The organism is Rhodococcus sp. UFZ-B548, assembly GCF_903819475.1.
In the GTDB taxonomy this organism is placed as follows: domain Bacteria; phylum Actinomycetota; class Actinomycetes; order Mycobacteriales; family Mycobacteriaceae; genus Rhodococcus_F; species Rhodococcus_F erythropolis.
On the sequence record NZ_CAIJDS010000005.1, the window covers coordinates 111,991 to 193,054 of the forward strand.

Consider the following 81,064-nt stretch of genomic DNA (forward strand, 5'->3'; position numbering starts at 1 on the left):
GATCGCGTCGTGGTATGCGAAGAATGCCCGGAACTCGGCTGGCCGCCGAGCGAACATCAGGAAGACGTTGGGCACGAACCCTGACTTCTCCTGGATCTCGAGAATCCTGGCGGCGATGTCCTCGGGCACCTCGGTCAATTCAGCCTGCGGAAAACGGGTGCTCACTGTGCCTCCTGGTCAACCATCGATGTTCGATTCAAGATAATGATGATTAACTGAGTTGTCCAGATGCATTTCCTGCCCTACTTTTTCGGGCACGGATAGTCGGGTACGGACCAAGTGATCTGCGTAGCGTGAAACCCGTGAACAGGAAGACACGATGATCGACGGACTGAACCGCGCGCTCGACTACATCGAAAGCAATCTGAGCGGCGAGATCGACACAGCCGAGATGGCAAGGCTGGCAACCACCTCGGAGTATCACTTTCGGCGGATGTTCTCGGCCCTGGCCGGCATTCCCGTATCCGAATACATCCGTCGACGTCGACTCACCCTGGCCGGTGCCGAGTTGTCCGTCAGCAGATCAGGAGTGTTGGAGACCGCCGTGAAGTACGGCTACTCGTCCGCGGAAGCCTTCACACGAGCGTTCACCGCATTTCACGGCGTGAGCCCCGGCGCGGTCAAACGCGCTCCCGCCGTTCTCAAATCACAACCGAAACTTGTCATTCACGTGACGTTGGAAGGAGCCACACCGATGGACTACATGCTTGTGGACAAACCTGCCCTGACGGTAGTCGGGTTCAAGACCCGGGTTCCACTGGTACACGAAGGTCCCAATTCTGCGATCGAAGATTTCACCCGCTCCGTGGACAAGGTTGCGCTGCGCGGTTTGCGCGAGCTGTCCGATCAGGAACCGGCGGGAATCGTCAGTGTCGTCGACAATTTGGCGCATCCCAGAACCGAAGGTACAGAACTGGATTACTACCTGGGAGTGGTCACCGGCAAACCTTCACCCACGGGTTTCGATGTGCTGACGGTCGACGCACACACGTGGGCCGTGTTCACCGCCGACGGGTCGGCAATCGAATCTGTGCAGTACTTGTGGCGAGATATCTACACGGAATGGTTCCCGGCCAACCCTTTTCGCTCCGTACCTGGTCCCGAGATCATGCGTACCGAATACAACGACGATTTCACCGTCGCGCGGTTCGAGCTCTGGATTCCGGTCGAGAGCGAGCTGAACGACGTCGGGGCGTAAAACAGCCGCCGGGTCGGATGGAAGTCACGACCCGGCGGCTGAGCCATCAGATGAAACAGACTGTCAAAGAATCAGTTTCGCTCCGGTAGCGGCAACCACGTCGTCGACGCTGATGCCCGGCGCCGTCTCCACCAGGCGGAGACCGTCGTCAGTCACGTCGATCACGGCCATGTCGGTGATGATTCGCTGGACGCAGCCCTTACCGGTCAGCGGAAGCGAGCACTCCTCGACGATCTTGTGCTCACCCTTCTTCGAGACGTGCTCCATCATCACGATGACGCGCTTTGCGCCGTGGACCAGATCCATCGCGCCGCCCATGCCTTTGACCATGTGGCCGGGGATCATCCAGTTCGCGAGGTCTCCGGTGGCACTGACCTGCATGGCACCGAGCACGGCAACGTCGACCTGGCCGCCGCGGATCATGCCGAACGACGCTGAGGAGTCGAAGAACGACGCACCGGGGAGAACGGTGATGGTCTCCTTGCCCGCATTGATCAGCTCGGGATCGAGTTCGTCCTCGGTCGGGTACGGCCCCACGCCCAGAACGCCGTTCTCCGAATGCAATACAACGGTGATGTCGGTCGGGAGGTAGTTCGGAACCAGCGTCGGCATACCGATGCCGAGGTTCACGTACTGCCCGTCCTCGAGTTCGCGCGCGACGCGGGCCGCCATCTCTTCGCGGGTGAGTTTGGTGGGTAGTACAGAAGTCATGCTCGTACCGTCCGATTCTCGATGCCGACCGTCACGGGGCCGACGTGGACAACACGCTGAACGTGAATGCCCGGCGTGTGGATCTCGGCAGGGTCGAGCTCACCCGGCTCGACGAGGTGCTCGACCTGCGCAATGGTGATGCGCCCCGACGTTGCTGCAGCCGGATTGAAGTTCTGGGTACTCGCGCGGTAGACGAGGTTGCCGTGCCGGTCACCTTTCCAGGCGTGGACCAGTGCATAGTCGGCGACGATGCCGCGCTCCATCACGTAGGTGACGCCGTCGAAGTCACGAGTTTCCTTGGGCGGACTGGCAACTGCGATGCCGCCGTTGCCGTCGTAACGCAGTGGCAGGCCACCGTCGGCGACCTGGGTGCCGACGCCGGCCGGGGTGAAGAACGCGGGGATGCCCGCTCCCCCGGCGCGCATGCGCTCGGCGAGCGTGCCCTGCGGCGTGAGTTCGACTTCCAGCTCACCGGAAAGGTACTGACGCGCGAACTCCTTGTTGGAGCCGACGTACGAGCTGACAGTACGACGGATACGCCCCTTCTCCAGAAGCACTCCGAGCCCGAACCCGTCGGTGCCGCAGTTGTTGCTCACCGTTTCGAGTGATGTCGCGCCCTGCTCGAGGAGCGCATCGATGAGGATTTCCGGCACTCCGACGAGCCCGAAACCTCCGACAGCGATCGTGACGCCGTCCGGCACGTCGGCGACGGCCTCGGCAGCAGTGGGAATGACTTTGTCCATCATGTCGATCACAGTAGCGCGGTGCGTACGTATTGTGAACCCCCGTGCGCATCACGAACATTTTTCGCCCCCGGCATTGCCTGGGTCACATCTACGAACTATTCTGTTCGCAGAGCGCAACATATGTACACATTGCGAACAACTTCACGTAACCGAACGACGAGGTTCCCTATGCTGCATCTACCGCCGAGGTACCAGCGGCCGACTGGCGTCAACGCCCCGGCCGATTTCGCGGACTACAAGACCACTTCTCTTCGCCACCCGAAGCAACCGCTGAAGCTGCTCCCCCAGCGCCTCACGGAGCTCACCGGGCCGGTATTCGGCGAAGATCGCGTCGGCGCCGGCGAAAACGACCTGACCATTGCCAACGGCGGCGAAGCACAGGGACAGCGCATCGTCGTTCACGGCCGTGTACTCGACGGCGACGGAAAGCCGGTCCCCCACACACTGCTCGAGGTGTGGCAGGCCAACGCCGGTGGACGCTACCGCCACACCGGCGACAACTGGCCCGCACCGCTGGACCCGTTCTTCAACGGGCTCGGTCGCTGCGTGACCGACGCGAACGGCCACTACAGCTTCACCACGATCAAGCCGGGCGCCTACCCGTGGATGAACCACGACAACGCCTGGCGACCGGCCCACATCCATTTCTCGCTGTTCGGCACGGCATTCACGCAGCGCCTCGTGACGCAGATGTACTTCCCCGACGATCCGATGTTCTTCCAGGACCCGATCTACAACGCGGTACCCGAAGCAGCACGTCACCGCATGGTCAGCGTCTTCGACTACGACGCCACAGTCCCCAACTGGGCTCTCGGGTTCCGCTTCGACATCGTCCTGCGCGGCCGTGATGCCTCCGTATTCGAGAACGAGGAAGACCACGATGACTGATCGCACCGCGAAGCCCGCACCCAGTTATCCGGTCGTCCCCGGCGACTTCACCACTGCCCCCTTCGGTGTCACGCCCTCCCAGACCGTCGGACCGTACTGGCACATCGGCCTCCCCTGGACGGACGGCCCCGACGCCGCTCCCGCCGATGCCCCCGGACGAATCACGCTGGCCATCACGGTGATCGACGGCGCCCGCACACCCGTCGCCGACGCGATGATCGAAACGTGGCAGGCCGATACGCTCGGGCGCTTCAACCATCCGGACGATCCCCGCGGCGCAGTGGACCTCACTCCGGCTGGTTTTCGCGGATTCGCGCGCAGCGCAGCAGATTCCACCGGTACCGCATTGGTCCACACCGTCAAGCCCGGAGCGCAGCCCACTGAAACGGATGCGGACGAGGCCCCACACGTGAACGTGTCGGTCTTCGCTCGAGGGATGCTCGACCGCCTGGTCACCCGCTTGTACTTCCCCGAGGACACCGACGCACACGTAACAGATCCGGTGCTGTCCTCACTGAGCGAAACCGAACGCGCGAAGTTGGTTGCAACCAAGGTCGACGGTGGGTACTCCTGGACGGTCTATGTTCAGGACGAGGACGCGAACGGCGTCGAGACGCCATTCTTCGAGCTGTAAGAGGAGTACACATGCCCACTCGCGGCGCACTGTTCGACCCGGTGTTCGGGGCCACCCGAGTATCGGAGCACCTGTCCGACCAGGCGTGGGTCACCGCGTTGCTCGACGTGGAGGCCGCACTGAGTTGTGCGATGGCCACCGTCGGGTTGGCCGACGGGGAACATTGCGCCGCGGTGGCGACCGCCGCAGCTGAACTCTCACAACCGGGCGGCCTTGACATCGTGGCGCTCGGCCGCGCGTCGGCCACCGGCGGAAATCCCGTCATTCCGCTGGTGAAGATGCTGCGCGAAAGGGTGGGACAGGAAGGTGTGCCTGCCTCCGTGGTGCACCCGGGCGCCACCAGTCAGGACATCATGGACTGTGCGCTGATGCTGTTGACGCGACGCGCGGGCACAGTGGTTCTGGCCGACCTGACCCGCGCCGCCGATTCCGCCGCCCACCTCGCCCGCATCCATCGCTCTACTCCGATGGTCGCGAGAACCCTGGGACAACAAGCACTTCCGACCACCTTCGGGCTACTGGCATCGAGTTGGTTCACCGCACTCGACGCCGCAGCGATTCGTCTCGAAATCGTGCTGTCCACGTTGCCGGTTCAATTCGGCGGAGCCGCAGGAACACTCGCTGCGTTGTATCCCGACGGGCTCAGGATCGCGGACGCGCTGGCCGACGAACTCGGTCTGGCCAGGCAGGTCACTCCCTGGCACACCGACCGCGTGACCATCGCAGAACTCGCGACCACACTCGGTATCGTCGCCGGCGCCGTTTCCAAGCCCGCCACCGACATCACCGTCATGGCGTCCACCGAGCTGTCCGAGGTCGCCGAGAGCGCTCCGGGCGGCTCATCGGCCATGCCGCACAAGCAGAATCCGGTTGCCGCGATCACCGCCCGCGCGGCAGCGCGACGTACTCCCGCCCTGGTGGCCACAGCCCTGTCGAACATGGATCACGAATTCGCTCGCGCCGCAGGCCCCTGGCACGCCGAGTGGGAAACCGTCACCGATCTCCTGCGTCTGGCAGGCGGAGCAGCGCACCAGCTTTCCGTGAGCCTCACCGGCCTGCAAGTACACACCGAGTCGATGGCTCGTAATCTAGACATCACCGGTGGCCTGATTCTCGCCGAGCGTGTCACCAAGGCCCTGTCCGCACACACTGATCGAGCACGCGACATCGTCACCGCGGCAGCCACTTCCGGAACCAGGTTGGATCGTGATCCCGCCATCGCAGAGCACCTGAGCGAAACCGAGATCGCCGAACTACTCGACCCCGCACACTATCTGGGCCACGCCACCGATCTGGTCGACCGCGCCCTCGCCGAACGCCCCACAGGAGGATCTCGATGAGCGTCGCGCTCAACTTTCAACAGACCGGCAATCCCGATGCCCCGGCAGTGGTTCTCCTGGGTTCACTCGGATCCGATCTGTCCATGTGGCAGCCGCAGATTCACGCGCTGTCGAATCGCTACCGCGTCATCGCCGTCGATCATCGCGGCCACGGCAAGTCACCGGTGCCTGCGGGCCCCTACTCCATTGCCGATCTTGCCGGCGATGTCATCGCTCTCCTCGATTCGCTCGAACTCGAGTCCGTACATCTCGTTGGGCTCTCCCTCGGCGGCGCTGTCAGCCAGTGGATCGCCGCGCACCACCCCACTCGCGTCGAGACGTTGACGTTGATGTGCACGTCCTCGCAGTTCGCCCCGACTCAGCCATGGATCGATCGTGCGCAGGCTGTCCGTGCGGACGGCATCGCGTCCATCGCGGCCGCCGTCGTCGGACGCTGGTTCACGCCGGGACTGGCCGAAAACGATCCGGAGCTTGTCGCCCGCCACGTCGCGATGGTCGAAGCCACACCCGACGAGGGTTATGCCGCCTGCTGCGAGGCGCTTTCGATGTGGGACGGCCGCGCCGACCTGGCCCGCATCGTCGCTCCGACGCTCCTCGTCGCGGGCGAGCAGGATCCGTCGACACCTCCGGCGACGTTGAGCGCGATCGCCGACGGTATCGCCGATGCGGTACTGCACGTGGTCGATCCCGGCGCACACCTCGCCAACGTCGAACAGGCCGGGCGCGTCACCAAACTGCTTGCAACGCATATTGCCTCGCACACATCTGCGCTCGCCCAACGTAGCGCCGCGGTATCGGCAGGTATGACCGTACGACGTCAGGTGCTCGGCGACGCCCACGTCGATCGTTCCATCGCCGGTGCCACCGAATTCACGGCCCCGTTCCAGGACTTCATCACTCGCACGGCGTGGGGCGACATCTGGTCACGCCCCGGCCTCGATCACCACACCCGCAGGCTCCTCACTCTCGCGATCCTCACTGCCGTCGGCAACGAACACGAACTCGACATGCACATTCGCGCTGCGCTGCGTGCCGGGATCGATCCCGACGAACTCGTGGAAGTATTTCTCCATACCGCGGTTTATGCGGGTGTGCCGAACAGCAACTTGGCTTTTGCGCTGGGAAAGCAAGCACTCGCAGACCTCTCGGCCGAACCTGAGGAGAACGAGACAACATGAGTGAGAACAGCAGCGAGCAAGCGCCGGGACCGTCACCGGACTACGTGCAGTCGCTGGCCCGTGGGCTGTCCGTCATCAAGGCTTTCGACGGTGAGCACCCGCGTCGCACCCTCAGCGAGGTTGCCAGGCACACCGATCTCACGCGTGCGACTGCTCGCCGCTTCCTGCTCACACTCGTCGAACTCGAATACGTACGTACTGACGGTTCGGTGTTCTGGTTGACGCCGCGAGTCCTCGAACTCGGCTACAGCTACCTCTCCAGTCTGTCCCTTCCCGAGATCGCCGGGCCGCATCTGGAAGCCTTGTCCGCCAAGGTCCGTGAATCCACGTCCGTGTCGATCCTCGACGGCGACGACGTCGTGTACGTGGCCCGTGTTCCGGTCAGCCGCATCATGACGGTTTCCATCACCATCGGCACGCGCTTTCCCGCGTACGCCACATCCATGGGTAGGGTTCTGCTCGCCGGCTTGCCGGACGACGCCCTGGACGCCTACCTCGCCCGAGTGTCCTTCGCCCGCCTGACCGGCAAGACCATCTCCACCGCCGACGGTCTGCGTGCCGAACTCGAGAAGATTCGCGCCGACGGATTCGCGATTGTCGATCAGGAACTCGAGGAGGGTCTGCGCTCGCTCGCCGCACCCATCCGGGACGCAACCGGTGATGTGGTCGCGGCTGTCAACATCTCCACCCAAGCCGCCCGCTACAGCGCCGAAGCTGTTCGCGGTGAACTGGTTCCGGCCGCAGTCGCCACCGCGGACGCCATCTCCGTCGATCTCGGACGTACTCAGTCGTCCAACAATCACTCGGCAGCCACTCGCTGACCGGGCATACCCAAGGAAGAACCAATGCCTGACGTTGTCATCTGTGAACCGCTCCGCACCCCTGTCGGCCGCTTCGGCGGTGTCTTCCGTGACGTAGCCCCGGAAGATCTCGCCTCGACGTTGATCGCCGAACTCGTCACGCGTACCGGCATTTCCGGCGCGGAGATCGACGACGTCATTCTCGGCCAGGCTTCGCCGAACGGTGAAGCTCCGGCGATCGGACGCATCGCGGCGCTCAACGCCGGTCTGGGCGTCGATGTTCCCGGCATGCAGGTGGATCGCCGGTGCGGGTCGGGATTGCAGGCAATCATCCAGGCCGTCATGCAGGTTCAGTCCGGTGGCAGTGATCTGGTCCTCGCGGGTGGTGCCGAGTCGATGAGCCAGGCTGAGTTCTACGCAACCGGAATGCGTTGGGGTGTCAAGGGTGAAGGTGTTGCGCTCAGCGATCGTCTCGCGCGCGCCCGCGTGACAGCCGGCGGACGCGACTTCCCGGTTCCCGGCGGAATGATCGAAACGGCAGAGAACCTGCGCGCCGAGTTCTCCATCAGTCGCGAAGATCAGGACGCACTCGCGGTGCAGTCGCATCAGCGTGCCGTTGCCGCACAGAAGAACGGCGTCTTCGCCGAGGAAATCGTTCCGGTATCCGTTCCGCAGCGCAAGGGTGAGGCCCTGCTCGTCGACACCGACGAGCATCCGCGGGCCGACACTTCGATGGAATCGCTTGCACGCCTTCGTCCCATGCGCGCAAAGATCGACCCGGACTCCACCGTGACGGCAGGTAATGCCAGCGGCCAGAACGACGGCGCAGCGCTGGCGATCGTCACCACCGCAGACAAAGCCCGCGCACTCGGACTGCGACCCCTCGCACGCATGGCAAGTTGGAGCGTTGCCGGAGTTCCCCCGCGCACCATGGGCATCGGTCCCGTCCCGGCGTCGGAGAAGGCACTCGGCCGCCTCGGATTGACCTTGGCGGACATGGATGTCATCGAACTCAACGAAGCCTTTGCGGCACAAGCACTTGCAGTCCTGCAGAGTTGGAAGCTCGAAGCCGACGACCCACGCGTCAACCCCAACGGCTCCGGCATCTCCCTCGGCCATCCGGTCGGTGCCACGGGTGGACGAATCCTGGCCACCCTGTTGCGCGAGATGGACCGTCGCGAAGCGCGTTACGGCCTCGAGACGATGTGCATCGGCGGCGGGCAGGGCCTGGCTGCAGTGTTCGAGCGCCTGTCCTGATCAAGCCCCGACGTGCGCGACGCCAGGGTCACCGAGTTCGCCGCGTAGACCGTCGAGAAAGACACGCAGCAGTTCGGTGAGTTCGGCCTGCTGCTGCTCGGTGAGAATCGACGTCAGTTCGGCTTCGCGGCCGAGGACTCGGTCCACCAATTGCTCCACCAGTTCGTGACCGGCGGCAGTGAGGGTCACGAGCACTATTCGCGACCCTTCCGCGGCAGAAGACCTCTCCACCAGACCCGCGTTCTCCGCGCGCGCGAGTCGCTGCGAGATCGCACCGGCCGTGACTCCGGTCTGCTCGGTGATCTGGCGAGTCGTCAACTGATACGGCTCGCCGGATCGCCGCAGGACACTGAGTAGGTCCAGCGTGGCTGTGTCCGCACCGGCCGAGGCGAGTACCCGTCGGCGATCCTCACCGAGCAGCTTGGCGCACATCCACAGCCTGGTCACAATGCCGATACCCTCTACGGGCGTGCCCGGCCTTTCGCGAAGCCAGGCCAACGCAACCGCGTCCACCGCGTCGTCCGGGTTGTAATCGCCCACCACTGCACACCTCATTTAGCTCTAAATGATACGTTCTTCGTATAGGTCTAAACGTAGCTCACGGAGGTAGGCATGACACGCACAGTTCTGGTCACCGGCGGCGGAACAGGGATCGGACGCGCAGTTGCAGCGGCGTTCGCCCGAGAGGGAGACACAGTTTTTGTCACCGGCCGACGCACGGAACCACTCGAAAAGACTGCAGAGGAGTTGGGTTCCGATGTTCACGCCTTGACGTGTGACAACTCCGACCCGAAAGACCTGAAGCGGCTGCAGGATTCGCTTCCGGGAACCATCGACGTCGTGGTGCACTGCGCCGGTGGCAACACGGACTTCGATCGCGAGGCACCGTCAGATCTGGAATCCCTGGCCGCCGGGTGGCGTGCGAATCTGGACTCCAATCTCATCTCGGCAGTGCTGACCACAGCCGCAGTTCGCGATCGAATCCCCAGCGGCGGTGCCGTCATCACCATCGGATCGATCGCCGCCGACAAGGGCGCGGGCGCGTACGGCGCTGCCAAAGCCGCAGTTGCGACGTGGAATATCGATCTGGCCGCCGAACTGGGCCCCGAAGGCATCACCGCGAACATCGTCTCCCCCGGCTACATCGCCGACACCGAGTTCTTCCGAGACTTTCTGACGGACGAGCGTCGCGCGATGCTGATCGAGTCCACCACCACCAAGCGCGCCGGAACACCGGACGACATCGCATCAGCCGTCCACTTCTTGGCCTCACCTGGCGCCCGGCAGATCACCGGTCAGGTATTGGCAGTCAACGGCGGTGAGAGAACCAGTCGCTGATCAGGCCAGGTGGCGCTCGAAGAACGAGTCGATTCGCTTCCAGGCGTCCTGCGCTGCAACAGGATCGGGACCGATTCCGAGGATGCGCTCCAACGGACGAAGCACCTTGGGTCCGGCCTCCGCGTCGTTGAGGAACGCGTGGCCGGCGGTGGGGTACTCCTTGACGTCGTTCTCGATACCGGCATTGCTGAGCGCCGTCTCCAGCTTCGCTGCCGCACCCCGGAGCGAGAAGTCCTTGCCTCCGAAACTCCCGACGATCGGGCACGCATCCACCACGGCCTCATCGAGTTTGCGTGGAAGCTGACCGTAGTTGACCGAGGCAGCATCGAAATCTCCGGCGCTGACCATCGCGAAGCCGCCGCCCATGCAGAATCCGATGACACCGATCTTTCCGGTGCAGTCCGGGGATTCCAAAAGCCAACTGCGAGCGACTTCGATGTCGGTGAACGCCTTGCCGTGTCCTCGAAGCATCGACGTCATGGTCGGCACGAGGCACCGCTTCGCCCCGCCCGCGCTGTAGAGGTCGACAGCGAGCGTCAGGAACCCCGCAGCGGCCAGTCGCTTGGCTTGCCGCTGCATCACCTCCTCGAGCCCGAAGGCCTCGTGAATCATCACTACCCCCGGCCACGGGCCGGGGGTAGTGGGTGTTTCGAGTATCGCTCGCAGCGGTTGTGATCCGCCGACTACTGCGGCGCGGCCCGTCAGATCTATGTCCACCATGTCTCGATGCTAGGCCGACGCTGCGTCCGTAGGCTCGGAAGCGAGGTCAGGGGAGCTGTTTTCCCTGGCCCGCCGCAAGCCCGGTCAAGACCTCGGCGAGCTGTGGCAAGGCGTACGGCGCGCTCAGTGGACCGAAATTGTCGACAAAGGCATTCGAGAGCAGAAGTTCGACCGGCGCATAGGCTCGCGCCTTCACCGCGGGGAGGTTCTGGAAAACTGCGAAGTTCTCCAACCTCGTCGTCGCTTCCTGATCAGAAGCGAGGCTGAGCAAGATGTCTGCGGGTGCGAGTACCTCCGCCTGCTCCATCGACAGCGCAGTCATCTGCTCGGCGTTGTATCCGCGATAGTTGAGTCCGAGTTCGCGCAGCAGAACCCCGGGCGCACTGGCATCCCCCTGCACATACAACTGATCGCCGTACATCGAGCCGATCATGATCGTCTTGCCACCCAAGCCATTCAGCGAAGCGGCGGTGTCGGAGATCAGGGCGTCGGTCCTGGCGATCGCTGCAGCAGCGGCCTCGTCGACAAAAGCGGCCTGCCCGACCGTGGCGACGCCGTCACGCCACGAGGTGGTCCAGTCCAGCGCGATGACCGGCGCGATCTGGCTGAGCCTCTCGGCTGCCGGTTCGAGATAGGTCTTCATTCCGATGATGAGATCCGGTGAGTAGCGCGCGATGATTTCCGGGCTGATTTCGCCTGTGGTGTCGAAGCTTTCGAGATCGGCTATTCCAGCGGTGCTCTGCCAAGGCAGTGCACCGCGGTCCCACGCACCCGTATTGCCGTAGGCGACTGGGTGAACGCCGAGAGAGAGCAGGAATTCGAGATCCGTGAAGTCGCTGGCAACAACGATCCTTTCCGGCTTCCCCGAGATCGTGGTGGTGCCGAGCGCATTGATCACCTCGCGTCGTTCGCCGGCATCAGCGGCATCTGACGTAGTCGAACAACCCGCAAGGATGGCGGCCGCTGCCACTGCGCCGACGCCGAAGAACCCACGGCGACTGAGCTGGTCCACCAGTTCAGACGTCGTGGACTCACAAATCGTTCCGTACATGTATGCACTCTCCTTCTCGGCGACTGCTGCGCGCGCCGAGGGCACAGCGAATGAGAGGTTAGCCCACCCTCATCTTCCATAGGGTTCCTACGTTTGCGATTCCGAGAGATCGGAGCGACAACTATGGACCGTTCTCGAGCGGACAAGTACATTCTCGCTGATCTATCACCGCAGGCAGTTGGGCGAGCCACCAGTCCCTGCCTTCGGTGATCGGGTCGGTCCAGCGGCGAAAATCAGTCGAAGATCAGTTGCCATTCCCTCCTCGAAAGCTTCCGAATTACCGTCTTTTGCACGTCGCCCACCGTTCGACTTGCGCGGCGTGGGAGGATAGACACATCGAGATCGGGACTTCGATGTGAGGGCCCGGATCGAGTTTGTAGGGAGTATCGGTATGGCACAGGGCATCGTGAAGTGGTTCAACGGCGAAAAGGGCTTTGGTTTCATCGCTCCCGACGACGGAACACCGGACGTGTTCGTTCATTACTCTGAAATCTCGGGCAACGGCTACAAGTCGCTCGACGAGAACCAGCGTGTGGAGTTCGAGGTTGGCCAGGGCCAGAAGGGTCCTCAGGCCACCAATGTGCGCGCTGTCTAATCAGTGACACAAGAAGAGGGCCGCACCCGCAAGGGTGCGGCCCTCTTCTGCATCAGATTCACCCCTGAATCACTGATCCTGAATGACGGCCAACGCTCCCACGATATTCGACTCCGCAACCGACTTCGAGATTCCGAGATCAGCCAGAACACCTGATCCGTCTTCGAGTTCGAGCAGCGCGAGCAGGATGTGCTCGGTTCCGATGTAGTTGTGGCCCAGGCGAAGAGCCTCACGGAACGTCAGTTCCAGCACCTTGCGCGCGCGAGCGTCGTACGGAATAAGTTCTGGCAGTTCGGAAGTCGGATCCGGGAGTACACCGGCCACTGCAGCTCGGACGGACCCGAGCTCCACCCCCTGCGCCACTATCGCCTTCGCAGCCAACCCAGCAGGCTCCTCGACAAGCCCCAGGAGCAGGTGCTCGGGCTGGATCTCTGCGTTACCGGCGGCGCGGGCTTCGTTCTGCGAGGCCATGACGACGTTCTTCGCCCGGGGAGTGAACCGGTTGAACCCTTCGTTCGGATCCATCGGCTTCTGATCACTCGGCACCTTGGGAACAAAACGCTTCTGCGCAGCCTGCTTCGACACACCCATGCTCGCACCGATCTCCGTCCACGACGCTCCCGACCTGCGCGCCTGGTCGACGAAGTGGCCGATCAGGTGATCTGCAACTTCACCGAGATGATCAGCTGCGATCACGGCGTCGGAAAGTTGGTCGAGCGCGTCGGTGTGCACCTTCTTGATCGCGTCGATGAGGTCGTCGAGTCGAACCTTGTTGGTCATTTCCACTGGCTTGCTCATGCGTCAACCATAGGTTGACGCAATCGAAAACGTCAACCCTAGGTTGACGATCGTTTTCGCCGCACTGCGATTAGCCGGAAAAGAACTCTCGCAGAGCCGGGACAATAGCGTCGTCGGCAACGCCGTGCCCCTGACCGGGGATCTCCAAAGTCTTTGTCCCCGAGACTTTTGCAGCGATTCTCGTCGCCGAGGCAGGTGCCCATTGACCACTGTCACCGCCGTACATGACCAATGTAGGGACGGTAATGGAGGCAAGCCAGTCGAGCGACTGACAGCCGTGATCACACACGGCGACGTCGTAAGGCAAGGTGTGCGCGATGGCGCACATGTCGGGCCAATCGGCGCTCCGCTTGATCTCGTCGACCATCCCGGGGGATGCACCGGTCAGATCCAGAAAACGCGTCACAGCACCTTCCCTGTCGCCGGCCGCGATCAACCGCTCCAGGTCACTTTGGGCAGTCTCGTCACGCTGGTCGTCATCCATGTACGGCGCCTCGTAGACGGCGAGCTTACGCATCGGCACGGCCTGCGCTGCGGCTTCCAAAGCCAGCGCAGCACCCGACGACAATCCGTAGACCAGCGGCGTTTCACCGGTGGCAGCGACGACCGCCCGCAAGTCCTCCACCTCGGCGTCGATCGAGAACGCACGACTGTCACCGCTGTCCCCGCGTGCCCGCCTGTCGTACGAGTACACCGTGAAGTCCGCCGCCAACGCAGCAGCGAGAGAATCGAACCATCCTCGATCGCAGAACGCTCCGGCAACCAGAACCACTGCTGGTCCGGCACCGGAGCGTTCGTATGCGATGGTCGTACCGTCGCGGGATTGCACTACCGCTGGGGATTGCTCTGTTTGCACGTCGATCTCCTCAGGTTTGGTCAATGCCTACCTGATTAGACCGCCCGCGTTACCGAAACTCATCGGTCCGATCGGCAGAGGCTTCAGTTGATCTTGTTGTACAGGGCATCCCAACCCTGTGCCACGTACGAAATCGTGTAGATCGAACCGTAGAACGTGGAGCCGCCCAGACTGGTGACGTTGCCAGCCTGCACTGCCGGGAGTCGCTGCCACAGCTTGCTCGCCACCAATGCCTGGTACGCGGCACTGTCCTCGTTTTCGGTGATCATGAAGCCGTCGACGCCGGCCAGCACATCGAGGCCTTCGAGGCTGACGCCGCCCTCGGGATCGAGGCCCTCCGAGGTGGCAGTTTTGCCACCGATGTCGCCGAGCGTCATGTCGCTGGGCTTGTCGCCCTTCTCGGACGTACGGATGCTCGTGACGTACAGCGTGTTCGTGTCTGGCATGAACGAGACACTGGCAACGGTTTTGGACGCAATCTTCTCGGCATGACGACTGCGGATGTCGGAAATCAGATTGTCGTAGTCGAGCGTCAATCGATCGAGTGTGGCCGTTCGACCGAGCCAGCCCGACAGCCGCGAGAGGTTTGTACGCCAGTCGTCGGTGAACTCGGTCGTCAGAACCGGTGCGATGGTGGACATCTCGGCGACCGGCCACCACTCGCTCTCGTAGTTGAGGCACACGATCAGGTCGGGCTCGAGCGCCAAGATCTGTTCGCGGTTGGGGATCTCCGACAGGAACGGCACCGACGAATCGATAGGCACCCACGGTGTCGCCTGGGCGTACGTGTAGCCGACGAGCGGAAGTTCCAGAGCTACAGCAGGTTCCAGGTCGAGCCGCGAGTCGATCGCGACAACCCTCTTCGGATTGACGGGAATGTCGTAGGTACCGAGAGGTGTCGTCACAGAACGCATTTCGGTTTCACCCGAACTGCTCCCGCTGTCACCGCAGGCCGCCAGGAACGCGCCCAGTCCGGCGATCCCGGCACCGAAGCCGAACTGCCGACGTGTGAGGTCCGAAACGAGGCGGTTGTCGGAGTAGCCCTCGGGAAGCAAGAGCGTGGATTGAGCGGGCATGCGTGTCGAACCTCCAGAAGAAATGAATCATCCACTGTTGCGAGCGGATAAGGATGCCCTAACAGCGTACGCAGGGAGGGTCGTCGCGATCGGCCCAGAAATAGTCGAATCAGGCCAATTCGCACCCCTTACTTGTCGAGTTTGCGCATCTCGACGAAGTAGACCGCACTGAACGCGAGGTAGGTGCCGACGATTCCGAGGACCGAGATGATCAGGACGAGAGCGAGAAACATAGCCATGATGGTCTCCACTGACACGGGTTGTTCACGATGTCGATCGAGAGAAAATGGCTTCGAACTGCGGCGCTGCGACTCGAAGCGGGGCCGAAACTTTCGGTTACACACATCACGCTAGCCCCAGGCGTCTCGAGTTTCGATGAACTCGAGGTGAACTCTCCTACGGCTACGTCACACTTTTCTGTCGGACAGTCAGTTCGGTCCGAGCACCTGTCCGGACCATTCGACCAAGGGCGTCAGTGCGCGCCACGCTGTGCGAACTTCCTTCAATGTCCTGGCGCTGTCCAGCCACGACGGGCTTGGGTAACTACGACCAGCAGTCAGCGACTTGTGACGCAGCAATTCGATCCGCGGGTGGTCGACCGTGTATCCGCGAGGCGCCGTCTTGAGCTTGTCGCCGCCGATCGTGAATCCGGCCTTCTCGACGGAGGCCAGGATCTTCTCGAGCTCCGGCCCTCGAACGTCGTCGTCGACAGCCGCACGATAACGCGCGATGGTCTCCGAACTGCTGGCGTAGAAACCACCGGCCACCATCAACCCTGCCGCGTCGATCTGCACGTAGTAGCCACAGCTCTCGGCGAGACCGACGAACGCTCCCTGGTGCGTCTTGTACGGGATCTTGTCCTTCGAGAATCGAACGTCACGATATGGCCGAAAGAGCTTGGCCGTGCCGAATTCGTCCTCCAACGCCGCGGTCAACGACGCCATCGGACGACGAACCACTTCGTCGTACGTCTCCTTGTGCGCTGCCCACCAGGTCTTGCTGTTGTCGGCCTCCAGGTCTTCGTAGAAGTCGAGTGCAGCAACGGGTATGCCAGTGAACGCAGCCATGGCGTAAGCCTAGCTGCCTGTACGGCTTTGGACCGCCTGCCCTGCGACGATGCCCGGATCGGCCGGAATCCGTAGAATGCATGGGGATGATTTCCGAAATACAAGCATGGGAACTGACCGACACCAACCGAGACTGGCTGATTCACCGACCCGTCGAGATCGCGATCTACGTGGCGCTCGCAGTCGTTCTGCGCTTCGCACTGCACCGCGGGATCGATCGAATGTCGAAGCCTCGCAAGTCTCCGAACGCCAAGGTGAACGAGCGCCGATCGCAGCGAGCCCGGACCATCGGTTCGGTACTCAAATCGACGGTGTCCATCGTCATCCTCGTCTGGTGTGTGCTGCAGATCCTCGGCATTCTCGGGATCAACGTCGCGCCGTTCATCGCATCCGCCGGAGTCATCGGTCTTGCCATCGGTTTCGGTGCACAAAACCTGGTGCGTGACTTCCTCTCCGGCATCTTCATGTTGCTCGAGGATCAGTACGGTGTCGGCGACGTCGTCGATCTCGGCGACGCGGTCGGCACCGTCGAAACAGTGGGCCTGCGTGTCACCACGATTCGAGATGCCAACGGCACCTTGTGGTACTGCCGCAATGGCGAAATCCTGCGAGTGGGCAACATGAGTCAGGGTTTCGCCACTGCAGTTCTCGATCTCCCGATCGCCCACAACGCGAACGTGCACAAAGCGTGCGAGGTGGCGACGCGAGCTGTCCTCGAGGCGGCGGAGTCCGAACCGATCAGGGCGGACATGATCGACAAACCGGAGATGCTGGGAGTCAATTCGGTTACTGCCGAGGCAATTACCATTCGAGTGACGGCGCAGGTCAAGCCTGGGCGCCAGTGGGCAGTCCAGCGCGCATTTGCACGCTCGGCGCTGACTGCGTTCGAAGAGCAGGGAATCGAGGCACCTTACCTGCCTGTTCTGCGCTGACGGTTGAGACGGAATCGTCTGCCCTTTCCATCAATTACGCGAGCCCCCGGCGCGGTCGATACCGCCGGGGGCTCGCTGATGCCTGACGCACGATTCAGACGGTGGAGGTCGAGACCTCCCGATTTGCCGAGCTGTTGCCAAACACCCTGTGCAGGAACATCGTCAGAGCAATTGCTGCCACGATGCCGATCAGCGGCGGGATTCCCACCTCGAACTCACCGGAAAGCCAAGCGAGGAACGCTGCGACGGCATAGACGGCGAGGTTTCGCCAGTGGACCGGCTGCGGGGTGTAACCCTCGGGAATGCCGCGCCGCCACCGGCACAGGAAGTCCGCGATGATCACACCGCCCAATGGCGGGATGAACGTTCCGAGCAGGCTCAGATAGTCGACAAGATGGTTGTGCACACCGGTCAGAGCGAGCGCCGTGCCGATCACACACCCACCGATGACGAACGGGGTCTTGCGGGGCTTTCTGAACAGTTCGGCGCCGGCCACCCCGAAGGCGTATGCGGTGTCGGCGTTGCTCTTCCAGAGATTCCCGAACAGCAAGACCAGGCCCCAGCCGACAAGCCCGAGGTTGTAGAGAATCAGCACGAAGTCACCTTCGTGGAACGTGATAGCTCCGATTGCACCGAACAGGATCATCAATCCGTTTCCGAGGAGGAACCCGATAACGCAGGCCCACACCGCTTGTGATCCGGAACGGGCAAACCTGGTCCAGTTGGGCGCTTGCGTTCCCGCCGATACAAATGTGCCGACCACAGTGGTGATTGCGAGCGCGATCGTCATGGTCGTCTGCGGTTGAACCGAGACCAGACCGGAGAACCCACCGACTTCCTCGAGGGACCGGAATACGACCCAGCAGGCCAACGCCAGGATCAATGGCGTCGAGACGAGCGAGACCCAATACATTCCGCGGTAGCCGTAGCAGGCGGTGATGCACATCAAGATGCTCGCCGCGATCATCACCGACGCCCGCGCGAGATAGGAATTCCAGCCCAATGCCTGCGCGGTGAGATCGCCGATCGTGCCGATGATGACTCCGTACCAGCCGATCTGGGTACCGCCCAGCAGGATCGAAGCGAGCTTGGACCCGCGAGTGCCGAAACTGTAGCGCGCCATCACAACTGTCGTCAGCCCGGTTCGAGCTCCGACGAACCCCATCATGGCGACGTAGACCCCCAAGATGGCGGATCCGGCGGCGATCACCACCATCAGTTTCCAGAACGAGAACGCGGTACCGAGCGCTGCTCCGGCCAACATCGTCGGCGTGAAGATGGTGAACCCCAGCAACACCACCGCGAGCGAGAAGAACGGCTTTCGTGCATGAAGCGGAACCGGACTAACGGGATAGTCCGGATCGACGGGGTGACCCGCACTCTCCGAATCGCTTGCGGCCGTGGCAGGTTCGACGGCGCTGCTCATGCAACTTCGCCGATGTCTTCGAGCCACAGGCTCGGGCGCTCGGCCAGCATGCGGTCCATCAGTGCCACACACTCCGCGTCATCGACGACGTCGACCTGAATTCCGCTGCTGCGCAACCATTCTTCCGATGCCTCGAAGGAACGATTTTCGCCGACTACGATTCGAGGGATCTCGTACAGGCGCGCCGTTCCGGCGCACATGAAGCACGGTGACAAAGTCGTATAGAGGACACACTCGCGATACACCGAGGCCGGCAGTCGTCCGGCGCGCTCGATGCAGTCGGTCTCTCCATGACGGATGGCGCTGTTCATCTGGACCCGGCGGTTGCGTCCGACTGCGAGAACCTCGCCGCGGTGAATCAGCGCCGCGCCGATCGGCACGCCGCCCTCCTCCCAACCGATCTTCGCCTGTTCGATCGCAAGTCCGAGAAAATACTCATCGGTGTCTGCCGGGTGGTTCATGTGCGCTCCTGGAGTCTGACCAAAATCGTCGATTGTGGCTCGTGTCACAATCCGACCACGGTGGTAACAGCCCGACAAGGGACAACCTGTCAGTTCGGCAGAACTAGCTCTATGACGAAGTGCCCCCTCGGCGGACGATATAGAAATGCTCCCTACTCTGCGACAAGTTCTTGCGATGCCCTCGTTCAAGGCCGCCGCAATCGAGGTTCTCGCGGGCGACGTCGATACCGCGGTGGTCCGCTGGGTCCATTCGTCCGAGGTGTACGAGATGGGTGGGCTGCTGTCCGGAGGTGAGGTCCTCCTGACCACGGGCCTCGGTCTGCACGGGCGATCTCCCGAGCAGCTCACCGCCTACATCGACCAGTTGGCGGACGCGGGATGCGTCGCGCTCGCGATGGAGGTCGGCCGCTCGTTCCTCACGGCCCCTCCCGAACTCGTCGAAGCATCGCGCCGACGCGGGCTCGCGTTCTTGGCCCTGCACGCAGTAGTGCCCTTCGAGCGGATGGTCGAAGACTTTCACGACCTCATGCTCCGCCGCACTCTCGGTTCGGCACAGGCGGGCGAGCCTGTCTGGCAAGAACTTCTGAGCCTCGTGGTGGCGGGCCAGGGCATGACCGCGCTGCTCGACAAGGTGTCACGACTCGCGGGGTGCGCCGTCGATCTCCTCGACGCGGATGGCAGAACCGTCGAGCGCAGCACAACCGGCGCAGAGCGATCCGAGACCGAACGCACGATCCACGACGTACGCGGACCGACGAACTCACTCGGTCGACTTGTTCTGTGCGGGCCCGCAACTACACGCCGAACCGCCGTCGCAAACTGCGCCGCCGTCGCGGTGGCTCTGGAACTCGGCCGTCACGGCGACCTCGGCCCAAGACAGTCACTCGCCCAATCGGTGATCACCGACGTGGTGGGCGGTGTGCTCACATCGCACGGCGACTTGTCCGAACGACTGACAGCGGCCGGGTGGACGCCGTTGTCGGAGGGGCACCACGTCCTCGTCGCCGCTGTCGACATCGATCGGCAAACGCCGGTTCGAGAGCTCGCTGACCAAGTACGCGACGCCGTGCGGGCCGTGCTCGGCTCCTGTGTCGTCGGGACTGCGGCCAATCACGTCATCGTGCTCGCGCATGGGTGGGCGTCCGCATCCCCCGCTCGAGTGCGGACTGCGTTCACCGAAGCCGACGAGCTGCTACGCCGCGGGCCGGGCGGTTCCGCGGTACGCACGCTCGGAGTGGCGACGCCGGTCGAGGATCTGTCCGGCGTCGGTGCGGCGGTCGCGCAAGCTCGCGAAGTCGTCCAGATCGCACGGCGTTTCGGCACCCGGACCGGAGTGATCCTCGCCAGGGACGTCGGCGTCCAACGACTGCTCGCCGCCGGCACGACGCCCGCTTCCTTGTCCTCGTTCGTCACGGAGCAACTCGGTTCGCTGATCGCTTACGACACAGCACATTCCGCCGACCTCGTCCGGACACTCGACGCGTACCTCGCACACCGGGGCGGCAAGGCGAGAACCGCGGATTTCCTCGGCATTCGGCGCCAGTCGCTCTATGCACGGCTCACTCGTATCGAGAAGCTGATGGGAGTTTCCCTCGACGATCCGGCGCAGGTGGTGTGTCTCGGGCTTGCACTGACCGCATGGCGCATGCGTACCGGCCTTGACCCACAAGCTGCGTTCGAGCGTCTCCCCGGGTGAGCGACAACCTCTGCGATGATGAACGAATGACCGGAGCAGCGGAATTGATGATCGAGATCCCTGCCGGCGAGGTGCATCTCAGAGACGATCGCAAAGGCACTGCGTGGACCTCGAAAGTCGAATCATTCCGCCTCGCTCGCCATCTCACCACCAGGGCACTGCTTCACGGAGATTCGGCGGACGATCCGAGCAAACCCGCGGTCGACCTCTCGTGGAAAGACGTCATCGCAACCTGCAACACACTGTCAGTCGCGGACGGCCTGTCGCCCGCGTATCACGACATCGACACCGAGTCTCCCCGGTGGGACCGGGCGGCAACCGGCTACCGACTCGCCACCGAGGCCGAGTGGCAGTACGCGTGCAAAGCCGGCACCTCCGGCTACCGCTACGGCGAAATCGACGAGATTGCCTGGTACAGCGACAATTCAGAAGGACGAGCACATGACGTCGGGATGAAGGCACCCAACAACTGGGGCCTGTACGACATGATCGGCAATGTCTGGGAATGGTGCTGGGATCTCTACGACCCCGAGGTTTACGGCACGTACCGGATCTTCCGCGGCGGCAGTTGGGCCGAAAGTGAGCGCGGTTGCGGCGCTACCGTAAGGAGGCGAAGCCACCCGACGTTTGCTATCGACGACCTGGGATTTCGCCTAGCTCAGACGATCTGAGGGCCAACGGCCGAGGACTTCGAGCACAGCCTCGATCTCTTCTCGACTGCGCAGCCGAACTATCGGCAACGACGGCACATCGACAAGGACCGTGGCCATACGCCCGACGTTGCGTCCGTCGCTTCGCCAGGCCCAGCGCACCACGTGATCCGGATCAAACAGAATGGTGTGCAGTGGCGGCTCCATGTTGCGGTTCCACAACACCTCTCGCTGCAATCGCCGACGCACGGTTCGTGTGACCACCTGGCGCATCACCGTCCGCCGAGGCAGATCCAACCACAGCATCAGGTCCGCACGCTCGGCCAGAAGCTCACGCACCGCACCGTACTGCCACTCGGTCACCCAGGCCGGCTCGCTGGAAAAGCGTCGTACTTCGGTTTCGAAACTCTCGAGCGGAACCCAGTCGGGCCCGTGGAACAGCGAGTCCAACTCGGTGTGTTCGATCCCGAGAAGCTGCCCGATTCGACCGGCGAGAGTCGTCTTTCCGGCGCCCGAGGTCCCCGCGACAAGGATCTTCTGCGGACGAGTCGTCAGCGAGGCGGGGTCTACGAAAGGCACCGATACACACTAAGTGCCCTACACTTCGCAGTCCACCCATTCGATGTAACCGGTGCCGTTGATCGACGCACCGTCGAAACTCCCCCGGTAGGTGTACGCGCCGACGTATCCCTTACCGTGACCATAGCGCCACTCCGAGTCGATCTCGGCCTCGAACTCGATGATCGTCCTGCCGTAATCGCGTACCTGCCAACGCAGTACGCGCGGCACACGCATCTCACGTCCCTGTGGGTCGACATGCAATGTGTCGGCGTACTCGAGTACGTCGAACACCACATCGTCGAAGACTCTTGCGCTGCCGTCCACAGTCCGAATGTAGGCGAGCTTGCACGCCTTAACCCCTGACGCTCGAACATCGGTGAGCAACAATTGATGCCGGTCGTCCAGTTGAACGATCTGGTAGGTGAAGAAGTCGGCCGGGAGCTTCCACGACTCGGGAAGGGCGCGGCGGGTCAACGATTGCGGTGTCATGCACCGCGCGTATTCGACGGTGCACGGAGCCGAAATACTCACCGGTCCATCCGGACTCGAAATCGTTCCGGAACACTGCGCCAGCAGACTGACGTGGTCGTAGACGGGATTGCGCACGAACCACGACGCTTGATCTGATGCCACGATCTCGAGATCGACGTCGAAAGAGTCGTATCGTCCGGTGACACGGAACTTCGGATAGCTGTTGTCGATGATCAGGTTGTCACCGAAGGCGATTCGCGAACCATCTTCTTCGAACGCACACTCATCGGCAGCGTCGTACGCCCGATAGAAGTGATGCCCCGGCGCTGCGGTAGAACTCAGCACGGTTGCGGTGTTTCGCGCGTCGGGTGCAGCGAGATAGTCGTTGTCGAACACCACCGTCCCCGTTGCACCGATCAACGTCATGGTGTTGAGGTAACGGAAAGGCCCTGGCAGTCGGGGAACGAAGATCCCGTAGTGCGTCCACGCGAACTTCCGCGAAGCCAGGTGCGGACGCATCATCTCGGGCCGATCGAACGGGCGTACCGATTCCGCCATTCGCTTGTCGATCAGCGGTAGCGCGCCGTCCAGCAAGGCCCGAACCGCGGGTCGCCACAATCGGCGCGAGCGGGTGGCTGGAACAGGGTCGGAACGATCAACGGTTTGTCCGGTCACGCCCCTAAGTTAATGTAACCAGCCGTAACAAACAAGTGTCGAAGTTTCCTCGACGACCTCACACCCTGAACACCCGCGCCCTGCCCACGGGGCGAATAGCATGTGAGAATCCGCGTACCGGAACCGGTCGCAGAGAGGGCGCAACAATGCAGCACGAAGAGTCGTCGTTCACCGGAGTAGCCGGCACCAAGATCGTCTACGACGTGTGGACACCGGACCGCGAACCCACCGGGGTTCTTGTCCTGTGCCACGGACTCGGCGAACACGCGAGGCGCTACGACCATGTTGCTGCGCGGCTCGGGGAACTCGGGCTCATCGTGTACGCACCCGACCATCGCGGACACGGGCGCTCTGGCGGCAAGCGCGTTCACCTGAAGGAATTCTCCGACTTCACCGACGACGTCCACACGTTGTTCTCGATCGTGACGGCGGCACATCCCGGTAAGGACAAGTTCCTGCTCGGCCACAGCATGGGAGGCGCAATCGCACTTTCTTATGCCCTCGACCATCAGGCCGATCTCAAAGCACTCGCCCTGTCCGGACCTGCTGTGATCATCGCAACCGGCACTCCGAAGATCGTGATGCAGCTGGGCAAGATCGTCGGCAAGTACCTCCCCGACGTGCCTGTCGAGAACCTGGAAGCGGCTGCCGTATCGCGTGATCAGAAGGTTGTCGACAAGTACAACGCCGACCCGCTGGTTCACCACGGCAAGGTTCCTGCCGGAATTGCGCGCGGCATGATCACCGCCGCGGAAGGCTTCCCGGCGCGCCTGCCATCGCTCACCATTCCCGTACTGCTTCAACACGGCTCGGACGACCGATTGACGGACCCCGCCGGCAGCAAGCTCGTAGCAGAGTTGGCCGGTTCTTCGGACGTCACCTTGAAGGTGTACGACGGCTTGTATCACGAGATCTTCAATGAGCCTGAGCAGGAAGAGGTTCTGAACGATCTGATCGAGTGGCTGCGCCCGCGGGTCACCGGAGCATAATCATGTCGACGTGCGGGATCCTGCTGGCTGCCGGGGCCGGATCTCGCATGGGCAAACCGAAAGCTCTCGTTACGGGCACGGACGGCCAGCCTTGGCTTCGCCACGGGGTGGCGACGCTGCAGTCCGCCGGACTCTCACCGGTCATCGTGGTTCTCGGCGCACAGGCCGAGGACGCCGTCGAACTGCTGCCCACCACCGATGTCATTGTGGTGAAATCGGATTGGGAACGGGGAATGAGCGCATCACTACGCTGCGGACTCGAGGCGGCGATGCAGATCGAGGGTGCCGAGGCGGCAGCGATCTCCTTGGTCGACGTCCCGGACCTGAACACCGACACCGTGACGCGAATCGCGGGTCAAGACATCCCATCACGAAACATACTGCGAAGAGCTGTCTTTCACGGAAGGCCCGGCCATCCTGTCCTGATCGGACGCGACCATTGGCCGACGCTTGCAGAGTCACTCACCGGGGACGGCGGCGCCAACACCTATCTACGCGAACACGGCGTGGAGTTGGTGGAGTGCAGCGACCTCAGCAGCGGCGTCGACGTCGACTATCCCGAAGCCTGATCGCACTGTCACAATCCTCCCAGGTGGTGGGTGTCCGAATTCGGTGTAAAGATGATCCGATGAAACGTACCGTCGCCGCCCTGCTCGACATCGAGATCGACGAGGCGACCAACCTGGAGTTCAAGATCGCGGTGACGCGCGCGCCGGGTGTCGAACTGCTGGAAACGATGTCGTTCGTCCATGACGGCAAGCCGATCGAACCCCGTGAGGTCATCGCCGAACACGGCACCCGGATTCACCTACTCGACTGTGCCCCAGGCAAACTGATCGTCAGCTACGACGCAACCGTCATCGGCCGCGCAGAACCGTCGTCGGCCGGCGACTACGACGTGTCGAAATATCTGCGCCCCAGTCGCTATGCCGAGGCCGACAAGTTCTTCGGTTTTGTCGCCGGGCAATTCGATCTCGCCACTCCCCCGGCCGAACTCCTCCTCGAAGTCACCCGCTGGGTGAGTACACATTTGAGTTATGTTCCCGGCACCAGCCGCGGCACCGACAGTGCGGTAGACACCTTGCTCGCAGGCGCCGGAGTGTGCCGCGACTACTCGCACCTGACCATCTCGCTGCTACGCGCGGTGGGGATTCCCGCGCGCTTGGTGGCCGTCTACGCGCCGGGCTGCGATCCGATGGATTTTCACGCCGTCGTCGAAGCCAGTATCGACAACGTGTGGCGCGTGGTCGATGCAACGCAATTGGCGCCGCGCAGCAATCTTGTGCGGATCTCGACCGGGCGAGACGCCGCGGATACCGCCTTCCTCGACAACCACGGCGGTTCGATCACGTTGCATGCCTCGGAAGTTCGCGCAGTCGTCGAGGGCGTTCTCGACAACGACGACTACGCAACACTCACGTCGATCGGCTGACAAACACCTCAGGCGCTGATCTGGTTCTGCGAGGCCATCGTTCGCTCGAGGAACTTGACTGTGAGATCGACGATCGCCTTACCCTCCCGAAGAGCTTTGCCGATCACCGGGAAAGCATGGATCTGCCCACTCCAAATGTGCGTTTCGACGGCTTGTCCTGCCTTGATCAGGTTTTCGGTCATGATCTCGACGTCCGGACGCATCAGTTCGTATTCGGCGGACACCAGGAACGACGGCGGAATCAGGCTGGCGTCGGCGTTGATCGGAGACTGCGCACCAGGAATCTCGTCCGGACCCTCCAGCCACCGGTCCTTGAGCTTTTCGACCTGTGACATCGGTAGGTAGGCATCGCGTTTCATGAAATCGGGATCGTGGTCCTCGAGGTTCACGTTGAGAAGAGGGGAATATCCCACCACGGCAGCAGGCCGCGTGATTCCGCGCAGTGCGGCAATTTCGGCGACCTTCATGGCCAGGTAACCGCCCGCCGAATCACCGGCAAGCACAATCTTGTTCGGGTCTTCCGCTGTCTCGAGCAACGCGGTGTACGCGGCCATCGCATCCTTGACGGAGGTGCCGATGGAACCTTCCGGCAGCTGACGGTAGCGCACGGAGATCACCGGCACTCCGGCCTTCGCCGAGAGCAATCCGCACAGCGCGCGGTGCGTTGCCAGACCGCAGAAGACGAACCCACCGCCGTGGAAGTAGAGGATCGTGGCTCCGGCCAACTCGCCCTGCGCTTTGCGTGGATGCTGCACCTTCTCGCTTGGCACACCACCAAGCGTGAAAGGCTCGATGTCGAGGTTCTTCGGCTTCGGCAGTTTGTCCGCCATCGCGTCGAGTCGCTCGAGTTGGCGGATGCCGCGTTCGGTGGTCGGCCAGAGGGTGAACATCGGCTTCACGAACGTCCTGGTCAGGCAGAAGATAACCCGCGCTCGGGGACTCACGTTCCAATGCCATACCGTCGAATCTCGCGTCCGCATAGCGTCCTCCCAGGTCAAGACGTTTTGTGCATGTGAGTTACACATACTTGTCGACTGCTGTTGTGAACGATAACTGACGCTGCGTCAAAACGACACGACGGGTAGGCATGAATTACTCGAGCGTGTGTAAGTTCGGCTCGCAATCACGGCTGGGAGAGATTAGCGGAGAGTCCGCGGTGCCCGCCACGCATCATCGCTTCATGATTCCACTCGAATACCGGCTTCGCGATCTTCGAGGCCAGACCGAGCGCTCCGAACACCGCTACTTGTTGCCGAAAGTCGGCGACGCAGCCAGATTCAGCGGGGCGTACCACCCAGCTACTCCACCCGGTCATTGCCCCGGAGAGACGCACTTGCAGATGGCGGGCAACGGGGTCTTCGACCTCGCGTCGTCCGAAGACCAGCAGGGTCAGAGGGACAGCGCTGCGGATGGCCATGGAGCCCGAGTGCTCGTCGGTCGCCCGGACTCGGCGTATCTGAGGCCACCACTGCGAATACCGCTCGGCATCCGCGAGAACGTCGTAGACGCGGTCGGCAGAGGCCGGGAGCGTCCAGACGCTGTGGAAGTCGAAGTCGGTCACGGCGTCCGAGCTAGCCGGTGCGCACGGTGAGATCGCCGAACAACGAATACGAGACGACACGAATAACCGGTGCACCTGGGCCAGGATCCTGTCGACCCCCGTCGAATTCCCGATCTCCGAAAAGGTCGAAGCCACCCAACTCGACTGAAACACCCTCCGGAACCCGCAGCCTCGTGTCCCCGAAGATCGACACGATGGTGATCGTCGAGGAGGACGCTGTGATGGTTGCCGATCGCAGATCGAACTTGACGTCCCCGAACAACAGCAGAGCGAGTGTCTTTTTTGCCAAAGACCAACGGCCGGAGCGCTTCGTGTCACCGAAGACACCGACGATCGTTGCTTGCGGCGGCGACACCACAGCAGGTGGTGCCGCACTGAACGGCACGATCTGCTCGAGCTGCCCTCGATCTGCGGTGGGCGACCACACCACTGCCGCCTTGTCCGAGTACTCCTCGAGGGTCAAACGCCCCTCACCCACCGCGACTTCCAGACGCGCTTGGGCATCGACACGCAATTGATCGACGTCGTGGCCTTCGTCAGCAGCAGTCACCCATGCACCGTAACCCGAACCTCGGGTGCTTACACGCCTGGCATGCTCAGTATTCGAACGTCTCCACCCGTCGCAGGATCTCCTCCGCGATCTTGGCGGGACTACCGCCCACGTCGACGACGATGGCCTGCTCGTCCGGGTCGACGGCCTCGAGCGTCGAGATCTGGGAGTCGAGGAGCGAGGCGGGCATGTAGTGATCGAGGCGGGCGGTCAATCGCTGGCCGATCTGATCCCGCGAACCGGCGAGGTGCACGAACACGACGTGCTCACCGCGAAGCACGTCGCGGTAGCTGCGCTTGAGTGCCGAACACGTGACGATGCCCGGCTGACCGGCGTCGGTATGGCTCTTGATCCAGACGGCGATCTTGTCGAGCCAGGGCCAGCGATCGTCGTCGTTCAACGGATGCCCGGTCGCCATCTTGTCGATGTTCGCCTGCGGGTGCAGATCGTCGCCTTCTTGAAGGTCCCAACCCATCGCTCCGGCGAGCATGCCGCCGACCGTCGACTTTCCCGAGCCCGAGACACCCATCAGGACGAGCACGGGATACTGCTTCTGCTGTGCCGCTTCGCTGTTCATGTGCTCGCCTACCTAGATGAATGCGCTCAACACGAGCACTCCGGCCAGGCCCGATACCGAGATGATGCATTCCATCACGGTCCAGGTCTTGAGGTTCTGTACCACGCTGACGCCCAGATACTCCTTCACCAACCAGAATCCGGCGTCGTTGACATGCGAGAGGAAGAGCGAGCCTGCGCCGATCGCCAAGACCATCAGCGAGACATGTGCGGACGAGAGGTCGGCCGCAACCGGAGCGAGGATGCCCGACGCCGTCACCGTTGCCACCGTTGCCGAACCCGTTGCGACGCGGATCAATACCGCTACCAGCCAGGCCAGGAACAGCACGGGAAGGCTGCTGCCCTTGATCGCGTCGGCGATCACTCCGGCGATACCGGTGTCGATCAGGACCTGCTTGAAACCGCCACCGGCGCCGACGATCAACAAGATGCCTGCGATGGGAGGTAGGGAACTCTCGAGCGACTTCGAGATGGCCTTGCGGTCCATTCCGCCGCCGCGACCCAACAGCACCATTCCGACCAGAACCGCGAGACCCAAAGCCACAACGGGTGTTCCGAGGAAGTCGAGGACGGATTTGGGGAGTGCCTCGGAATCGGGTGCGATCACGTCGGCGAATGCCTTGCCCAGCATGAGAACGACCGGGAGGAGGATCGCTGCGAGAGTCGCCGCGAACGAAGGGCGCTGCTGCTTCTCTTCTTCACCTCGATCTTCGCCTGTGACAAAGAGATCCGGAACCTTCACGTCGACCCACCGCGCTGCGTACTTGCTGAAGACCGGTCCGGCGAGAACAACAGTGGGGATCGCGACGAGGACACCGAGCGCGAGCGTGAGGCCGAGGTTTGCGTTCAATGCCGAGACTGCAACCAGCGGCCCTGGGTGCGGGGGAACCAACCCGTGCATGGCCGAGAGGCCGGCGAGGGTGGGGATCGCGATGCGCATCAGGGACAATCCGGATCGCCGCGCGACGAGGATGATGACCGGCATCAACAGAACGAGACCGATCTCGAAGAACATCGGCAGACCGATGACAGCGCCGACCAGAGCCATGGTCCACGGGAGTGCCTTGGTGCTGGAGCGGCCGACCAGTGTGTCGACGATTCGGTCGGCACCACCGGAATCGGCGAGGAGTTTGCCGAACATCGCGCCGAAACCGATCAGGATTCCGACGCTTCCCATGGTCGATCCGAAACCGGTGGCGAATGCTGCAACCGACTCTGCCGAACCGAGGCCGGCCGCCAGACCGACACCTACCGCGCCGATGGACAGCGCGAGGAAGGGATGCAGGTCGAGCCAGGTGATCAGCGCGATGATGACCGCGACGCCGGCGACTGCAGCGATGATCAATCGTGCGTCGCTACCAGCGGGGACGACCTCGGCCGCCAGCAATGCTGTGGTGTTCATAGGGACTCCCAGTCCGATGAGTGATTGAGGTCACTGTTCCTTAATTAACCTACAATTTCAAGAGCAGACACTAATTTGTAGTATTTATTCGCCTTGCACCGGGCTTACTCCATACGCATGGGACGATCTACGTATGCCTTCTGTCCCGTTTCAGCAGTTACACGACTCGATGCTGGAACAGCTCGGCCAAGACATAGTCGGTGGTGTGCTCCCCCCGGGAACCACGATCTCCGCCGACGAGGTGGCAACGCGCTACGACGTGTCGCGAACCGTCATCCGCGAAGTTGTCCGCGTTCTCGAATCTCTCGGATTGGCTTCGGTTCGTCGACGCGTCGGAATCACCATCCTGGGCTCCGAACACTGGAACTCGCTCGACCCCAATGTCATCCGCTGGCAACTGGCCGGTCCTGATCGGTTCGAGCAGCTTTCGATCCTGAGTGAACTCCGTTCCGGTATCGAACCCCTGGCGGCGCGACTGGCCGCAACTCGCGCAACACCCGAGCAGTGCGGCGCTCTGACCGCAGCCGTCATCGGCATGTCAGCTACCTCTCGCGCTGCCGATACCGGTGCCTATCTCGGCCATGACTCCGACTTCCACCGCACCCTGCTCGCCGCCTCCGGTAACCCGATGCTGCGGGCGATGTCGCAGATCGTCGTCGAGATACTCGAAGGCCGCACACGCCACTCCTTGATGCCCCACGAGGCCGACCCCGAAGCGATTCACCTGCACGGAGTGGTCGCATCAGCCATTCAGTCCGGCGACGCCGACGCTGCAGAAACCGCGATGCGCTCGATCGTCGCGGAATCCGCAGAAGCGGTCGAAACAATGCGCGAAAGCCCCGAACCGCCGCCTCATCTGTAAGTCGAGCCACAGACTCGCCGGAATTGGCCCGCAACTGCTCCGCAAGTGGAACGCTTGGCGCCATGACAGCACTCGCTACCCAGAACAGCGCACTCTGATGGCCCGCCCGGTACGCGTCGTCGTCCTCGGTGCCGGATCGTGGGGAACCACGGTGGCCGGCCTCGCTGCCCGCAACACTCCCACCCTGCTGTGGGCACGAAATTCCGAAGCGGCCGACGAGATCAATTCGCAACGGACCAACTCCAAATACCTTGGTGAGCGCAAACTTCCCAAGGGACTCAAGGCAACCTCGGATCTGGTCGAAGCCGCTCGCGAAGCGGACGTACTCGTATGCGGGGTGCCATCGCACGCCGTTCGCGCCACCCTCGCCGAGATCGCCAACGAGGTTCGAGCGTGGGTCCCGGTGTTGTCACTGTCCAAGGGCCTCGAGCCCGGCACCCGGCAGCGCCCCACCGAAGTGATCGCCGAGTGCCTGCCAGGCCATCCCGTCGGACTGCTCGCGGGCCCCAACATCGCCAAAGAGATCGTCGACGGCATGGCCGCGGCATCGGTCGTGGCCACCCAGGACGATCGCGTCGCCGCCGCGCTGCAACCCCTGTTCGCGTCGTCGGTCTTCCGCGTCTACCGCAACACCGACGTGCTCGGCTGTGAACTCGGCGGCATCCTCAAGAACATCGTTGCCATCGCCTCGGGCATGGCCGACGGCCTGGGAGTCGGGGACAACACTCGTGCGATGGTGCTCGCGCGCGGTCTCGCCGAAATGACCCGACTCGGTGAAGCGATGGGCGCCAACCCGCGCACCTTTGCCGGCTTGACGGGCGTCGGCGATTTGATCGCCACCTGCATGGCTCCGACTTCTCGCAACCGTCGCGTCGGCGAAGCTCTGGCGCAGGGATTGACCGTCGAGGAGGCGGTCGCCAAGCTCGGCCAGGTCGCCGAGGGAGTAAAAACTGCCCCTACCGTCATGGATCTGGCTCGCGAATACGGAGTCGACATGCCGATTGCCGCGGAGGTCGAGGCCGTCATCGGTGGTCGCCAAAGTGCCAGCGACGCATATCGCGGACTTCAGAAGGTTGCCCCGGGCGGCGAGCACGAGGTGGCGTGAGGAAGATCTACAGGTATCTAGCGATTTGGCTAGATACCTGTAGATCGCCCGAGATCACGGAATTGGAGCGTCGACGAAAATGTCGATAGCCAACGGTGACTGACCGCCGTACTGCGAGAAGTCCGAAATCCCCGCCTCGCGCAGGACATCGACGTCGAGCACCGTCCGACCGCTTTCCGTGCCGGCGGGACGTCCGAGAATCTCGACAGCCGCATCGGCCATGATCTCGGGTGAACGCGAGTGATCGATACTGTCGTCTCCCCCGAGCAGGTTTCCGACGGCCGCCGTGGCGATCATGGTCTCCGGCCACAGGCAATTACTCGAAATCGGTGCACCTGAATACTCCGCGGCGATACCCAAGGCCGCCAATGTCATTCCGTATTTGGCCAGCATGTAGCCCGGATGAGCACCCAACCAGTGCGGCGAAAAGTTGAGCGGTGGCGACAGCGTCAACACGTGCGCGTTGGCCGAAACCCGAAGGTGCGGAAGGCACGCTCGGGTGAGCGCGAAGGTGCCACGGACGTTGACCTGCTGCATCAGATCGAATCGCTTCATCGCGAGGTCTTCGGTTTTCGAAATGTCGAGGACGCTCGCGTTGTTGACCACGATGTCGATACCGCCGAAGTGCCCTACCGCTGCATCGACGGCGTGCGTGATGTCGTCGTAGTTCCTCACGTCACCGACGACGGGAACGGCATGACCCCCAAGCTCGTTCAACTCGTCCACAGCCGTGTGGATAGTTCCGGGCAACCGGGGGTCAGGCGTATCGGTCTTGGCGAGCAACACGATATTTCCGCCGCGGCGCGCTATCGCACGGGCGATGGCAAGTCCGATGCCACGGCTTCCCCCGGATATGATGGCGGTTCGTCCGCGGAAGTTCTTGTCGTCCAAAACGAATCCTTGTCATCGTCGACGGTCTTCGTCGCTGCGGATGTGGCCGCGGGAAGTCCCGGCACGACCACTCGTCGACTTCCACGATATGAGCGCCTTCACGCGATGACTACGGCCGCGGAGCATCAACAATCGTTGATCCATTGTCCCGTCAGGACAACTGATCAATGCGGTCAGCCACCCACCGGGCGCAGGATCCACCATCCGCCGAGCACGAGCACCGCGACGTTCACGAGCAGAAACAAACCGACCCAGACGATCGCGGGTATCGGTGAGAGCCTGGCCAATTGGTCGGCGTCCGAGTCCGGTGCCCCGCCTCGCCGCATTCGCTGCCGTTGAAGTTCCACGACCGGGCGAGGTCCGGCAAAGAGCAGGAAGAGCGTCAAGAAGTAGGCAGCAGCCACCTGCTGCTCCTGGGTCCCCCACCAGACGAGTCCGAACAACACGGCTCCCACCACGGCAAGTGAGAAGACTCCGTAGAGGTTTCGGATCAGAACCATCATCACCGCGATCACGAATACGCCGATCCACAACACCGAGACCGCACGCTGCGCCCCCAACAACCCGGCCGCGCCGAGTCCGAGAATCGACGGTCCGACGTACCCCGCGAACGTCATCAGAATGACGCCGAAGCCGGTCGGTTTGCCCGACGAAATAGCGACACCCGACGTATCCGAATGCAGGCGAAGACCTTTCAACCGTCGACCGACCAGGACGGCGACAATCAGATGAGCGCCCTCGTGTGCGATGGTGACGACGTTACGGGCGATCCGCCACAGGTGTGGTTCGAGAACAATGATCACGGCGATCAACGTGGCCAGTTGAACTACCCACGCCGGTGGGTTGGGACTGAGCGCCGCCACCCGATCCCACGCGGTTTCGAGCGCGTTCACTCCGCTTGTCCGCGCAGGTATCGGCCGAAGTGAGGGACCGTGAATCCGATGGACCCACGTTCTGCCGAATAGATCAGTCCCTTCTTGATCAGTCCATCGCGTGCCGGCGAAAGGGAAGCCGGCTTGCGCCCCAACTCGACGGCGATCTTCGCGGTTGCGACGGGTCCGTCGTCACCGGCGAGATCGGCCATGGCGCGCATGTACTCACGCTCCGCGGGCGTTGCTCGCTCGTACCGTGATCCGAAGAAGCCGACAGCGAGTTCTTCCTCAGCCGTCGGCGCGCCGACGCGCACGTCTTCCGACGTGATCGGACTCGACGCCGCCACATCCCACGTGGCCTTTCCGTGGGCCTGAACGAAGTACGGGTACCCGTCAGCCGCTTCGTACAGAGCGTCGAGCGCAGATTCAGTGAACTCGACGTCCTCACGCTCAGCAGGCGCAATCAGTGCCTGATCTGCAGCTTCCCGCTCGAGCCGATCGATCCGGTGGTAGCTGAACAGGCGCTCCGAGTAGCTTTTCGACGCCGACAGCACAGCAGGCAGATGCGGAAGCCCCGCCCCGACGACGATCAACGGTGCCGCGTCCTGACTCAACTCGTGGCAGGCCCCGCAGATCGCCGAGACATCCGCCGCACCGAGGTCCTGCATCTCGTCGATGAAGATTGCGATCCCGACGCCGACATCCCTGGCCAGCGACGACGCGTCGAGCAGCAACTCGACGAGGTCGATCTCGATGTCGCCGCTGTCTGCCCGACCTTTGATCGCGGGTGCATCGATGCCTGGTTGCCAGCGCTCGCGCATTCCCTTGTCCGCAGTGGCGCGTAGGGCAAACGATTTGAGGACTCCGAGGAACTGCTCGACCCGCTCGGGATCGCGATGGGAGACCGCGATCTCTCGGACTGCCATATGCAGCGCCGACGAGAGTGGGCGTCGTAAATCCTGATCGGGGCGCGCCTCGATCTTGCCGGTCCCCCAACTTCGGGAGATCGCGGCCGAACGCAACTGATTGAGCAGGACGGTCTTGCCGACGCCACGCAAGCCGGTGAGGACAACACTTCGTTCCGGGCGGCCACGCGCAATTCGCTCGAGAACGACGTCGAAGGCGTCGATCTGCTTGTCGCGCCCGGCGAGTTCCGGCGGGCGTTGACCGGCACCGGGGGCATACGGATTGCGCACGGGGTCCATGCCCATCGACGGTACAAGCCGAATAGACGAATATCCCGCTCTCTAGCGCGTGTCCTAGAGAGAACTAGGAACCGCAATATCGGCTCGACCTTGTCGAACCGGGCTCCGGCATCGTCGTCTAACCGTCCAGGCTTGACGCTCGGGCGAAGTCCCCGGCCACGTGGGCCCCAATTGCCCCGGCCAGAATGATTGCCGGATGCGCCGCGGCAAGATAGAGCCCCGACACGCCTTCGGCGAAGCCCAGCAGCGGGCGGCCACCACGCGGGATGGGACGGTCAGCGACTACCGCCTCGATCAGTTCCACTTGGTCACCGTCCACGAGCTGACTGCGGATCGCGTGCAGCGTCGGCCCCGCAAGCTCACGAGCATCTCCGGAGAACCCGACCGGAACATCTTCAGCCGCAATCAGTGTCGTGTCGTCCAAATGCCGGATCTCGAAATCCGGAGAGGAGAGTATTCCGTTCACCAATGGGTGGGGCGTCGAGAATCTGATGAGGCAACACGGGGAGGCGTCGACCTCGACGTCGACTCCCGCCGACGCCGCGAGTCCAGGGATCGCGGTACCCGCAGCGAGCACGGTGGTCGATCCGTAGACGGGACCGTCGGCAGTCATTACTCCGCACACTCTCATGCCCTTCGTGAGCACCTTGAGCGCACTGACATCGGAATACACTGTGGCACCGCACTCTTCGGCACCTCGCAGGAGCGATCGAGCGAACGCAACCGGGTCAACGGCACCGTCATCAGGCGCGTACGCTGCGACCGAGGGGGCCGTCCGCAATCCCGGCTCACGAGCAAGGATTTCCTCTTTACCGATGAGGTCGACGGGATGGCCGAGTGCTCGATGCGCATCTACGAACGCTCGGGTCTCCGCATCCGTCTCTTCCCAGGCGATCGCGCCTCTGCGGCGCAAACCGATTGGCTCGACGAGTTCGCGCTCCAGGCGGTCGAATTCGACTGCAGCGCCTTGCCGGAACGGATCTGAGTAAGTTTCTGCGGCACTCTTCGAGAGGCCGACCCAGGCAAAGGAGTTGCCGGTCACCCCTCCTGCCACCGAGCCGTGCTCCAGCACGGTGACTCGGAGACCAATGCGCGCCAGGTGATACGCGATCGACGCGCCGACGACACCGGCACCAATCACCAGGATCGGTCTGTCGTTTCGACCATTCGGATGCGTCACCAGTGGACCATATCTGCGAGCCGCGACCTGGATCCACTCAATTTGGATGCGAGGACTTCGGCGTTAGCGGAGGACTAGGCCTGTTCCCGCTCGGCGTACATCGGGAACGATACGGTGTGCTCATGCTCTGGCGTTGGTTCGCAGTCGTGATCGTCATCCTCGCTGTTGCCGGCATTTGGCACGTGACCATCCCCGATCGACCAGTTGCCGTAATAGTCGACGCCGAGACGCTGGGGTGCGCGACCCCGTATCCGATCGGCCCGCTCCAGACGACATCAACGGCGACGGTTCCAGACGATTTCGTACCCGTCGCCGCAGTCACGTGCGACCCGTTTGTCAGCGACAACGTGGCAGCCGACCGAACCGTCAGCTTCTCTGCTCATCGCTGGGAGGGCGATTTCAGTCGGGCGGTGGAAATGCTGAACCGCTCGTCCGCGCACAAGACTTGGTTCCCCGAAGGCTGCGGTGACAACTACAGCCTGGCTGTCCTGGACCAATTCTGGTTGGTCGACGATCGAGGCCGAGCAACTCGGCCGGGGTATCCCTCCGATTCGTGTGGACTACCAAAACCCGGTGGCCTGGCCGCCATCAAGGAACTGACACCGGTCGGCAGTACCGAACACCGAATAGCGTTGTCCGACGACCAGATCTACGAACTGTCGCATTGCCGGCCGGCCTACCGGCCAGCCACAACAGGTACCACGGCGCTGACGTCGCTGTCGGCGGGCAGCGTTTTCTGCCGATTCTCCGCCACCGAATTCGTAGGCACATCGTCTACGACGGAAACCTTCGACGGACTTTCACCCGCTCCCAACTGTGACGCGGTGGCCACCGAGGTGGCGTCGACGATCTACGTGGACCGTCCTACGAACGAGGAACGATTACTCACCGTCGAACTCGACGGCTGTCGGCGCGTCATCGCCGACGGATACGCACCGATGCAAGCGTCGGACGAGCTGTTGGTGTCTTTCCGGTAGTGCTGCGCCACAATGCAGTTGATCTCCCGCCCGGATGCGTAGGTCCCGATGTGACCAGTGACAGCCCGCAATCCTGTCAGGCGCCCGGGAACTGAAGGTGCGCCTGGGTCTTTCCCAGAACCGTCTGGCCCTTATGCATGACGGTGACATCGATACGCACAGTCCGCGTTGTGGAGTCGATCCGCGCGATCTTCGCAGCGATGGAGAGATCAGCACCATCGACGGCATCGACTACGACGGGCCGAGTAAAGCGAGTTTCATACGAGATCACACCGCTCGGGTCACCAACCCAGTCGACGATGGCCTGCAAAGCAATTCCGGCAGTGAGCATTCCGTGCGCCAGAACTCCCGGTAGCCCAGCCGCAGTAGCGATTGCGTCGTTGAAATGGATCGGGTTCATGTCGCCGGAGGCACCGGCGTAGCGAACTAGGTCATCACGAGTGAGGACCAGATCAACCTTCGCGACGATGTCACCAAGGACGAGGTTTTCGAAAACCGGCACGACGGGTACGGTCATGCGCCTTCTCCTCGCGCCAGCAGGGTCGAGGTGACCGTTGCGACCAAAGCGTCGGTCACGTCGTGGATCTCGGAAACTGTCGACAGGATCGCACTGCCTGCTCGCACTGTCACCCCTGTAATCGTCAGTGTCGTAGACAGGTCATCGCCGGCGACTATCGGACGCTGATGCTCGATCTTCTCGGAAGTATGGACCACACGAGTCGGATCGAGCCCAGTATCCGGCGTGCGCAGCAGTGCCATGATCGCTCGCTGCTGGACAACGGTTGTGAATGTTGTCGGCGCGATGACATCGACGAACCCGGCCTCCCTGGCGACACCGACATCATGGTGCAAGGGATTGCTCGAACGCACCGCCAGAGCGAACTCGCGAATCTTTTCGCGCCCGACAAGGTACGAAGACGAGGGAAACACCCGGCCGGCGAGCGCTGGGTTCACAGGAGACATCCCGGAATACTAACGGCGGCCGACTTCGGGTTCATTCGTGGCCTGAGGTCTCGTCGGCCCGAGAATGCGATCGAGGAGACGCTCAACCAACTGGGCCGCCAATTCTGCTGTGGCGTAGCCGGGAAGCATCCCCTGGGCGAGCCCGGCGACAGCCGCCAGAATGAGCTCGGCGTCGAGGTCGGGATCCATTGACGGCGCAACCGCGTCCCGATTGGTCACTCGTTGAAGCTGGCCGGAAATGAGCGCTGTCAACTCTCTTGGGGCAGTAAGGGTTTCCTCGGCGGCGATTCCTTGTCCGGTCAGTGCGGCAGCGTGGAAGGCACCGAGAACAATCGCTTCCTCCCGACGTTGTCGATCGAGTGGGAGCATGCCAACAAGGAACGCTGCGGCCGCGCGAGGTTTATTCCTGTTCGCGCTCGGCTGCGAGGGCGACCGCCTGTTCGAAGGTATGGACGAGCACTGCACGTCGAGCGACCTTGTGATCCTCGTCCGGTTCGAGTTCGTCAATGTAGCCATCCCACACGCGCAGATATCGATCGCGCCAGTCGATCAGCACTTGCGTCGATGGAAAGGTCACACCGACTCGTTTCGTCTGGGCAATATCGGTGAGGATCTCGAGCCACGCCGGCACCATCTCCCCGCCCCATTCATCCGGCTCCAGACTCGAATCGTCTTCGAACTCGGCAGTGATGTCGTCCACGATTCGACCGGTCAGGGCCCCCAACCCATCCGCGACGGTGTCACTGTCAAAGTTTCCCGGACCCCAGACTCCCACAAGCCCTCCCATATCGATTGCGGATAAATTCAGGTCGACAGTCGCGTTCCCGTCGCAGCAGGCCGTGAGCGTGCTCGCAGTCGCAGGTCGGCAATTGCAAATTGGAGAATCTGCCGCCCGCTCAGTCAGAGCTTGCGGTCATTGGCGCCCGCCCAAATCGGACTGTCGACTATCTTCCGAAACTTCGGCGACCCGCCGATTGCTGAGATTTTGAGCATCAACCAGTTCCAGATTCTCACAGCCACCTCCACGTCGTGTTTCACCGTCAACACTAACCGACCGGCAGGACTCTTTTGGCTACCGGTACACCACTATGCGTCGACCAGTTAGACCAAGCGTGAACTCGAACTGGCGCAACAGATCGCCGGGAACTGAAGGAGCGCTTGAGTCTTTCCCAGAACAGTCTGGCCCTTTGTGCGTGACGGCGATTGGTTCTGGGCGCATCGATCCTGCCGGAAGCACTGCGATGTTGTCGGCACATGGAATTGCGCTCGGTGGAGATCGAGGATCCGTATCCACGAGTGTCGCAAGCAATTCCTGAAGATTCGTAGGGGAAATAGCTGCGCATCGCCACCACCAACAGCGATTCCGTCGATTGTGTAACAACCACACGAAGAACAGCCATCGATCTCCGAAAGGAAGACTGATCCGGCGAAACCGCAAGGTAGTGTCACATCTGCCCAGCAAAACTCGCCACGATCTCGAGAAGACGGTCGGCTTTGCCAAGTGCCACCGCTGACGTTACGACGTTGCTGGGCAAGTGTTTACGGAAAAGGGCTTCGCACACGGGGTACCGATCGCTGATGGGACTGATCACCCCTTCTCCGAAAGGTATTGGTAACGAATCGAACCCGGAGCACAGAGGTGCAACGATTGGGCGAGTTGATTCAACGCCCCCGGTGTGCGATCTATCTATTTGCGCCAATCATCCTCGACAAAGGCTTAATTCGCCGAACGGGGCCGGGTACCGCAATAGCTGGTCGAGTATTCGATCACGCGTCTTACACTAAGGAAGGACCGAGAACATGACTGAAGTAATTTCGTGGATTGTCCAGAATCCGATTGGTGCGGTCGTCGCGTTTGTTGCCGACATCGTAATATTGACGATGTCGTCTGTCGCGGGATACTCGTAACCAATCCGCCCGTCCTTCACGGTATTCCTAAGTCGAGGAACTACATTCGAAACGCAGAAGGCCGTAACCGCAGCGTACCGTCGGCGCTCGTCACTGACCTTTCGTGGCCTCATATGCCCAACTGCGCTGGGTCCGTACTGATGTCCCTCGTGTCGAGTGTCATACCACCAGTTTCAATCAATCACGCCATCACTACTCAGGAGGAATCACAATGGGTTCGATCAACGCATTCAACGAATGGGTCAACCAAGCTACGTATGCGGGCGACCCGTTTGCCACCGCCATAGCGATCGTCCAGTTCTTCGCGGTGAGTCTCGTCAACCTGTTCACCGGCGGCCCCATTCTTTAAAGGAGTCCACTCGGTCCCACTTCTGCTCGGCGTCCATCGCAGCCTGTTCTTCGGCTGTACAGCTCCGCGCGAAGGGGGCCGGGACCTCGCTGACGAGCATGATGCGTAGTTCGGCCTCGCGGATGGTCAGTGAACGCAGTTTTGGACGGTCGATCAGGACGAGTCGCCATCGGAGCGAATGAACACCGAAGTGCCCAAACATGTTCGACGCTTGGGCACTGTCGGGCTTGTTACCCGTCAGTCGGGGTGGGCTCGGGGTTTTCCTGGATGTATCGCAGATTGCGAACCCGTACGCTATCGCAATGGACTTGATGGTCTGGATCGTCACGACGCCATTTCTTGCGGCAGCACTGGCAGGCGTGATGCGACGAACGCTGGGGACGAGAGTCGGATGGCCGCGAACCCTCGCGGTCGCGGTGATAGCGCTCTCGGTGGGTGTCCCCCTGTCTGGCTACGCCGCGACATTCGCAGGAATTGCCAGCCAGGACGATCAACTTCTGGTGAGCGTGGGAGTAGCGCTCACGTTCTTCGGAGTTGTCGCACTCTGGGTATTCGCGGCGTGCCTGGCAGTACTGGTCTTCCTCGAAGTTGTCCTTCCAACGGGGTCCATACCCGGCCCGCCAGAAGCATTGCGGCGCAGCCGAAAATCGTGGCGCCGAACGAAGCGGTACGTCCAGATCATGGGCATCGTCGTGCGAGCGGGAGGCGGGCCCGCTCTCCGTGCTGGGCCGTCAGCGCCTCAGTTCGGGGACGCACTGGTGGAAGTAATCAACCGGTGCGGTGTCACTTTCGTCAAGTTGGGACAGATCCTCGGCACGCGAGACGACCTCATACCACCCGAGTTGGCTCACACCCTCTCTTCTCTGCAAAGTTCGGCACGCCCGGCTGATCCCGACCGTATCGCGGAGCTACTGGCATCGGAACTCGGCGACGCGCCAGAGTCGGTGTTCGCGTCGTTCGATGTGGAGCCGTTCGCCGCCGCCTCTGTCGCACAGGTACATTCCGCGCGCACCGTTGAAGGCGTCGACGTTGTGGTGAAGGTTCAACGTCCCGAGGCGAGCGCACAAGTGAGCGTGGATTGCGATATCTTCCTTCGCGTTTCGGCGCTCGCGGAGACCCGTTTTCCCTGGGCACGCGATATCGGAGTTCATCGACTCGCCGGGGGCCTCGTCACGTCACTACTCGAGGAACTCGACTACCGCACCGAATCAGCGAATACCGGCGCGATTTCTTCCACCATGTCGAACCGCCCGGATATCGTCGTTCCGCACATCTACCCCAACCTCAGTAGTGGACGGGTGCTCGTGATGGAACGGCTTCACGGCACACCGCTCTCCGACGGTGAGGCCGCGCTCACCGGCCTCGACCGCGACACCCGCAGCAGCATCGCCAACGAACTTCTTGCGTCGTTGCTCGACGGGATCTTTGTCCACGGGGTGTTTCACGCGGACCTGCACCCCGGCAACATCATGATCCTCGATGACGGCCGGGTCGGGCTCCTCGACTTCGGCGCAGTAGGGGTTCTGGACGGCGAGACACGGATCTTGTTCGCAGTGCTCCTCAACGCTGCCCTCGCAGGTGATCCGGTGGCGACAGTCGACGCCATGCTGATGGCATTCGACGTACCGCCCGAAGTGGATCGCGGAGCACTACGTCACCAGGTGGGCCGAGAGATCACCCTGCTCAGTGTCCAACCCAATGTTTCCATGGCATCGTTCGCGAGAATGTTCACCGTGCTTCGAGAACACCGAATCGGAGTGCCGGGAGACGTCGCCGCCGCTTTCCGTTCGCTCGCGTCTTTGGAGCGCGCCCTCCGGCTCCTGGATCCGCAGATCGACCTCGTCGCTGCTGTTCGGGCCGAAGTACCCCGACTGTTGACCCAGGTCGCCAGCCCGACTGCAGCCGCGCAGGCAATCCTGTCGACGACGGCGGTCACAACCGCGGTGGTCAGGCGCCTGCCTGGTCAGCTCGACCAGATCGCGACCTCGATCGCATCGGGAAGCTTCACACTTCGCACACGCTCGGTCGCACACCCCGACGACAGGCGATGGCTACGACGGTCGGCGAACAACGCCCTGGGTATGGCGGCGGGAGTGACCGCGCTGATTGTCGCGGCGATCCTGCTGTTCGTGCCTGGCGGACCACAACTCACACCTCAGCTGTCGGGCTATGCACTCGTGAGTGCGGTACTGGGCTTCGTCGGCGTCGTTCTGTGCATGCGGACCGTGTTCCGTTTGTTCACACTCGACAACCGGTAACCAGTAACTGATGTTCATCGCTTGATCTCGATGTCGTCGAAGTCGAGCGCCAGGAGCGTCGGCCGCGAGAGAACGCGGCCGCCTGGGCCCCTCGGGAGCACCCGTCGTCGAGTGGGAAAGGTGAGACCGTCGAACTCGCGATGCTGGTCGCAGTAGAGAGCAGCTTTCGCCCAGCTGCCTACCGGTTCGGCGACGAAGTCGTGACGGCGGATGAGGCCACCGTTGTCGACATAGAAGGTCTGCTGCCGGCAATGGGTATCGATCGCCGGCGCGAATGTTGCCTGAAGTCGTCGCCATTGCTGCCCGGATTCCTGCCAAGGTTCGGCTTCGGTGACAGTGATGTCGTCGCGGGCGAGCAGCAGCGGTGCCGTCAGATAGTTCCAAAAGGCGTAGCCGGCGAAGTAAGCGGTGTCGAGTGCGTCCCAGTGGAGGTTGCGCCGGACTCCACTCAACCCGAAAAACGCTGAACGTGGGTTGGTTCGACTCCCGAGTTCTTCGCCGTCACGAGTTTCGATCCGCACGACGCCCTTGTCGAACACAGCGCACTCGCCGACACGCGGAAAGTCTTGGAGGACAGTGCGTTGCTCGGCGGCTTCAACCTCGACTGTGAACTTCGCCAACTTGTTGCCTGGGAAGCGCTGAGGCAGCAGACCGCCCAAACGTCCCCGTGCCGTGATCGCTGAAACGGACTGCCAATGTTCGACTCCGCCATGTGCGGTGAGGACTTCATCGAGTAGTTCGTTCATATGTCGACGCTCTCCGTCCCCTGACGGAACTGTGGAAATCAGCGATCAGACGGACGCGTAGTTGTAGTTGCGTTCCTGCCGCGGTACCACTGCCACCCCGCGGTGATGATGACAGCGCCGGCAAGGGACCCGAGGATGCCGCTCGGGCGCAACGATAATCCGTCGCCTGCAATCAAACTCACAAGCAATCCGCCGACCAGCGAACCACCAATTCCCGCGATGAACGCGAAGGTCCAGTCCACTCGTGCGGTCGTTTTCCCCAGAATCAGCTGGGCTCCCGCTCCGATGACGATCCCGAACAGGAGTATTCCGATGATGAGCATGAGACAAGGCCCTTTCGTGGAGTGACGACGCAAGGCGCGAACGACTTACTCTGCACCATCTTTCCGGTATGTCTCTTATGTCGTGGTGAAATCCGTGTGAAAGATCGTCGTCGCCCACTCCACGCCGCTAGGACGACGCCAGTGTCGTCGCCCAGCGGTAGTCCGCCTTACCGGCCGGGGTTCGCTTGACTTCATCGACAAGCACGATCGTGCGCGGCACCTTGTATCCGGCCAACGTCTTGCGGCAATGTTCCTGTACCGCTTCGAGAGTCAGCTCGTCGGATCCGGGGTAGGTCGCTATCACCGCTGCGACCTGCTGCCCCATGCGCGCATCGGGGGCTGGGACAACGAGCGCGTCGGAGATCGCCGGATGTGTGTGAAGGGCAGCCTCGACCTCTTCGGCGAAGACCTTCTCGCCACCGGTGTTGATGCACTGCGAGCCACGGCCGAGGAAGACAATGGTGCCGTCTGCTTCCACCTTGCCCATGTCGCCGAGCACCGAAAGGCGGGTGCCGTCGGCGCGGGTCGGGAATGTGCGGGCGGTCTTCTCTTCGTCCTTGTAGTACCCGAGCGGGACGTTTCCGATACGAGCGATGTAGCCCACGTCGTCAGAGCCCGCTGGAATCTCTTCGAGGCGCTCGTCGACCAGAATCATGTTCGGCGAGGGCGGCATTCGCAGATTGCCCGCCTCGTCGATGGAGAAGGCGCCGTCGTTACCGGACTCGGAGGCTCCGAAGTTGTCCCGCAGCAGCAGGTCCGGCTTCACCGCCAGCATGCGATCCCGAACACTGGTGGACCAGATCGCGCCACCCGAGGTGATCGAGAACAGGGTGCTGAAATCGACCTCGTCTTTGCGTCGTTCCATCTCGTCGACCAACGGCAGTCCCATGCCGTCGCCGACGATCAAGATCACCTGTACCGAATCCTTCTCGATCGCTTCGACGACCTTCTCCGCGTCGAACTCGCGTCGTAGAACAACTCGCGCACCGAGGGTGAGGAAGGTGAACAGCGAGTACAACGCGGCGCCATGCATCAGCGGGGCAGCAATGAGGAACGAGAGTTCCGGAAATTCCTTTGCAGCACTGGCAATCTCGGCGAGATCCTGTCGCGCTCCCTCACCGTACGGATTGCCGCCGGAGAGCGGCTTACGGAAGAAGTCGTCATGACGCCACATGACGCCCTTCGGGTATCCGGTGGTCCCGCCGGTGTAGAGGAGGTACACGTCGTCGCCAGAACGAGCGTCGAACTCCCCCACTGGCGACTGTTCACGAGCGTCGTCGAACGAAACCACGGAAACTTCATGCGCTTTTGCTGCTGCGACCAGTTCGGCGTCGATCTCGCCGATCACGATCACCGTCTTCACCTTCGGGCATGCACCGAAGAGGGAAGCAAGGACACGCTGATGCTCGGGGAGTTCCACGACCACTGCGACCGAGTCGGAGTTGGTGAAGATGTACTCGAGCTCGGCGGGTGTGTACCGGTAGTTCACGTTGATCGGGACCGCACGGATCTTGATCAACCCGAGGATCGACGTGACATGTTCGACGCTGTTCTTCAGGAACAGGGCTACATGATCGCCGCTCGAGATGCCAGCTTGCGCGAACAGGTTGGCCGTTCGGTTAGCCTCCGCATCCAACTGAGAGTAGGAGAAGTTCTCTCCCTCGTAAGTCAATGCAACGCGATCAGGGACTGAGCCGGCAACGGTCTCGAATATGTCAGCAAGATTGAACTGCATTGTCTTTCCTTTCAGAGTCCGCGCCGCGACATCGAGGCAGATAACCCTGAATCTAGAACACGTTCCATGTCGCCGGAGGTAAAACGGAACGATTAGCTGATCATTACCTGGACCTGACCTTTATCGGTGCGGCGACGGCCGAGGCTGCCCCACCCGACATCCACTCGGCGAGCAAGGTCTGCCACGACCCGCAATGGCAGCGCAGGTAGGTGACCGTCCCCTCGCTGGTTCGGTGCCGGGATTCGACCTCCCAGCGATGGATGCAACCGATCGGCGTGATCTCTGTTTTCTTCATGCAACGAGCATGATGTAATGGCGTTGTGCATCTCAACCCTTACGGCGAATATGCGGTGACGCTGGCCGCCGACCTGGCCAATCGAAACCCCGAGACCCTGGCCGAACTCGTCGAACGCTGCGTCGATGCAGGCATCATTCTCGATTTCCCCATCGCCGAGAAGGACCTCGACGAGACCCTCGACCTTCTGATCGAGTGGTCGAAAATCGTCGACGTCACGGAGGAGGCAGCCCGCGCCGAACTGGTGAACGTCATGCTCGAGCAAGCGTCGGCGTATCCGCGCATGACCAACCACGCGAACGACGGCTGGCATCTGCACTACCGCGATCCCCAACAGTCGCTCGCCGAGGTCCTCAAGGCACTCTTCTCGGTAGGCACGGCGCTACACCTCGTCGGCCGCGGCATGCACCGATTAGGTCGATGCACCCTGGACGAGTGCACCAACATCTACGCGGACACCTCCCGCAACGGCAATCAGCGGTACTGCTCCCCCACGTGCGCGAATCGCGACGCGGTGCGGCGTCATCGTGCACGCAAGTGAGCTGCACCTACTACGACGTGGGACCCACTACCTCGAAATCCGAGCCACCTTGGTACTCGAATTGAAAGCTACCGCCGCTACTTCCCGAGCTGATCCGATTCCACGCGTCGATCAAGTCCTGAACCGTGTTGTATCCCAGATCCTCCAAAGATCCTGAGAGACTTCCGGTTCCCGCGCCCTCGAACCAGCCGCCGACCACAACTGCCTGCGGAATCGCGATAGTCGGGTTGGTCGGATCGAGCAGTCGAACGCACGCTCCCGCAACGGCGTAAACCCCGGCCGGCAGATTACCGACGGTCCGCGTGATCGTCTGCCCAGGCGAAACGGCAAACAGATCGAGGATGTTACTGACGGTCGGGTACACCAACACGCCAGGCTGGAGCAGCTTTGCCGGATCACGAATCACGTCGGGGACATCCCTGGCATTGAGGATCGCCACCGTGCAGTTGATGAAGCTGAACCGCGGGTTCGGGTTGGTGATGGTGAAGGTGATCGCATTGTCCGCTGCGCTCACCGATACCGGAGGCGGAAGAATCGCTGGTGCTGCCGACGCCGTCGCCGGAGTCATGACAACCAGTCCCACGACGGCGGCGGACGCCGCGACAATGCTTCCGAGAGCGCGTTTGAATCCACGACTTCGCATTTCCGAACCTCCAGGCAAGTCGGTCAGATCACCAGATGCATGAAGAATAGACCGCTCAGTCGGAGAATTGGGGAGACAGGCAGCGAGCTACCCGAAAAGCCCTTCGAGGCTGCCGCTACCGAACAGGTCGCTCAGGCTTCCGGTATTGATGCCGCTGAACGGTCCACCGATGACAACGAGGCTCGGCACGCCAGGAACGGGCTTACCCAACGTCTCGAGATCGAGAAGATCGGAGCAGGCACCGAGCACGGCGTAGGTTCCGTCCGGAACATCGGTCACGGTATCGGTGACCGTCTGCCCCTTGCCCACGTCGAACAGCGAGGCCGGATCGGTGATCTTGGGGTACACCACAAGGTTCGGATCAAGCAGTTTCAGCGGATCATCAAGCACAGCAGCAGAATCCGCGGCGTTGACGACAAACGCCTGGCACAACGGGGCAATTCCCGTGTTGTTGTTCGTGATCGTCAGCGCCAGATCGTTTCCGGTCACCTTGTACGAGACGACCGGCGGGACCACCTCGGCCGACGCAGTCGCAGGATTGACCATCGCGACGCCTGCCGCGGTTGCAGCGGCGACTGCCACGGTTCCCACTAAGCGACGTACTCCACTCGTGCCCAGCTTCATCGAGGATCCTTTCGTACTGCGCCTTGAGTTCGGCAACAGTGCGCAGCCTAGATCGGATCTAGCGCCCGAAATGGCCCAATTGCCCCGCCGGGAGGGCATGCCCGAAAGATCGGGACAAACGTCCCCTTCTCGAAGAGCTAGCTTTTCGACTCAGTTCCCACTGGAGACGAAGGGCGTTCGCACCGGTCCGCCGACAGAACCGTGCGGTGCTACCAATCCACGCTTTTCGAGGATCGGACGCACACCCTCACCGAACTGATACGCCTCTTCGAGATGCGGATAGCCCGACAATACGAAGTGATCCAGTCCGATCGCCGCGTACTCGGCAATCCGATCAGCCACTTCTTGGTGCGAACCGACCAATGCGGTACCTGCTCCCCCTCGCACCAATCCGACGCCGGTCCACAGGTTCGGCGCAATCTCCAGCGACCTCGCTCCGACGCCCTCCTTGTAAGCCGAACCACCGCCGTGCAATTCGAGCATCCGACGCTGACCTTCGGAGCCGGATCGCGCAAGACTCGCCTGAGCCTGCTCGACGGTCGCCGGATCGAGCGCACTGAGCAGCCGATCCGCTTCTGCCCATGCCTGTTCCGAGGTGTCCCGGCTGATGACGTGCAAACGGATTCCGTAGTCGAGGTGACGACCTTGGACTTCCGCGAGGTCGCGGATCCAGGCGATCTTGGCGGCAACAGCGGACGGCGTCTCACCCCAGGTGAGGTAGGTATCCGCGTAGCGCGATGCGACGGTGCCGGCCGCCGGCGAGGATCCGCCGAAGAAGATGGGCGGTACCGGATCCGGAATACGCTGCAGCGTAGCTTTTTCCACGTTGACGTACTCGCCGGAGAAATCAACCGGACCGTTACCGGACCACAACTGGCGGATCACGTCGAGGAACTCGCCGCATCGTGCGTACCGTTGGTTCTTGTCGAGGAAGTCACCGAACGTGCGCTGCTCGTGGTCCTCCCCGCCGGTCACGACGTTGAGCAGCAGACGACCGCCCGACTGCCATTGGAAGGTTGCGGCCATCTGAGCGGCAAGCGTGGGGCTGAGCAATCCCGGGCGCAGAGCAACCAGAAACTTGAGTGTCTCGGTGGTCTCGAGCATCATCGCCGTCGTCAGCCATGCGTCTTCGCACCACGCGCCGGTGGGCGTGAGGACGGCTTCGAAGCCGTTCGTCTCGGCGGCCGCGCCGATCTGATTGAGGTATTTCAGCGTCGCCGGACGATCACCGGACATCGAGCTGCCGTGCCCACCCGCCATCAGATTCCGGGAATCACCGTAAGTAGGCAAGAACCAGTGGAAGCGCAGTGACACGGTGATTCCTTTCGTCGACGTACAGGCAGAACTCTTCTGTCATTACAACCACAGTCCACCTCGAAGAACAGGGTTGAAATCACCCTGATCGCTAGGGGTGCCCACTTTCGGCGCCGGCGATACCTTCGTGAATTTGCACCGCGACCCGGGGGCTCCGATGACCACGTTTGCCGAAGTCGAGCACAATTCACCGTTCTCGAACGAGACCGACGACGAGCGGCGATCCAGATTGAGAACCGTCGTCGCCGCGAGCCTGCTCGGCACGACGGTCGAGTGGTACGACTTCTTCCTCTACGCAACGGCAGCGAGTCTGGTCTTCAACCAACTGTTCTTCCCGAACCAGAGTTCGTTCGTCGGGACCATGCTCTCTTTTGCGACCTTCGCAGTCGGCTTTCTCGTTCGCCCCATCGGTGGAGTGGTGTTCGGTCACATCGGCGATCGCATCGGGCGCAAGAAGACGCTTGCTCTCACGATGTTCATCATGGGTATCGCGACGGCGCTGATGGGCGTTCTTCCGACCACCGCTCAGATCGGAGTCGTTGCACCGATTCTGCTTCTGCTGCTTCGTATCCTGCAGGGATTCGCTCTCGGTGGCGAGTGGGCCGGAGCTGTTCTCTTGGCAGTCGAACACAGTCCGGAGAAGAAGCGTGGACTGTTCGGCAGCATCCCGCAGATCGGATTGGCTCTCGGGTTGGCATTGGGCACAGGAATGTTCGCGCTGCTTCAAACAGTCTTCGACGACGACCAGTTTCTCCGTTTCGGCTGGCGCATCGCCTTCGTCCTGAGCCTGGTGCTCGTGATCGTGGGGTTGGTGGTCCGCTTGAAGGTGGACGAGACGCCCGCCTTTCAGGCCGTTCGCGACCTCGAACAGCGCTCGTCCGCCCCGCTCAGGGAAGTCTTTCAAGGAAAAGCCGCGCGAAACACCGTACTGGGCATGTTGTCTCGCTGGGGCGAGGGCGCCGCGTTCAACACCTGGGGCGTCTTTGCAATCACGTATGCAACCAAGACTCTGCATTTCGAAAAGGTTCCCGTACTTCTTGTGGTCACCGTGGCCGCAATAGTGATGGCGATCTTGCTGCCGTTTTCCGGTTTACTCACTGATCGGTTCGGCCCGCAACGGGTCTACATCGTGGGCATCGCCGCGTACGGCCTCGCGATCTTCCCCGCCTTCGCACTGTTCGGTACCGAGAATCTCCTGCTCTTCGGAGTCGCGATGGTCGTGGTCTTCGGAGTGATTCATGCCTTGTTCTACGGCGCCCAGGGAACGCTGTATGCGAGCCTCTACCCCACAGAAATCCGGTACACCGGGTTGTCGGTCGTCTACCAGTTCTCTGGTATCTACGCCTCCGGCGTCACACCTCTGATTCTGACGGCACTGATCGGCGCCAGTGGCGGTTCACCGTGGCTGGCATGTGGATATCTCGTGGCCACCTCGGCGATCAGCGTCGTCGCCACTGCGGCGATCAGGAAGCGTGATCTGCACTTGTAGCTGTCGTCATACAAATATCTTCCTATCTTGCATATTTGCTAGATATAGATAGAAACACCTGCCAAGAAGATCTAATCGAGATACGTCTTCGCATCGGATACATCGGTGTATCGTTTGGGTTCCACCCCGACGGAGGCGCCGATGACGACTGGAACGGACAACTCGCCGGCCAAGCGTGTCACCAAACGCCGTGGTCAAACCAGGCAGCGCCTGCTCGACGCGGCTGCGGACGCCTTCTCTGAATCGGGGTTCGGGCACGCCACGGTCGAGCAGATCTGCGAACGCGGCGGTTACTCCCGAGGCGCGTTCTACTCCAACTTCGATTCACTCGACGAACTGTTCTTCGCGATGTGGGAGCAACGATCTGCAGCTATGCTCGCCGATCTGCGGTTGGCGACGGAGTCGATCACCGCCGGCAACACCGTCGACATCCATGCCGCTGTCGCCCGGATCGTGGCGGTGGTTCCGGTCGACCCGCAGTGGTACCGGATCAACGCGGAATTCACAGCCCACGCGCTCCGCAACCCGGCACTTCGCAAAGCCCTTGCCGACCGTGAAGACGCGATCCTTCGCACCCTGTTGCCCATTGTGGAGTCCGCACTCAGCGACGTCGGGCGAACAATCGTCGGCGACCCGACTGCGTTGGGACGGGCATTGGTCGCAGTGCACGACGGCACCAGCGTGCAGTGTCTCGTCGACACCGACACCAACGCCGCCTTCGCACTGCGCCGCGATATCTTCACTCGAATCCTGCTGTCCTACAGCGAAATAATCCAGAACAACCAATCGAAAGAGGAGCTGTCGTGAGCGAACAAGCTGACGTCATCGTTGTCGGGGCAGGGCTGGCGGGACTGGTCGCCACCTACGAACTGACACGCGCCGGCCGCAAAGTCCTTGTCGTGGAACAGGAGAACGCAGCCAACCTCGGCGCGCAGGCATTCTGGTCGCTCGGCGGACTCTTCCTCGTGAACAGCCCCGAGCAACGCCGACTCGGCATCAAGGACTCTCTCGAGTTGGCAATGCAGGACTGGATGGGCACTGCCGGATTCGACCGTGAGCGCGAAGATCACTGGCCTCGCCAGTGGGCCAAGGCGTACGTCGAGTTCGCGGCCGGCGACAAGCGTCAGTACCTGCACGACCTGGGGCTTCGCCTGATGCCGAATGTCGGTTGGGCCGAACGCGGCCGCGGAATGGCTCTTGGACACGGCAATTCGGTACCGCGATTCCACCTCACCTGGGGAACCGGCCCCGGCGTGGTCGATGTCTTCCTGACCAAGGTGATCGCCGCCCAGAAGCGCGGACTGGTCACGTTCAAGCACCGCCACCAAGTCGATCAACTCGTCGTCACCGATGGTGCGGTCACCGGTGTACGCGGAACCGTCCTCGAACCTTCCAGTGATCTACGCGGCGTGAAGAGTTCGCGCACCCCCATCGGCGAATTCGAGTTCGCCGCACAGGCAGTCGTGGTCACCTCCGGTGGAATCGGCGGCAACTACGAACTGGTGAAGAAGAACTGGCCCGAGCGACTCGGCAAGGCACCGAAGCACATGCTGACGGGAGTACCTGCACACGTCGACGGACGGATGCTCGAAATCACCGAATCCGCGGGCGGAAACATCGTGAACCGCGACCGCATGTGGCACTACACCGAAGGCATCCAGAACTGGAATCCCATCTGGCCCAACCACGGAATCCGAATCATCCCCGGACCGTCCTCGATGTGGTTCGACGCCACCGGCAAGCGTCTGCCCGTCCCCAACTTCCCCGGCTTCGACACGATGGGAACTTTCAAGTACATCCTCGACAGCGGCCACGAGTACACGTGGTTCATCCTCGACCAGAAGATCATCGAGAAGGAGTTCGCACTCTCGGGATCGGAACAGAACCCGGACTTCACCAACCGCGACTTCAAGCTCCTCCTCGAACGAATCAAGAAGGGCGCGCCGGGACCGGTCGAGGCATTCAAGCAGAAGGGCGCAGACTTCGTGGTGCGCAACAACCTTCGTGATCTGGTCGACGGCATGAACGCCCTCACCGACGAACCGCTCCTCGACTACGAGGACATCGAGCGCGAGATGATCGCCCGCGACCGCGAAGTCGACAACAAGTACAGCAAGGACTTCCAGGTCACCGCTATCCACGGTGCTCGTAATCTGTTGGCAGACAAGATCGTGCGCGTCGTTGCACCGCACAAGATCCTGGACCCCAAGAACGGCCCACTGATCGCGGTCCGGTTGCACCTGCTCACCCGCAAGACCCTCGGCGGCTTGGAAACCAACCTGGATTCACAGGTCATCAAGGCCGACGGCAGTGTCTTCGACGGCCTGTACGCAGCCGGTGAGGTCGCGGGCTTCGGCGGCGGCGGAGTCCACGGTTACAGCGCGCTCGAAGGGACCTTCCTCGGTGGCTGCATCTTCTCCGGCCGCGCAGCCGGACGAGCACTGGCGCGCGACCTGTAGCCCCGAAATCAGGCGAGCGAATGCGTGACCAGTATGTGGTGGGCGCGCATTCGCCGTGCCTCATGCACGGATTGATGGTGGTGATGGTGCGTCGGCCCGCGCGCGTGGCGGACCAGATCGTGAACAGTACGGATGACGGTCGGCATTGCGACCCTCCCTCAGGAGATTGTGACTGCTGCTCTTGTCAGTGGAATCACTGTCTGGACAACGCCACTCGCGCCACCTCCTCCGGGTCGATCAGGTGGGTATGGTCATCGTCGCCGACGTCGATCTGCACTACCTCGATACGGCCGTTGAATGTGGTTGCGCCACTGTAGTCGACACTGACAGGCATGCCGTAATCGTCACCGATGTCGGTGGTCTCGTCCGCGGAGAAGACCATCGGTTGGGTCTGCTCGACGCGACCCGAGCCCACTTCGCGACCGTCATGATAGATCGTGACAGCGCCGCCCCTCGCGAGACCACCGCCGTCGTAGGCGAACTCAACTCTGATCTGATGTGATCCTGCCGGAATGTCAACGTCGGACCCGACGACGAACTCGGTCATGCCGAGCAGGTTGTAGACGAATTTGGCGCGACCTTCCCGCGCGTAAAGTGCCCAGCCGCCGAACCTGCCTCCCTGCGCGATCATCACACCGTTGGCGGTAATGCCATCCGCGATGTCGACTGCTGCTGTGACACTGAACGATCGGTTCTTGATACTCAGCACGCTGTGCTCGCTCAGCCGTTTCATTCCGGGAAACAGAACCTGTCGGTTCCCGGACACCAACTGCGGACGCCCCGCGATGTGAGGGTTGAACCGCTCGAATCTTCGGTCGTCGATCGGAAGCACGTTGTACTTGACTGCTTCGATCAACCACAAGCGTTGCAGTGCAGCAAGTTTCTCCGGCAACTCGGCCGCCAAATCCTTGGACTGCGTCCAATCCTGCGACCCGTCGTAGAGCTCCCACACGTCGTCGTCGAGAGCGGGGAGTGCCTCCGCGAACAGCCACGGAGTGCTGTGTCTGGTGACCGCACTCCAACCCTTGTAATAGATACCGCGATTGCCGGCCATCTCGAAGTACTGCAGATCGTGACGTTCGGCGGCTTCGGCGTCGTCGAAGGTGTAGACCATGCTGGTCCCCTCGATCGGTGATTGTTGGACGCCGTTGACGAAGGTCGGTTCCGGCAGTTTCGCGACCTCGAGGATCGTCGGTGCGACGTCGATGACGTGGGTGAATTGCGACCGCGTCTCACCCTTGGTCCGAATCCCCGCCGGCCAGTGCACGATCGTTCCGTTGCGAGTGCCACCCCAATGCGAGGCAACCTGTTTCGTCCACTGGTACGGCGTGCACATTGCCCATGCCCACCCCACGGAGTAGTGGTTGTACGCGTCCTTGGTACCGAACTTGTCTTTCACTTCCGCCATGAACTCGGGTGTTTCGATGGCGGCGAGTCCGTTGAAGTTGGCCATCTCGTTGAAGGCTCCGTTGATCGTCCCCTCTGCGGACGCTCCGTTGTCGCCGATGATGTAATACACGAGGGTGTTGTCGAGAGCTCCGAGTTCCTCGATCGCATCGACAAGCCGGCCGACATGGAAATCGGTGTGTTCGAGAAACCCTGCATAGACTTCCATTTGGCGTTCGAGGACAGGCTTCATCTCCTCACTCATGTCCTCCCACGCCGGAATGGCCTCGGGGCGCGGGGTGAGGACCGCATCCGCGGGGACGACTCCCCGCTGCTTCTGCTGCTCGAGAATCGATTCGCGTTGCGCGTCCCAACCTCCTGCGAACCGGCCCTCGTACTTGTCTGCCCACTCCTTCGGAACATGGTGCGGTGCATGTGTGGCGCCGGGTGCAAAGTAGACGAAGAACGGCTTGTCCGGAGCCAATGACTTCTGCATCCGAACCCAGTCGATGGCGTGATCGGCCAGGTCCTCGGTGAGGTGATAACCCTCCTCCGGTGTCTTGTCCGCCTCCACGGGCGCGACACCCTCGTACAGCGCCGGGTAGTACTGGTTGTTCTCCCCGCCGATGAATCCGTAGAAGTGCTCGAATCCGCCTTCTCCCGTCGGCCACGATGTGAACGGCCCCACCGGGGATGTCTGCCACGGCGGTACCTCGTGGCACTTGCCGAACTGCGCCGTCGAGTATCCGTTCAGTTTCAACGTCATCGGCAGTGCGGCTTTGGTATTCGGACGCAGACCGGAAAGTCCAGGAGCCGAGGTCGCGGTTTCGGTGACCGAGCCCATACCGACCGAATGGTGGTTGCGCCCACTCAGCAGTGCGGCGCGGGTCGGTGCGCACAGCGCAGTCGTGTGAAACCGCGTGTACGTGAGCCCATTACTTTGCAATCGCTCAGCAGTCGGTGTGTCCGCTGGTCCGCCGAAGGCACTGCTCGCGCCATATCCCACGTCGTCCAACAGGACCACCAGAACATTGGGTGCCCCGGCCGGCGGCAGTAGCGGAGTGATCGGCGGAAACTCCGTGTCCGGATCCTTCGCGTCGTACGTCACCAGACCAAGATGTTGTCGATCCGGAATCGGTAGTACAGCGCGGCTCTGGCCTGTCGGATCCGTCATGACGTCTCGCCTTCTGTCTCTCACATGGCTCTTTCAAGCGTTTCAGGATCACGACGGCGTCGACATCATCCGTTTCGGGTGAAGGCGCACCATTGCCGCAGCGTGGAGGCTTGAAGGGTGGATCAGCCCGGACGTTTCGCTCCCACCCCGATCGGGCATGCCTTCCTCGTCCCCCGGCGCCGTGTGCGTGCCGGCCTGACCCAGATCCTGTGCGTCGTCGTAGGACTGGCTGCCGGACTGGCGATGCCATATTTACGTAGCGGCCCAATGATTCCCGCCCGTCAGGTCAGCGAGATGCTCGTTGCACTCGGGCTGGGGTTACTGGGTGTAGTCGCAGTGATCTTCTCGCTACTGTTCCTTGTCGTCCAGTGGGCCGCGACCACCTTCACTCCTCGCTTGTTGTTGTTCCGCGACGACCCCATCGTGTGGCGGACGTTTGCCTTCGCGATAGGCCAGTCGGTTTTCGACATCACGGCAGCGCTCGCCATCAGCAACGAAACGGATGTGTCCGTGGTTGTGCCAAGTCTCGCAGTGCTGGCACTCTTGGCGACGCTGACGCTGATCAGGCTGCTCCAGCTGCGCGCATTCTCGGCCATCCAGTTGGCTCCTGTACTGACCTCGATCTCGAGTCGTGGCCGAGCAGTCTTCGCCGCCGTGTACCCCACCACCGATCGGGAGTTGCCTCCTCTACCAACACTTCCGGTGATCACGACTATCGAGTGGCATCGACCGCCGGCCGTTCTGCAACAGATCCTCGTCGAAGATCTCCTGCAGAGCACTCGGAACTGCCGATCCATGGTGGTCCTCCGAGTGTCGCCGGGTAGCACGCTGCGAGACGGATTGCCGCTCGCCGACGTCTACGGCGGACCCATGCCCGCCAACACGATCCTTGACGCCTTGGTCAGTGGGAGTGAGCGGACCTTCACCCAGGACCCCCTACTCGCGATTCGGTTGTTGGCTGACATCGCGCTCAGAGCGCTCTCACCCGCTATCAACGATCCTGCGACGGCCGTGCAGGCTCTGGACGAGATCGAAGACCTCCTCTCTCTGGTGGCCTCCGTGCGCGCAGATTCGATCCGGGTCGTCGACGAGCGTGGTGATCTGCGTGTGGTGATTCCGCTACCCGACTTCACGACCTTCGTCAGAACCGGACTGGACGACGTCATAGCCTCGGCATCGAACTCACCACTCGTTCTGGGCCGACTTCGCGACCTACTTTCGCACGTCGCCGCCCAATCGGAGTCTCGGAACCGCGATATTCTCGCCATGCGCGCCCGCTGGATTGATCAGCTGTCACAAGGCTTCCCGCGACTCGAACCGCCGTTGTGAACCCGTACAGATTTGTTGGTGATCGCGTCAAGGCATCGTCAAGATCGGTCTCAGCTCAACGGGAAGTATCGATACTGACTCGGTGAGACATGCAGTGATACTCGGACACCGTGGAGTCATATCGTCGACCACCCGCGCCGGCGGCGAACCTGAGAAGCAAAAGCTCTCCGTCGCAACCGGACTGGCTGGTCTGTCGCTCGACGCGATGGCCTCGGTGTCGTACGGTCCAGAGGCCATCGTGTTGGTGTTGGCCCTCGCCGGCGGCGCGGGGATCGGCTTCACCGTGCCGGTGACGATCGCCATCGCCGTGCTGCTTGTGGTTCTGGTGGCGTCGTATCGCCAGGTGATCGCCGCATTTCCCGAAGGCGGTGGCGCATACGCCGTCGCAAAGAAGCATCTGAGTCCTCGCGCAAGCCTGACTGCCGCCGCATCGTTGATCGTCGACTACACCCTCAACGTCGCGGTGTCGATCGCAGCCGGTGTCGCGGCTCTGACCTCCGCCTTCCCTGCGCTTCTTCCCTATACGGTCTGGATCGCACTGGCGATACTCGGCGGCATCACGGCACTGAATCTGCGGGGCATCGCAGATTCCGCGCGGGTATTCATGTTGCCCACCGTGGTTTTTGTCGTCAGCATCTTCACGGTGATCGGTGCCGGACTGCTTCGGGAAAACCCTGCCGCCGCAACGGCTCCCTTTGTCGTCGACAACGCACACACGATCGGCATTCTCCTTCTGCTCAAAGCCTTTTCGAGTGGTTGCGCCGCATTGACCGGAGTCGAAGCCATCGCCAACGCGGTACCCAGCTTCAAGAAGCCTCGCGTGCGTAGCGCTCAGCGTGCCGAAGTAGCTCTGGGAATCCTGTTGGGCACCATGCTGATCGGCCTTGCCGTGTTGATCGAGAAGTTCTCACTGGCCCCGGTCCCTGGAACAACGGTCCTGTCGCAACTCACTTCCGCTGCCCTCGGAAATGGTGTGGGCTACTACGTCGTCCAATTCTCCACCGTGATTCTGTTGGCGTTGGCCGCGAACACCTCGTACGGCGGACTTCCCAACCTGATGCGGATCCTCGCCGACGACAACGTGCTCCCGCACCGCTTCAGCCGGAAGTCGACGCGCGACGTCTTCACGTACGGCGTTTTGTCGCTCGGTGGCGTCGGTGCTCTCCTGCTCATCGGATCGGGCGGAAACATGAACACCTTGGTGCCGCTGTTCGCCATCGGTGTGTTCATCGGATTTACGCTCGCGCAGTTCGGCATGGTGCGCCACTGGCTCGCCGAACGGACACCGGGCTGGAAGTGGCGATTGGCGCTCAACGGTTTCGGGGCTGCGTTGACTTCGATCGCAGCAGTGGTGACTACCGCCATGAAGTTCACCGAGGGCGCCTGGTTGATCGCTCTCGCGCTCCCTGCGCTCGTCCTCGGCATGGAACGCATCCGCGGTGCGTACACACATATCGGTACGCGGTTAACCGTTCAGGGTGAGAACGATTCTCTGTCTATCGGATACAAACCAGCGGTCCTAGTACCCGTGTCCGAAATTACGTCGCTCTCCACCCGCGCGATGGCCGCGGCAACGGCAATGTCTTCGCAGCCCATCGCAATTCGAGTCTGCCTGGCCCACGAATCGACGACGGACTTCACCCGCCGATGGCAAGCCCGACACCCGAATTCGCGTTTGATCGTCATCGAGGACACCGAGAATTCCGTGGGGAACAGCCTCGCTCGATACATCCGCACACACTTCCCCCACCGGGAAACCTTTGTTGTCGTCGCCACCATCGACCCGGCGACCAGATGGCACCGATTCCTCCCGAGCCAACGGACCGACGAGATCGCTCATGCACTGCGCAAACACACCGAGGCCGTGGTGTGCCAAATTCCGGTCCGGATCGATCCGGCTCACCGCGATCCCGCCCTACGCGCGTGACCCGTCACTCAGAGCGAAGTACCGAACAACATGCCGAGCGGATACGTCGCGCCGGCAGCGCCGTAGCCGATCGCAAGTTGGCGTAGGGCCCGCTTGAACGTAGGATCCTGACCCTCAAAGCTTCGCCACCAAATTTGGAGTCGATTGAATTGCAACACATTCAGTTGGCCGATAACTCATATTATGTCATTCTGTTGATGTTATCCGTTGTGCTGCAACAAAATACGTTCACAGTGAAACGCATCTTCGTCTGGAGTTCGCTACCAGAGTGAAAGCGGACGTCCTGCGGCCTCGGCCGCAGCGATGCGCTCTTCGATTCGACTTCCAAGTTCTGTTCGATCCCGGTACGGATAGCGGCGGCGATGGCGCGAGTACGTCCTGCGGACTGCATTGCACCACGTGGTCGGTGCGTTGCGCTTCGCTGCGAGGGTCCGAGGCAAGTTGATCGGGACCGACTGGCTCTGATCAGTTGGGAAGGTTTTCCCACGATGCGCGAACCGCCCCAACGTCGGCATCAGTGCTGAATGTATTGACCTGAAAGTCCTTGCATCGGACCTTGCCGATCGTCTGTTTGCCGAAGAAGTTGTATACAGACATCGAAAACACGGTGTCGGCGAATGGTGTCGGTTTCAATTGACGGGCAAGTTCGGTGGCAAAGTCCTTGAGGGCTTTGTCCTTCATTCCGGGTGCGCAGAGATAGAAGATGGCCGCGACCATTCCTGGCTTGTCGGAGTCTGTGACGGTTTGGGTCGAAATGAGCTTGATGAGTGGATCCGAGGGCAAAGTTGCGAACGCTGCGGTCATTGCAGGGTCACCTTCGCCCGTGTGGTTGCTGCATTGGGTCATGTCTGGTGCAGCTGGCGTAGTCGGCGCCATCGTCGTACTGGTCGTTTTCGAGGTCGTTACTGCCGCCGACGCGGTGACCGTCTCGACGACGTCCGGTGTGGAACTGCTGCAGGCGACCAGCCCGAGTACAGTGACGGCTAATGCCGCGCCGGTGATGGTGCGTTTCATGTGTGGCCCTTTCAGGGTGATTCGTGGCGAGCGCGCCGTAGTTCGTCGTCTATGTATGTACACGGTCGATAGAAACTCAGTACGTCGCCGCTGATCAATGACACTTCACGAGTGAAGGCATCGCACCCTCAACTCCAGGGGCTGACGCACCCGGTTTGTATGAATGATGATCGTTCTCATAGTGTTTCGAAGTCAAGGCTGAGAAAGGAAGAGCTGGAGCATGTTCGACAAATACCAGGCACGATCAAACACGTTTGAACTGCTTCATTCACCGAGGAATGCATGAACGCGACGGTCGTAACTCTGGTACTGGGCCTTGCAGTGCCAGTGCTGACAGCGGCTGGTGGATACGTCTCGACAAGGCTCGGTAATCGAGACGAGCGGGCTTCGATTCTTGCAGACATCGAATTGCTTATGGCTATGCCGGAGGATTTCCGTAACAGAGAAGCGCTGCGGCGCAGCATTGAGGCCCGGGTACTCGCTCACGCACTTCCATATCCGGGGATGCGAGGAATCACCCGACTATTGATCGGGGTTTCCATCGGGGTTTTCGGTGCATTAGCGGTGCTTTCATTCTCCTTCGGAGACGATCACAGGCTGGCTGGGGCTAACATGTTTCTCCTCGCTGCGACCATCTGCTGGTTTCTAGTGTGCTGGATAGCATTGGACGGGATCCATCGACGGACTACAGCCATTCATCCAGATTGGGGGACTGTGGCGTGGTGGAGAGCACCTCCCCAGCGAAGTTCTCCCCAATGAAGTTCAAGAGATAGTGGCAAATCTTTTTGCTTCGCAAACCGGTCCATCCGAGCCTGCATGAACAGACGATTTTCGACCTGTGGTGGCGAAGCACTCCAAGTAACGGCGTCGGCCACTGGGAGCAGAACGGTCCGGTGGCCGTTATTTCAAGCCGTCATTTGGAGGCCGCCTATGCTGCCTCGGCCAGGATCGTCTTCTGAGCCACGAGGTGGCGGCGTAATGGCACAATTCCACCGCCCTCAGAGTCGTCCTCGTCTAGCTCACCGAGATCAATGCCAGAGGCTGCCGCAAGCCGCGGCGTATGTGCGATCACTAGATCGAACAGCGGCAGGAGGCTGTCGAGTGAGATAAGCACTTCGTTGCCCTCTTCCATGAACGCCTTGACTGCGTCCAGGTCAACAATGAGCGCGTCGAGAACGGCTACATCGAGCGCGGCTACGCGGGCCGCATCTACATACGCACGCAGCGACGCCTCGAAATTGGTCACGCACCCCGGCATATCCTCGGCGGCAATCGCCCTAACCGCTGCTCGCTTCTTTTTGACGTAGGTGCCCGCGAACACGCCACCCACGAGAACGACACCAGTTCCGGCGAGGACGAGTGCAGACTTCCCCTTAGACGCGCTGGTCAGTCGTGCAACCAGGGCTTTCGAGGTGGCCTCCGGTGCGGGGAGATCAACTTCTTTTAGGAACGAGTGAATGCGCTCGTTTGCGACCCAGCGGACGACGCTCCCGTTGCATTTTAGAGTCCCATCGAGCAGGAGCGCCGCAGTCGCAGTCGGGACGTGGAGAACGGGCTGTACATACATTCCATGGCTCCTTGAGGGTCGTGCCGTGAGTTCGCTGAATCCTAGTGCTCATCAGGGACAGCATCGGGCAGATGCAGGATGATTGGTGCTGCCGCAACGACTCCCGCTGGATATCCGCCACGAGGCTGGTCGGACTATCGAGTCCGCCCCACAGCTGGTCGGACCTTTTGTCGGTAGATTCCCCTAAACTGCACGAGCGACGAGAAAAGGTCGCCACACCTGCCTCGGTGGACAATGACTTTGTTGTCCGCCCTGGTCTGAGAAGATTCTCGGACCGGCACGATGTGGCGACCTTTTCTGTGCGCGAACTATCCCCGAAGGAATCCGTGAATGGCGTCGAGGATTGCGTCCTCAAACCTTTCGGAGATGCGACCGTTCAAGTCCGCAGGTCCCGTGACGACGACGACAGACGCTGAAAAGTCTTTACGTTTCACCTGAGCCGCCGTGTCGCGTGCGCCTTCGACGACAACGAGCCCTCTGTAGTTTGAGCGCTCCACCTTCTCTGCGAGTTGCTCCAGTTCTCCTCGCCGAGAAGGGCGTGCCTTCACATCCACGGCCACTGGTCGCGGCGTCGTGGTCTTTGCCTTGTTCGAAGTCGTAACCGTTCACTGACTTGACCTTCCGTTGGTGTCCGGACCCCTCGGTGACCCCTGACAATTTTTTTCCGTTCTGACATGGAGCTCCGGATCGGCGGTATGAGGGCACGGCGCAATGCTTGGGCCGCAAAGTTTTTCAGCGAAGCGTCTTTGAAAAAGTTTTCGGAGCCGGAGGCCGGCGAAGCCGCCAGGGGTTGCGCCGGGACCGCCGTCGATCAGGATCGGAAGGACAGAAAGGAAAAAGGATCTTTCCGCTTCTACAGAGCGGAGCGCAGCGAAGCATCCTCTCGGGGGACACCGCAGGTGGCCGGGCCGCCGGGCAGGCGGATGCAGCAGGTGATCCGACCGACCGGGTTGAGTGCCAGGCATTTACTCACTTGGAGCCGAAAGCGGCAAGCGGACCGTTTCCGCATCCGCACTTAAGGGCAATCAGCCCTGTTTCGCCTAGTCATAAAGTATGAATGTCCAGATTACGAGCCTTTCGCGCTACCACTGACGTGATCGACGTCATGTTGTCGCAAATGTTCGGTTACTCGATTTTGCGATACCGTCAGTTACATCAAAGTGGGTTGCGGCCGATGCAGCCTTCGCGTCACAGGAGGTTTCCATGTCCCGTTCACGTATGGCCGTAGCTGCGCTGCTGGCCCCTGTCGCAGCCGGTGCTGTCGCCCTCCTCGGTGCGGGTGCCGCTTCTGCCGCAACCCCGTACTCCGGCAACGGGTATGTCGGCATTCGATTCGACCCGAACGAAACTCAATTCATTGCCGACACCAATGCCGCGGATTTCCTCGAGGTTGTTCCGAACGACTACTGGAGCATCGCCCTCGGCGAAGGCTCGATCTACAAGGGCGACGGCCAGCACGTCTACGCCAGCATCGATCAGTTGGTCGAGGAAACAGCGTCCCACCGAGGTGAGATCTCCTTCTCGCTCACCGATCCTGCGATCTGGAACAACAACATCTACATCCTTCAGAACTGGTGACATAGGTCGAGTTCGTACGCGTAGGGCCGGTGAACGCATTACTCACCGGCCCTTTTCGCGTATCCGTATTTGCCCCGCTCAAGTGGTGGCCGGCACTTCCGCGATGGCGTCGGCGGTCACGAGCATGTCGATTTCGACGAGGTTGGTTCCGCCGGCATCGGTGACTCGCACGGTTACTCCGGCCAGCCATTGGCCGTCGTGCATTTTCGCCCAGTACCTCAAAATTCCGTCGAGGTATCCGGACATGTAGAGCGCGGAAGTTTTCACCCGCATGCTCACGTAGTCGGCGCGTGATGCTCCCCCGCGGCCGAGTGGGAGGGCCCGGCCGACGTCGACTTTCACTGCTTTCGGCTCGTCGAATGTCCTGATCACGGGGTGATCGGGCCAGCGTTCGGTCCAGTGGTCGGTGTTGATCACTGCGCTGCCCTCAATGGCGGTACCCCGGCGGCGAGGGTGTCGTCGACGGTGGCCCAGCGGAGTTGTCCGCTCTCGTCCCGGATTTCCAGGCTGCCTGTGCGTTGTTGGAATCCTTTGCCGGCGGCCGCGACGTCGAGTCGAACTCCGGTCACACGCCCTCTCCCCGCTGATAGACCTGTGTATCCGGCCACTCGCGACGAGATCCGCAGATCCGGTCCGTCCCATTGCCCTTCTGCGACGATCAACAGCGATCCCTTACTCCTCGCGCGCGCGGCCACAGCCCGTCCGCGAGAGGGCGTTACAGCGCTGCCAGAGAGCCCCAGGACAACCACGTCGAAACCCTCCAGCAAAATTGCGGCGCAGTCGATTGCAGCGTCCTTTGGCTGGGGCACCAGGGCGACTTCTCTAGGGGAGTAATTCTGTTCGTCGCCGCCAGCGCGAAGACTTTGCAGCTCAGAGGCTTAGGTGTGGGCGCAACAGATCGACAGAGGTGTAGTACAGAGAGCCTCGAGTGGTCAACGGGCTACTCGATCGCCGGGTATCCACATCCGTAGCGGGCCGGATCTTTCAATCCAACGCATCACGGCGGCATACGCTGCTCGGCGTACGCTCCGATTGCCTCCGCGAGCCATTCAGGAAGGGCCGGGTCAATCGTCTCCACGAAACCTCGCTGGAGTGGATCGTCCACATACATCTTGCCTAGTGACCGATATGCCGACGCCGAAGGCGTCCAAAATTGGCTCACCGCAGCATAGTGTTCGGCGACGACATCAAGGACTTCTTCGGAGGTGGCTGCGGCTCCTGTAGCCATGAGATCCGCAAATTTCTGCAGTAGACGAGATTGCTGAGCGCTCATGTGCGCTACGTCGGCATCGGTCATCGCCGTGGGAGGGAGAGATCCCGCTATCTCCGACACGGCATTGCCGAATCTGTCGTCGAGCCGGGTTGTGAACGCGGAGAACTCTCGCTCATGCCTTTCCTCGTCGTAAGGTGACGCATTCTCGAGCGACACGACGTGTTCTTCGAGGGTGGAGATGAGTCGATCGAGACGATCCCTCTCCACCGTGAGGGCATCGATATGGATACGAAGCGACTCGGCTTCGCCGTCACCTCCAACCGTGACGTCGCGAATCTCGTCCAGCCCTAATCCACTGCGACGTAAAGCAATAATTCGATACAAGCGTGGCAACTGCACTTCGTCATACCAGCGATAACCATTGCCGGACACCGTGGTCGGAGTGAACAATCCGAACTGATCCCAATGCCTGAGCGTTCGCGCGGAAACTCCCACTCGCCGAGACACCTGTCCTATCGACAGTTCCACCACAGAACCTCCCACCTGCTCACGACTTGACCTTCACATTGTGTCAACTTCTACCGTTCCAGACATGGGAACAACTATCACGAACGTGCGTGTCTTCGACGGCCTGGATCTCATCGCTGCAACAGCGGTCCGGCTCGAACTGGGAACGATTGTCGAACTCGGCGATCTGGTCATCGCTCGCGCCCACGATGACCTGATCGACGGACACGGAGGCACTCTGGTTCCGGGCCTCATCGACTCACACGTCCATCTGCTCCCCGGTGCTCCTGCACAAGCACTGTCGTTCGGTGTGACCACGGTCCTGGACATGTTCAGTAAGCCGCCACTCGTTCAGCGCGCCATCAGCGAAGGCCACGAGCGGGGGAACGCGACGGTATTCAGTTCGAGTATCGGTGCCACCGCACCCGGTGGGCATCCGTCGATGATGTACGCACCGTTCCCGTATGTCAGCAGCGCTCAGGAGGCGGCGGATTTCGTCCGGGCCCGGCGCAACGAAGGCGCAACCTACCTCAAACTGTTCTACGAGAGCGGCCAAGGGGTCGGGATGACGCTGCCATCACTCGAACTTCCGACCATCCGCGCACTCGTCGACGCGGCACATGCGGAGAACATGCTCGCAGTTGCACACGCGCATCAGGCTGTCGACGCGGTCGAGGTCGTCGACTGCGGAGTCGATGTTCTCGCTCACGCACCGACGGATGAGATGACGCACGCCCAGATCGCCGCGATCGTCGAGGCCAAGGCGGCGGTCATCGCCACCCTCTCCATCCAAGACGGGTTTCCGTCCCCCGGCGAACCGGCGCCGTTGCTCACCCAAGCGGCTCTGGTCGATGCACTCAGTCCGGCGTGGATCGACGTACTCGAAGCTCAATCGAAACGGTGGATGCCACCCCAGATGCCTTCATTCGAGATCGCAGCACAGAATGTCGGGGCTCTGCACCGAGCGGGTTGCACAATCCTCGCGGGAACGGACGCACCGAACCCCGGCACGGTTCACGGGGCCTCGCTGCATAGGGAGCTACAGCATCTGGTGGCCGCGGGACTCTCACCTGTTGCTGCACTACGTGCTGCGACCGCGGATCCGGCGGAGGTCTTCGCACTCGTCGGCCGCGGGCGGATCATTCCTGGTGCCATCGCCGACCTGGTGCTGGTCGATGGAAGACCTGACGAGGTCATCAGCGATTCACAAAAGGTCGTCGGAGTGTGGAAACGCGGAGAACGGCAAGATCTCACCCGCTACGACGGTTCCGCCGACGAACGTGCGGGGATCTCCTTTCATCATGAGCAAACTCAACGAGTCATCGACGCGGTCATCGCAATGTATCCACAATTTGCACAAGAGCTGAGAGGGCAATCATTCACCCGCACAAACCAACCCGAGAAGGACACTCACTGATGCGATCCCCTGAACCTGTGCATCGCGACGACGACGGCGAACTCATCGGCCTGCTGAAAGGGAACGCGACTGGATTGTTCGAGCCGTGCACGCTCTTCGGCTATCCCCTCACTGAAGCGACAACACACGAAACCGCCACTGAATACCTCACCAACCACGGGTTGAGCTACCTGGCTCAAAACTGGGAATTTCGTGACGGAGATCGATGGCTGACGGCGCAGATCATCGAGGCTAACCTCAGCGCCGTGACCGTCCGTCTCATCGACTACGGCAGCCCGGACACATACGGCAGCCAACGAACATTGCATCCACCCTCCATCGAACACATTCGACTCCGTCGTTGACTGCATGTCATCGCACCCCTGTGTTATCTCGGTGTCCTTCGAGACGCAAAATCGTTCAGGACATACCAAATTTCTTTTCGGAATAGAACTCTCGGACCCTGCAGATGGGCACTGTTTCCGTACGAACTGGGCCTGAATTTTTGAATGTTCAAAACTGTTGCCTTCGAACCAAATACGACATAGTCAGGTTCTGTTCATATTCGCAAAGAGTTCGCGGTTGGCTGTCCGGGCTGCGTCGAGTTCTTGATCGCGTTCTTCGAGGCGGCCGGTGAGGTCGACGACCTGCTGCTCGAGCGAGGTGATGCGGCGTTGGAGTTGTTCGACGTCGGCGGGTGCGCCGAGCCCGGACTCGCGCCAGACCTGTTGCCCGAGCAGTTCGGAGAGTTTCCGCTCCAGGAGCGCGTTGTGGGCGGCGAAGCGGGTGATGCGTTGCTGTGCGTTGGCGAGGTCCGCGTGCAACGATTCTCGCGTTACCGCAGCCTCATTCGCCGTAATGCTTGTCGGCGCAGCTTGAGCGGTATAGATCTGAGAGAGCAGGTCCTTGTGGCGGTACAGGAAGGTGCGGTCCACTCCCGCTGCTCGGGCGATCCCGGCGACACTGATCTGCGTTCCGACCGCCACAGCGCCTTCGAGTGTGGTCAGTACTCGTTGCCTGCGACGAGAGGTGTCAGCGCGGCGTCCGTTGATCATCGGGTTCGTCATTGCTCAGATGTCCTGTCCGGCCGGACATCGGGGAGCGGTTGCCTGACCTGCGGTGTCCCGAGACCGACGACGGTGGTGCGGGCCCGGCGCACGATTCCGATCGATTCCTCGATCTGAGCGCGATCCGTGGTAGGTAAGTCATCGACCTCGGTTTTGATCTGTGAGATCAGGCGACGGATGCGGGAGATTTCCGCTTCCGAGGGCATCGCTTCTGCCGTGGCCCAGTCATCGGCGACGAACGCACCGCGAAGTCGCTCACGGCTACGCAGCAACGCCGCGAGATAACCTTCGAGGTCGGGCAGGTACGACACATCGGTCGAGAAGTGTGAGCAGCCGACGCATCGAAACCGGATCGGGCAGTCGTGCCCGCCGGCGGCAACGTTGCTCGGTTCGCTGCAGCTTCCGTAGGGGACGGCGACCTCGCCGACCGCGCGGCGGAGGTGTTCGGAATCGAGTAGCGCGGTCGCTTCACGCCAGATCCTGGTTCCGTGTCGATCGAAGTGCATACTCGTGAGCCGATCGACGGCTTCCCTGCGCCTGTCTTCACCGACGCGGTAATACACCTGTGTCGTGCCGATGTATCGATGACCCATCAACTGGCACAAGACATCCACGCCCACACCTGCGTCGGCGTGGCGCTGGGCGTATGTATGCCTGTAGGCGTAGAGAAATATCTGGGACCGATTGAACGGCAACATTTTCGTCACCCGTTTGCCGTCGGATTCCACGGTCATCGGGATGCTGATGTCGGGGAGAGTGAGGATCCACTCGTGATGGCGTTTGCTGAGGTATTTGTCATTCAACGCCCGCCGTCCGTGCGGATTTCGTGTCGGAGCGGAGATGAGTTTGAGCGTCTCGATCGGCTCATCGGGGAATCGAGCACGGACGCGCTCGCATTGGGCGATGATCGTGGCAGCAGTGGCTTCGGCGATCGGCAGACGCGCACCCCGGTGATCGGCTTTGAAGTTGGTGTAGACGAGGACAGGTTTGCCCTGCTCGTCCCGGTCCAAGCAGTCGAGGTCGAGCCGGCAGATCTCATCCGGTCGCCGTCCGGTATCGATGATCAACTCCACCGCCACTCGAATATCTCTCGTGCTTGCCTGCTCCAATTCGTCGAGATGTTCGCAGATATGCCGCATCACCTCGATCGGAAGATCCCTGCATTCCTTCTCGACATCACCTTCCTGAGGTATGTCTTCCGGATACAGGATGAAGTCGTCCGGAAGTCCCTGCATCGGCTGACCCGGGCGGGTCAGGCCCAGCGCACGCATCTTCCCCGTCAATCGACGAAGATCCTGCACCGTGACATGCCGGGTTTTCGCGCTGATCGTTCCGTCCGCGCACAAAAACGTCAACCGATTCAGAAATCCACACATATCGCTCCGAGAAAGCAGGTGCGGGTCGTTGCCGTGGTCACTCGGTCGTTGCAACCGTAAGCTTTCCGACAATCTCGCCAGAGAGCGGAGGTCGTTCTGCGCGGCAGCTTTCGCGTTCAGTGAGCGCCGCTGAGGCAGATCGTTGTACGCCCAAATCTTGGCCGCTTCCCGCAACCACGGTTGCGAGATCTTCCCGAACCGCAGCGTCCCTGTGTAACCGAACACCGAAGTGTCCCAGTCGTCTTTGACTCGTTCCGTTTCCGGAGTCAACCTCAATCGCCGCACCGACTTGACGATGTACCGACAAAGGATCTTCGAATTCTCCGCCAGCTGCGTCGGATCCACCTCCTCAACCGACCGACACTCTTCGGCCAGCAGTTTCGCGATCAGCGGGCGGACGTGCTCGGGCAGCGTCTTCGCACCCCACTCCGTCCGGTGTTGCACGCCGAAAAGTACTTCGGCGACAACGCGATCCGGCAAGCCCCGCAGGCTGCATTCGTTGACCGTCGGAATCGCGGCAGAAGTACGCCGAAATCGTGGTTCGTCCACCTCCTGCCCACCGATCGCGGCATCAGCGATCAAGCGGTTCCAATGCAGAGAGTGGTTGACGCAGTACGCCCCACTTGTGCTGCGGTCGCGGGTGCATGCCGCTACCTGACACGGTCCGAACGACGGTAATGCGACCACCCCGGACCGCGCCAGAAACTCCTCCAGGGACACGTTCGCCGTCTTCACGCGCGACCAGTGGTGCGAATGGCACAACACTGCGTGGCGCGAGACCCACGGTCTCGCACAGTCCGGCACTGCGCACCTGCCCGCACCGGACTGCGTCCACTGCCGAGGTGTCTTCGCGAACTCCTCGACAGGCAGGCGGCCATCGGCAATCCACCGCTTCCGGCAGAAAGGACACAAACTTTGCGGATTGTCGGCCTTGATCCCACAACCGGTCACCACGCATTGCCTGCATCCCAACTGCGGATGCTCACGTGGAAAGTACGTGACCCTTCGCTCAGTCCATCCCAACACTTCCAGGAAGTCAGGTCGGATCTGTTCCCACAACGACGCGACAACGGCATCGTCGTCCCTGACATCGAAGAGGGGCAACGCCTGTGAGGTCGTCACGACAAACCCTCGATCATCGCGCGCGGGGACGGAACCCGCTCGACCGCGTCCCGCAACCGATCCGGTGACGGATGCAGATACGGCTGCGCCGACATCGGGGACGCGTGCCCGAGCAACCCCTGTATCTCGTCGAGCAACGCGCCGGAATCGGCCAGATTGCTGGCGAACCCGTGCCTGCACTGATGCGGCGAAATCGGCCGGCCCAGCTGCGCCCGCGCACACAACGCCTCGAACAGCTCGTTGATCGCGCCCACCGTCATCGGAGCACCCAGCGGCTCCCGAAACAAGTTGACCAACAGGAAGTCGCACTCTGCGGCAGCAGGTTTCGTCGCGCGCTCAAGCAAGTACAGATCGAGAGCACGTACCACCAGGAAATCGAGCGGAACCGCTCGTGGGTGACGCGATTTAGCCACCGCACCATTCGAATTCTCGCGCCGCACCACGTGCACATGCGCCCCACGAATCAGACACCGATGCACCGCATTATCCGGCAACAAATGCACATCACTGCGGCGCACACCCACGAGCTCACCACGCCGCAACCCTGCACGGGAAAGCAGCAACACAATCAACCGATCCCGCGCAGACCGACACACCCGAAAAAGCGCGACGAGTTCGTCGTCGCTTGCCCGATCGACGTCTGTTCGGGGTTCCCGCAGACTGTGTCGGGCTCGCAAGCGGTAACGCAGGATTCCGTCCTCTCCCTGCGCTGCCAACGGCAGATCACGGGTGTCGGCGAGCTCGTAGAGCTGCTCGAGCACCGCCCCCGGCGCTTCCTTCGCCACCACCGCGAACGAGAGGAAGCCGCGAACCGCAACAAGAATTTGATTGATCCGAGAAGCACCCCGAACCGGTTCGGCACCCGGCCCCGCCACCACCGGCGAGCCGTCCACGCGCGTGTACTTCAACCACACGATGAACAGACCCATATCTCTTGCCGCAGCGGGCCATTGACGGCCGGTGCGATCGCACCATCGGAGGAACAATGCGATGCTCTGCGCGTACGCCTTCGTCGTCGACTCCGCTCGATCCCGACCGAACCGCAACTCCCGCAGATAGCGGTCCGCCACCGCCATCACGTCGTAACCGCCGTCGACCACCGTCCAATACCGCCCACCCGACGGCATCCGCACCAGAAAAGCCTTCACAGCATCTCCTCTCCTGGCACCACAGAGAACAACAGCAACCACACCCCCAAAGAAACGGTGCGAGAACGCCCTTCGTGCATCCTTGCACGACATCACGCCACAGAACTGAAAACCCGAGAGAACGCGACTTCTCTAGGGGAGTAATTCTGTTCGTCGCCGCCAGCGCGAAGACTTTGCAGCTCAGAGGCTTAGGTGTGGGCGCAACAGATCGACAGAGGTGTAGTACAGAGAGCCTCGAGTGGTCAACGGGCTACTCGATCGCCGGGTATCCACATCCGTAGCGGGCCGGATCTTTCAATCCAACGCATCACGGCGGCATACGCTGCTCGGCGTACGCTCCGATTGCCTCCGCGAGCCATTCAGGAAGGGCCGGGTCAATCGTCTCCACGAAACCTCGCTGGAGTGGATCGTCCACATACATCTTGCCTAGTGACCGATATGCCGACGCCGAAGGCGTCCAAAATTGGCTCACCGCAGCATAGTGTTCGGCGACGACATCAAGGACTTCTTCGGAGGTGGCTGCGGCTCCTGTAGCCATGAGATCCGCAAATTTCTGCAGTAGACGAGATTGCTGAGCGCTCATGTGCGCTACGTCGGCATCGGTCATCGCCGTGGGAGGGAGAGATCCCGCTATCTCCGACACGGCATTGCCGAATCTGTCGTCGAGCCGGGTTGTGAACGCGGAGAACTCTCGCTCATGCCTTTCCTCGTCGTAAGGTGACGCATTCTCGAGCGACACGACGTGTTCTTCGAGGGTGGAGATGAGTCGATCGAGACGATCCCTCTCCACCGTGAGGGCATCGATATGGATACGAAGCGACTCGGCTTCGCCGTCACCTCCAACCGTGACGTCGCGAATCTCGTCCAGCCCTAATCCACTGCGACGTAAAGCAATAATTCGATACAAGCGTGGCAACTGCACTTCGTCATACCAGCGATAACCATTGCCGGACACCGTGGTCGGAGTGAACAATCCGAACTGATCCCAATGCCTGAGCGTTCGCGCGGAAACTCCCACTCGCCGAGACACCTGTCCTATCGACAGTTCCACCACAGAACCTCCCACCTGCTCACGACTTGACCTTCACATTGTGTCAACTTCTACCGTTCCAGACATGGGAACAACTATCACGAACGTGCGTGTCTTCGACGGCCTGGATCTCATCGCTGCAACAGCGGTCCGGCTCGAACTGGGAACGATTGTCGAACTCGGCGATCTGGTCATCGCTCGCGCCCACGATGACCTGATCGACGGACACGGAGGCACTCTGGTTCCGGGCCTCATCGACTCACACGTCCATCTGCTCCCCGGTGCTCCTGCACAAGCACTGTCGTTCGGTGTGACCACGGTCCTGGACATGTTCAGTAAGCCGCCACTCGTTCAGCGCGCCATCAGCGAAGGCCACGAGCGGGGGAACGCGACGGTATTCAGTTCGAGTATCGGTGCCACCGCACCCGGTGGGCATCCGTCGATGATGTACGCACCGTTCCCGTATGTCAGCAGCGCTCAGGAGGCGGCGGATTTCGTCCGGGCCCGGCGCAACGAAGGCGCAACCTACCTCAAACTGTTCTACGAGAGCGGCCAAGGGGTCGGGATGACGCTGCCATCACTCGAACTTCCGACCATCCGCGCACTCGTCGACGCGGCACATGCGGAGAACATGCTCGCAGTTGCACACGCGCATCAGGCTGTCGACGCGGTCGAGGTCGTCGACTGCGGAGTCGATGTTCTCGCTCACGCACCGACGGATGAGATGACGCACGCCCAGATCGCCGCGATCGTCGAGGCCAAGGCGGCGGTCATCGCCACCCTCTCCATCCAAGACGGGTTTCCGTCCCCCGGCGAACCGGCGCCGTTGCTCACCCAAGCGGCTCTGGTCGATGCACTCAGTCCGGCGTGGATCGACGTACTCGAAGCTCAATCGAAACGGTGGATGCCACCCCAGATGCCTTCATTCGAGATCGCAGCACAGAATGTCGGGGCTCTGCACCGAGCGGGTTGCACAATCCTCGCGGGAACGGACGCACCGAACCCCGGCACGGTTCACGGGGCCTCGCTGCATAGGGAGCTACAGCATCTGGTGGCCGCGGGACTCTCACCTGTTGCTGCACTACGTGCTGCGACCGCGGATCCGGCGGAGGTCTTCGCACTCGTCGGCCGCGGGCGGATCATTCCTGGTGCCATCGCCGACCTGGTGCTGGTCGATGGAAGACCTGACGAGGTCATCAGCGATTCACAAAAGGTCGTCGGAGTGTGGAAACGCGGAGAACGGCAAGATCTCACCCGCTACGACGGTTCCGCCGACGAACGTGCGGGGATCTCCTTTCATCATGAGCAAACTCAACGAGTCATCGACGCGGTCATCGCAATGTATCCACAATTTGCACAAGAGCTGAGAGGGCAATCATTCACCCGCACAAACCAACCCGAGAAGGACACTCACTGATGCGATCCCCTGAACCTGTGCATCGCGACGACGACGGCGAACTCATCGGCCTGCTGAAAGGGAACGCGACTGGATTGTTCGAGCCGTGCACGCTCTTCGGCTATCCCCTCACTGAAGCGACAACACACGAAACCGCCACTGAATACCTCACCAACCACGGGTTGAGCTACCTGGCTCAAAACTGGGAATTTCGTGACGGAGATCGATGGCTGACGGCGCAGATCATCGAGGCTAACCTCAGCGCCGTGACCGTCCGTCTCATCGACTACGGCAGCCCGGACACATACGGCAGCCAACGAACATTGCATCCACCCTCCATCGAACACATTCGACTCCGTCGTTGACTGCATGTCATCGCACCCCTGTGTTATCTCGGTGTCCTTCGAGACGCAAAATCGTTCAGGACATACCAAATTTCTTTTCGGAATAGAACTCTCGGACCCTGCAGATGGGCACTGTTTCCGTACGAACTGGGCCTGAATTTTTGAATGTTCAAAACTGTTGCCTTCGAACCAAATACGACATAGTCAGGTTCTGTTCATATTCGCAAAGAGTTCGCGGTTGGCTGTCCGGGCTGCGTCGAGTTCTTGATCGCGTTCTTCGAGGCGGCCGGTGAGGTCGACGACCTGCTGCTCGAGCGAGGTGATGCGGCGTTGGAGTTGTTCGACGTCGGCGGGTGCGCCGAGCCCGGACTCGCGCCAGACCTGTTGCCCGAGCAGTTCGGAGAGTTTCCGCTCCAGGAGCGCGTTGTGGGCGGCGAAGCGGGTGATGCGTTGCTGTGCGTTGGCGAGGTCCGCGTGCAACGATTCTCGCGTTACCGCAGCCTCATTCGCCGTAATGCTTGTCGGCGCAGCTTGAGCGGTATAGATCTGAGAGAGCAGGTCCTTGTGGCGGTACAGGAAGGTGCGGTCCACTCCCGCTGCTCGGGCGATCCCGGCGACACTGATCTGCGTTCCGACCGCCACAGCGCCTTCGAGTGTGGTCAGTACTCGTTGCCTGCGACGAGAGGTGTCAGCGCGGCGTCCGTTGATCATCGGGTTCGTCATTGCTCAGATGTCCTGTCCGGCCGGACATCGGGGAGCGGTTGCCTGACCTGCGGTGTCCCGAGACCGACGACGGTGGTGCGGGCCCGGCGCACGATTCCGATCGATTCCTCGATCTGAGCGCGATCCGTGGTAGGTAAGTCATCGACCTCGGTTTTGATCTGTGAGATCAGGCGACGGATGCGGGAGATTTCCGCTTCCGAGGGCATCGCTTCTGCCGTGGCCCAGTCATCGGCGACGAACGCACCGCGAAGTCGCTCACGGCTACGCAGCAACGCCGCGAGATAACCTTCGAGGTCGGGCAGGTACGACACATCGGTCGAGAAGTGTGAGCAGCCGACGCATCGAAACCGGATCGGGCAGTCGTGCCCGCCGGCGGCAACGTTGCTCGGTTCGCTGCAGCTTCCGTAGGGGACGGCGACCTCGCCGACCGCGCGGCGGAGGTGTTCGGAATCGAGTAGCGCGGTCGCTTCACGCCAGATCCTGGTTCCGTGTCGATCGAAGTGCATACTCGTGAGCCGATCGACGGCTTCCCTGCGCCTGTCTTCACCGACGCGGTAATACACCTGTGTCGTGCCGATGTATCGATGACCCATCAACTGGCACAAGACATCCACGCCCACACCTGCGTCGGCGTGGCGCTGGGCGTATGTATGCCTGTAGGCGTAGAGAAATATCTGGGACCGATTGAACGGCAACATTTTCGTCACCCGTTTGCCGTCGGATTCCACGGTCATCGGGATGCTGATGTCGGGGAGAGTGAGGATCCACTCGTGATGGCGTTTGCTGAGGTATTTGTCATTCAACGCCCGCCGTCCGTGCGGATTTCGTGTCGGAGCGGAGATGAGTTTGAGCGTCTCGATCGGCTCATCGGGGAATCGAGCACGGACGCGCTCGCATTGGGCGATGATCGTGGCAGCAGTGGCTTCGGCGATCGGCAGACGCGCACCCCGGTGATCGGCTTTGAAGTTGGTGTAGACGAGGACAGGTTTGCCCTGCTCGTCCCGGTCCAAGCAGTCGAGGTCGAGCCGGCAGATCTCATCCGGTCGCCGTCCGGTATCGATGATCAACTCCACCGCCACTCGAATATCTCTCGTGCTTGCCTGCTCCAATTCGTCGAGATGTTCGCAGATATGCCGCATCACCTCGATCGGAAGATCCCTGCATTCCTTCTCGACATCACCTTCCTGAGGTATGTCTTCCGGATACAGGATGAAGTCGTCCGGAAGTCCCTGCATCGGCTGACCCGGGCGGGTCAGGCCCAGCGCACGCATCTTCCCCGTCAATCGACGAAGATCCTGCACCGTGACATGCCGGGTTTTCGCGCTGATCGTTCCGTCCGCGCACAAAAACGTCAACCGATTCAGAAATCCACACATATCGCTCCGAGAAAGCAGGTGCGGGTCGTTGCCGTGGTCACTCGGTCGTTGCAACCGTAAGCTTTCCGACAATCTCGCCAGAGAGCGGAGGTCGTTCTGCGCGGCAGCTTTCGCGTTCAGTGAGCGCCGCTGAGGCAGATCGTTGTACGCCCAAATCTTGGCCGCTTCCCGCAACCACGGTTGCGAGATCTTCCCGAACCGCAGCGTCCCTGTGTAACCGAACACCGAAGTGTCCCAGTCGTCTTTGACTCGTTCCGTTTCCGGAGTCAACCTCAATCGCCGCACCGACTTGACGATGTACCGACAAAGGATCTTCGAATTCTCCGCCAGCTGCGTCGGATCCACCTCCTCAACCGACCGACACTCTTCGGCCAGCAGTTTCGCGATCAGCGGGCGGACGTGCTCGGGCAGCGTCTTCGCACCCCACTCCGTCCGGTGTTGCACGCCGAAAAGTACTTCGGCGACAACGCGATCCGGCAAGCCCCGCAGGCTGCATTCGTTGACCGTCGGAATCGCGGCAGAAGTACGCCGAAATCGTGGTTCGTCCACCTCCTGCCCACCGATCGCGGCATCAGCGATCAAGCGGTTCCAATGCAGAGAGTGGTTGACGCAGTACGCCCCACTTGTGCTGCGGTCGCGGGTGCATGCCGCTACCTGACACGGTCCGAACGACGGTAATGCGACCACCCCGGACCGCGCCAGAAACTCCTCCAGGGACACGTTCGCCGTCTTCACGCGCGACCAGTGGTGCGAATGGCACAACACTGCGTGGCGCGAGACCCACGGTCTCGCACAGTCCGGCACTGCGCACCTGCCCGCACCGGACTGCGTCCACTGCCGAGGTGTCTTCGCGAACTCCTCGACAGGCAGGCGGCCATCGGCAATCCACCGCTTCCGGCAGAAAGGACACAAACTTTGCGGATTGTCGGCCTTGATCCCACAACCGGTCACCACGCATTGCCTGCATCCCAACTGCGGATGCTCACGTGGAAAGTACGTGACCCTTCGCTCAGTCCATCCCAACACTTCCAGGAAGTCAGGTCGGATCTGTTCCCACAACGACGCGACAACGGCATCGTCGTCCCTGACATCGAAGAGGGGCAACGCCTGTGAGGTCGTCACGACAAACCCTCGATCATCGCGCGCGGGGACGGAACCCGCTCGACCGCGTCCCGCAACCGATCCGGTGACGGATGCAGATACGGCTGCGCCGACATCGGGGACGCGTGCCCGAGCAACCCCTGTATCTCGTCGAGCAACGCGCCGGAATCGGCCAGATTGCTGGCGAACCCGTGCCTGCACTGATGCGGCGAAATCGGCCGGCCCAGCTGCGCCCGCGCACACAACGCCTCGAACAGCTCGTTGATCGCGCCCACCGTCATCGGAGCACCCAGCGGCTCCCGAAACAAGTTGACCAACAGGAAGTCGCACTCTGCGGCAGCAGGTTTCGTCGCGCGCTCAAGCAAGTACAGATCGAGAGCACGTACCACCAGGAAATCGAGCGGAACCGCTCGTGGGTGACGCGATTTAGCCACCGCACCATTCGAATTCTCGCGCCGCACCACGTGCACATGCGCCCCACGAATCAGACACCGATGCACCGCATTATCCGGCAACAAATGCACATCACTGCGGCGCACACCCACGAGCTCACCACGCCGCAACCCTGCACGGGAAAGCAGCAACACAATCAACCGATCCCGCGCAGACCGACACACCCGAAAAAGCGCGACGAGTTCGTCGTCGCTTGCCCGATCGACGTCTGTTCGGGGTTCCCGCAGACTGTGTCGGGCTCGCAAGCGGTAACGCAGGATTCCGTCCTCTCCCTGCGCTGCCAACGGCAGATCACGGGTGTCGGCGAGCTCGTAGAGCTGCTCGAGCACCGCCCCCGGCGCTTCCTTCGCCACCACCGCGAACGAGAGGAAGCCGCGAACCGCAACAAGAATTTGATTGATCCGAGAAGCACCCCGAACCGGTTCGGCACCCGGCCCCGCCACCACCGGCGAGCCGTCCACGCGCGTGTACTTCAACCACACGATGAACAGACCCATATCTCTTGCCGCAGCGGGCCATTGACGGCCGGTGCGATCGCACCATCGGAGGAACAATGCGATGCTCTGCGCGTACGCCTTCGTCGTCGACTCCGCTCGATCCCGACCGAACCGCAACTCCCGCAGATAGCGGTCCGCCACCGCCATCACGTCGTAACCGCCGTCGACCACCGTCCAATACCGCCCACCCGACGGCATCCGCACCAGAAAAGCCTTCACAGCATCTCCTCTCCTGGCACCACAGAGAACAACAGCAACCACACCCCCAAAGAAACGGTGCGAGAACGCCCTTCGTGCATCCTTGCACGACATCACGCCACAGAACTGAAAACCCGAGAGAACGCGACCTTCGCCAAGTCGCCACCTTGCTCGTGGAAGGCGAGGAGTCCGAGTCCGGGCATTCCGATCACCGCAACGTGCCCACCGGCGGCGGTGACGGTGGCGAGGAGTCCGATCAGGACCGAGGCTGCGCCGTCGACGCTGACGACGGTTCCTCGGGCCAGCCCGCCGCGTGGGAGCAGATCACCGATCGGCTCCGGAACGGGAAGCATCCGGAGGGTCGATTGCGCGGTGGCCACGATCGGAGTCGGCTCGCGCTCGCCGACGGGTTTGAGCATCACCGACGGCGTAGCGGGTTCGGTGCCGTCGGAGCGGGCAGGGATCGAGGCCATCTTGCGGCGTAGCTGTTCGAGCTTTTCCGCCTTGGTCAGCATTGTTTCCGCTGATGAGTGGGGCTGCTGGTTCATCGTCGCCCCGCTTTCCTGGATCCGCGCGTACGACCCGCGCACCCAGGGTACTCGAACACAAGTTCGATCAGAACCGTATCGAAAGAGGTCTGGATCGCTACGGTCGGGCCACCGGCTCGAGCAAGCTCGGATCGTTGTTCCTCGGAGAATTCACAGCGGTCGAGACTTCGTAGGGTTCGAGGTGCGGCTCCGGAACGGAGTTGATCATGGCCTGGACTTCACCTTTATCGGTGAGTGTCGGATCGAGCCAGTGTTCCCAGAATGATTCGGGCAGAATCAGCGGGGATCTGTCGTGTATGTGTCCCGTGACATCGCTGGCTGGCCGAGTCAAGACTGTGCAGGTCCATACCCACCTGTTCGGATCATCTTCGGGCAGTTCAGGATCGGGCCACAACTCGTAGAGTCCGGCCATTGCAAGGATGTCGTCCTCACCGTGAAGGAAGTATGGAATCTTGTCCCCTGCTTCACTTTTCATCCATTCGTAGTATCCGGCGGCCGGGATGATGGCACGCCGTTTGGAAGCACTACTTCTGAATGAGGGCTTCTCCGTGACGGTTTCACTGCGGGCGTTGATGAGTTTGGACGCCATCTTTCGATCCTTGGCCCAGGCCGGCAACAGGCCCCAATTGACGGTCCGGAGCTGGCGCTTGGGCTCGGCATCGGGTTCCTCGTGTGGGGTTCGTTCGAGGATCACACGGACAGGTTGTGTGGGGGCGACGTTGTAGGACGGTGGGAGTTCGTCGCCGACGGTTTGCATGGTATCGAAGAACGTCTGCAATTCCTTGCTTGAGCTTTTGCTTGCGTAGCGCCCGCACATGGCCTGACCTCCTCGTAGTCGGTTCCCGTCCCATTGAACAGCGTGGGTCCGACTTCCGCGTCAAACGGCGTGTGATGATCTCTGCGAGTACGTCGTCGACTGTCGCGAAAGGGGAAGTGCGATCACCAGCCCTCGGCCGGCGCCTACCGATGTCGCGTTGGCGATCGCGGCCGCAACGGCCCTCGGTGTCACCGTCGGAGTTCTCCTCGCCGACGTGGTGGCTGGCGTCGCAGTCGGGGCCGGTACAGCGGTGGTGTTCCGCTTCGTGTTGCGGACGATCATCACCCGGAAATGAGCTAGTGCGCCGACTCTTGAGAGCTATAGGCGGTCGCACTCCTCATGAATCTGTTTCGACACAGTTGCCACTCCAGGTTCGTTCAACCCATCGTCGGTGAGATAGAACCTGTGACGTTCAGATTCAGGCCTCCTACGTCCACCCTCGACAGTCCCATCGGCGCGACGATTCGGATCCGCCTTGAAGGTGATCAACCCGTAGTCCGCAAGCCTCCGGTAAGACTCCCAGGCTGCTCTGGTCAGGTCGTAGTTGAGGATTCGATCGCGGGCAATAATATCCAGTTCGGTGCCAGGAGGTCCGCCCGCGAGTCCATGCAAGTCACGCAGCATCAGCCACATAGCGATTTCGCGGTTCGACAATGCATGAATCCAGCCGTTGAGGTAGAAGTTGGCGGGAATCCGAATGACTTGCTCTGTCGGTGTTGGTACTTGGTAGCGGGTCCTCACTGTGCGCCTGTGCCCGCCATCTTCCAGGTTCAGTCGAATGTCTTTGTGTTTTCGGTATCCCTGGCCCTTTGCTTCCGGCAGCCACAGCAGATTCACTTCCGGCTCAGCGAGTGCCGTGATGGCCTGACCTATCTGACGTTTGCGGTTGGCCGCCTTGTCTACCTCAAATTCTTTCTTCCCCGGGATGTGATTTGCGTTGACGACTACAACATCGAGGAGCGCACTCGGGCTTGGATGTGTGCTCTCGATTGGCCAACGGAACTTGGAGTCAGCTTCGATCAGGTGTCGATCGGATTGCACCAGGAATGGAAGCGTGACGGCAAGACGAAGCCCAACGCCTTTGGACTTCTGGGCTAGCACCGACAAAGGTGGACGCCTCGGGAGCACTGGCCTCGGCTTGTCCCTTATCGAGATGCCGTCGATCTCGGAGTCAACCAATTCCGGGATGCGACGTGCGAATCCTGACCGGATGACTATCTCGGCAGGAGCGCTCTTCTTCCATACCTCTTGAAGGTTCGCTCGGACCACACTGTCGAGGTTTTTGCCGGCAACTATCGCGTCGAGATGGTCTCGACGGGACTTCAATTCGTCAGCGATCGGCACTTCGCACCCTCAATATTTGGACGTTCAATGGTTACCGATAGACCGGCCCTATGAACCTTTTTCCTTGTTCCTGTTTCCGTGTCTCAAAGTAACTAGTTACGAAGTCCGGTCAAAGCGTGAACTCCGCTCCCTGAACCGTACTCGACAAAGCTCTCCTCGTCGAGTGCAGTAGTGGGTGACGGCAACGCCATCGCTGCTCGCACAGCGACGGCCCTCCGCGCCAACGGAGAGCCGTCATCGCCCGCAATCACGACAAAGTAGAAAGAGGACGTGTCATGACGCTATCCCCCACGGACCCCACAGCACCAGAGAGGGGCGATGTCCCGCCTCCTCGAAGGCTGCTTCGCCTGCTGTTACTGGGCGCCATCGGTACCGCTGCCGCAATCGGAGCGGCCTACTACGAGCCCATCGGATCCATCACTACCGCAATTGCCATGATTGCCGCCTTCGACCAGATCCTCAGTTCACGTTGACAGCACTGCGGTAGTCGCGCTCGACGCTCTGGCTGTGAGGTGGGAGTCAGATCCGCCTCACAGCCGAGCCAAGCACGTACTTCTCAGTCCGCACCGGACCTTGAAGGGCGACTCGCTTGACGATCCGCCCCAGTTCCCGTCGGTTTCGTCGGGCCGGTGGTGGTCAGTGGCGTCCGGGGAGGTCGACGTCGGTGGCGGTCTTGTCGATGCGCATACCTTTGAATGCAGGGTGTCTGAGTCCGCCGCCGGTGTACTCGCGGTACTCGACGTCGCACACTAAAAGTGGTTCTGACCAGCGGGCTTCGCGGGCGATTGCTCGTGGCGGTGCGCTCACGAACGGGCTGGTGGGTCGTTCGATGTCGATGAGTTGTTCGCGTAGTTCGCGGCGCTGTCTCGAAGAAAATCCGGTGCCGACGTTTCCGATGTAGATGAGCGATCCGGAGAACCCGGTGGAGTTGCATCGGATGCACGGTTCGAGGATTCTCCCTGGCGAATCCGGGGCGCTTTGAACGACAACGCGAGTGTATCGCGCCTTGCTGATCAGGCCTTCACGGCTCTATATTGCATCTAACGCAATATACGTGCA

General features: G+C 61.6%; 85 protein-coding genes and 2 pseudogenes (1 of these 87 cut by a window edge). 35 read left to right on the forward strand and 52 right to left on the reverse strand.

Annotated features, from left to right (window positions below; all coding sequences use genetic code 11):
* On the reverse strand, nt 1-165 hold the 5' end (the start) of the coding sequence (locus H7C86_RS07730; protein WP_019745500.1) for a peroxidase-related enzyme. It extends 408 nt beyond the left edge of the window; 165 of the gene's 573 nt are visible here — the first part of the coding sequence; its start codon is at nt 163-165; its stop codon lies beyond the left edge, outside the window.
* 154 nt (nt 166-319) lie between these two features.
* Here H7C86_RS07730 and H7C86_RS07735 point away from each other — a divergent pair, with 154 nt between their 5' ends.
* A complete protein-coding gene (locus H7C86_RS07735) occupies nt 320-1,198 on the forward strand; it encodes an AraC family transcriptional regulator (protein ID WP_019745501.1) in 879 nt (292 codons plus the stop codon).
* 63 nt (nt 1,199-1,261) lie between these two features.
* Here H7C86_RS07735 and H7C86_RS07740 read toward each other — a convergent pair whose 3' ends face one another.
* Together H7C86_RS07740 and H7C86_RS07745 are read right to left on the reverse strand one after the other, a co-directional pair.
* Nucleotides 1,262-1,909 (reverse strand): CoA transferase subunit B, encoded by a 648-nt coding sequence (locus H7C86_RS07740; protein ID WP_019745502.1) that lies wholly within the window; start codon nt 1,907-1,909, stop codon nt 1,262-1,264.
* Nucleotides 1,906-2,652, reverse strand: coding sequence for a CoA transferase subunit A (locus H7C86_RS07745; protein ID WP_007730016.1), 747 nt, complete (start codon nt 2,650-2,652; stop codon nt 1,906-1,908). Before H7C86_RS07745 ends, H7C86_RS07740 begins: the two co-directional genes overlap by 4 nt.
* A 171-nt stretch (nt 2,653-2,823) precedes the next feature.
* Here H7C86_RS07745 and pcaH point away from each other — a divergent pair, with 171 nt between their 5' ends.
* The 6 genes from pcaH to H7C86_RS07775 are packed head-to-tail and all read left to right on the forward strand — an operon-like array spanning nt 2,824 to nt 8,752.
* Nucleotides 2,824-3,543 carry a protocatechuate 3,4-dioxygenase subunit beta gene (gene pcaH / locus H7C86_RS07750; RefSeq protein WP_019745503.1) on the forward strand — a complete coding sequence of 240 codons (720 nt, stop codon included), beginning with the start codon at nt 2,824-2,826 and terminating at the stop codon, nt 3,541-3,543.
* Complete coding sequence (gene pcaG / locus H7C86_RS07755; RefSeq protein WP_019745504.1) at nt 3,536-4,177, forward strand: protocatechuate 3,4-dioxygenase subunit alpha; 642 nt, start codon at nt 3,536-3,538, stop codon at nt 4,175-4,177. The genes pcaH and pcaG overlap by 8 nt, the downstream gene beginning before the upstream one ends.
* Before the next feature lie 11 nt (nt 4,178-4,188).
* A complete protein-coding gene (gene pcaB, locus H7C86_RS07760) occupies nt 4,189-5,517 on the forward strand; it encodes a 3-carboxy-cis,cis-muconate cycloisomerase (RefSeq protein ID WP_019745505.1) in 1,329 nt (442 codons plus the stop codon).
* A complete protein-coding gene (pcaD, locus tag H7C86_RS07765) occupies nt 5,514-6,695 on the forward strand; it encodes a 3-oxoadipate enol-lactonase (RefSeq protein WP_019745506.1) in 1,182 nt (393 codons plus the stop codon). The genes pcaB and pcaD overlap by 4 nt, the downstream gene beginning before the upstream one ends.
* Entirely contained in the window at nt 6,692-7,516 is an 825-nt protein-coding gene (locus H7C86_RS07770; RefSeq protein ID WP_007730008.1) for an IclR family transcriptional regulator C-terminal domain-containing protein, read from the forward strand. The genes pcaD and H7C86_RS07770 overlap by 4 nt, the downstream gene beginning before the upstream one ends.
* A 24-nt stretch (nt 7,517-7,540) precedes the next feature.
* A complete protein-coding gene (locus H7C86_RS07775) occupies nt 7,541-8,752 on the forward strand; it encodes an acetyl-CoA C-acetyltransferase (RefSeq protein WP_019745507.1) in 1,212 nt (403 codons plus the stop codon).
* On the opposite strand, the gene H7C86_RS07780 is transcribed toward H7C86_RS07775, so the two are convergent.
* On the reverse strand, nt 8,753-9,292 hold the full coding sequence (locus tag H7C86_RS07780; protein WP_257207229.1) for a MarR family winged helix-turn-helix transcriptional regulator: 540 nt from the start codon (nt 9,290-9,292) through the stop codon (nt 8,753-8,755).
* Nucleotides 9,293-9,364: 72 nt separating this feature from the next.
* Between H7C86_RS07780 and H7C86_RS07785 the strand changes: the two genes are divergently transcribed.
* Nucleotides 9,365-10,090: an SDR family NAD(P)-dependent oxidoreductase gene (locus H7C86_RS07785; protein ID WP_019745509.1), complete on the forward strand. Its 726-nt coding sequence runs from the start codon at nt 9,365-9,367 to the stop codon at nt 10,088-10,090.
* Here the strand turns inward: H7C86_RS07785 and H7C86_RS07790 are convergent, their stop codons facing one another.
* On the reverse strand, nt 10,091-10,810 hold the full coding sequence (locus H7C86_RS07790; protein ID WP_019745510.1) for a dienelactone hydrolase family protein: 720 nt from the start codon (nt 10,808-10,810) through the stop codon (nt 10,091-10,093).
* A gap of 46 nt (nt 10,811-10,856) precedes the next feature.
* Nucleotides 10,857-11,861, reverse strand: a complete 1,005-nt coding sequence (locus H7C86_RS07795; protein ID WP_020909288.1) for an ABC transporter substrate-binding protein — start codon at nt 11,859-11,861, stop codon at nt 10,857-10,859.
* A 391-nt stretch (nt 11,862-12,252) separates the two neighbouring features.
* Here H7C86_RS07795 and H7C86_RS07800 point away from each other — a divergent pair, with 391 nt between their 5' ends.
* Entirely contained in the window at nt 12,253-12,456 is a 204-nt protein-coding gene (locus H7C86_RS07800) for a cold-shock protein (protein ID WP_003939930.1), read from the forward strand.
* Nucleotides 12,457-12,525: 69 nt separating this feature from the next.
* On the opposite strand, the gene H7C86_RS07805 is transcribed toward H7C86_RS07800, so the two are convergent.
* From H7C86_RS07805 to H7C86_RS07820, 4 genes are all read right to left on the reverse strand, one after another.
* Nucleotides 12,526-13,254, reverse strand: coding sequence for a Clp protease N-terminal domain-containing protein (locus tag H7C86_RS07805; protein WP_182261343.1), 729 nt, complete (start codon nt 13,252-13,254; stop codon nt 12,526-12,528).
* 70 nt (nt 13,255-13,324) lie between these two features.
* The gene (locus H7C86_RS07810) at nt 13,325-14,110 is read right to left on the reverse strand and encodes an alpha/beta fold hydrolase (RefSeq protein WP_182261344.1); all 786 of its coding nucleotides are present in this window, start codon (nt 14,108-14,110) and stop codon (nt 13,325-13,327) included.
* Between the two features lie 83 nt (nt 14,111-14,193).
* Nucleotides 14,194-15,186 carry an ABC transporter substrate-binding protein gene (locus H7C86_RS07815; RefSeq protein WP_182261345.1) on the reverse strand — a complete coding sequence of 331 codons (993 nt, stop codon included), beginning with the start codon at nt 15,184-15,186 and terminating at the stop codon, nt 14,194-14,196.
* Between the two features lie 428 nt (nt 15,187-15,614).
* Nucleotides 15,615-16,253 (reverse strand): DUF2461 domain-containing protein, encoded by a 639-nt coding sequence (locus tag H7C86_RS07820; RefSeq protein ID WP_003939783.1) that lies wholly within the window; start codon nt 16,251-16,253, stop codon nt 15,615-15,617.
* Nucleotides 16,254-16,339: 86 nt separating this feature from the next.
* Between H7C86_RS07820 and H7C86_RS07825 the strand changes: the two genes are divergently transcribed.
* Nucleotides 16,340-17,185, forward strand: coding sequence for a mechanosensitive ion channel family protein (locus tag H7C86_RS07825; protein WP_182261346.1), 846 nt, complete (start codon nt 16,340-16,342; stop codon nt 17,183-17,185).
* Between the two features lie 94 nt (nt 17,186-17,279).
* Here the strand turns inward: H7C86_RS07825 and codB are convergent, their stop codons facing one another.
* Together codB and H7C86_RS07835 are read right to left on the reverse strand one after the other, a co-directional pair.
* Nucleotides 17,280-18,611 (reverse strand): cytosine permease, encoded by a 1,332-nt coding sequence (gene codB, locus H7C86_RS07830; RefSeq protein WP_182261347.1) that lies wholly within the window; start codon nt 18,609-18,611, stop codon nt 17,280-17,282.
* Nucleotides 18,608-19,072 carry a nucleoside deaminase gene (locus H7C86_RS07835; protein ID WP_182261348.1) on the reverse strand — a complete coding sequence of 155 codons (465 nt, stop codon included), beginning with the start codon at nt 19,070-19,072 and terminating at the stop codon, nt 18,608-18,610. Before H7C86_RS07835 ends, codB begins: the two co-directional genes overlap by 4 nt.
* A gap of 175 nt (nt 19,073-19,247) precedes the next feature.
* Here H7C86_RS07835 and H7C86_RS07840 point away from each other — a divergent pair, with 175 nt between their 5' ends.
* Together H7C86_RS07840 and H7C86_RS07845 are read left to right on the forward strand one after the other, a co-directional pair.
* Nucleotides 19,248-20,768, forward strand: a complete 1,521-nt coding sequence (locus H7C86_RS07840) for a PucR family transcriptional regulator (protein WP_229756674.1) — start codon at nt 19,248-19,250, stop codon at nt 20,766-20,768.
* A 26-nt stretch (nt 20,769-20,794) separates the two neighbouring features.
* Nucleotides 20,795-21,439, forward strand: a complete 645-nt coding sequence (locus tag H7C86_RS07845; protein ID WP_030243927.1) for a formylglycine-generating enzyme family protein — start codon at nt 20,795-20,797, stop codon at nt 21,437-21,439.
* Here the strand turns inward: H7C86_RS07845 and H7C86_RS07850 are convergent.
* Both H7C86_RS07850 and H7C86_RS07855 read right to left on the reverse strand, forming a co-directional pair.
* Nucleotides 21,422-21,997 (reverse strand): AAA family ATPase, encoded by a 576-nt coding sequence (locus H7C86_RS07850; protein WP_182261349.1) that lies wholly within the window; start codon nt 21,995-21,997, stop codon nt 21,422-21,424. The genes H7C86_RS07845 and H7C86_RS07850 overlap by 18 nt on opposite strands.
* Nucleotides 21,998-22,015: 18 nt before the next feature.
* Nucleotides 22,016-23,125, reverse strand: coding sequence for a DUF6670 family protein (locus tag H7C86_RS07855; protein WP_182261350.1), 1,110 nt, complete (start codon nt 23,123-23,125; stop codon nt 22,016-22,018).
* A 146-nt stretch (nt 23,126-23,271) separates the two neighbouring features.
* Here H7C86_RS07855 and H7C86_RS07860 point away from each other — a divergent pair, with 146 nt between their 5' ends.
* Genes H7C86_RS07860 through H7C86_RS07870 form a run of 3 tightly spaced genes read left to right on the forward strand, consistent with a single transcriptional unit; the run spans nt 23,272 to nt 25,546 of the window.
* The gene (locus H7C86_RS07860; RefSeq protein ID WP_020970959.1) at nt 23,272-24,114 is read left to right on the forward strand and encodes an alpha/beta hydrolase; all 843 of its coding nucleotides are present in this window, start codon (nt 23,272-23,274) and stop codon (nt 24,112-24,114) included.
* Nucleotides 24,115-24,116: 2 nt separating this feature from the next.
* On the forward strand, nt 24,117-24,683 hold the full coding sequence (locus H7C86_RS07865) for an NTP transferase domain-containing protein (protein ID WP_046379382.1): 567 nt from the start codon (nt 24,117-24,119) through the stop codon (nt 24,681-24,683).
* Between the two features lie 59 nt (nt 24,684-24,742).
* The gene (locus tag H7C86_RS07870) at nt 24,743-25,546 is read left to right on the forward strand and encodes a transglutaminase family protein (RefSeq protein ID WP_182261351.1); all 804 of its coding nucleotides are present in this window, start codon (nt 24,743-24,745) and stop codon (nt 25,544-25,546) included.
* 8 nt (nt 25,547-25,554) lie between these two features.
* Here the strand turns inward: H7C86_RS07870 and H7C86_RS07875 are convergent, their stop codons facing one another.
* The 5 genes from H7C86_RS07875 to H7C86_RS07895 all read right to left on the reverse strand — a co-directional run bounded on the left by H7C86_RS07875 (nt 25,555) and on the right by H7C86_RS07895 (nt 29,635).
* On the reverse strand, nt 25,555-26,526 hold the full coding sequence (locus H7C86_RS07875; RefSeq protein WP_041815310.1) for an alpha/beta hydrolase: 972 nt from the start codon (nt 26,524-26,526) through the stop codon (nt 25,555-25,557).
* Between the two features lie 143 nt (nt 26,527-26,669).
* Nucleotides 26,670-27,107 (reverse strand): SRPBCC family protein, encoded by a 438-nt coding sequence (locus tag H7C86_RS07880; RefSeq protein WP_182261352.1) that lies wholly within the window; start codon nt 27,105-27,107, stop codon nt 26,670-26,672.
* A gap of 10 nt (nt 27,108-27,117) precedes the next feature.
* Complete coding sequence (locus tag H7C86_RS07885) at nt 27,118-27,657, reverse strand: LiaF domain-containing protein (RefSeq protein ID WP_020970963.1); 540 nt, start codon at nt 27,655-27,657, stop codon at nt 27,118-27,120.
* Between the two features lie 46 nt (nt 27,658-27,703).
* On the reverse strand, nt 27,704-28,234 hold the full coding sequence (locus tag H7C86_RS07890; protein WP_020909302.1) for a gluconokinase: 531 nt from the start codon (nt 28,232-28,234) through the stop codon (nt 27,704-27,706).
* Nucleotides 28,235-28,246: 12 nt separating this feature from the next.
* Nucleotides 28,247-29,635, reverse strand: coding sequence for a GntP family permease (locus H7C86_RS07895; RefSeq protein ID WP_019745529.1), 1,389 nt, complete (start codon nt 29,633-29,635; stop codon nt 28,247-28,249).
* A gap of 133 nt (nt 29,636-29,768) precedes the next feature.
* On the opposite strand from H7C86_RS07895, the gene H7C86_RS07900 reads away from it, so the two are divergent.
* Together H7C86_RS07900 and H7C86_RS07905 are read left to right on the forward strand one after the other, a co-directional pair.
* Nucleotides 29,769-30,497 (forward strand): FadR/GntR family transcriptional regulator, encoded by a 729-nt coding sequence (locus H7C86_RS07900; protein ID WP_019745530.1) that lies wholly within the window; start codon nt 29,769-29,771, stop codon nt 30,495-30,497.
* Between the two features lie 97 nt (nt 30,498-30,594).
* Nucleotides 30,595-31,602, forward strand: a complete 1,008-nt coding sequence (locus H7C86_RS07905; RefSeq protein WP_019745531.1) for an NAD(P)H-dependent glycerol-3-phosphate dehydrogenase — start codon at nt 30,595-30,597, stop codon at nt 31,600-31,602.
* Nucleotides 31,603-31,656: 54 nt separating this feature from the next.
* Here the strand turns inward: H7C86_RS07905 and H7C86_RS07910 are convergent, their stop codons facing one another.
* The 4 genes from H7C86_RS07910 to H7C86_RS07925 all read right to left on the reverse strand — a co-directional run bounded on the left by H7C86_RS07910 (nt 31,657) and on the right by H7C86_RS07925 (nt 35,750).
* Nucleotides 31,657-32,493 (reverse strand): NAD(P)-dependent oxidoreductase, encoded by an 837-nt coding sequence (locus H7C86_RS07910; protein ID WP_182261353.1) that lies wholly within the window; start codon nt 32,491-32,493, stop codon nt 31,657-31,659.
* Nucleotides 32,494-32,666: 173 nt separating this feature from the next.
* Nucleotides 32,667-33,386 carry a M50 family metallopeptidase gene (locus H7C86_RS07915; RefSeq protein WP_075834509.1) on the reverse strand — a complete coding sequence of 240 codons (720 nt, stop codon included), beginning with the start codon at nt 33,384-33,386 and terminating at the stop codon, nt 32,667-32,669.
* Nucleotides 33,383-34,570 (reverse strand): ATP-binding protein, encoded by a 1,188-nt coding sequence (locus H7C86_RS07920; protein WP_182261354.1) that lies wholly within the window; start codon nt 34,568-34,570, stop codon nt 33,383-33,385. Before H7C86_RS07920 ends, H7C86_RS07915 begins: the two co-directional genes overlap by 4 nt.
* A 118-nt stretch (nt 34,571-34,688) precedes the next feature.
* A complete protein-coding gene (locus H7C86_RS07925) occupies nt 34,689-35,750 on the reverse strand; it encodes an FAD-binding oxidoreductase (protein ID WP_031333818.1) in 1,062 nt (353 codons plus the stop codon).
* A 122-nt stretch (nt 35,751-35,872) separates the two neighbouring features.
* On the opposite strand from H7C86_RS07925, the gene H7C86_RS07930 reads away from it, so the two are divergent.
* Nucleotides 35,873-36,727, forward strand: coding sequence for a hypothetical protein (locus H7C86_RS07930; RefSeq protein WP_182261355.1), 855 nt, complete (start codon nt 35,873-35,875; stop codon nt 36,725-36,727).
* A 76-nt stretch (nt 36,728-36,803) separates the two neighbouring features.
* Here the strand turns inward: H7C86_RS07930 and H7C86_RS07935 are convergent, their stop codons facing one another.
* The 4 genes from H7C86_RS07935 to H7C86_RS07950 are packed head-to-tail and all read right to left on the reverse strand — an operon-like array spanning nt 36,804 to nt 38,477.
* Nucleotides 36,804-37,244, reverse strand: a complete 441-nt coding sequence (locus H7C86_RS07935; RefSeq protein ID WP_021331850.1) for a MaoC/PaaZ C-terminal domain-containing protein — start codon at nt 37,242-37,244, stop codon at nt 36,804-36,806.
* Nucleotides 37,241-37,690 (reverse strand): MaoC family dehydratase N-terminal domain-containing protein, encoded by a 450-nt coding sequence (locus H7C86_RS07940; protein WP_019745537.1) that lies wholly within the window; start codon nt 37,688-37,690, stop codon nt 37,241-37,243. Before H7C86_RS07940 ends, H7C86_RS07935 begins: the two co-directional genes overlap by 4 nt.
* 9 nt (nt 37,691-37,699) lie before the next feature.
* Nucleotides 37,700-38,206, reverse strand: coding sequence for a TetR family transcriptional regulator C-terminal domain-containing protein (locus H7C86_RS07945; protein WP_259349060.1), 507 nt, complete (start codon nt 38,204-38,206; stop codon nt 37,700-37,702).
* On the reverse strand, nt 38,091-38,477 hold the full coding sequence (locus H7C86_RS07950; RefSeq protein WP_259349061.1) for a DUF4259 domain-containing protein: 387 nt from the start codon (nt 38,475-38,477) through the stop codon (nt 38,091-38,093). Before H7C86_RS07950 ends, H7C86_RS07945 begins: the two co-directional genes overlap by 116 nt.
* A gap of 1,332 nt (nt 38,478-39,809) precedes the next feature.
* Between H7C86_RS07950 and H7C86_RS07955 the strand changes: the two genes are divergently transcribed.
* Together H7C86_RS07955 and H7C86_RS07960 are read left to right on the forward strand one after the other, a co-directional pair.
* Nucleotides 39,810-39,947, forward strand: a complete 138-nt coding sequence (locus tag H7C86_RS07955) for a hypothetical protein (protein WP_021345701.1) — start codon at nt 39,810-39,812, stop codon at nt 39,945-39,947.
* A gap of 302 nt (nt 39,948-40,249) precedes the next feature.
* Nucleotides 40,250-42,205, forward strand: coding sequence for an AarF/ABC1/UbiB kinase family protein (locus H7C86_RS07960; RefSeq protein ID WP_259349062.1), 1,956 nt, complete (start codon nt 40,250-40,252; stop codon nt 42,203-42,205).
* 14 nt (nt 42,206-42,219) lie between these two features.
* On the opposite strand, the gene H7C86_RS07965 is transcribed toward H7C86_RS07960, so the two are convergent.
* The 4 genes from H7C86_RS07965 to H7C86_RS07980 all read right to left on the reverse strand — a co-directional run bounded on the left by H7C86_RS07965 (nt 42,220) and on the right by H7C86_RS07980 (nt 45,304).
* Nucleotides 42,220-42,951, reverse strand: a complete 732-nt coding sequence (locus H7C86_RS07965) for a hypothetical protein (protein WP_182261357.1) — start codon at nt 42,949-42,951, stop codon at nt 42,220-42,222.
* A gap of 38 nt (nt 42,952-42,989) precedes the next feature.
* A complete protein-coding gene (locus tag H7C86_RS07970) occupies nt 42,990-43,274 on the reverse strand; it encodes a hypothetical protein (protein WP_003939785.1) in 285 nt (94 codons plus the stop codon).
* Nucleotides 43,275-43,401: 127 nt separating this feature from the next.
* Nucleotides 43,402-45,009, reverse strand: a complete 1,608-nt coding sequence (locus H7C86_RS07975; protein WP_182261358.1) for an AMP-binding protein — start codon at nt 45,007-45,009, stop codon at nt 43,402-43,404.
* A gap of 103 nt (nt 45,010-45,112) precedes the next feature.
* Nucleotides 45,113-45,304, reverse strand: coding sequence for a hypothetical protein (locus H7C86_RS07980; RefSeq protein ID WP_021331840.1), 192 nt, complete (start codon nt 45,302-45,304; stop codon nt 45,113-45,115).
* A 25-nt stretch (nt 45,305-45,329) separates the two neighbouring features.
* On the opposite strand from H7C86_RS07980, the gene H7C86_RS07985 reads away from it, so the two are divergent.
* The gene (locus H7C86_RS07985) at nt 45,330-45,845 is read left to right on the forward strand and encodes a CGNR zinc finger domain-containing protein (protein WP_003940315.1); all 516 of its coding nucleotides are present in this window, start codon (nt 45,330-45,332) and stop codon (nt 45,843-45,845) included.
* Between the two features lie 10 nt (nt 45,846-45,855).
* On the opposite strand, the gene H7C86_RS07990 is transcribed toward H7C86_RS07985, so the two are convergent.
* The 3 genes from H7C86_RS07990 to H7C86_RS08000 form a co-directional block, all read right to left on the reverse strand.
* Nucleotides 45,856-46,488, reverse strand: coding sequence for a hypothetical protein (locus tag H7C86_RS07990; protein WP_003940176.1), 633 nt, complete (start codon nt 46,486-46,488; stop codon nt 45,856-45,858).
* Between the two features lie 87 nt (nt 46,489-46,575).
* A complete protein-coding gene (locus H7C86_RS07995) occupies nt 46,576-47,112 on the reverse strand; it encodes a hypothetical protein (protein ID WP_259349063.1) in 537 nt (178 codons plus the stop codon).
* Between the two features lie 150 nt (nt 47,113-47,262).
* Complete coding sequence (locus H7C86_RS08000) at nt 47,263-48,426, reverse strand: LLM class flavin-dependent oxidoreductase (protein WP_003940457.1); 1,164 nt, start codon at nt 48,424-48,426, stop codon at nt 47,263-47,265.
* A 157-nt stretch (nt 48,427-48,583) separates the two neighbouring features.
* Between H7C86_RS08000 and H7C86_RS08005 the strand changes: the two genes are divergently transcribed.
* The 3 genes from H7C86_RS08005 to H7C86_RS08015 all read left to right on the forward strand — a co-directional run bounded on the left by H7C86_RS08005 (nt 48,584) and on the right by H7C86_RS08015 (nt 52,374).
* On the forward strand, nt 48,584-49,915 hold the full coding sequence (locus H7C86_RS08005; protein WP_182261359.1) for an MFS transporter: 1,332 nt from the start codon (nt 48,584-48,586) through the stop codon (nt 49,913-49,915).
* Nucleotides 49,916-50,056: 141 nt separating this feature from the next.
* Nucleotides 50,057-50,722: a TetR/AcrR family transcriptional regulator gene (locus H7C86_RS08010; protein WP_020909325.1), complete on the forward strand. Its 666-nt coding sequence runs from the start codon at nt 50,057-50,059 to the stop codon at nt 50,720-50,722.
* Nucleotides 50,719-52,374 (forward strand): FAD-binding dehydrogenase, encoded by a 1,656-nt coding sequence (locus H7C86_RS08015; protein WP_019745556.1) that lies wholly within the window; start codon nt 50,719-50,721, stop codon nt 52,372-52,374. Before H7C86_RS08010 ends, H7C86_RS08015 begins: the two co-directional genes overlap by 4 nt.
* A gap of 193 nt (nt 52,375-52,567) precedes the next feature.
* On the opposite strand, the gene H7C86_RS08020 is transcribed toward H7C86_RS08015, so the two are convergent.
* The gene (locus H7C86_RS08020; RefSeq protein WP_070795597.1) at nt 52,568-54,934 is read right to left on the reverse strand and encodes an arylsulfatase; all 2,367 of its coding nucleotides are present in this window, start codon (nt 54,932-54,934) and stop codon (nt 52,568-52,570) included.
* A gap of 117 nt (nt 54,935-55,051) precedes the next feature.
* Between H7C86_RS08020 and H7C86_RS08025 the strand changes: the two genes are divergently transcribed.
* Together H7C86_RS08025 and H7C86_RS08030 are read left to right on the forward strand one after the other, a co-directional pair.
* Nucleotides 55,052-56,263, forward strand: a complete 1,212-nt coding sequence (locus tag H7C86_RS08025; protein WP_019745558.1) for a DUF2254 family protein — start codon at nt 55,052-55,054, stop codon at nt 56,261-56,263.
* Nucleotides 56,264-56,357: 94 nt separating this feature from the next.
* Nucleotides 56,358-58,190: an APC family permease gene (locus tag H7C86_RS08030; protein WP_182261378.1), complete on the forward strand. Its 1,833-nt coding sequence runs from the start codon at nt 56,358-56,360 to the stop codon at nt 58,188-58,190.
* 465 nt (nt 58,191-58,655) lie between these two features.
* Here H7C86_RS08030 and H7C86_RS08035 read toward each other — a convergent pair whose 3' ends face one another.
* Nucleotides 58,656-59,204 (reverse strand): hypothetical protein, encoded by a 549-nt coding sequence (locus tag H7C86_RS08035; protein ID WP_182261360.1) that lies wholly within the window; start codon nt 59,202-59,204, stop codon nt 58,656-58,658.
* A gap of 928 nt (nt 59,205-60,132) precedes the next feature.
* The gene (locus tag H7C86_RS08040; RefSeq protein WP_182261361.1) at nt 60,133-60,771 is read right to left on the reverse strand and encodes a hypothetical protein; all 639 of its coding nucleotides are present in this window, start codon (nt 60,769-60,771) and stop codon (nt 60,133-60,135) included.
* A 1,203-nt stretch (nt 60,772-61,974) separates the two neighbouring features.
* Here H7C86_RS08040 and H7C86_RS08045 point away from each other — a divergent pair.
* Complete coding sequence (locus tag H7C86_RS08045; protein WP_182261362.1) at nt 61,975-62,349, forward strand: hypothetical protein; 375 nt, start codon at nt 61,975-61,977, stop codon at nt 62,347-62,349.
* Between the two features lie 78 nt (nt 62,350-62,427).
* Here H7C86_RS08045 and H7C86_RS08050 read toward each other — a convergent pair whose 3' ends face one another.
* The 3 genes and pseudogenes from H7C86_RS08050 to H7C86_RS08060 all read right to left on the reverse strand — a co-directional run bounded on the left by H7C86_RS08050 (nt 62,428) and on the right by H7C86_RS08060 (nt 64,090).
* Nucleotides 62,428-62,766 (reverse strand): hypothetical protein, encoded by a 339-nt coding sequence (locus tag H7C86_RS08050; RefSeq protein WP_182261363.1) that lies wholly within the window; start codon nt 62,764-62,766, stop codon nt 62,428-62,430.
* Nucleotides 62,763-63,170 (reverse strand): annotated as a pseudogene (locus tag H7C86_RS08055) (hypothetical protein); the annotation flags it as partial. The pseudogene H7C86_RS08055 and the gene H7C86_RS08050, both read right to left, overlap by 4 nt.
* 176 nt (nt 63,171-63,346) lie before the next feature.
* Nucleotides 63,347-64,090: a MerR family transcriptional regulator gene (locus tag H7C86_RS08060; protein WP_182261364.1), complete on the reverse strand. Its 744-nt coding sequence runs from the start codon at nt 64,088-64,090 to the stop codon at nt 63,347-63,349.
* A 64-nt stretch (nt 64,091-64,154) separates the two neighbouring features.
* On the opposite strand from H7C86_RS08060, the gene H7C86_RS08065 reads away from it, so the two are divergent.
* Both H7C86_RS08065 and H7C86_RS08070 read left to right on the forward strand, forming a co-directional pair.
* Nucleotides 64,155-65,486 carry an amidohydrolase family protein gene (locus H7C86_RS08065; RefSeq protein WP_182261365.1) on the forward strand — a complete coding sequence of 444 codons (1,332 nt, stop codon included), beginning with the start codon at nt 64,155-64,157 and terminating at the stop codon, nt 65,484-65,486.
* Nucleotides 65,486-65,830: a hypothetical protein gene (locus H7C86_RS08070; protein ID WP_172932873.1), complete on the forward strand. Its 345-nt coding sequence runs from the start codon at nt 65,486-65,488 to the stop codon at nt 65,828-65,830. Before H7C86_RS08065 ends, H7C86_RS08070 begins: the two co-directional genes overlap by 1 nt.
* 183 nt (nt 65,831-66,013) lie before the next feature.
* On the opposite strand, the gene H7C86_RS08075 is transcribed toward H7C86_RS08070, so the two are convergent.
* Nucleotides 66,014-66,532: a DUF6262 family protein gene (locus tag H7C86_RS08075; RefSeq protein WP_182261366.1), complete on the reverse strand. Its 519-nt coding sequence runs from the start codon at nt 66,530-66,532 to the stop codon at nt 66,014-66,016.
* Entirely contained in the window at nt 66,529-68,643 is a 2,115-nt protein-coding gene (locus tag H7C86_RS37170) for a site-specific integrase (RefSeq protein ID WP_259349065.1), read from the reverse strand. Before H7C86_RS37170 ends, H7C86_RS08075 begins: the two co-directional genes overlap by 4 nt.
* A 180-nt stretch (nt 68,644-68,823) precedes the next feature.
* Here H7C86_RS37170 and H7C86_RS36950 point away from each other — a divergent pair, with 180 nt between their 5' ends.
* A complete protein-coding gene (locus H7C86_RS36950) occupies nt 68,824-69,021 on the forward strand; it encodes a hypothetical protein (protein WP_167343368.1) in 198 nt (65 codons plus the stop codon).
* A 5-nt stretch (nt 69,022-69,026) separates the two neighbouring features.
* Here H7C86_RS36950 and H7C86_RS08085 read toward each other — a convergent pair whose 3' ends face one another.
* Together H7C86_RS08085 and H7C86_RS08090 are read right to left on the reverse strand one after the other, a co-directional pair.
* Nucleotides 69,027-70,157 carry a site-specific integrase gene (locus H7C86_RS08085; protein ID WP_046380351.1) on the reverse strand — a complete coding sequence of 377 codons (1,131 nt, stop codon included), beginning with the start codon at nt 70,155-70,157 and terminating at the stop codon, nt 69,027-69,029.
* 328 nt (nt 70,158-70,485) lie between these two features.
* Nucleotides 70,486-71,229 carry a MerR family transcriptional regulator gene (locus H7C86_RS08090; RefSeq protein ID WP_182261364.1) on the reverse strand — a complete coding sequence of 248 codons (744 nt, stop codon included), beginning with the start codon at nt 71,227-71,229 and terminating at the stop codon, nt 70,486-70,488.
* 64 nt (nt 71,230-71,293) lie between these two features.
* On the opposite strand from H7C86_RS08090, the gene H7C86_RS08095 reads away from it, so the two are divergent.
* The gene (locus H7C86_RS08095) at nt 71,294-72,625 is read left to right on the forward strand and encodes an amidohydrolase family protein (RefSeq protein WP_182261365.1); all 1,332 of its coding nucleotides are present in this window, start codon (nt 71,294-71,296) and stop codon (nt 72,623-72,625) included.
* On the forward strand, nt 72,625-72,969 hold the full coding sequence (locus H7C86_RS08100) for a hypothetical protein (protein ID WP_172932873.1): 345 nt from the start codon (nt 72,625-72,627) through the stop codon (nt 72,967-72,969). The genes H7C86_RS08095 and H7C86_RS08100 overlap by 1 nt, the downstream gene beginning before the upstream one ends.
* A 183-nt stretch (nt 72,970-73,152) precedes the next feature.
* Here the strand turns inward: H7C86_RS08100 and H7C86_RS08105 are convergent, their stop codons facing one another.
* Nucleotides 73,153-73,671: a DUF6262 family protein gene (locus tag H7C86_RS08105; RefSeq protein ID WP_182261366.1), complete on the reverse strand. Its 519-nt coding sequence runs from the start codon at nt 73,669-73,671 to the stop codon at nt 73,153-73,155.
* Complete coding sequence (locus tag H7C86_RS37175) at nt 73,668-75,782, reverse strand: site-specific integrase (protein ID WP_259349065.1); 2,115 nt, start codon at nt 75,780-75,782, stop codon at nt 73,668-73,670. Before H7C86_RS37175 ends, H7C86_RS08105 begins: the two co-directional genes overlap by 4 nt.
* Nucleotides 75,783-75,962: 180 nt before the next feature.
* On the opposite strand from H7C86_RS37175, the gene H7C86_RS36955 reads away from it, so the two are divergent.
* Entirely contained in the window at nt 75,963-76,160 is a 198-nt protein-coding gene (locus tag H7C86_RS36955) for a hypothetical protein (protein WP_167343368.1), read from the forward strand.
* A gap of 5 nt (nt 76,161-76,165) precedes the next feature.
* Here H7C86_RS36955 and H7C86_RS08115 read toward each other — a convergent pair whose 3' ends face one another.
* The 3 genes and pseudogenes from H7C86_RS08115 to H7C86_RS08125 form a co-directional block, all read right to left on the reverse strand.
* Nucleotides 76,166-77,296, reverse strand: a complete 1,131-nt coding sequence (locus tag H7C86_RS08115) for a site-specific integrase (protein WP_046380351.1) — start codon at nt 77,294-77,296, stop codon at nt 76,166-76,168.
* 143 nt (nt 77,297-77,439) lie between these two features.
* Nucleotides 77,440-77,844: pseudogene (locus H7C86_RS08120) on the reverse strand (hypothetical protein); the annotation flags it as partial.
* A 97-nt stretch (nt 77,845-77,941) separates the two neighbouring features.
* On the reverse strand, nt 77,942-78,661 hold the full coding sequence (locus tag H7C86_RS08125; RefSeq protein WP_182261368.1) for an SOS response-associated peptidase: 720 nt from the start codon (nt 78,659-78,661) through the stop codon (nt 77,942-77,944).
* A 157-nt stretch (nt 78,662-78,818) separates the two neighbouring features.
* On the opposite strand from H7C86_RS08125, the gene H7C86_RS08130 reads away from it, so the two are divergent.
* A complete protein-coding gene (locus tag H7C86_RS08130) occupies nt 78,819-78,956 on the forward strand; it encodes a hypothetical protein (RefSeq protein WP_182261369.1) in 138 nt (45 codons plus the stop codon).
* A 23-nt stretch (nt 78,957-78,979) separates the two neighbouring features.
* On the opposite strand, the gene H7C86_RS08135 is transcribed toward H7C86_RS08130, so the two are convergent.
* On the reverse strand, nt 78,980-79,762 hold the full coding sequence (locus H7C86_RS08135; RefSeq protein ID WP_182261370.1) for a hypothetical protein: 783 nt from the start codon (nt 79,760-79,762) through the stop codon (nt 78,980-78,982).
* 335 nt (nt 79,763-80,097) lie between these two features.
* Entirely contained in the window at nt 80,098-80,256 is a 159-nt protein-coding gene (locus H7C86_RS08140) for a hypothetical protein (RefSeq protein ID WP_182261371.1), read from the reverse strand.
* 24 nt (nt 80,257-80,280) lie between these two features.
* Between H7C86_RS08140 and H7C86_RS08145 the strand changes: the two genes are divergently transcribed.
* A complete protein-coding gene (locus H7C86_RS08145; protein WP_182261372.1) occupies nt 80,281-80,478 on the forward strand; it encodes a hypothetical protein in 198 nt (65 codons plus the stop codon).
* Nucleotides 80,479-80,641: 163 nt separating this feature from the next.
* Here H7C86_RS08145 and H7C86_RS08150 read toward each other — a convergent pair whose 3' ends face one another.
* Nucleotides 80,642-81,022 (reverse strand): hypothetical protein, encoded by a 381-nt coding sequence (locus H7C86_RS08150; protein WP_182261379.1) that lies wholly within the window; start codon nt 81,020-81,022, stop codon nt 80,642-80,644.
* Nucleotides 81,023-81,064 lie beyond the last annotated feature (42 nt).

Bases quoted from the DNA above. Each gene is read 5' to 3' on its own strand.
- H7C86_RS08035 (WP_182261360.1), bottom strand. From the start codon at position 59,204: ATGAAACGCACCATCACCGGCGCGGCATTAGCCGTCACTGTACTCGGG.
- H7C86_RS07900 (WP_019745530.1), top strand. From the start codon at position 29,769: ATGCCTTCTGTCCCGTTTCAGCAGTTACACGACTCGATGCTGGAACAG.
- H7C86_RS07870 (WP_182261351.1), top strand. From the start codon at position 24,743: ATGAAACGTACCGTCGCCGCCCTGCTCGACATCGAGATCGACGAGGCG.
- H7C86_RS07935 (WP_021331850.1), bottom strand. From the start codon at position 37,244: ATGACCGTACCCGTCGTGCCGGTTTTCGAAAACCTCGTCCTTGGTGAC.
- H7C86_RS08010 (WP_020909325.1), top strand. From the start codon at position 50,057: ATGACGACTGGAACGGACAACTCGCCGGCCAAGCGTGTCACCAAACGC.
- H7C86_RS07945 (WP_259349060.1), bottom strand. From the start codon at position 38,206: ATGGCTACATTGACGAACTCGAACCGGACGAGGATCACAAGGTCGCTC.
- H7C86_RS07890 (WP_020909302.1), bottom strand. From the start codon at position 28,234: ATGAACAGCGAAGCGGCACAGCAGAAGCAGTATCCCGTGCTCGTCCTG.
- H7C86_RS07930 (WP_182261355.1), top strand. From the start codon at position 35,873: ATGCTCTGGCGTTGGTTCGCAGTCGTGATCGTCATCCTCGCTGTTGCC.
- H7C86_RS08070 (WP_172932873.1), top strand. From the start codon at position 65,486: ATGCGATCCCCTGAACCTGTGCATCGCGACGACGACGGCGAACTCATC.
- H7C86_RS08125 (WP_182261368.1), bottom strand. From the start codon at position 78,661: ATGTGCGGGCGCTACGCAAGCAAAAGCTCAAGCAAGGAATTGCAGACG.
- H7C86_RS07845 (WP_030243927.1), top strand. From the start codon at position 20,795: ATGACCGGAGCAGCGGAATTGATGATCGAGATCCCTGCCGGCGAGGTG.
- H7C86_RS07975 (WP_182261358.1), bottom strand. From the start codon at position 45,009: ATGCAGTTCAATCTTGCTGACATATTCGAGACCGTTGCCGGCTCAGTC.
- H7C86_RS08005 (WP_182261359.1), top strand. From the start codon at position 48,584: ATGACCACGTTTGCCGAAGTCGAGCACAATTCACCGTTCTCGAACGAG.
- H7C86_RS08045 (WP_182261362.1), top strand. From the start codon at position 61,975: ATGTCCCGTTCACGTATGGCCGTAGCTGCGCTGCTGGCCCCTGTCGCA.
- pcaG (WP_019745504.1), top strand. From the start codon at position 3,536: ATGACTGATCGCACCGCGAAGCCCGCACCCAGTTATCCGGTCGTCCCC.
- H7C86_RS07980 (WP_021331840.1), bottom strand. From the start codon at position 45,304: ATGAAGAAAACAGAGATCACGCCGATCGGTTGCATCCATCGCTGGGAG.
- H7C86_RS08105 (WP_182261366.1), bottom strand. From the start codon at position 73,671: ATGACGAACCCGATGATCAACGGACGCCGCGCTGACACCTCTCGTCGC.
- H7C86_RS07835 (WP_182261348.1), bottom strand. From the start codon at position 19,072: ATGAACCACCCGGCAGACACCGATGAGTATTTTCTCGGACTTGCGATC.
- H7C86_RS07960 (WP_259349062.1), top strand. From the start codon at position 40,250: ATGGACTTGATGGTCTGGATCGTCACGACGCCATTTCTTGCGGCAGCA.
- H7C86_RS08040 (WP_182261361.1), bottom strand. From the start codon at position 60,771: ATGTATGTACAGCCCGTTCTCCACGTCCCGACTGCGACTGCGGCGCTC.
- H7C86_RS08100 (WP_172932873.1), top strand. From the start codon at position 72,625: ATGCGATCCCCTGAACCTGTGCATCGCGACGACGACGGCGAACTCATC.
- H7C86_RS07965 (WP_182261357.1), bottom strand. From the start codon at position 42,951: ATGAACGAACTACTCGATGAAGTCCTCACCGCACATGGCGGAGTCGAA.
- H7C86_RS08085 (WP_046380351.1), bottom strand. From the start codon at position 70,157: ATGCCGTCGGGTGGGCGGTATTGGACGGTGGTCGACGGCGGTTACGAC.
- H7C86_RS07905 (WP_019745531.1), top strand. From the start codon at position 30,595: ATGGCCCGCCCGGTACGCGTCGTCGTCCTCGGTGCCGGATCGTGGGGA.
- H7C86_RS07820 (WP_003939783.1), bottom strand. From the start codon at position 16,253: ATGGCTGCGTTCACTGGCATACCCGTTGCTGCACTCGACTTCTACGAA.
- pcaD (WP_019745506.1), top strand. From the start codon at position 5,514: ATGAGCGTCGCGCTCAACTTTCAACAGACCGGCAATCCCGATGCCCCG.
- H7C86_RS07735 (WP_019745501.1), top strand. From the start codon at position 320: ATGATCGACGGACTGAACCGCGCGCTCGACTACATCGAAAGCAATCTG.
- H7C86_RS07860 (WP_020970959.1), top strand. From the start codon at position 23,272: ATGCAGCACGAAGAGTCGTCGTTCACCGGAGTAGCCGGCACCAAGATC.
- H7C86_RS07990 (WP_003940176.1), bottom strand. From the start codon at position 46,488: ATGCGAAGTCGTGGATTCAAACGCGCTCTCGGAAGCATTGTCGCGGCG.
- H7C86_RS07770 (WP_007730008.1), top strand. From the start codon at position 6,692: ATGAGTGAGAACAGCAGCGAGCAAGCGCCGGGACCGTCACCGGACTAC.
- H7C86_RS07790 (WP_019745510.1), bottom strand. From the start codon at position 10,810: ATGGTGGACATAGATCTGACGGGCCGCGCCGCAGTAGTCGGCGGATCA.
- H7C86_RS08145 (WP_182261372.1), top strand. From the start codon at position 80,281: ATGACGCTATCCCCCACGGACCCCACAGCACCAGAGAGGGGCGATGTC.
- H7C86_RS07815 (WP_182261345.1), bottom strand. From the start codon at position 15,186: ATGCCCGCTCAATCCACGCTCTTGCTTCCCGAGGGCTACTCCGACAAC.
- H7C86_RS07795 (WP_020909288.1), bottom strand. From the start codon at position 11,861: ATGTACGGAACGATTTGTGAGTCCACGACGTCTGAACTGGTGGACCAG.
- H7C86_RS07805 (WP_182261343.1), bottom strand. From the start codon at position 13,254: ATGAGCAAGCCAGTGGAAATGACCAACAAGGTTCGACTCGACGACCTC.
- H7C86_RS07950 (WP_259349061.1), bottom strand. From the start codon at position 38,477: ATGGGAGGGCTTGTGGGAGTCTGGGGTCCGGGAAACTTTGACAGTGAC.
- H7C86_RS07895 (WP_019745529.1), bottom strand. From the start codon at position 29,635: ATGAACACCACAGCATTGCTGGCGGCCGAGGTCGTCCCCGCTGGTAGC.
- H7C86_RS07800 (WP_003939930.1), top strand. From the start codon at position 12,253: ATGGCACAGGGCATCGTGAAGTGGTTCAACGGCGAAAAGGGCTTTGGT.
- H7C86_RS08075 (WP_182261366.1), bottom strand. From the start codon at position 66,532: ATGACGAACCCGATGATCAACGGACGCCGCGCTGACACCTCTCGTCGC.
- H7C86_RS07840 (WP_229756674.1), top strand. From the start codon at position 19,248: ATGCCCTCGTTCAAGGCCGCCGCAATCGAGGTTCTCGCGGGCGACGTC.
- H7C86_RS08065 (WP_182261365.1), top strand. From the start codon at position 64,155: ATGGGAACAACTATCACGAACGTGCGTGTCTTCGACGGCCTGGATCTC.
- H7C86_RS08095 (WP_182261365.1), top strand. From the start codon at position 71,294: ATGGGAACAACTATCACGAACGTGCGTGTCTTCGACGGCCTGGATCTC.
- H7C86_RS07740 (WP_019745502.1), bottom strand. From the start codon at position 1,909: ATGACTTCTGTACTACCCACCAAACTCACCCGCGAAGAGATGGCGGCC.
- H7C86_RS07995 (WP_259349063.1), bottom strand. From the start codon at position 47,112: ATGAAGCTGGGCACGAGTGGAGTACGTCGCTTAGTGGGAACCGTGGCA.
- H7C86_RS07955 (WP_021345701.1), top strand. From the start codon at position 39,810: ATGGGTTCGATCAACGCATTCAACGAATGGGTCAACCAAGCTACGTAT.
- H7C86_RS07775 (WP_019745507.1), top strand. From the start codon at position 7,541: ATGCCTGACGTTGTCATCTGTGAACCGCTCCGCACCCCTGTCGGCCGC.
- H7C86_RS07865 (WP_046379382.1), top strand. From the start codon at position 24,117: ATGTCGACGTGCGGGATCCTGCTGGCTGCCGGGGCCGGATCTCGCATG.
- H7C86_RS07875 (WP_041815310.1), bottom strand. From the start codon at position 26,526: ATGCGGACGCGAGATTCGACGGTATGGCATTGGAACGTGAGTCCCCGA.
- H7C86_RS07920 (WP_182261354.1), bottom strand. From the start codon at position 34,570: ATGGACCCCGTGCGCAATCCGTATGCCCCCGGTGCCGGTCAACGCCCG.
- H7C86_RS07825 (WP_182261346.1), top strand. From the start codon at position 16,340: ATGATTTCCGAAATACAAGCATGGGAACTGACCGACACCAACCGAGAC.
- codB (WP_182261347.1), bottom strand. From the start codon at position 18,611: ATGAGCAGCGCCGTCGAACCTGCCACGGCCGCAAGCGATTCGGAGAGT.
- H7C86_RS07745 (WP_007730016.1), bottom strand. From the start codon at position 2,652: ATGGACAAAGTCATTCCCACTGCTGCCGAGGCCGTCGCCGACGTGCCG.
- H7C86_RS07970 (WP_003939785.1), bottom strand. From the start codon at position 43,274: ATGCTCATCATCGGAATACTCCTGTTCGGGATCGTCATCGGAGCGGGA.
- pcaH (WP_019745503.1), top strand. From the start codon at position 2,824: ATGCTGCATCTACCGCCGAGGTACCAGCGGCCGACTGGCGTCAACGCC.
- H7C86_RS07785 (WP_019745509.1), top strand. From the start codon at position 9,365: ATGACACGCACAGTTCTGGTCACCGGCGGCGGAACAGGGATCGGACGC.
- H7C86_RS07940 (WP_019745537.1), bottom strand. From the start codon at position 37,690: ATGTCTCCTGTGAACCCAGCGCTCGCCGGCCGGGTGTTTCCCTCGTCT.
- H7C86_RS08115 (WP_046380351.1), bottom strand. From the start codon at position 77,296: ATGCCGTCGGGTGGGCGGTATTGGACGGTGGTCGACGGCGGTTACGAC.
- pcaB (WP_019745505.1), top strand. From the start codon at position 4,189: ATGCCCACTCGCGGCGCACTGTTCGACCCGGTGTTCGGGGCCACCCGA.
- H7C86_RS08020 (WP_070795597.1), bottom strand. From the start codon at position 54,934: ATGACGGATCCGACAGGCCAGAGCCGCGCTGTACTACCGATTCCGGAT.